The sequence below is a fragment of the Cellulomonas sp. GbtcB1 genome (assembly GCF_019091725.1).
Lineage (GTDB): Bacteria > Actinomycetota > Actinomycetes > Actinomycetales > Cellulomonadaceae > Cellulomonas.
The window spans coordinates 1-113,186 of record NZ_JAGXJG010000004.1 but is presented as its reverse complement, the minus strand read 5'-3'; the positions used below and the strand labels follow the sequence as shown (position 1 = coordinate 113,186).

Below are 113,186 nucleotides of genomic sequence, written 5' to 3'. Positions count from 1 at the left end.
GGCGCCGGGTTCCAGAACCGGCAGTGGGCCTCCGTCGTCACCCCGGCCTGGATGACCGGGATCATCGCGGAGAACGCCGACGGCGTCGACGGCTGGCGGATCGCCAGCACGTTCCCCGAGGGCGGCGGCAACTGGGGCGGCTCGTTCTTCGCGGTCCCGTCGACCGGTCCGAACACCGCCTGGGCGATCGAGCTCGCCGACTACCTGACCACCCCGGACGCGGCGATCGACTGGTTCGACGAGACCGGCCAGTTCCCGTCGCAGCTCGAGGCGATGTCGGCACCCGAGATCGCCGAGGCCGAGAACCCGTTCTTCGGCGACCAGCGCGTCGGCGAGATCTACGGCGACCTCGCGGCGGCGGCGGGGGACGCGGCGGCCGGCGGGTTCCGAGGCGAGAACTTCGCGGGCATCCAGACCCTGGTCACGGACGGCATCCGGCTCGTCGAGTCGGACAGCGCCACCGCGGAGCAGGCCTGGGCCTCGGTGGTCGCGGACTTCGACGCGCTCGGCTTCGAGACCGCGGACTGAGCGGCCGGTGTCGACCAGGTCGGCCGTCCCACCCGACGCGCGACGCGTCGGGTGGGGGCAGCGGTTCTCGCGGTGGGACATCAAGGTCTCGCCCTACCTCTACGTCTCGCCGTTCTTCCTGCTGTTCGCGGTGTTCGGCGCGTTCCCGCTCCTGTTCAACGTGGTCGTCGCGGTGCACGACTGGCACCGCCGGGCCGGCATGGGCGACTTCGTCGGGCTCGACAACTTCACCTGGGTGCTGCGGCAGCCGCTGTTCTGGCGGTCGCTCGAGAACACGTTCTCCATCTTCCTGTGGGGCGCCGTCCCGCAGCTGGTCCTCGCGCTGCTGATCGCGGCGGTGCTCGACCAGAACCTGCGGGTGCGCACGTTCTGGCGGATGAGCGTGCTCGTGCCGTTCGTCGTGATGCCCGTGGCCACCGCGATGATCTTCGGGCAGGTGTTCGGGCAGTTCGGGCTGCTGGTGCCGAACCTCCAGGAGCTCGGCCTGCTCACCGGGTCGGACTCGCCGTTCTTCTCCGACCGGCTGCTGTCGCACATGGCCATCGGCTCGATGGTGGTGTTCCGGTGGACCGGCTACAACGCGCTGATCTTCCTCGCCGCGATGCAGGCCGTGCCCCGGGAGCTCTACGAGGCGTCCACCGTGGACGGGGCCGGCCGGCTCCGGCAGTTCTTCTCGGTCACCCTGCCGAGCATCCGGCCGACGATGATCTTCGTGACCCTGACGATGACCATCGGCGGGCTGCAGATCTTCGACGAGGTCCGGCTGTACGACGGCGGCGGCACGGGCGGGGGCAAGGGCGGCGCCGACAACCAGTGGACCACCGTCGTCCTCTACCTCTACGAGCTCGGGTTCGGCGACTGGCAGGACCGCCTCGGCCAGGCCGCGGCGGTCGGCTGGATCTTCGCCGTGATCATCGCGGTGTTCTCCCTGGTGAACTTCCTGCTCACCCGGTCCATCTCGTCGTCGCGGTCCCGGGCGCCCCGGATCACCCGCGCGCAGCACCGGGCCGCCGTGGTGCGGGCGCGGGCGGTCGCCGCGGCGTCGACCCGGCCCGAGGTGGCCGCGGCCGCCGCACCCGGCCGGGACGGACCGCAACCCGACGCGCAGGTCCACGACGACGTCCAGGAAGGAGCGAGCCGATGAGCACCGGGTACATCGGGAACACCGCGGGCAAGGGGGCGGTGCGGTACGCGCAGAAGCGCGCGGCCCGCGGCCGGCCCGTCCGGCAGCACGACACCGGGGGACGCCGCCCCGGGCCGGGGTCGTACCTGTTCCTGCTCGTCGTCTTCGTGGTGTCGGTCTTCCCGCTCTACGCCGCGGCGATGTACGGGTCGTCCACCAGCCAGGAGATCGCCCGGGCGGTCGGCGACCTGCCGACCTGGTTCCCGACGCTCGTCCTGCTGGAGAACTTCCGGGAGGTCGTCACCGCGTCGCAGTTCAACTTCTGGATGGCGTTCGCGAACTCCGTGCTGGTCGCGGTCGCGGTGACCGCGTCGACGGTGTTCTTCTCGACGCTCGCCGGGTTCAGCTTCGCCAAGCTGACCTTCCGGGGCCGTCAGGTCCTCTACGTGACCGTGATCGCCACGATGGCGATCCCGGCGCAGGTCGGCACCATCCCGATGTTCATCATGATGAACGACTTCGGCTGGATCGACTCGCTGGCGGCGCTGACCGTGCCCACGCTGGTCACGGCGTTCGGCGTGTTCTGGATGACCCAGTACCTGCAGGAGGCGCTGCCGTTCGAGCTCGTCGAGGCGGCCCGGGTCGACGGGGCGTCGATGTTCCGCACGTTCTGGTCCATCGCGATGCCCGCGGCGCGGCCGGCCGCCGCCACGCTCGCGCTGTTCACGTTCGTCGGGTCGTGGAACAGCTTCTTCTGGCCGTCGGTCGTCATGCGCTCGCAGCTGACGATGCCGCTCGTGGTGCCGCAGCTGAAGGGCGCGTTCACCAGCGACACCGGCCTGGTGATGTCGGGGGTGTTCCTGGTCGCGGCGCCGCTGCTGGTGGTGTTCGTGGTCGCCGGGAAGCAGCTGGTGTCCGGCGTCATGGCGGGGGCGGTCAAGGGCTGACGCGCGCGGGTGGCTCGGGCGTCCCGGGCGGGGGCGGGGCGGGTCGCGGGGTGCCGCGGCCGCCCCGCCGCGTCACACCCCGAGCCCGTTCAGCGCCCGGGCGAGCGAGCGGCGGTTCGCCGCGTCGTAGCCCGCGACCCAGTCGCCCTGGTACCCCCGGATCGGGGCCTCGATCGTCATCACCAGGCCGAGCCACATCCGGGCGAGCAGCAGCCGGGCGGCGGCGCCGGGCGAGGTCACGTCCCGGTCACCGACCAGGGCGGCGGGCAGCCCGTCCCACATCGGGTCGGCCCCGACGAGGTCGAGCAGCGGGTCGCCCCACAGCGCGCGCTCCGGGTCGATCACGCCGAGCAGCGCCCCGGTCGCGGGGTCGACGAACAGGTTGCCGGGCCACAGGTCGGTGTGCACGAGCCGCGGCACGGTCACCTCGTCGAGCGCCCCGGCGTGCGCGGCGAGCGCTGCGCGCACCCGGTCGGCCGGGATTCCGGGGACGGCGCCGCGCTCGGCGTCCGCGAGCAGCGCCCCGACCACCGCGGTGAACGCCGCGCGCCAGGTCGTCGCCTGGAGCAGGGGCTGCTGCGGGTAGCCGAACCGCTCGCCGGTCACCGTGCCGATCCGGCCCAGGAGCGCCCCGAGGTCGGCCTGGGCGCGCGCGGCCCGCGGGTCCTCCGCGGGCGGCCCGAAGCCGGCCGCCGCCCACGGGACGCCGTCGAGGTGCGCGGCGACGACGACGTCCCCCGGCACGACCTCGCGGCTGAAGTCCGTGTGCAGCAGGGCGGGCATGAGCAGGTCGGGCCGGTCGGCCGCCAGCGCGTACACCGCGGCCTCGGTGCGGATCAGGTCGCGCTCGTGGGTGAGCAGGCCGGGGGAGTCCGCGGGCGCCGTCTTCACGACGACCCGCCCGCCGCCGGCGAGCCCGACGCGGTAGGTGGTGGCGAACTGGCCGCCCTCCAGGCGCTCCGCCGTCGCGAGCGTGCCCACCGGTGCGACCAGGGCGCGCAGGGCGTCGGCGGTCAGGGTCCGGGGCGTGGCGTCGTCGGGCACGGGGAGCAGCGTAGACGGCGTGCGGGGCCCCTGACCCGGGACCCCGCACCCCGCCCGCGCGGTCGTCAGCCCCCGAGCCCGGCCCGGTCGACGCGGCGGTGGAACCGCATGCCGGCGACCCCGCCCAGCACCGCGCCCACGAGGCTGACGACGGCGACGACCAGCAGCGCGACGATGCCGCCGGTGGTCAGGTCGCCCTCGCCGACGGGGATGCGCGGGAAGCTGTCCAGCCGCCCGAGGACGTCGTACTGGTCGCCGGCCACCAGGGCCGCGACGGCCACGACGATCGCGATGACGACCGCCCACAGCCAGACGGCGAGGCCCTGCTTGGCGCCGTCGAACCGCGCCATCCGGCCCGCGACGTACCCACCGCAGTAGTAGGCCAGGAACAGGACGACCGCGAGCACGACCGCGCCGACGACCCCGATGGACGTGGGGTCGGTCGCCGCCTGGTCGGCGGCCTCGCCGACGGAGGTGTCGTTCGCGACGCCCACCGCGGCGCCCGCGGCCGCGGCGACGGCAGTGAGCAGGACCGCCGTGCCGGTGGCCGTGAGCCAGCCGAAGAACGCCGAGCCGACCTTGATGCCGCCGTACTCCTCCTTCTCGCGGGCCACGACCGCGTGGCGGTCACGGGCCCGGGCCTCGGCGAGGGCCGGGGCGTCCACGGTGCGGTCGCCGTCCGGGGCGGTGGCGACGTGCGCGCCCTCGGCGTGGTGGCCGGGCGCGCGGTCGGCGGGCGGGTCGGCGGGGCGGTCGGCGACGTGGTCCGCGGGGCGGTCGGTGGTGCGGTCGGCCGGGCGGTCGGGCGTCGTGCGGGGGTCGTCGGAGGTGCTCATGGGGGGGTGCTCCTCGTCTCGGCGTCGCCCGGCGGTCGCGGGTCGACGGTGCTGGCCGGACCGGCGCGGCGCCGCACCGGTCCCGGTGCGGGCAAGGTAGGTCGGTCCGCGGGCGCGCGCGACCGCAGCGGGCCGGCGCGACCGAGGCCCGGCGGGGGTGCGGCCCGGCCGCGACGGGGGGCCGGCGCGGCGGTGGCACGATGGCGCGGTGGCACACGACGACGCGACGCTGATCATCCGGGACGTGCGGCCGTGGGGCGGTGCGCCGTCCGACGTGGGGATCGCGGGGGACCGGATCGCCTGGGTCCGGCCGTCCGGCGCCGCCGATCCCGCTCCGGGCGCCGAGGCCGTCGACGGGCGCGGGCTGCTCGCGCTGCCCGGCCTGGTGAACACGCACGCGCACGCCGACAAGAGCTGGTGGGGCCTGCCCTGGCAGTCGTACGGCGGCGAGGGCGGCACGCAGGGCCGGATCGCGCACGAGCGCGCCCGCCGCGACGAGCTCGGCATCCCGAGCGCCCCGGTCGCCGAGCGGGTGCTCCGGGAGTACCTGCGCACCGGTACGACGCGGGTCCGGACGCACGTGGACGTCGATCTGGGCGTGGGCCTGCGGGGCATCGAGGCGGTGCGCGAGGCGGCCGCGGCGCTGGACGGCGCGGTCGAGCTGACCGTCGTCGCGTTCCCCCAGGACGGGGTCCTGCGGCGCCCGGGCGTCCTGGAGCTGCTGGACCGGGCCGCCGCCGCGGGCGCGGAGCACGTCGGCGGCCTGGACCCGGCGCTGATCGACCGCGACCCGGTGGGGCAGCTCGACGGGCTGTTCCGGATCGCCGCGGAGCACGGCTGCGGGCTCGACATCCACCTGCACGAGCCCGGCGACCTCGGCGCGTTCGAGATCGAGCTGATCCTCGACCGCGTCGAGCGGGACGGGATCGCCCCGGGCAGGGTCAACGTGGCGCACGGGTTCGCGGTCGTCGACGTCGACCCGGCGCGACGCCGCGACCTGCTGGACCGGATGGGCGCGCTCGGCGTGACGATGACGACGGTCGCGCCGGTGCGGATGCGGCAGCTGCCGCTCCCCGAGCTGGACGCGGCCGGCGTGCGGTTCGGGTTCGGCACGGACGGCATCCGCGACCTGTGGAGCCCCTACGGCGACGGCGACCTGCTCGGCATCGCCTGGCAGTACGCGCGCGCCGGCGGCGTGGTGCGGGACGAGGACCTGGTCCGGGTGGTCGAGATCGCGACCCGCGACGGCGCGGCGTTCGTCACCGACGAGGTGCACGACCTGGTGCCCGGGGCCCGCGCGGACGTGGTGCTGCTCGACGCGGAGAACCCGATGGACGCGCTCGTGCGGCGGGTGCCGCGGTCGGCGGTCGTCGCGGGCGGTCGGGTCGTCGACCTCGCGGCGCTCGCGGCTCGCCCGTGGGAGTGACGGCGGCCCTCGGGCTTCCGTCCTGCCTGCCGCGTCAGGCACCCTGAGGGGGCGATGCGGGAGGACGAGCGGCGGCTGGACGTGGTGGGCGCCTCGCCGCGCGCCGTGTACTGGGGCGTGCTCGTGGTCAGCGGGGCGCTCGCGGTCTGCCTCGCCGTGGCGGGTGCGCGGATGCTCCTGGACCCGGACGCTCCGGGCGCCTGGGCGCCGCTCGGGAGCGCGGGGGCGCTGGCGGGCGGCGCCGCGTGGCTGGTGGTGACGTGGTCGTTCCACCGGAACTACCTGCACGTCCCGCGACCGACGCCGCACCGGGTGCGGGTCGAGGAGGTCGCGGGCCGGCCGGCCGTCGTGGTCGTCTGGCGGACGGTGTTCCGCCGGCAGCCCCTGCTCGTCTCCGTGGTCGTGGTGCTGGCGGGCGGGGCGTGGACGACCGCGCTCGTCGCGCTCGACGACTGGGCGTGGTGGGTGCCGCTGCTCGTCGTCGCGCCGGTCCTGCTCGGGCTCCCGGACCGGCTGCTCGAGCTGGCCCGCCCGCTGCGGCTGGTGCTGACCCCCGAGGGCCTCGGCACGACCGCGCTCGACGGCGACGCCTGGCTCGACTGGGACGACGTGCGCGAGATCGCGGTGGTGCAGGACGACCAGTGGGCGGTGGTGCGGGTGCTGCCCGTGCCCCGGCCGGCGTCGTGGCGGCACCGGCGGCGCGCGCGGTTCCTCCCGGCGGCGGCGGCCGGCGAGCCGTGCGTCGACGTGCCCGGGCCGGCCTTCCCGGTCGACCCCGGCGCCGTGATCGCGGCGCTGGAGCACTACCGCGCGACGCCGGCGGCGCGGGCGGAGCTGGCCGGGGAGGCGGGGCGGCGCCGCGTGCTGGGCGAGGTCGACCGGGGGCCGCGGGGCGGGACGCCCCAAACGCCGTGACGCCGGGCCGCGCCGGTGCCACCATCGACCCGGTGACCGCCGAGCTCCGCCCCTGGACCCCCGCCGACGCGGGCGCGCTGCGCGCCGCCGTGGCTGCCGCCCCCCGACCTCGCCCGGCAGACCGGCGGTGCCGACCTGTCGACGGACGCCGCGGCGGCCGAGCACATCCGCCGGCACCTCGCGCCGCGCGGGCCGTGGTCGTACGGGTTCGCGGTGGCGGTCGACGGACGCGCCGTCGGCCACGTCGGGATCGGGGCCGTCGACGACGTGCACGGCACCGCGTGGCTGTCCTACTGGCTGGCGGCGGAGGCGCGCGGCCGTGGGCTCGCGACCGCGGCGCTCGTCGGGGCCTCGGCGTGGGCGGTGCGCGAGCTGGGGACGTTCCGGCTCGAGCTCGGGCACCGCGTGAACAACCCGGCGTCCTGCCGCGTCGCGACCCGGGCCGGCTACCCGGCCGAGGGCGTCGAGCGGGCGAAGCTGCGGTACGGCGACGAGCGGTTCGACGTGGAGACGCACGCGCGGCTCGCGACGGACCTCGCGCCGGAGGTCGTCGGGCTCCCGGTGCGGTGACGCCGGGCGCCGCGGGCGGCCCCGCGGTGGACGGCGCGGCCGGGCCGGGCGAGGATGCCGCCATGACCGAGACCGTCGCCGTGACCGGCGCGCTGGGCAAAGTGGGCCGCGCGGTGGTGCAGGACCTGCTCGCGCACGGGTACCGGGTGCAGGCGTCCGACGCCCAGGGCCCCTTCGGGGAGCGCGCCGGGCTGGGGGTGGACGTGCTCCGCGCCGAGCTCACCGACTACGGGCAGGCCGTCGAGGCGCTCGCGGGCTGCTCCGCGGTCGTGCACCTGGCCAACATCCCGCAGCCGGGGATGGAGTCGCCGCCCGACACCTTCAACCGCAACATGGCCGCCAACGCCAACGTGTTCCTCGCCGCCCAGCGGCTCGGGCTGCGCAAGGTCGCGTGGGCCTCCAGCGAGACGACGCTCGGGCTGCCGTTCGAGGTGCCGCCGCGGTACGCCCCGGTCGACGAGGCGCACTTCCCACACCCGACGACGACCTACGCGCTGTCGAAGGTGCTGAGCGAGGACCTCGCCGCGCAGGTGTCCGAGTGGTCGGGCATCCCGTTCGTCGGGCTCCGGCTGTCGAACGTGTTCCCGGCCGAGGCGTACGCCGCGGTGCCGTCGTTCCAGGACGACCCGGCGGCGCGGCGGTGGAACCTCTGGGGCTACATCGACGCGCGGGACGCGGCGACCGCCTTCCGGCTCGCGCTCGAGGTGGAGACGACCGGCTCGCAGAACGTCATCATCGCCGCGGCCGACACGATCATGGACACGCCGTCAGCCGACCTGCTGGCCGCCGAGTTCCCGGGTGTCCCGGTGCGCAAGGAGCTCGGGACGCACGAGACGCTGCTGGCGATCGACGGGGCGCGGTCGCTGCTCGGCTTCGAGCCGCAGCACTCCTGGCGCGACGAGGTCCCGCGGGGCTGACCGGCCACGCTCGCGCCGCGCGCGCCGCGCGCCGCCGCGGCGAGATCGGTCGTCCGGCGCGAGATCGGTGGCCGGGAGCACCGATCTCGGGCGGAGACGCCGATCTCGGCGGGCGGCGCCGGCGGCGGCTTCGGTGGTTCCCGCCCGGTTCGGTGCGTGCAGGGACCGAACTCGGCTGGTTGCACCGAACTCGGCTGGTTGCACCGAACTCGGCTGGTTGCACCGAACTCGGCGCGGCGCCCTGCTGGGCGCGCCGGGTCAGGCGCGGGCCCGGGCCTTCGCGGGCGTGCGGCGCAGGGACAGGACCGCCGCGGCGAGCACGGCCTCGGAGTTGTCCGCGAGCTTGTCCGCGCCGTACCGGCCCTTGAGCCGCACGGTGCCGCCGCGCTTGAGCACGAGCGTCGCCCGGAGCGGGACCTTGCCCCGGACCTTCGCCGTCGCGACCTCCTCGAACGGCAGGTAGCGGTACCGGGCGGCGAGCTCGCCGACGGACGCGCCCTCGATCAGCGCGGCGAGCCGCTTGCGCCCCGAGCCCCGGCGCGGTGCCGGCACCAGCACGAGGCCCTCGTCGAGCACGAGCACGTCGTGCCGGGCGCCGTCGACCGACACCGACGCGACGCCCGCGAGCAGCGACGCTCCGAGCGCGTCGGCCTGCGCCGACTCCTGGCCGGCGCGGTCCACGTCGACGCGCAGCGCGGTGAGGTGCGCGCGGGCGTCCGCGACCGTGCGCGGGTCCGCGGCGAGGACGGCGAGCGGGCGCGGGTCGATCGCCTCTCCGGCCGCGTCGACCAGGCGGGGGCCGCCGAGCCAGGGCTGCTCCCAGCGGGCGATGCCGGCCTGGACCGCGGCGGAGCGCACGACGACCTCGAGCGCGTCGACCAGCGTGCCGGCGTCGTCGGCGTCGGTCCCCGGGGTGGGCTGCGCGGCCGGAGTTCCGACCGGGCCCGGCGCGGCCGGAGCACCGGCCGGGACCGGCGCGGACGGTGCTCCGGCCGGGACCGGCGCGGACGGTGCTCCGGCCGGGCCCGGCGCGGGCAGCGGACCGGCCGGGTCCGGCGCGGACGGCGTGCCGACCGGGCGCGCGGCCGGCAGCGGACCGGCCGGGACCGGTGCGGACGGCGCCAGGCCCAGCTCGAGCGCCAGCTCCGGCCCCCGTCCCTGCGCCACGAGGCCGAGGACCGTCGCCAGCGTCGCCCGCGGCAGGCCGGCGAGCCGCGCCGCCGCCCGGTACACGCCGTCCGCGAGGCGCTGCCGGTTCCGCGTGGTGGCCGCGGCACCGAGCTCGGGCCAGTCGAGCCGCGGCCGGTCCTCGAACCGGAGCGAGCCCTCGGCGACCATCGCGGCGGCGTCCGGGAAGCCCGGGACCAGCAGCGTGGCGCGGCGGGTGTCGCGCGCGCGGTGCACGTCGGGCATCCGGTCCATCGCGGCGATCCGGGCGGCGTGCGACGGGTGGCTGTCCCACCGGGACTGCGTCGCGTCGGGGTCCTGACGGCGCAGGTCGGCGAGCTCGTCGGAGCGGGCGGCCAGCAGCGCGTCGAAGCCGCCGAAGAACGCCGGCGCCGCGGGGGCGAGCCCGACCTCGAACGCCGGCGCGACGTAGACCCCGGTGTAGTGCGCCCAGGCGGCCGAGACGACCTCGACCTCGCGCAGGGCCTGCTGCGCGACGGCGCGCCCGGCGACGGCGACGCTGATCTCGTCGGCCTCCAGCTCCTGGCGGCGGCTGACGGCGGCGGACACCAGCATGTACAGCCAGGCGTAGCCCATCAGCAGCCACCCGACGATCGAGCCGGCCGTGGCCTGCACCGTCGCCATGACCACCGCGCGCCCGCGGTAGGCGAGCGGGCCGAGCCGGGTGTGGTTCCGCGAGTAGTGGCCGAGCTCGTGGGCGAGGACCGAGCGCAGCATCGCGACGTCGAGCCCCTGCACGAGCGGCACGCCGAGGTACATCCGGCGCCGGCCGCCGACCAGGCCGAGCAGCCGGGCCTCCTCGGACACCGCGGCGTTGACCTCGGGCACGAGGCGGATCTCGTCGGGCGCGCGGGTGTGCGCGGCGGCCGACAGCTCGCGCACGACGGTCCACAGCTCGGGCGCGGACTGCGGCGGGACCTCGACGCCGTGCGGCGGGGCGGCTTTCGCGCGGGCGACCTTCCACAGCGCGGAGACGATGCCGAAGACGAGCACCAGGGCGAAGATCGCGAGGTAGCCCGCGCCCCGGACGTGGTCGGTGCTGAACGCGAGCACGCTCAGCCAGCCCAGGAGGACCGCCAGGCCCACGGCGACGACGTAGAAGCCGGCGAGCATGACGAGGGACAGCGCGGCGCGCAATGTGGTGATCATCGGCGCCGGACGCTAGCACCGGCCACGGCCCGCGCGCCCGGTGGGACCGCCACGTCCACCCAGGTGGCGGCCTCGGGCACCTAGCATCGGGGGCGTGCCGACCCCTGACTTCGTCCTCGACCTCCGCGCCCGCATCGGGCACGACCTGCTCTGGCTGTCGGGGGTGAGCGCCGTCGTGGTGCGCCCCGGGGCCGACGGCCGCGACGAGGTGCTGCTGGTCCGCCGGGCCGACAACGGCGCCTGGACGCCGGTCACCGGGATCATCGACCCGGGCGAGGAGCCGGCGGTCGCGGGCGCCCGCGAGGTGCTCGAGGAGACCGAGGTGGTGGCGGTCGCGGAGCGGCTGGCGTGGGTGCACACGCTGCCGCCGATGGAGTACGCCAACGGCGACCGCTCCCAGTACCTCGACCTGACGTTCCGGTTCCGCTGGGTGTCGGGGGAGCCGGGGCCGGGCGACGGCGAGAACACCGAGGCGCGGTGGTTCCCGGTGGACGCGATGCCGGCGATGTCGGACGAGATGGTGGCGCGGGTCGCGCACGCGCTGGCGCCGGAGGGGCCGACCCGCTTCGTCGTCTGACGCCGGGACTCCTGATCGCCACCCGATCGTCGCGCTGCCGCCCGATCGATCGGGTGCCGGTGCGAGAACCGGGCGGGGTTCAGGACGGGACGCGGCGGCGCGTCGCGCGGCGCAGGGCCAGCAGCTCCCGGTGGAACGCGACCCGGCGGCGCAGGCGCAGCAGCTCCTCGTCGACCTCGGCCCCCGCGCCGGCCGGGCCGCCCGCGCGGCCCGCGCCCGCGAGCGCCGCGCGCAGCCGCCGCCCCGACAGGAGCCCCCACGTCGCCACCAGCTTCGCCGCCGACTCCGCCGCGGCCGGCCGCTTCCCGAGCAGGTGGTGCGCGAGGTACGCCTCGCCCCGCCCGCGCCCGGTGGCCTGCCGCGCGAGCCGCGCGGGGTCGAGGCGCTCGGGCTCGGGGTGGTGCTCGACGGTCGCGCCGGCGACGGCGCCCTGCCGGAAGCCCGCGGCGAGCACGTCCAGCCGGAACACGGTGTCCTCGGCGCCGGGGTAGCGGGCGGTGCCGAGCGACTCGTCGAACGGGACGGCGTCCAGCACCGCGCGGGTGGCGCCGATGCTGGCGGCGGCGAACTCGCGGCCGACGGCGGGCGGCTCCGGGACGACGGCGAAGTAGGCGGACGCGAGCGCGGGGCTCAGCCACGGCCGTTCCAGGTGCGGCGCGAGGGCGACGGACCCGCCGACCAGGTCGGCCTCCCCGCGACGCAGCGGCTCGGCCATCCGCCGGACCCAGTGCGGCGGGACGTGCACGTCGTCGTCGGTGAACAGGACGACCGGCGCGGCGGCCGCGGCGACGCCCGCGTTCCGCGCGCGGGCGATGCCGGGGCGCGGCTCCGCGACCACGCGCAGCCGGGGGTCGCGACGGGCGGCGTCCGCGAGCACCGCGGGGGTCGCGTCCGTCGAGCCGTTGTCCACGACGACGACCTCCGCCGGCAGGTCGGCCCGTTCGGCCTCGTCGAGCGCGGCGCCGAGGTGGTCCAGCGTCGGGCGCAGCCGGCCCGCGCCGTCGCGGGTGCAGACGACGACGGTCACCTCGGGCGTGCCGGGTCCGGCCCCCATCCGCGTGCTCCGCTCGGTCCGTGCCTCGGGCGGTCGCCCCCACCCCGGTGCAGTATGCGACCGGTGGGGCCGTCCGCGGAAGGTCAGCGGCCCTGGTGGGGGAGCGGGTCGGGGTGCGGTCCCGGGTGCGGTCCCGGGCGCGGTCCCGGAGGCGCGCCGGGGGGCGCGCCCGGCGCCGGCGTTGCGGGCGGGCGACCCACGTGCCGGTCCCGCTTGGCCCCGTACAGCGCGACGTCGGCGTGGGCGAGCAGGTCGCGCACGGTGTCGTCGGGGCGGGCGTCGGCGATCCCCGCGCTCCACGGGGTCGCGCACCGGGTGCGCGCGTCGGCGACCCAGCGCCGGGCCGCGGCGGCGTCGAGGCCCGGCAGCACCACGACGAACTCGTCGCCGCCGACCCGGCCCACCACCGTGCGGCCGGCCGCCGGTCCCCGCCAGGAGGCGACGAGCTCGACCAGCACGTCGTCGCCCGCGAGGTGGCCGCGGGTGTCGTTCACGGCCTTGAAGTCGTCGACGTCGGCGGACACGACGGCCAGCGGCGCCCCCGTCCGGCGGGCCTCGCGCAGCCGGGTCTCCAGGCGCTCCAGGACGGCGGCCCGGGTCAGCGCGCCCGTGAGGTCGTCGGTGGTCGCGTGCCGGCGGAGCCAGTGCGTGACGTTCCCGAGCAGCGAGGTGCTGGCGACCGTCATGATGACGACGACCAGCCAGGTGAGCGCGTGGAACGGCGCGGGTGCCAGAACCATCCCGACGGTCACGGCCGCGATCGCCTCGGCGACGAGCAGCGCGGCGACCCGGGTGCGGAACGCGTAGGCGGCGTACTGCGCGGCGGTCATCACGCCGATGGACAGCACGACCAGCCCCTCCGCGGTCTGGCAGGACGTGAGCAGCAGGCCTGCGCCCAGCAGGGCCACCGCCAGCGCGGCGGGCATCGTCCAGCGGCGGGCCGGCACCACGAGCACGCCGACCGCCAGCGCCCCGAGCAACCCGGCCGCCGCGAACCACAGGCCCACCGGCGACCGCGGGCTCAGCGGGAACAGACCGCCGCCGAGGACCAGCACCGCCATGAGTCCCAGCGCGCAGGCCAGGTGGCCCCGGGTCGCGTAGAGCCGGGGTGCCCGCGCCTCGGACCTGCCCATGCCCAGGGTGTCGGCACGTGCGCCGCCGGAGGTAACAGGGCGCGCGGGTGAGCCGCGTATCCTCCGCGGGTGCCTCTTCCCGCCCGCACCGGACCCGTGCTCGCCCTCGTCGGGGCCACGCTGTTCTGGGCCGGGAACTACGTCCTGGGCGCGGTCGCCGTGCAGGACATGACCCCGGTGAGCCTGACCGCGCTGCGCTGGGCGCTCGCGGCCGTGCCGCTCGCCGTGATCGCGCAGGTCGTGGAGCGGCCGGACTGGCGCGCGGTGCTGCGCACCTGGCCGCGGCAGGTCGTCCTCGCGCTGCTCGGCATGGTCGGGTACGCCCTGTTCGTCTACACCGCCCTCCAGCACACCTCGTCCGTGAACGCGTCGCTGGTGAACGCGCTGAACCCGGCGCTGATCGCGCTGCTCGGCGCCGCCGTGGTGCGCCGGGCGCCGTCCGGGCGCGCCGTGGCCGGGATGCTCGTCGGGCTGGTCGGCGTGCTGGTGGTGCTGACCGGCGGCCGGCTCGGCGCGCTGACCTCGCTCGAGCTCAACGTCGGCGACCTCCTGATGGTCGGGGCGATCGTCGTGTGGAGCGTGTACACGATCGGCGGGCGCGGGCTCGCGGGGGTGCCGCCCATCGCCTCGACCGCCGTGCAGGCCGCGATCGCCGCCGTGGTGATGGCCCCGTTCGCCGCGACCGGGCACGTGCACTGGCCGTCCGGCCGGGACGCCACGGTCGCGCTGGTCGTCATCGCGGTGCTGCCGTCGGTGGGGTCGTACCTGCTCTGGAACCTGGCGCTGCGCCGGGTGCCGCCCGCCGAGGCCGGGTCGTACCTCAACCTGATCACGGTGTTCACGGTGCTGATCAGCGCGGCCACGGGGTACGCGCTCGGCGCGGCGCAGGTCGTCGGCGGGGTGCTGGTGCTCGGCGGGGTGCTGCTGGTGCGGGACCGCGCGCCACGTGCCGCGTCTCCCACCGCGTCGGACCCGGCCGGTAGGGTCGCTGGCCATGCGGGTGAGACCGTTCGCGACGTGCGACCTGCCGGGGATGTACCGCGTGTGCCTGCTGACGGGCGACGCGGGGACTGACGCCACGCCCGTGTACCGGGACCCCGACCTGCTCGGGCACGTGTACGCGGGCCCGTACCCGGTCGCGGACCCGTCGCTCACCTGGGTGGTCACCGACGACGACGGCGTCGCCGGCTACGTCGTCGGCACCGCCGACTCCCAGGCCTTCGCCCGCTGGCAGGAGGAGGCGTGGTGGCCCGCGCTGCGGGAGCGGTACCCGCGGCGCCCCGAGGTCGCCGGCTACCGGGACCACGAGCTGCTCGGCACCGTGCACGACGGGTGCCGGTACGACCCCGCGGTCACCGACCGGTACCCGGCGCACCTGCACATCGACCTGCTGCCGCGCGCCCAGGGACGCGGCCTCGGGCGGACGCTGATCGAGACGCTGGCCGGGGCGCTGCGCGAGCGCGGCGTCCCCGGGCTGCACCTCGGGGTGGCCGAGCAGAACGCCGGGGCGATCGCGTTCTACGACCGGGTCGGGTTCCGGCAGGTCGAGGCGCACGCGTGGGGCCGGACGCTCGGGATGGACCTCGGCGCGGCGGCGTGATCCTCGGCGCGGCGGCGTGATCCCGCCCCGCGCGCCGCGTCCGCGCCCGGTTCCGCCGCGCGCGCGGGCCGGTCGCGTACCGTGACCCGCAGCGGACCAGCGGCGGGACCCCCGCCGGACGCCGGCGAGAGGAGGGCGTGGTGAGCGACACCGGGTACGGCGACTTCGAGTTCGAGCGCCGGTTCTTCGTGCGGACGCCGCCCATGGAGCTGCTGTCCGAGCCCGACCCGGTGCTCATCGTGCAGTCGTACTTCCTGGCCCAGGACGGGTACGCGCTCCGGCTCCGGGTGCAGGCCTCCGGGCTGCGGCTGCCGCTCGGCCCCGACGCCGACCCGCTGGACGTGCTCGAGGAGGTCGGCGACCGGTTCGAGTTCTGCGCCGTCACGCTCAAGGGCCCGATGAACGTCGGCACCCGGTACGAGGCGGAGCGGGAGATCGACGTCGTCGTCGGCACCGAGATGATCCGCCGCGGCGGGCACCGGATCGTGAAGAACCGGTACTCCGTGTGGCTGGGCGCCGACGGCTGGGTGGTCGACGTGTTCGGTGGGGCGAACGCGCCGCTCGTCGTCGCCGAGTGCGAGCGCTCGGGCCCGGTGACGGACCTGCAGATCCCGGCGTTCTGCGAGTCCGAGGTCACCGACGACGCCCGGTTCGCGAACGACGGCCTGGCGCGGGTGCCGTACCGCGGCTGGGCGGGGGACTACGAGGCGGAGCTGCGCGAGCGCGGGCCGCGGTTCCTCACGGACTTCGGCCGCAACGACCTGCAGCGCCGGGGCTGACGGCGCGGGTCCCCGCGCGACCGGCGCCCGGTCGCGCGGCTCCGGCGCGCCCAGACGCCGACGTGTGTCTCGACAACGGTTGAAGGCTCAACTATTGTTCTCGGCATGACCACCGCCGACCCGCGCCCCGCCCTCGACCGCCTCGCCGCCGACACCGCCATGGGCCCCGTGACCCTGCTGGTCGGCGACCTCGACCTGCAGCTGCGGTACTACCGCGACGTGCTCGGCCTGCAGGTCGTCGAGCGCCCGGACGAGCGCATCGAGGGCGTCGGCCGCCCCGACGTCGTCGTCCTCGGGCGGGGGACCCAGCCGCTGATGGTGCTCCGGCACACGCCGGACCTGCCGCCCACCAGCCGCGGCCAGGCGGGCCTGTTCCACACCGCGATCCTGTTCGACACCCAGGAGGCGCTCGCCGCGACGCTCGCGTCGGTGGCCGCCCGGGCGCCGCGCACCTACGTCGGCAGCGCGGACCACCTCGTGTCCGAGGCGTTCTACCTGACCGACCCGGAGGGCAACGGCGTCGAGCTGTACTGGGACCGCTCGCGCGACCTGTGGGGCTACGACGAGCAGGGCCGGGTCCTCATGGACTCGCTGCGACTCGACCCGAACGAGTTCATCCAGGGTCACGTCACCGACGCCGCGCTCGCGGCGCCGGCCGGGAAGCCGGTGGTCGGGCACGTGCACCTGCAGGTCGGCGACGTGGCCGGGGCGCGGGCGTTCTACGTCGACGCGCTCGGCTTCGACGTGATGGCCGAGTGGCACGGCGCGCTGTTCGTCTCGGCCGGCGGGTACCACCACCACATGGCGATGAACACCTGGAACTCGGCCGGCGCCGGGCCGCGGGCGAGCAGCCTGGGCCTGGGCGAGGTCACCCTGGTGGTGCCCGGGACCGACGACGTGGGCGCGCTGCGCGAGCGGCTCGCGGCGCACGGCGTCCCGGTGCGCGACGACGGCGCGACCGTGACGTTCGACGACCCGTGGCGCAACGTGGTCCGGGTGCGCCCCGTCGCGGCGTAGCGCGCCGGCGGCTCCCGGGCCGAGGGTCCGTGAGGTCGTCACAACCGCGCGAGGTCGTCACGTCTTCGTGCCGACCTCGTCACCTTGTGACGACCTCACGGCCGGCGGCGGCGGCGGGGTCAGCCCGCCATCGCCTCCGCGGTGTGGGCCGGGTCCACCCGCTCGCCCTCGCGGACCGGGCCGGGCGGGGTGCCGTCGCCGAACGGGCGGCCGCCCAGGGACTCCCGGCCGTGCTCGGTCAGCCAGCCGCGCAGGTCCGGGCCCGCCGGGACGATCTGCGTCGGGTTGATGTCCTCGTGGACCACGTAGTAGTGCCGCTTGATGTGGTCGAAGTCGATCGTGTCGCCGAACCCGGGGGTCTGGAAGAGGTCCCGGGCGTACGCCCAGAGCACCGGCATCTCGGTCAGCTTGTCCCGGTTGCACTTGAAGTGGCCGTGGTACACCGCGTCGAACCGGACCAGCGTGGTGAACAGCCGGACGTCGGCCTCGGTGATCGTGTCGCCGACCAGGTACCGCTGGGTGGACAGCCGCTCCGACAGCCAGTCCAGGCGGGAGAACAGCCGCCGGTACGCGCGCTCGTACGCCTCCTGCGACCCGGCGAACCCGCAGCGGTACACGCCGTTGTTCACGTCGGTGAACACCTTCCGCGCGACCTGGTCGATCTCGTCCCGCAGGTGCTCGGGGTACAGGTCGGGCGCGCCCGCGCGGTGGTGCGCCGTCCACTCGGTCGACAGGTCGAGGGTCAGCTGTGCGTAGTCGTTCGTGACGACCACCCCCGACGGCACGTCGACGATCGCCGGGACCGTGATGCCCTTCGGGTAGTCCGGGAACCGCCGGAAGTACGCGTCCTGGATCCGCGGGATGCCGAGCACGGGGTCGACGCCGCCCGGGTCCAGGTCGAACGTCCAGGAGCGGGCGTCGTGCGTCGGGCCGCACACGCCTAGCGAGATCGCGTCCTCGAGCCCGAGCAGCCGGCGGACGATGATCGCCCGGTTCGCCCACGGGCACGCCCGCGACACCACGAGCCGGTACCGGCCGGGCTCGACCGGGTAGCCGTCCCGGCCGTCGGCGGTGATCCGCGTGGTGATGTAGCTCTGGTCGCGGACGAACTCCTCGCCGCTGGTCACGTACGCGCCGGCGGTGCTGAACTCCTGCTGGGCGCTCTCGGGGGTCATGCCTCGATCATCCCCGACCCGGAGCGCCCGCGCCGCCCCGCGCGTCGCCCGGGCGGCCCGCGGCCTCGCCGGGCGTCGGTGGGGGTGCCTACAGTGGCGGGGTCCCCGTGTCCCCGGCCCCGGAGAGCCGTGCCTGCCGCACCCGCCCGCCCGACCCGTCCGCACCGGCCCCTGGGGCTCCGCCCGTGGCGCCCCGTCGCCGCGCTGGCCGCCCTCGGGCTGCTCGCCGCCTGCACCGGTGGGGGCACCGACGGCGCGACGCCCGACCCGACGCCCTCGGCGGTGACGCTGCGGTCGGCCGTGACGCTGCCGGACGCCCCGACCACGGTCGTCCCGGACGGGACGGCGGCCGGGACGGCGCTCGCGGTGAGCGCCGCGCTGTTCACCGAGGCGCCCGTCGCGGTGCTGGTCGCCGACGAGGCCCCGGAGGTCGTCGCCCCCGCCGCCACCGCGGCCGTCGCGCTCGGCTCGCCGGTGCTGGTCGCGGGCGCGGGCGTGGCCGACGAGCTCGACCGCCTCGGCACCACCGACGTGGTCGTGGTCGACGACGCCGACGGGCGCGCCGCGCTGGCCGCCGACCTCCCGGACGGGCTGCGGACCTACGGCGTCGACGCCGCGGACCCCGCGCTGGCCGACCTCGGGCTGGCCGTGGGGGAGGAGCAGGAGGTGGACGACGGCGGGCTGGTCGCGGCCGTCGCGGCGCTCACCGGGCCGGAGCCGGCGCTGCTGCGGGCCGCGGCGCGGTCCGACGACGCCACGGCCCCGACGGCGTCGCCGTCCGGGACCCCGGGCGCTGGGTCGAGCGACGCGGAGGCCACGGCCGACGCCGCCTCCACCCCGGGCCAGGACGACGTGCTCGGTCTCCCCACCACCACGATCGAGCCTCCCGCGCCCGCCGACGCCGCGGCCCTCCTCGTCGACACGCACGCCGCCCCCGCGGGCACCGCCGTCGCTGCCGCGACCGCCCGGGCCGCGGGCCTGCCGGTCGTCGACGTGCCCGGCGCGGACCCCCGCGCCACCTCCGCCGCGGTGCAAGCGCTCACGGGGGTGGAGACGGTGGTCGCGGTCGGGTCGTCGTTCGGCGACGCCGCCCGGCTCGGTCCCCGCGTCGCCAGCGCCTCGACGGGCGTCGAGCTGCCGGGCGGCGGCCAGCTGGTGTTCCCGGACCCCGCGTCGGCTCCCGGCGTGGACGGCAAGCGCTACGTCGCGCTGTACGGCACGCCCGGCACCGCGGCGCTCGGCGTGCTCGGGGAGCAGGACGTCCCGGCGACCATCGCGCGCGCCGAGCAGACCGCCGCCCCGTACCGGTCGCTCACCCCCGACACCGTGGTGCCGACCCTCGAGGTCATCGCGACCATCGCGTCGGCCGCGCCGGAGCCGGACGGCTCGTACTCGCGCGCGCGGTCGGTCGACGAGCTGCGGCCCGTCGTCGAGGCCGCGCAGGCGGCGGGGCAGGCGGTCGTCATCGACCTGCAGCCCGGCCGCACCGACTTCCTGACGCAGGCGCAGCAGTACGCCGAGCTGCTCGCCTACCCCCACGTCGGGCTCGCGCTCGACCCCGAGTGGCGGCTCGCGCCCGACCAGGTGCACCTGCGCCAGATCGGGTCGGTCGGCATCGACGAGGTCAACGCCACCGCCGACTGGCTCGCGACGTACACCCGCGACCGGCAGCTGCCGCAGAAGATGTTCCTGCTGCACCAGTTCTCGCTCCGGATGATCACCGACCGCGAGCGGCTGCACACCGGCCACGACGAGCTGGCCATGATCATCCACGCCGACGGCCAGGGGTCGCAGCCCGCGAAGGCCGGCACCTGGGCGACGCTGCACCAGGGCGCGCCGGACGTGCACTGGGGCTGGAAGAACTTCTACGACGAGGACACGCCGATGCTGGACCCGGCGCAGACCTACGCGGTGCAGCCGGTCCCGGACCTGGTGACGTACCAGTAGGCGGTCACGACGACCGCCGCCCGGTCCGGGCGGCGTCGCGTCGTCAGGCGACCGCGGTCGCCGCGGCCTCCGTGCGCTCGTACAGCCGCTGGTGCCCCGTGATCGCCGCGAGCCGGAACGGGCCGCGGGTCAGGCGCTCGACGTCGTGGTCCCCGCCGTCGACCGGGTTCACCGGCGCGACGATCCGCAGGTACTCGGCGTGCGACACCTCGTCGCGCTCGTCGAGCAGCCGGCGGTGCGCGGCGGCGCGCAGGTGCGCGCGGTACCCGGGCTGGACGACGCCGGTGAAGAGCTCGCCGACGGCCCCGGAGCCGTAGGAGAAGAACCCGATGCGCGAGCCGCCCAGGTCGTCCGCCGCGTGGTCGAGCAGCGACGCCAGGCCGATGTACATCGACGCGGTGTAGGAGTTCCCGATCTCGCGGTTGTACCGGAGGGTGTCGGCGATCTGCGCGTCCATCACGTCGGCGTCGCGCGGGGCGCCGGCCAGGCGGGTCAGGTGCGCGTGCGCCTTCACCGCCATCTTGGTGAACGGCTGGTGGTAGACGAACGCGTCGATCTCGCCGAACTCGGCGCCGCCCTGGGCGCGGAAGTCCTGCCACGCCCCGGTCAGCGAGTCGGTGTACGCGCGGAGCGACAGCCGGCCGTCGACGACCGCGGTGGTCCGGTAGTTCGGCCGCCAGAAGTCCATGACGTCGGTGGTGTGCAGGCCGGAGACCGGCTCGATCGCGACCAGCCGCGGGTTCGCGGTGACCAGCATCGCGACGGCGCCGCAGCCCTGGGTCGGCTCGCCGGAGGACCCGACGTCGTAGCGGGCCACGTCGGAGCAGATGACGAGCACCTTCTGCTCCGGGTTCCGGGCGACGAGCGCCAGCGCCATCTGCAGCGCGGAGGTGCCGGAGTAGCAGGCCTGCTTGAGCTCCACGACGCGCGCGGCCGGGTTCAGACCGAGCAGGTGGTGCACGTACACCCCGGCCGACTTCGACTGGTCGATGCCGCTCTCGGTCGCGAGCAGGACGGTGCGGATCGCGGCCCGCTCGTCGTCGGACAGGTCCTCCACGAGGGGGAGCGCGGCCGCGGCGGCCAGCGTCACGACGTCCTCGTCGGGCGCGCACACGCTCATCCGGTCCTGGCCGAGGCCCACCGTGTACTTCGCCGGCTCGACGCCGTGCACGGGCGCCAGGTTCGCCAGGTCGAGGTACCGGCCCGCGGTCGCGAAGGCCAGGTCGTCGATGCCGAGCTGCATGTCGGGGTGGGATCCTCTCCGGCTGGACGTCGTCCGCGGGCGGGTGACCCGGCGTCCGACGGGCCACGGGTGCGGCCCGCCGTCATCGGCGGTCACGCGAGGCCCGGACGACTGTAGCCCTGCGTGCGAGCACCGACCAGCGAGCGCCGGGACTCTTCACCTGCTCCACACGCAACGCGCGGGACGCCTGGAATCATCCCGTTCGTGAACGTGGTCACGATCACGGAGCAGTCAGCCGACCTCCGGTTCTCCCGCCGCGACTCTCGGGATCCCTGCGTGCGCTTCCGGATGCACCAGGGTGATCACGTGATCACCACGATGGATCACACGTGCCACGAGATCCTCGCGCCGTGCGACGACCCCCTCCGCCGGAGCGCCGTCAACGACGAGCGCTTCCGGCGTCAGGAGCACCTCGTGCGGTGCGCCCACCCAGATCGCGCGGAGCGCCGCGTGGTCGACCCTCTCCGTGTCGACGCAGCGCCCGGCGAGCGAACGTGCCAGCGTGACCGTTGCCACGTCCACATCCGTCATGCCTGGAGCGGCGCGACGGGTCTCGAGGACGATGTCGTTCCCGGCCTCGTCCTCCCAGCGTGATAGCGCGCAGTCCGGCGCCGCTCCCACCCAGCCGGTCATGACCTCGGTGCATCGAGGTCGGGGGCCGGCCGCGGGCTGGAGCAGGTAGTGGGGCGGCGGAAGCGGATGCGGCCCGTCGTCGGCCGCAGCGCCCCGGGCGTCGGGATTCACGTGTGCTCCTTCCATGGGGGAACCGGTTTCTGTAGCGTAGAAGCGGGGGCCTCCCATGGGAAGACGGAGGCTGAGATGTCACGCATGGCACGAACGCGCACGTCCAGGGCCGGCGTCCTGGCGCTGCTTCTGGCACTCGTGAGCGGAGCCGGCTCCGCGGTCGCTGCCGAGGTGCCGGGGCCGGAGCTCGTCATCGATGTCGAGATGCAGGCGGTCGGTTTCGACGAGTCTGTGGCCGCGGCACACGGCTACGCGATCGTCACGGACGATGACGGAGCACAGCGATCGGTTCCCGTCACGGCCGAGGCGCACGCGGAGGAGGCGGCGATCGCCCGCAAGCGCGCGCTGGGACGGGCGACGGTCGTGGCCGGGTCGTGCGGTACCTCACGGATCGTGATCACCGACAGCACGGGCTTCCGCACGGCCGGCATCAGCACGTCCTTCAACGTCAACCGGCCCGCTGTCGGGTACTCCTGGTTCGTTGACGTCGCCGGCGGCGGGTCGTCGGTGAGGCGGACGTTCAGCGGCGCGCTCGCGTCGCGGACGTCCTGGCAGCACACGTTCGCCCATTCGGTGCCCAAGGCGGGCAGCTACATCGCGTCCGTGGCGCGGACGAGCAACGCCGTGCTGAACAACGGGACGATCTGCTTCAGCGGCGGTCCATCCGACGTGAGCTGGGTGTCGTGACGAGCGGGCACCGCGGCGCGCGTTCTGCGGACGTGCGCTGCGGTGCCTCGTCTGCGCTCAGCCCTTCGCCGGGGCGCCGCGCTCCAGGGTCAGGTGCGCGGCCATCAGCTCGCCCGGGTTCGTCTGCGCCGCCATCAGCGACAGCTCGCCGCACAGCACCGTCGCCGCGCACAGCACCGCGAGCCGGCGGGCGTTGTCGCCGGGCTCGCGCTCCTCGCGGCAGCCGAGCCGGACCAGGTTCTCCTCGACGAAGTCGAGCCCCTTGCCGTTGCCGACCGTGCCGACGATGAGGTTCGGCAGCGTGCAGGAGAAGTACAGGTCGCCGTCGCGGACCTCGGCGTGGGTCAGGCCCTGGGAGCCCTCGACGATGTTCGCCGCGTCCTGGCCCGTCGCCAGGTAGAACGCCAGCAGCATGTTCGCGTAGTGCGCGTTCGCCGACCGCAGGCCGCCCGCGAGCATCGTGCCGATGAGGTTCTTGCGGATGTTCAGCTGGACGACCGCCTCGGGCGTCGTGTGCAGGAACCGCTCGACGTGCCGGCGGGGGAGCGCGATCTCGGTCACGACGTTCTTGCCGCGCCCGAGGATGCCGTTGACCGCCGTCGCCTTCTTGTCCGAGCAGAAGTTGCCGGAGATCGAGCCGTAGCGGACGCCCGGGACGGTGGCGAGCACGTGGTCCATGAGCTTGTCGGCCGCGTTGGTCACCATGTTGTGGCCCGACGCGTCGCCGGTGGTGAGCTCGAAACGCACGAACAGCAGGTTCGCGGCGATCTGGACGTGCAGGTCGATCAGCCGGGCGAACCGGCTGCTGGTCGCGACGACGGCCGCCAGCTCCTCGCGCCGGGACGACAGGTGCTGCCAGGCGGCGAGCGCGGCCTGGGCGTCGTCGGCTTCCAGCAGCACGGAGCGGGACATCCGCTCGTCGACGAGGGTGGCCTTGATCCCGCCCTCGACCATCGTCGACAGCCGGGCGCCGCGGCGGACGGACGGCCACAGCGGCGACTCGTACGTCGCGAGCGGCACCTCGGTCTCGCCGGACATCACGTTGCCGCTGATCCGCAGGGGTCCGACCCAGCGCAGGGGGATCGGCGCGGACGTGTCGGCGGCGGGCATGGGGACCTCCGGGGATCGGGTGCGGGCGCGCGGCCGGGCGCGGCGGTGCGCGTGGTTCGGCGCGTCGGCCAGCGTAGACGCCGGGCGCACGCCCGTCCGCGCGGACGTACGGTCTGTCCATGACGCGACCGCTCCGCATCGGAGTCCAGATCCAGCCCCAGCACGCCGACTACGCGCAGATCCGGGACGCGGTCCGCCGCGCCGAGGACCTGGGCGTCGACGTGATCTTCAACTGGGACCACTTCTTCCCGCTCTACGGCGACCCGGACGGCAAGCACTTCGAGTGCTGGACCATGCTGGGCGCCTGGGCGGAGCAGACCAGCCGGGTGCAGATCGGCGCCCTGGTGACCTGCAATTCGTACCGGAACCCCGAGCTGCTGGCCGACATGGCCCGCACGGTCGACCACATCAGCGGCGGCCGCCTGATCCTGGGGATCGGCGCCGGGTGGTTCGAGAAGGACTACGACCAGTTCGGCTACGAGTTCGGCACCCCCGGCACGCGGATCGCCGAGCTGGCGTCCGCCCTGCCGCGGATCAAGGCGCGCCTGGCGGCCGGCAACCCGGCCCCGACCCGCGACATCCCGATCCTCGTCGGCGGTGGCGGCGAGCGGAAGACGCTGCGGGTCGTCGCCGAGCACGCGGACGTGTGGCACTCGTTCGGCGACCTGGACACGCTGACCCGCAAGAGCGCGATCCTCGACGAGCACGGCGAGGCCGTCGGCCGGGACACCGCGGCGCTGGTCGAGCGCAGCGTCGGGGTGAGCGCGCCGCCCGCCGAGGTCGCGGCGCCGCTGGTCGAGGCGGGCGTGACGCTGTTCACGGTCGGCGTCGGGGGTCCGGACTACGACCTGGGCCTCGTGGAGCAGTGGGTGGCCTGGCGCGACGCCCAGGGCTGACCGCGGCCGCCGAGGTCGTCGGCTGCGCCCGAGGTCGTCGGTTCCGCACCCCTGCGGTGGACGGAACCGACGACCTCGGCGGGCGCGACGCGGATGGGGTGGCGGCCGCGGGCCCTAACCTTGTCGGCGTGAGCGAGACCAGCGACCTGACCCCCGTGGCCCAGGACTACCTCAAGGTCGTCTGGACCGCGCGCGAGTGGTCGTCCGCCCCGGTGACCACCAAGATGCTCGCCGAGCGGCTGGGCGTCGGGGCGTCGACCGTGTCGGAGACCGTGCGCCGGCTCGCCGACCAGGGCCTCGTGGAGCACGCGCCGTACGCGGCGATCACGCTCACCGAGGAGGGCGTCCGGCACGCGGTGCAGGTCGTCCGCCGGCACCGGCTGATCGAGACGTTCCTGGTCAGCGAGCTCGGGTACGCCTGGGACGAGGTGCACGACGAGGCCGAGGTGCTCGAGCACGCCGTGTCGGACCTCATGGTCGAGCGGATCGACGCGCGCCTGGGCCACCCGACGCGTGACCCGCACGGCGACCCGATCCCCGCGCCCGACGGCACGGTGCCGACGCCGGCCGCGGACATGCTGTGGGAGCTCACCTCGGGGTCCGGCCGGATCGCCCGGATCTCCGACGCCGACCCCGGCCTGCTGCGGTACCTCGCCTCGGTGGGCGTCGTGCTGGACGCGCGGGTCGAGGTCGTCGAGCGCCGGGACTTCGCCGGGATGACCGCGGTGCGGGTGCTGCCGCCGCTCGACGGCGGGTCGCTCGCGGACGCGGCGGCCGAGGCCGTGGGCGCCGCCGCCGAGGCGCGGCCGGTCGAGCTCGGCGAGGTCGCCGCACGCGCGATCTGGGTGCTGCTCGACCCGGCCTGACCCGCGCCGCGGTCCGCGACCGACCGGCCGGTAGGCTGGGCGGAACCGGACTCCTCGCCGACGCGGTCTGCCGGGACGGGCCGCCGCACCCGTCGGCGCGCCAGCCGCCGGGTTCCACGCGGTCCACCGACGACGACCGCGGGGAGCCGCACATGCACACGAGCACGCCGGGCACCGGGCCCGCCGTCGACACCGACGTGGTCCTGGACCCGAGCCTGGTCCGCCGCCGCGCGCGGCTGCCGCTGCTGGCCCTCGCGCTCGGCGGGTTCTCGATCGGCACCACCGAGTTCGCGACGATGGGCCTGCTGCCGCTCATCGCGGAGAACCTCGACGCCACGATCCCCGAGGCCGGGCACGCGATCACCGCGTACGCGCTCGGCGTCGTCGTCGGCGCCCCGCTGCTGACCACGATCGCCGCCCGGATGGACCGCCGGAGGCTGCTCCTGCTGCTGATGACGGCGTTCACCGTCGGCAACGTGCTGTCGGCGCTCGCGCCGTCGCTCGGCTGGCTGGTGGCGGCGCGGTTCGTCGCGGGTCTGCCGCACGGCGCGTTCTTCGGCGTCGGCGCCGTGATGGGCGCGCACGTCGCGGGACCGGGCCGCCGCGGACAGGCCGTCGCGACGATGATGGCCGGCCTGACGATCGCGAACGTCGTGGGCGTGCCGCTGTCGACCGTGCTGGGGCAGGTGTTCGGCTGGCGGGTGGCGTTCGTCGCCGTGGGCGTCCTCGGAGCGCTGACCCTGCTGGCGCTGCTCCGGTTCCTGCCCGGGCTGCCGGTGCGGGACGGCGCGACGGTGCGCGCGGAGCTCGGCGCGCTGCGCAACGGGCGGCTCTGGGTGGCGTGCGCGGCGGGCTCGATCGGGTTCGGCGGCATGTTCGCCGTGTACTCCTACGTGTCCCCGCTGCTGACCGACGTCACCGGGCTGGCCGAGGCGACGGTGCCGATCGTGCTCGCGCTGTTCGGCGTCGGCATGACGGCCGGCACGCTGCTCGGCGGGCGGCTGGCCGACCGCTCCGTCGCCCGGACCGTGCTGCTCGGCTTCGCGTCGACGATCGTCGCGCTCGTGCTGATCGCGGTGCTCGCGCAGTGGGTCGTCCCCGGCGTGCTGGCGATCGTGCTGCTGGGCGTGACGACGCAGGTGCTGGGGCTCTCGCTGCAGGCCTGGCTCATGGACCTGTCGCCGACCGCGCCGTCGCTCGGCGCCGCGCTGTGCCACTCCGCGCTGAACGCCGGGAACGCGTTCGGGGCCTGGGTCGGGGGGCTCGTGATCGCAGGCGGGCTCGGCTACGTCGCGCCGGCGTGGGTCGGGGCGGGGCTGACCGTGATCGGCCTGGTCATCTCGGGGATGGTGCTGGGCGGGGCCGCCCGGCGGCGCACCGCCTGACCCCGGCGGGCGGGCGTCCCGGGGGCGTCCGGCGGCGCCCGCGGGCGTCGATAGACTTCCCCGGTGACGTCGCCCGCCAGCACCCAGCCCGATCCCGCCTCCGCCCCGGCCACCGCCGGCGGCCAGGACGTGCCGTTCCGGTACACCGCCGAGCTCGCCCAGCAGATCGAGCTCCGGTGGCAGGACGAGTGGGTCGAGCGCGGCACGTTCTTCGCGGCCAACCCGGCCGGCAGCGCGCTGACCGACGGCGACGGCGCCTCGGCCCGCGAGGGCGCGCGCCCGTTCTTCGTCATGGACATGTTCCCGTACCCCTCGGGCGCGGGCCTGCACGTCGGCCACCCGCTGGGGTACATCGCGACCGACGTCGTCGCGCGGTTCCGCCGGATGCAGGGCGACAACGTGCTGCACGCGCTGGGCTACGACGCGTTCGGCCTGCCCGCCGAGCAGTACGCCGTGCAGACGGGCCAGCACCCGCGCACGACCACCGAGGCGAACATCGAGATCATGGCGCGTCAGCTCAAGCGCCTGGGCGTCGCGCACGACCCGCGGCGGTCGTTCGCCACGATCGACCCGGACTACGTACGCTGGACGCAGTGGATCTTCCTGCAGATCTTCGAGTCCTGGTACGACGAGGACGCGGTGCGGCCCGACGGCGGCACGGGTGCGGCCCGGCCGGTGTCGACGCTGGTCGAGGCGTACGAGTCGGGCGCCCGCGCGGTGCCGGACGGGATCGACGGGGTGCCCGCGGGCGCGGCGTGGGCCGACCTGGACGCCGTGCAGCGCCGCCGCGTCGTCGACGCCCAGCGCCTGGCCTACGTCTCCGAGACGCCGGTCAACTGGTGCCCGGGCCTGGGCACCGTGCTGGCCAACGAGGAGGTCACCTCCGACGGCCGGTCCGAGCGCGGCAACTTCCCGGTGTTCCAGCGCACGCTGCGGCAGTGGAACATGCGGATCACCGCGTACGCCGACCGCCTGGCCGACGACCTGTCGCTCATCGACTGGCCGGAGAAGGTCACCGCGATGCAGCGGAACTGGATCGGCCGGTCCGAGGGCGCGCACGTCGACTTCGAGGTGACCGACGCCGACGAGCCGCTGACCGTCTTCACCACCCGCCCCGACACGCTGTTCGGCGCGACCTACGTCGTCCTGGCGCCGGAGCACCCGCTGGTCGACGCGATCGTCGCGGACTCCGAGCCGGCGTGGGACGAGGACGTGCCGGAGGCGTGGCGCGGGGGTGCGGCGAGCCCGGCCGAGGCCGTCGCCGCCTACCGTCGCGAGGCGGCCGCCAAGACCGCCGTCGAGCGGCAGGCCGACGCCGGCCGCAAGACCGGCGTGTTCACCGGCGGCTACGCGCTGAACCCGGTGAACGGCGCCCAGCTGCCCGTGTTCATCGCCGACTACGTCCTCATGGGCTACGGCACCGGCGCGATCATGGCCGTCCCCGGCGGCGACACCCGCGACTTCGCGTTCGCCGAGGCGTTCGGCCTGCCGGTCGTGCACACCGTGCAGCCGCCGGAGGGCCACGAGGGGGCCTGGACCGGTGACGGCGCGATCATCAACTCGTCGAACGACGAGATCAGCCTGGACGGGTTCTCGGTCGCCGAGGCCAAGACCCGGATCGTCGACTGGCTGGCCGAGCGCGGCGCCGGGTCCCGGACCACCACCTACCGGCTGCGCGACTGGCTGTTCAGCCGGCAGCGGTACTGGGGCGAGCCGTTCCCGATCGTCTACGACGAGAACGACCTGCCGATCGCGATCCCGGAGCAGGCGCTGCCCGTCGACCTGCCGGACGTGCCCGACTACGCGCCGCGCACCTTCGACCCCGACGACGCGGACTCCTCGCCGGAGGCGCCGCTGAGCCGGAACGACGACTGGGTCAACGTCACGCTGGACCTGGGCGACGGCCCGAAGGTCTACCGCCGCGACACCAACACCATGCCGAACTGGGCGGGGTCGTGCTGGTACTACCTGCACTACCTGGACCCGTCGCACGCGACCGGCCAGGTCGTCGACCCCGCGCTCGAGCAGTACTGGATGGGCCCGGGACACAACCCCGGCGACTCCCACGGCGCGGGCGGCGTCGACCTGTACGTCGGCGGCGTCGAGCACGCCGTGCTGCACCTGCTGTACGCCCGGTTCTGGCACAAGGCGCTCTACGACCTGGGCCACGTGTCCAGCCGCGAGCCGTTCTACAAGCTGTTCAACCAGGGCTACATCCAGGCGTACGCCTACACCGACGTGCGCGGCGTGTACGTCCCGGCCGCCGAGGTCGTCGAGGACGAGTCGGTGGAGTCCGGGTTCACCTGGAACGGCGAGGAGGTGTTCCGCGAGTACGGCAAGATCGGCAAGTCGCTGAAGAACGCCGTCTCCCCGGACGAGATGTACGCCGAGTACGGCGCGGACACCCTGCGCGTCTACGAGATGTCGATGGGCCCGCTCGACCTGTCCCGCCCGTGGGAGACCCGGGCCGTGGTCGGCGCGCAGCGGTTCCTGCAGCGCGTGTGGCGCAACGTCGTGTCCGAGGAGACCGGCGCGGTCACCGTGGTCGACGAGGAGCCGGCTGTCGAGACGCTGCGCGTCCTGCACCGCACCATCGCCGAGGTCGGCGAGGACATGCAGGCGATGCGGATCAACACCGCCATCGCCAAGCTCATCGTCCTCAACAACCACCTGACGTCGCTGCCCGCCGTTCCGCGGACCGTCGCCGAGCAGCTCGTGCTGATGACCGCGCCCGTCGCGCCGCACCTGGCCGAGGAGCTGTGGTCCCGCCTGGGCCACGAGCGGTCGCTCGCGCACGAGCCGTTCCCGGCCGTCGACCCGCAGTACCTGGTGCAGGACTCCGTGACCTGCGTGTTCCAGGTGCAGGGCAAGGTCCGCGGGCGGGCCGAGGTCGCGCCCGACGCCGACGAGGCCACGCTGCGCGAGCTCGCGCTCGCCGACCCCGGCGTCCAGCGCGCGATGGCCGGGCGCGACGTGCGCACGGTGATCGTGCGGGCGCCGAAGCTCGTCAACGTGGTGCCGGCCTGACGGTGCCCGAGGGCGCCGACGCCCCGTCCACCGCGCGCGGCGCGGGGGCGGGGCGCGGCGATGCGCCCGTCGGGCTGCGGATCGCGGTCGTGCCCCCCACGTGGGCCGAGCGCGTCGCGCGCCGGCTGCGGCGGGGATCGCGCGCGGCCGACCCGGACCCCGCGCCTGCCGCGCCGCCGCGCGTCGCGGTCGTGACCGACTCGACGTCCTGCCTCACGGCGGCCGACGCCGCGGCGTGGGGGATCGACGTGGTCCCGCTCGACGTCGCGGCCGACGGCGAGCGGTTCCGGGACGGCGTGGACCTCACGCCCGACGGCCTCGTCGCCGCGCTGGAGTCGGGCCGGCGGGTCACGACGTCGCAGCCGCCGCCCGCCGCGTTCGCCGCCGCCTACGAGGCCGCCGCCGCGCGCGGTGCCGCCGAGGTCGTCTCGGTGCACCTGTCCGGCGAGCTGTCCGGGACCGTGCGCGCCGCCGGCCTCGCCGCGCAGCTCGCGGCGCTGCCGGTGCACGTCGTCGACTCGAGGAGCGCGGGCCTCGGCCTCGGGTTCGCCGCGCTCGCCGCCGCCGAGGCCGCGCGGGGCACCGTGTGGGGCCCGGCCGACGGCGCGACCGTGGCCGGCACCGCCGAGCAGGTCGGGCGGTCGACCGCCGCGTGGTTCGTCGTGGACTCGCTCGACCACCTGCGGCGGGGCGGCCGGCTGTCCGCCGCGGCGGCGGCGTTCGGGACCGTGCTCGGGCTGCGCCCCGTGCTGACGCTCCGGGACGGGCGGATCGAGGTCGCCGAGCGGGTGCGGACCCGGCGCGCGGCGCGGGACCGGCTGCACGCGCTGGCCGTCGCCGAGGTGGCCCGGCGGGTCGCGGCAGGGACGGGCGCGGCCGCCGGGGCGGGACCGGGCCGGGGGACGGACCGGGGCGCGGGCGTGCCGGGTGCCGCGGACGGTGCCGTGCGCGTCGGCGTGCAGCACCTCGGGCGGCCCGAGGCGGCCGAGGAGGTCGCCGCGCGGCTGCGCGCGGCGCTCGGGCTCGACGAGGTGCTGGTGCGCGAGGTCGGGGCCGTGCTCGGCGGGCACCTCGGGGTGGGGGCGCTGGCGGTGACCGTCACCGACCGGTGAGCGCGACCGGTGGGCGTCGCGGACCCGGTGCCCGCACGGCTGCACGAGCGGGCGCCCCCGGGCGAGCGTGACCGGTGGGCGTCGCGAAGGGCGCGCTCCTCGCGACCGGTGGGCGTCGGGGACCCGGCGACGCGCCCGTCCGGCTGCAGAAGCGGGCGTCGAGCCCTCCACAGGTCGCCGGTGGTGCGTCGTCCCCAGGTCCTGCCGTCGGGGCGGTCCGGGACCGGGGGCCCGCCCTAGCGTCGCGGCATGACCTGGTACGACGGTGGCCCGGCGCCCGACCCCCGGCACGACGGCCCGGTGCCCGACCCCTGGCACGACGGCCCGGCGCCCGACCGCCGGCACGACGGTCCGCCCCGCGACCCTCGGCACGAGGGGCCGCCCCGCGGCGCGCCGGAGGACCGGCCGGCGCCCGTGGTGGCGGCGCAGGCCGCGTCCGACGGCGTCACGGCGGCGCACGGGCCGGTGGCAGCGGGTCGGGCCCGGCTCCGCGACGCGGCCCGCTCCGCGGTGCCGGGCGTCCCGGTGGACCACGCCGGGCCGGGGCCGATGGAGGACGAGGCCGAGCCCGCACCGGGCGAGCGGCTGCGGCTCGCGGGCCTCGTGCGGTGGCGGCTGGCGCCGCGGACCGCGGCGGTCGCGCTGGGCGCGCTGCTGCTCGTCGGCGGGGCCGTGGCGCTGCGATCGGCGGCGCAGCCGACGGCGGACCCCGTCGCCGTCGAGGAGCCCGCCGTCACCGCCCCCGCCACCGCCGCGGCGGAGGAGGCCGCACCCGCCGAGGAGGCGACGGTCTGGCTGCACGTCGTCGGTCAGGTGGCCTCCCCGGGCGTCGTGGCCCTGCCGGCGGGCTCCCGCGTGGCGGACGCGGTCGCCGCGGCCGGCGGCGCGCTCCCGGACGCGGACCTCGCGGGGCTGAACCTGGCGGCCGTCGTCCAGGACGGGGCGCAGATCCGGGTCCCGGCGCCGGGGGAGGAGCCGGCCGCCGACGTCGGCGGTGCGGACGGGGTCGCCGGTGCCGCGGGAGCCGGCGCCTCGGAAGCGGGCGCCGCGGGCGGCGTCGTCGACGTCAACACCGCCGGCAGCGCCGAGCTCCAGGGCCTCCCCGGCATCGGGCCGGTGCTCGCCGACCGCATCGTCGCGTGGCGCGAGGCGAACGGCCCGTTCGAGACCGTGGACGCCCTGCTCGACGTGTCCGGGATCGGACCCGCGGTGCTCGCTCAGATCCGGGAGCTGGTGCGGGTGTGAGCGCGGACGAGGCGGTCGACGTGCGGCTGGTGCCCGCGGCGCTGGCGGTGTGGGGCGCGTCGGCGGTGGTCGTCGGCGGGTCGCCCGGGACGCTGGCGGCCGGTGCCACGGCGGCCGGGCTCGCGGCCGTGGGCGTGCTCGCGGGGTCGGCGCGGCGTGCACCGGCCCCGCTCCCGCAGCGGATCCCCGTGCGGCTCGCCGGCCGGGCGCAGGCGGGCCTGGCGCTCGGCGCGGTCGCGGTCCTGCTGCTGACGACCGCGCTGCAGGTGCTCCTCCGCGAGGCCGGCGACGTGCGCGGGCTCGCGGAGGATCGGGCGAGGGTGCGGATCGTCGGGACCGTCCGCACCACGCCGCAGGCACCTGGCGGCGCGGGCGGCACCCGGGTGGTGCGGTTCCTGCTGGCCGCGACGTCGGTCGAGGTCCTGGGCGCGGGCGGCGGCGCCGCGGGCGCGGCGGGAGGTTCGGCGCACGGGGCGGGAGCGGCCCATCCGGCCGGTGCCGCGGGCGCGGCGGGAGGTGCCGGGCGAGAGGCGGGAGCGGCCCGGCCGACGGGTGCCGCGGTCGAGGTGTACGCCCCCGCCGCGGCCGCCGACCTCGCGTACGGCACCGAGGTCGTCGTCGAGGGGCGGCTGTCCCCGGTCCCGGACGGCTCGCGGCGGGCGGTCGCCCGCGCCCGCACGGACGGCGACCCGACGGTGCGCGCGCCACCCCCGGCCGTGCTGCGGGCGGCGGACCGGCTGCGGACGGGCCTCGTGACCACGGCGGCCGGGGTCCCGGGCGACGCGGGTCGGCTGCTGCCGGCCGTCGCGGTCGGCGACACCCGCGGCGTGGGCGACCTCGACGAGGCGATGCGGGTGTCCGGGCTGGCCCACATCACCGCGGTGTCCGGGGCGCACTTCTCGATCCTCGGGGCGGTCGTGCTGGCCGTGCTCACGCGCGGCGGCGTGCCGCGGCGGTGGCGCTGGCTGCCGCTCGCGGTGGTGCTCGGCGGGTTCGTCGCGGTGGTGCAGCCGGGTGCGAGCGTCGTGCGCGCGGCGGTGATGGGCGCCGTGGGGGTCCTCGGGCTCGTCGCGGGGCGGCCGTCCCGCTCGGTGCCGGCGCTGGCGGCCGCGGTCCTCGTGCTGCTCGTGGCCGACCCTTGGCTGGCTCGGGACGTCGGGTTCGTGCTGTCCGTGGTCGCGACGGCGGGCATCGCGCTGCTCGCCGGCCCGCTGGCGCGCCGCTGGTCCGCCCCGCGCGACGGGGCCCGCGGAGGGTCCGCGTCGGGCCGCCGCCCGCGCCCCGGCGACGACCCCCGTCCGGCGGCAGGCCCCGTGGCCACCGCGCTCGCGGTGCCGGTCGCCGCCCAGGCCGCGTGCGCGCCGGTGCTGCTCGTGCTCACCCCGGCCGTCCCCGTCTACAGCGTCCTGGCCAACGTCGCCGCGGCCCCGGCGGTCGCCCCGGCCACCGTCGGCGGGCTGGTCGCGGCCGTCCTCGGCCCCTGGTGGCCAGCGGCCGCCGCGTGCTGCGCGCAGGTGGCCGGCGCCGCGTGCTGGTGGATCGCGGCGGTCGCCCGCACGACGACCGGCCTCCCCGGGGCCCAGGTCGCCTGGGTCGTCGGCCCGGCGGGCCAGGTGCTCCTCGCCTGCGCCTGCGCGGCCGCGCTCGTCCTGGTGCTCCGGTGTCGGCGCGTCGTGGCACCCTAGGCGGGTGCCTGCCTCCACCTCCGCCGCGCGCCGACCCGCCCGGGGCGGTGGCCGCGGGTCGTCCGCCCCCGCCGGCCTCGCTTGGGACGAGGTGGGGCTCGCCCCGGTCGTCCTGGTGACCGGCCCGGAGGAGCTGCTGGCGGAGCGCGCCGTCGACCGGCTCGTCGGGCTCGCGCGCGAGCGGGACGCGCAGGTCGAGGTCACCCGGGTCGACGGCGCCGCGTACGGGGCGGGGGAGCTCACGCTCGCCACCAGCCCGTCGCTGTTCGCGGAGGACCGGGTCGTCGTGGTCGAGAACGTCGAGAAGGCCACCGACGACCTGATCCTCGAGGCGACCGCGTACGTCGCCGCGCCGCAGGAGGACGTCGTGCTCGTGCTCCGGCACGGCGGCGGTCAGCGCGGCAAGCGGCTGCTCGACGCCGTCCGGGCGGCGGGTCACCCCGTCGCGACGTGCGAGACGATCAAGCGCGACGCGGACAAGGCCTCGTTCGTCACGCAGGAGCTGCGCCGCGCCGGCCGCCGGATGGAGGCGCGCGCGGTCCGCTCGCTCGTCGACGCGGTGGGCAGCGACCTGCGCGAGCTCGCCGCCGCGTGCTCCCAGCTCGTGGCGGACACCACGGGCGTCATCAGCGTCGAGGTGGTCGAGCGGTACTACGGCGGCCGGATCGAGGCGACCGGGTTCCGGGTCGCCGACGCCGCGGTCGACGGGAACGCGGGGGAGGCGGTCGCGCTGCTGCGGCACGCGTTCGCGACGGGCGTCGACCCGGTCCCGCTGGTCGCCGCGCTCGCGGCCCGGCTGCGGGTGCTCGCCAAGGTGTCGGCCGTGCGCGGCCGGGGGCCCGGCGCCGAGCGCGACCTCGGCCTCGCGCCGTGGCAGGTCGACCGGTCCCGCAAGGAGCTGTCCCGGTGGACCCCCGAGGCGCTGGCCGCGGCGATCACGGCGGTCGCGCAGGCGGACGCCGAGGTCAAGGGCGCGAGCCGCGACCCCCGGTTCGCCGTCGAGCGCGCGGTGCTCCGGATCGCGGCGGCCGTCCGGCGCTGACGGGCCCGCCGGACGGCGACGTGCCGGGCGGGTGGCGCGAGCCGCGCCGACCCGACGTCGGACCGCGCTGACGCCGACCCGACGACAGACCCCGCCGACGGCCGCGTCGCCCCCGCGGGTCCGCTTCGATCAGATGTAGTGCTGCCCCAGGGTGTTGCCGGGCCGCAGCAGCGGCGCCGACGACCGGTCGACCAGGAGGCTCCGCTCCAGCAGGTTGCCCTGGTAGAGGTCGAACCCCAGGCGTCGGCCGGCCTTGAGCTCGGCGCTGGTCTCGACGAACTCGGCCACGAGCAGCGCGCCGTGGGACCGGGCCAGGTCGACGACCGGCTCGCCCTCGAGGTCGAGGTCTCGCGCGTCGATCTTCACGAAGTCGGCCTGGGGGAGCAGTGCACGCTGGTCCTGCCGCGACACGAACCCGGCCATCGCGATCCGGAAGCCCTGCTCCCGGAGCCGGCGGACGCCGCGCAGGACGTCGCCGTCGATGCGGGTGGTGCCGGTGATCTCGACGACGAGGCGGTCCGGACGGTTCGGCAGGTGCAGCTCGCCGGTGAGGAACGCCCGCGGGCAGCGGGCGAACAGCCAGCGGCCGTGACCCACCTCGTCCACGTCCGCGCGCCCGAATGTGGCGCGCAGCACAGCACTGGTGGCACGCTCGTGCTGGAGCTCGCTCCACGCGCCCGCGTCCACCGACGTCGCGCCGGGTGCGCGGAACGCGAGCTCGTACCCGAAGGGGTGCAGGCGGGGAGAGAAGATCCCCTGCCGTCCGACGACGACGCGCTCCGTCGCGACGTGCCGGTCCCACTCCCGGCGCAGCACATCCGGGATCGCGGCGTCGATCTCGTCCGCGAGCCGCCGCTCCACGTCGCCCTGTCCCCTGGTCATGCCATCCATGACACCACAGTCAGCGCTATATGACACGAGGTCGAGCCCCCGACCGGGGGTGATATCGCGCGAACACGGGCCAAAGTGACGTCGGATTCACCCGATTGGGCGGAACTCCGGCAGAACCCCTCAGGAGGTGGTGCGAAGCGCCTCGCATCAGTCATGCTCGTCGTGACAGAGAGTCAACGTTCTGTGACAGGAGACCCCCCATGCGCACCTCGCTGAAGGCCATCGCCACCGCCGCTCTCGCCCTGACCCTCACGCTCGGCGCGTCGGGCGCTGCCAACGCAGCCGGCGGCTTCACCATCCAGAGCGGCGCGACGGGCTGCTGCCGGATCGTGGTCTGAGCCCGTTCGGCGCCTCGCGGCTGATGCAGCCGGCCGCCGGGGCGCGCTGTGCGCCGGGTCCGGGGCGTGGCGGATGGGTGACAGGCTCGCCGTCACGAGGCGTCATAGGTACAGTGACACCCATGACGACCATTGCTGACCGCGTCCGCCAGGCGCGGTTGGCCGCTGGGCTCTCCCAGACGGCCCTCGCGGGAGACGCGCTCTCGCCGAGCTACATCTCCCTGATCGAGTCCGGTCGGCGCGAGCCGACCGACGCGGCGCTCGGCGTCATCGCCGAGCGGCTCGGGTCCACGGTCGAGTATCTCAAGCACGGCGACGAGGGACCGGCCGAGGCGCGCGCCAAGCTCGCGCTCGACTACGCCCGCCTCGACCTGGTGTCGGGGGAGGCCTCGTCGGCGCGCGACCGGATCCTCGCGCTCGACCTCGAGCCGGTCACCCGGCAGGTGCGGGTCGAGGCGCTGCTGGCCCTCGCGCAGGCGCACGAGATGCTCGGCGACCTCGAGTCCGCCGTGGGTGTCCTCGAGCCGCTGCTCACGCAGGCGCGCGCCGAGCAGCACCACCTCGACGCCGCCGCGGCGGCCACGGCCCTCGTCGCCTCCTACGTGGAGTCCGGCGACCTCGGCCGCGCCATCGAGGTGGGCGACCGCCAGCTCGTCGAGCTCGAGGAGGCCGGCCTCACCGGCACCGACGAGCACCTGCGGCTCGGTTCGACGACCCTTTGGGCGTACGTCGAGCGCGGCGACCTGCTGTACGCGACGCACCGGGCGTCCGAGCTGATCCGCCAGGCGGAGTCGCTCGGCACCCCGCGCGGGCGCGGCTCCGTCTACTGGAACGCGGCCCTCGTCGCGGAGCAGCGGCACGACTACGCCCTGGCCAAGCGCTACACCGAGCGCGCGCTCGCCCTGCTGGGCGAGGGCGAGGTCAGCCGCGACATCCCGCGTCTGCGGCTCAACTACGCGTGGCTGCTGCTCCGCAGCGACCCCGCGGAGCCGGCGACCGCCCTCGAGCAGCTCGACCGCGCCGCTCCGGAGCTCCAGGTCTCGGGCTCCGAGGTGGAGATGGCGCGCCTCGACGTCGAGCGGTCCCGCGCACACCTCATGCAGGGCGACCCGGTCGCGGCCGAGATGTACGGCCGCGCGGCGCTCGACCGCCTCGGCGACCAGCCCCGCCTCGACGGCGCGGCGGCGCAGCTCGCGATCGGCGACGCGCTGCACGCCCGCGGCGAGGTCGAGGCGGCGTCCCGGGCGTACCGCTGGGCCGCCGACATGCTCGGCATGATGTCCGCGTCGCGGCAGTCCGCGGCGGTGTGGCGCGAGCTCGGCGACCGGTTCCTCGGCCACGGCGACGTGACCGGGGCGGCACAGGCGTTCGACCGCGCGCTGCGGGAGGCGGGCTTCCGGCCCGCTGTGCCCGCGGTGCTGTGGGAGGCGTGGAGCGCGGTGGCTCAGGACTGAGCGACCGCGTTCCCCACGGACGGGCTGCGGCCCGACCGCACAGAGGGCGTCACCCCGCAGGGGGGGTGACGCCCTCGGGGCGTCCGGGGGCGGGCCGGCAGCGCCGAGGACTCGGCGCGCCCGCCTCGCCGAACCCACCCGCCTCACACCCCGCCTCGGCCACCGCCGGACTCGCCGAGCCCGGCCGCCTCGCCGAGCCCGTGGTCTCGGCGGGAGGGGGTTCCCCGCGGGGACGACGAAGGGCGCCACCCCGTGGAGTGGGTGGCGCCCTTCGTGAAGGCTACGGTCGCGTCAGAGCGCGTTGACCGACTTCGCCAGCGCCGACTTCTTGTTGGCGGCCTGGTTGGCGTGGATGACGCCCTTCGAGACGGCCTTGTCGAGCTTCTTCGACGCGGCGACGAGCGCGACGCCCGCGGCGTCCTTGTCGCCACCGGCGACGGCCTCGCGCACGCGGCGCACGAACGTCTTCAGCTCGGACTTGACAGCCTTGTTACGCAGGCGCGCCTTCTCGTTGGTGCGGATGCGCTTCATCTGGGACTTGATGTTGGCCACGGTGTGGACTCTCTTCGTGTGTTCGCCGGAGCGAGAGGAACAAGGTCGTAGAGGGCGCGTCCGGCGCCGGGACTGGGGCGTGGGGACACCCGCGGAGAGGAACCGGACTTGTGCCCGCCGACCCGGGCGGACACGCGACTGACAAGCCTACCAGGCGAGCAGCCGCCGGACGAAGCCCACGGGCGTGACCCGCGCCTCCACTGGCTGCCGCGCCGTGCCGCAGGAGGCCCGCGGGCCCATGAGTCCTGGTCGCCGCTCCGCAGTCCACCCTAGGGTGCCGCCCATGAGCAGCGACGCCGTGGCCGTGAACCGGCGCAGCTGGGACGCCGTGGTCCCCGCCCACCTCGTGGCCTACGGGGCCGACGCCTTCGCCGCCGAGGACGGCCGGATCACCTCGGTCGTCCGCGACGACCTCGCCGCGCTCGCGCCGCACCTGCCCGGCGGGTCGCCGGCCGGGCTCGACCTGGTGCACCTCCAGTGCCACATCGGGCTCGACACGTTGTCGTGGGCGCGGCTCGGGGCGCGGGTGACGGGGATCGACCTGTCGGGCGCCTCGACGGCCGCGGCGCGCGAGCTCGCGGAGCAGGCCGGGCTGACGGCGACCTTCCTCGAGAGCGACGTCGCGCACGCCCTCGACGCCTGCGCCGACCGGTTCGACGTCGTCTACACCGGGATCGGCGCGCTCTGCTGGCTGCCCGACCTCGACGCCTGGGCGCGCACCGTCGCGGGGCTGCTCCGGCCGGGCGGGACGTTCTACGTCCGGGAGGCGCACCCGGTGCTCTACGCCCTCGACGCGGGGCGGACGGACGGCGCCCTCGTGCTGGCGCAGCCGTACTTCGGCGGCGCGCCCCGGCACCACCGGCACGCGTCGACGTACGCCGGGGGAGCGGTGCCCGAGGACGCGCGCGACACCTACGAGTGGCAGCACGGGCTGGCCGAGGTCGTGCAGGCGCTGCTCGGAGCCGGGCTGCGGCTCGTCGCGATCGCGGAGCACCGGACGATCCCGTGGCGCGCGCTGCCGGGGATGGTGCCGACCGGCGACGGCAGCTGGGCCCTCCCGGAGGACGGCGACCGCCTCCCGCTGACGTTCGCCCTGACCGCGACGAAGCCGGCCTGACGCCCGCGGCCGGCGGGCGAGGCGCGTGAGGTCGTCACTCGTCGGCGAGGTCGTCACTCGTTTTCTGCCGACCTCACCGACGAGTGACGACCTCACCGCGCCGTGCCCAGGCAGGACCCGCCGGCGTCAGGGGGTGAGCGGGGCTGCCAGGGCCGCGTCCAGGGCGGCGCGGTCGCCCGTGACCGTCAGCGCCGGGTCGACCGCAGGGGTGCGGCCCCAGAGGAGCAGGGCCAGCGCGCGGGCCGGGCCCGCGACGGTCACCGGCGCCGCGTCCGGCACCGACGGTGTGGCCGCCTCGGCTGCCGCCTCCGGCCCCGCACCCGCCGGGCCCGGCTGCCCGTCCGCCGGCCCGCCCAGCAGCCACGACCGCCCCGCGTCGTCCGCGACCAGCCCCACCGGGCGTCCGAGCGCCGCCATCCGGCCGAGCCGCACCTGCCGCGGGGTCATCACCGTCACCACCTCGTCGACGGCGTCGGCCCACAGCGCCGGGTCGGCCACGGGGTGCGGGGCGCCGGCGGCAGCGGCGAGGTCGTGCAGGTGCACCAGCGTCTCGTGCAGCTGCCTGCGGTGCCAGAACGCGGCCGGCCCCGGCCCGACCAGGGTGAACGCGGGGGCGTCCGGGTCGAGCGACCGGAGGGTGTGGTGCAGCACGTCGGCCTGCTCCCGGTAGAACGCCCGGAGGGCGCTGGGCTCGCGGGGCTCGACGGGGTCGACGCCGTCGTCGTCCTCGCGCCGTGCCATCGCCGCGGCCCACCGGTGGACCCCGCCGAGGTGCAGCGCGAGGTCGGTCACGGTCCAGGGGGCGCACCCCGGCACCGGGGCGGCCGGGTCGGCCTCGGCGAGCAGCGCCGCGAAGGCGTCCTGCGCCGCGGCGAGGGCGTCGAGCAGGGCGGTCCCGACGGCCGGGTCGGCGACCGCGGCAGGACCGCCGGCGGGGCGCGGACCGGCCGCGGCTCGGGTCTCGGGCGCGGGCATGGGACCATGGTGGCAGTCCGACCCTGCGAAACCGAGGGAGCACGTGTCCCCGATCCCGAGCGCCGAGCAGTCCCGGCGCATCACCCCCGCGGCGACCCCGCCCGAGCTGCTGCGCAACTTCTGCATCATCGCGCACATCGACCACGGCAAGTCGACCCTCGCCGACCGCATGCTCCAGCTGACCGGCGTCGTCGAGGCCCGCGCCATGCGCGCGCAGTACCTCGACCGCATGGACATCGAGCGCGAGCGCGGGATCACGATCAAGTCCCAGGCCGTGCGCATGCCGTGGGCGATGGGGGACACCCCCTACGCGCTCAACATGATCGACACCCCGGGCCACGTCGACTTCACCTACGAGGTGTCGCGGTCGCTCGCCGCGTGCGAGGGCGCCGTGCTGCTGGTCGACGCCGCGCAGGGCATCGAGGCGCAGACGCTGGCGAACCTGTACCTGGCGATGGAGAACGACCTCCAGATCATCCCGGTGCTGAACAAGATCGACCTGCCGGCGGCGCAGCCCGAGAAGTACGCCGAGGAGCTCGCGAGCCTCATCGGCGGCGACCCGGCCGACTGCCTCAAGGTGTCCGGCAAGACGGGCGAGGGCGTCGAGGCGCTGCTGGACCGGATCGTCGAGCTGGTCCCGGCCCCGACCGGCGACCCCGACGCCCCGGCGCGCGCCATGATCTTCGACTCCGTCTACGACACCTACCGCGGCGTCGTGACCTACGTGCGGGTCAAGGACGGCAACCTCAACCCGCGCGAGCGCATCGCGATGATGTCGACGAAGGCCACGCACGAGCTGCTGGAGATCGGCGTCATCTCGCCCGAGCCCGTCCCGACCAAGGGCCTCGGCGTCGGCGAGGTCGGCTACCTCATCACCGGCGTGAAGGACGTCCGCCAGTCGAAGGTCGGCGACACCGTCACGAACGCGAGCAAGCCGGCCACCGAGGCGATCGGCGGCTACTCCGACCCGAAGCCGATGGTGTTCTCGGGCCTGTACCCGATCGACGGCTCCGACTACCCGGTGCTGCGCGACGCGCTCGACAAGCTCAAGCTCAACGACGCCGCGCTGAACTACGAGCCCGAGACCTCGGTCGCGCTGGGCTTCGGGTTCCGCGTCGGGTTCCTCGGCCTGCTGCACCTCGAGATCATCCGGGAGCGGCTGGAGCGCGAGTTCAACCTCGACCTCATCTCGACCGCGCCGAACGTGGTCTACGAGGTGACGATGGAGGACCGCCAGGTCGTCACCGTCACCAACCCGAGCGAGTTCCCGGGCGGCAAGATCCGCGAGGTGCGCGAGCCGATCGTGAAGTCGACGATCCTCGCCCCGAGCGAATTCATCGGCGCGATCATGGAGCTCTGCCAGGGCAAGCGCGGCGACCTGCTCGGCATGGACTACCTGTCCGAGGACCGCGTCGAGATGCGCTACACGCTGCCGCTCGCGGAGATCGTGTTCGACTTCTTCGACCAGCTGAAGTCCCGCACCCGCGGCTACGCGAGCCTCGACTACGAGCCCGTCGGCGAGCAGGTCGCGGACCTGGTGAAGGTCGACATCCTGCTGCAGGGCGAGCAGGTCGACGCGTTCAGCTCGATCGTGCACAAGGACAAGGCGTACTCGTACGGCGTGATGATGGCGTCCAAGCTCAAGGACCTCATCCCGCGCCAGCAGTTCGAGGTGCCGATCCAGGCGGCCGTCGGCTCCCGGGTGATCGCCCGCGAGACCATCCGCGCGATCCGCAAGGACGTCCTCGCCAAGTGCTACGGCGGCGACATCACCCGCAAGCGCAAGCTGCTGGAGAAGCAGAAGGAGGGCAAGAAGCGCATGAAGACCATCGGCCGGGTCGACGTGCCGCAGGAGGCCTTCATCGCGGCGCTGTCGTCCGACGCGGGCGGCGCCAAGGACGCCAAGGACGCGAAGAAGAAGTGAGCCCGGCGCTCCCGGAGGGTGACGCCGCTCCCGCGGACGGCGCCCTCCCGCCGGGCGTGCGGGACGGCGCGGGCGACCGCGGGTTCGGCGTGTACCTGCACGTGCCGTTCTGCACGGTGCGCTGCGGGTACTGCGACTTCAACACGTACACGGCGACCGAGCTCGGCGGCGGCGCCTCCCAGGTGGCCTACGCGGACACGGCGCTGGCGGAGATCGCCCTCGGCGCCCGGGTGACGGCCGCGGCCGGGTTGCCACCCAGGCCCCCGTCGACCGTGTTCGTCGGCGGCGGCACCCCCACGGTGCTGCCGGCGTCCGACCTGGTCCGGATGCTCGACGGCGTCCGCGGCGCCTGGGGCCTCGCGGACGACGCCGAGGTCACGACCGAGGCCAACCCCGACTCGGTGACCCCGGAGTCGCTGGCCGAGCTGGCGCGCGGCGGGTTCACGCGCGTGTCGTTCGGCATGCAGTCGGCGGTGCCGCACGTGCTCGCGACGCTGGAGCGCACCCACGACCCGCGCCGGATCCCCGACGTCGTGCGCTGGGCGCGGGACGCCGGCCTGGCCGTGTCGCTCGACCTCATCTACGGCACCCCGGGCGAGTCGCTCGCCGACTGGCAGACCTCCCTGGAGACGGCGCTGGCCACCGGCGTCGACCACGTGTCGGCGTACGCGCTCGTCGTCGAGCAGGGCACGAAGATGGCCGTCCAGGTCCGCCGCGGCGACCTCGCGCTGCCCGACGAGGACGACCAGGCGGCGAAGTACGAGCTCGCCGACGACCTGCTCACCGAGGCCGGCCTGCACTGGTACGAGGTGAGCAACTGGGCGCGCACCCCCGCGGACGCGTGCCGGCACAACCTCGCGTACTGGCGCAACGACGACTGGTGGGGCGTCGGGCCCGGGGCGCACAGCCACGTCGGCGGCGTGCGCTGGTGGAACGTGAAGCACCCGCGGGCGTACGCGGCGAAGCTCGCCGCGGGGGAGAGCCCGGCCGCGGGGCGGGAGACCGTCGAGGACGCGTCGGCGCGGCTCGAGCGGGTGATGCTCGGCGTGCGGCTCGACGAGGGGCTGCCCGTCGAGGTGCTGAGCCCCGCGGGCCGCGCCCGGGTGGCCGGGCTGGTGGCCGACGGGCTGGTCGACGCGCGGGCGGCGCTCGGCGCCGGGGGCCGGCCGGGCCGCCGGGTGCGGCTCACGCGCCGGGGCCGGCTGCTGGCCGACTCGGTCGTCCGCACCCTCGCGGACTGATCCCGCACAGACGAGTGGAGCGTCCTGCCGAACACGCCGGGGCGTGTCGGGCAGAACGCTCCACTCGGGGTGCGGCTAGCGCGGGGTGATCACTTCACCAGGCGCAGGGTGACCGGGTAGCGGTACCACTGGCCCTTGTTGACGGCGACGGCCGCGAGGATCGAGAACACCAGCGCGACGACGCCCACCACGAACGGCAGGAACGCCAGGATGCCCAGCGTGACGGTGCCCAGGATCGCGGCGGCGATGTACGCGATCACGACCGTGATCTGGAAGTTCAGCGCCTCCTTGGCCTGGTCGTCCAGGAACGGGCCGCGGCCCTTGAAGACCAGCCAGATCACGAGGGGCGCGATGAACGAGAAGATGATCCCGCCCAGGTGCGCGAGCAGCGACCAGGTCTTCTCCTCGTCCGGGCGCAGCGGCTGCTGCGGCTGGGCCCCGTACGGCTGCTGCGGCTGGCCGCCGTACGGCTGCTGGGGCTGACCGCCGAACGGCGGCTGCTGCTGACCGCCCGCGGGCGGCTGCTGGTCGTACGACATGAGTCTCCTCGTGGGTGCTGCGGGGCTACGGCGGTCGAAGCGTAGCGGTGTGACCGGGTCTTTCGTCCTCTTTTCCCCTGCGGTGGACTCCTTGACACCCGCGGGTCGCCTTCGGTTCGCTGGCCGGACGGGCGACCGACGTCCGACCAGGAGGGCACGCGATGACCGAGAACCCGGGCACCACCCCGCCGCGCGACGACGAGCCGCAGCCGCCCCAGGGGCAGCCGCCGGCCGGCCCTCCGCCCGCCCCGCAGCAGCCGTACGGCCAGCAGCCGCCCGGCCAGCCGCACCCGCAGCAGCCCTACGGCCAGCAGCCGCCTCCCGGCCAGCCGTACCCGCAGCAGCCGTACGGCCAGCAGCCGCCCCCGGGCCAGCCGTACCCGCCGCAGCAGCCCTACCCGCAGCCCGGCTACGCCCAGCAGCCCTCCGGCGCCCCCGCGTACGGCGCCCCGACCGCCGGGACGAGCGTCGGCGACGCGTTCAGCTGGGGCTGGACGAAGTTCACCCAGCAGGTCGGCCCGTTCCTGCTCGGCGTCCTCGCCTACCTGGCGGTGATCGTCGTGGTCTCCGCGGTGCTGTTCGCGGTGATCCTCGGCGGCACCGTCGCGAGCGTCGACCCGGACACCCAGGAGCTGCGCAACGGCGCGGGCGTCGGCCTGGTGTTCGGCTACCTGCTGGTGGCCGCGGTCGCCGTCCTGCTGTCCGCCTTCATGCAGGCCGGCGTGACCCGGGCGACGCTCGAGGTCGCCGACGGGCGCCGGATCGAGGTGGGCACGTTCTTCCGGTTCGACGACTTCGGCAAGGTGGTCGTGGCCGCGCTGCTCGTCGGGCTGGGCACCGCGGTCGGCGTGCTGCTGTTCGTGATCCCGGGCCTCGTGTTCGCGTTCCTCGCCCAGTTCACGCTGTTCTACGTCATCGACAAGCGGATGGCGCCGGTGGACGCGATCCGGGCGAGCTTCACGCTGGTGAGCCGGAACCTCGGGGCCGTCCTGCTGCTGTTCCTCGCGGTCTACGCGGCGAACCTGGTCGGGTCGGCGCTGTGCGGCATCGGCCAGCTCGTGTCGTTCCCGGTCGGCCTGCTCGCGACGACCTGGATGTACCGCCGGCTGCAGGACGAGCCCGTCGCCCCCTGAGCCCGAGCCCGAGGCCGCGACCGCGACCGTCTCAGGGCGCCGTCACGAAGTCGATCAGCTCCTCGACCCGCCCGAGCAGCGACGGCTCCAGGTCCGCGTAGGACCGCACGGAGCGCAGGATCCGCTGCCAGGCGCGGGCGACGTCGGCCTGCTCGTCTGCGGGCCAGCCGAGCTCGCGCAGGATGCCGCGCTTCCACTCGGTGCCGCGCTCGATCGTCGGCCAGGCGGTCAGCCCGACGCGCGCGGGCTTCACGGCCTGCCACACGTCGACGTAGGGGTGGCCGAGCACGAGCAGCGTCCCGGCGGGCACGGTGCGTGCGGCCTCGTCGGCGATCCGCTGCTCCTTCGACCCGGGCACCAGGTGGTCGACGAGCACGCCGACCTTCTTGCCCGGCCCGGGGCGGAAGTCGCGCAGCGCGTCGACGAGGTTGTCGACGCCGTCGAGCAGCTCGACCACGACGCCCTCGGCGCGCAGGTCGTCGCCCCAGACCTTCTCGACGAGCTCGGCGTCGTGCTTGCCCTCGACCCAGATCCGGCTGCCGATCGCGACCCGCGCGCGCTGGTCGGCGGCCGCGAGGGACCCGGATGCGGTGCGCTTCGGGCCGGTCGGCGCGGTCGGTCGCGGCGGGACCAGCTCGACCGGCTTGCCGTCGACCCAGAACCCGGGTCCCAGCCGGAACGTGCGGGTCCGCCCGCGCCGGTCCTCGAGGACGACGACGTGCTCGCCGCCCGACTTCTCGACCCGGACGACGGCGCCGACCCAGCCGGTCGTGACCTCCTCGACGACCAGGCCGCGCTCGGCGGGCGTCGGGGTCGAGGTGGGCCGGCGGTGCGCGCTCGAGGAGCCCGCGGACAGGACGTCGGTTCCGTAGCGGTCGGTCACCCGCGGCAGCCTAGGTGCCGACCGCTCGCCCGCGTGGTACGACACGACGGTGACGTCGACCCCCGCGCAGCACCCCGACCGCCCCGGCACCGCGACCCGGCCGGAGCCGGACCCGCACCGGTGGCGCGCCCTCGGCGTGTGCCTGGCGATCGGGTTCATCACGATGCTCGACGTCTCGATCGTCAACGTCGCGCTGCCGTCGATCGAGCGCAGCCTGGACGCGGGCGCGAGCCAGCTGCAGCTCATCGTCGCGGGCTACACGCTGGCGTTCGGCCTGGTCCTGGTGCCCGCGGGCCGGCTCGGCGACGCCCGAGGCCGCCGGGCGCTGTTCCTGCTCGGCCTCACCGGCTTCGCCCTCACCAGCCTCGGCGCGGGCCTGGCCCCGTCCGACGAGCTGCTCGCCGTCGCCCGGCTGCTCCAGGGGATGAGCGCGGGCCTGCTGAACCCGCAGGTGGTCGGCACGATCCAGCAGCTGTTCACCGGGTACGAGCGCGGGAAGGCGTTCGGCTACTTCGGCGCCACCATCGGGGTGTCGACGGCGCTGGGCCCGCTGCTCGGCGGGCTGATCATCCAGGCGTTCGGCGCGGAGGAGGGCTGGCGCTGGGTGTTCTTCGTCAACGTCCCGGTGATCGCCGTCGTGCTGCCGTTCGCGCTGAAGTTCCTGCCGCGCGGCGCGGTCGGCAGCGCGACCGCGACCGGACCCGGCGGCCGGCCGCGGCTGGACGTGGTCGGCCTGGCGGGCGTCGCCCTGACCGCCGCCGCGGTCATGGTGCCGTTCGTCACGACGACGGGGGAGGGCGGCGACGACCCGGCGCGCTGGTGGTGGCTCGCGGTCGCCGCGGTCCTCGGCGTCGCGACGGTGGTCTGGGAGCGCCGGTACCAGCGGCGCACCGGCGCGGCCGTCCTCGACCCGCGGGTGCTGGGCGAGCCCGCGTTCCGGAACGGTGCGCTGCTCGGCATCGCCTACTTCGCCGGGTTCACGTCGGTGTTCCTGGTGGCGACCCTGTACCTGCAGCAGGTGGCCGGGTTCACGCCGCTGCAGGCCGGGCTCGTCAACATGCCGTTCGCGATCGCCTCCGCGGTGTCGGCGCAGCGGTCCGGCCGGCTGGTGGCGACCCGCGGCCGTGCGCTCGTCGTCATCGGCCTGGTGCTCGTCGTCCTCGGCCTGATCGGCACCGACCTGGCGATCCGGTTCGTGGACCCGCCCGCCGTCGGCTTCGTGATGGCGGCGACGCAGATGGTCGCGGGCGCCGGCAGCGGGCTGGTGATCGCGCCCAACCAGACGCTCACGCTGGCGCGGGTGCCGGTCGAGCGGGCCGGCGTGGCGGGCAGCATGCTGCAGGTCGGCCAGCGCATCGGCTCGGCGCTCGGCGTCGCCGTGGCGCTGTCCACGTACTACTCCGCCTTGGCGTCGGGGGTCGAGGGTTCGGCGGCCGCTGGCCGCGCGCTGCTGCTCACGGTGGCGCTCGTCGCCGTGGCCCTCGTCGTCGGGCTGCTCGACCTGCGGGCGCGGCGACGCGGGACCGACGAGGAGGACGACGCGGAGGCCGGCGCGGGGACCGGCACCGCGTCCGCGTCCGCGGACGCGTAGAATTGGCACTCGGTTCCAGCGAGTGCCAGGACGTCGGGAGGTGGCGATGAGCGAGGACCGCAGGCTGGACGTGCTGCGGGCGATCGTGGAGGACTACGTCGCCACCCGCGAGCCCGTCGGCTCCCGCGCCCTGGTCGAGCGGCACTCCCTCGGGGTGTCGCCCGCGACGATCCGCAACGACATGGCGGCCCTCGAGGACGCCGGGCTCATCGTGCAGCCGCACACCTCGGCCGGCCGGGTGCCGACCGACAAGGGCTACCGGCTGTTCGTCGACCGCCTCGCGACCATCAAGCCGCTGTCCGCGCCGGAGCGCCGGGCGATCGAGACGTTCCTCGAGGACGCGGCCGACCTGGACGACGTCGTCGACCGCTCCGTGCGGCTGCTCGCGCAGCTGACCCACCAGGTCGCCGTCGTGCAGTACCCGTCGCTGCGCCGCACGGCGCTGCGGCACGTCGAGCTGGTCCCGGTCGGCGACCGGCACCTGCTGGTCGTCATCATCACCGACCACGGCCGCGTCGAGCAGCGCACCATCGAGGTGCCGGACCCGCTGGACGCCGGGACCGTGGCGCGGCTGCGGGTCCGGCTCAACACGGCGGCCGCGGGCCGGCGGCTCGCCGAGCTCGGCACCGCGCTGTCCGACCTCGCCGACGACTTCGCCCCCGCGGACGGACCGCTCGTGCGCGGCGTCGTCGCGGTGGTCGAGGACACGCTGGCCCAGGAGAGCGAGGAGCGCGTCGTCCTGGCGGGCACCGCGAACCTGGTGCGCGGCGGCGGCGCGGACTTCGCGCACACCATCAGCCCCGTCCTGGAGGCGCTGGAGGAGCAGGTCGTCCTGCTGCGCCTGCTGGGCGAGATGGCCGAGGACGAGGCCGCGGTCTCCGTCCGGATCGGCCGCGAGACCCAGCACGAGGGTCTGCTGGAGACGAGCTTCGTGACCACCGGCTACGGCGGCCCCGACGGCGGCGGGACGGCCGTCGCGCGGATCGGCTCCGTCGGGCCGCTCCGCATGGACTACCCCGGGACCATCGCGTCGGTGCGTGCCGTCGCCCGGTACCTGTCCCGGATCCTCGCCGGATGACCGGCCGCCGGGCACCGACGCGGTCCCGCGCACGTTCGACAGGCAACGCCCCGCCCGCGCCCGCGCGCGGCCCCCACACGCACAGGAAGTGACGAGTGAGCGACTACTACGAGGTGCTCGGCGTCGAGCGTGACGCCACGCCCGAGCAGATCAAGAAGGCCTACCGGCGCCTCGCGCGCGAGCTGCACCCCGACGTGGCGGGTGCGGACGCGGGCTCCGAGGACCGGTTCAAGGACGTGTCGCGGGCGTACGAGGTGCTGTCGAACCCCGAGAAGCGGCGCATGTACGACCTGGGCGCCGACCCGTCGGCCCCGGGCGGCGGCATGGGCGGCCAGGGCGGCTTCGGCTTCCAGGACATCTTCGAGACGTTCTTCGGCGCCGCCGCGGGCGCGGGCGCGCAGCGCGGCCCCATCCCGCGCGCCCGCCGCGGCCAGGACGCGCTGCTGCGCCTCGACATCGACCTGGCCGAGGCGACGTTCGGCACGCACCGCGAGGTCCCGGTCGAGACGGCCGTGGTCTGCCCGACGTGCGACGGCTCCTGCTGCCGCCCGGGCACCTCGCCGCGCACCTGCGACGTCTGCGGCGGTCGCGGGTCCGTGCAGCGGGTCGCCCGGTCGTTCCTCGGCCAGGTGATGACCTCGCAGCCGTGCGCCGCGTGCCACGGGTTCGGCACCGTCATCCCCGAGCCCTGCACCGAGTGCGCGGGCGAGGGCCGGGTCCGCTCGCGCCGCACGCTCGAGGTCGACGTCCCGGCGGGCGTCGACACCGGCACCCGGATCAAGCTCACCGCGCAGGGCGAGGTCGGCCCGGCCGGCGGCCCCGCGGGCGACATCTACCTCGAGGTGCGCGAGCGCAAGCACGACACCTTCGTCCGCGAGGGCGACGACCTGCACTGCACCCTCGAGGTCCCGATGACCGCGGCGGCGCTCGGCACCGTGCTCACCCTGGACACCCTCGACGGCCCGCAGGAGGTCGACCTGCGCCCCGGCACCCAGCCGGCGCAGGTCGTCACGCTGCGCGGCCTCGGCGTCGGCCACCTGCACGCGGGCGGCCGCGGCGACCTGCACGTGCACGTGGACGTCCACGTGCCGACGTCGCTCGACGACGAGCAGGCCGAGCTGCTGCGGAAGCTCGCCGGCCTGCGCGGCGAGGAGCGCCCCGAGGCGCGGCTGTCGGCCTCCGGCGGCGGCGTGTTCGCGAAGCTCCGCGACAAGCTCGCCGGGCGCTGAGCGTGACCGCTCCGGTCTTCCTGGCCGAGCCGGGCGACCTCGACGCGCTCGCGGCCGGGGGCACCTACCTGCTCGGGGGCGCCGAGGGTCGGCACGCGGGCGTCGTGCAGCGCAAGACGGCCGGGGAGCGGGTCGACGTCGTCGACGGCGCCGGCACCCGGCTGGTCGGCGAGGTCGAGGCGGCCGGGCCCGAGGGCGTGCACCTGCGCGTCCGCGAGGTCGTCGTCGAGCCCGTGCCGACGCCCCGCCTGGTGCTGGTCCAGGCGCTCGCGAAGGGCGACCGGGACGAGATGGCGATCGAGGCGGCCACCGAGGTCGGCGCCGACCGCGTCGTGCCCTGGCAGGCCGAGCGGTCGATCGTCGTGTGGCGCGGCGACCGGGCGGCCAAGAGCCGGGCCCGGTGGCTCGGCACGGTCCGCACCGCGGCCAAGCAGGCCCGCCGGGCGCACGTGCCCGGCGTCGACCTGGCGCTGGCGACGGCCGCGCTCGTCCGCCGGGCGCGCGAGGTGGTCGAGGCGGGTGGCGCGGTGCTCGTGCTGCACGAGGAGGCGACCACGCCTCTCGTGGCGGCGGCGCTGCCCGCCGCCGGGGCGACGGCCGACGTGCTCGTCGTCGTCGGGCCCGAGGGCGGCATCGCGGAGCGGGAGCTCGCCGAGCTGGTCGACGCCGGGGCGCAGCCGGTGCTGCTGGGGCCGCACGTGCTGCGGACCTCGACGGCCGGGCCGGTGGCGCTCGCGCTGCTCGCGCAGCGGCTGGGGCGCTGGGGCTGACGCCGGTGGGTACCGCCCACCTGGGCCGTACGTCTCATCCGGGGGACCCCGGCCGGTCCTAGCGTCGAGGGTGACAGCGAAGGCGCTCTCACCAGGGACCCGACCGTGAACACAGACGTCCGGACCGGCACCACCTCCTCGCGCGCACCGGCGGCTCCCGCCGACCGGCCCCCGACCGGCCGACGGCGACGGTGGCCCGCGCCCGCCGCGGCGGCCGCCGTCCTCGGGACCGTGCTCGCCGGGTGCGCGCCCGGCTCCGCCTCCGCCGAGGGCTCCGTGCACGGCGGGGAGGCGAGCCTGGTGCTGCCGGACCTCGGCGCCGTCACCGTGCTCGGCTCCGTGTCGGGGCGCCTGCTGCTCGGCCTCGGGCTCGTCGTGTGCGTGCTCGGCCTCGCGTTCGGCGTCGCCACCTACGTGCAGCTGCGCCGGCTCCCCGTGCACGCGGCGATGCGGGAGATCTCCGAGCTCATCTACTCGACCTGCCGCACCTACCTCACCCGGCAGGGCCGGTTCCTCGTCGTGCTGTGGGTGTTCATCGCCGCGGTGATCGTCGTCTACTACCGGGCGCTGGTCGGGTTCGAGTGGGGCCGGGTCGCCACGATCATCGCGTTCAGCCTGCTCGGCATCGCCGGGTCGTACGCCGTCGCCTGGTTCGGGATCCGGGTCAACACGCTGGCGAACTCCCGGACCGCGTTCGCGTCGCTGGCGGGCAGGCCGCTGCCGGTGCACCGGATCCCGATGCAGTCCGGCATGTCGATCGGCATGGTGCTCATCAGCCTCGAGCTGCTGATGATGCTGGTCATCCTGCTGTTCCTCCCGGCGGACGTGGCGGGCGCGTGCTTCATCGGGTTCGCGGTCGGCGAGTCGCTCGGCGCGTCGGCGCTGCGGATCGCGGGCGGCATCTTCACGAAGATCGCCGACATCGGCTCCGACCTGATGAAGATCGTGTTCAAGATCAAGGAGGACGACGCCCGGAACCCCGGCGTGATCGCCGACTGCACCGGGGACAACGCGGGCGACTCCGTGGGCCCGAGCGCCGACGGCTTCGAGACCTACGGCGTCACCGGCGTCGCGCTCGTGACGTTCGTGCTGCTCGCGGTCGACGACCCGCTCATGCAGGCGACCCTGCTGGTCTGGCTGTTCGTGGTCCGGGCCGTCATGGTCATCGCCTCGGCGGTGTCGTACCTCGCGAACGACGCGTGGACCCGCCGCCGGTACGCCGCCGCCGAGCGGATGGACTTCGAGAAGCCGCTCACGTCCCTGGTCTGGCTGACCTCGGTCGTGAGCATCGCGCTCACCTACCTGACGACCTGGGCGGTGCTCGGGCACCTCGACGGCGTCGGCGACGGGCTGTGGTGGAAGGTCGCGACGATCATCTCCTGCGGCACCCTCGCCGGGGCGCTCATCCCCGAGCTGGTCAAGGTGTTCACCTCCACCAACAGCCGGCACGTCCGCGAGGTCGTCACGTCCTCCCGCGAGGGCGGGCCGTCGCTCAACATCCTGTCCGGGCTGGTGGCCGGCAACATCTCGGCGTACTGGCTCGGCATCACGGTCGTGGCGCTCATGGGCGGGGCGTTCCTGATCAGCGAGCAGGGGCTGGACCAGGTCATGGTCGCCCCCGCGGTGTTCGCGTTCGGGCTCGTGGCGTTCGGGTTCCTCGGCATGGGGCCCGTGACGATCGCCGTCGACTCGTACGGCCCGGTGACCGACAACGCGCAGAGCGTCTACGAGCTGTCCCTGGTCGAGGAGCTCCCCGGCGCGGCCGAGCAGATCGAGGCCGAGCACGGGTTCGCCCCGCGGTGGGAGCCGGCCAAGCGGATGCTCGAGGAGAACGACGGCGCGGGCAACACCTTCAAGGCGACCGCGAAGCCGGTGCTCATCGGCACGGCGGTCGTCGGGGCGACCACGATGATCTTCTCCATCATCATGGCGCTCACCGAGGGCCTCACCACGGGGCTCGACAACTTGTCGCTGCTGCACCCGCCGTTCCTGCTCGGCCTGGTCACAGGCGGCGCGATGATCTTCTGGTTCACCGGCGCGTCCATCCAGGCCGTGACCACCGGCGCATACCGGGCGGTCGAGTTCATCAAGGCGAACATCCACCTCGACGGCGGCGAGCGGGCCAGCGAGGCGGACTCCCGCCGGGTGGTGGAGATCTGCACCCAGTACGCCCAGCGCGGCATGCTGACGATGTTCCTCGCGATCTTCTTCGCCACGCTGGCGTTCGCGTTCGTCGAGCCGTTCTTCTTCATCGGCTACCTGGTGTCGATCGCGGTGTTCGGGCTGTACCAGGCGATCTTCATGGCGAACGCGGGCGGCGCCTGGGACAACGCCAAGAAGATCGTCGAGGTCGACCTGCACGCCAAGGGCACCGCGCTGCACGACGCGACCATCGTCGGCGACACCGTGGGCGACCCGTACAAGGACACCTCCTCGGTCGCGCTCAACCCGGTCATCAAGTTCACGACGCTGTTCGGGCTGCTGGCCGTCGAGCTCGCGGTGAGCCTCACCGGCGACGGGCGCGGGACGCTCGTGCACGTCCTGGCCGGCGTGTTCTTCGTGACGTCGGCCGTGTTCGTCTACCGGTCGTTCTACGGGATGCGGATCGGCGGGGCGCCCGCGGGGGAGGAGGACCCGGCCGAGCCGGAGCCCGAGGAGCCGGCCGAGCCCGGGGCGCCGGCGGGCGGCGTGCTGCCGCGCCAGGGTGGCGCGGGTGCGGGAGCCGACGACGCCGGCACCCTCGTCGACGCCGAGGGGCGGTGAGCGGCGTGCGCGTCGCGGTCAAGCACGACGACGTCCTGGTCGACGCCGACGGCCGGGTCGCCGGCCACGACGCGGCCGCCACCCTGGTCCGCCGGCTGCTGCGGGTGTTCCCCGGCTCGGTGCTGATCGGGCCGGGGCCGCGGCGCTGCGACGGGTTCGACCTGCTGCCGCTCGAGTTCGTCGACGGCGACGGCACCGTCGTCATCACGATGGACGTGCTCGACTCGGTGCAGGTGTGGCAGACCCTGCGCGCGGGCGGGTGCGCGGACCCGCGGGTGATGAACTTCGTGTGGTGGGACGCCACCCGGTACCCGCACCCCGTCGAGCAGGCCGCGCTCGCACTGTCCTGCGCGCTGTTCCCGACGTTCGCCAACTCGGCGCGCACCGCCTCCGAGATCCGCGAGCTGATCGCCCGGCTGACCGTGCCGGCGCTCGGGGAGCGGGCCCGCACCGGGTGGGTCAACCTCGGGTTCCGGGTCGACCACGTCCGGCCGCGGCACGAGCCGGACGTCCCGGTCGTGCTGTACCCGGCGATCTACGTCTCCGAGCGCAAGCAGCCGCGGCTGTTCCTCGAGGTCGTCGACCGCGTGCAGCGCCGTACCCCGATCCGCGTCGAGGCCCGGCTGCACGAGTCGCACCTGGTCTCCGAGACCGCGATGCGGATGTCCGAGCGGCCGTGGTGCTGGGTCGGCCCGCTCACCGCGACCCGCGACTCCTACTGGGAGGCGCTCGGCCGGACCACGGCGTTCCTCGCGACCGCCACCGAGGAGTCCTACGGGCTGGAGTACGTCGAGGCGCTCGCGGCCGGCGCCGTCGGCGTGTTCCCGGACCTGCCGTGGGCGCGGGCCCTGCTGCCGGACGGCTACCCGTACCTCTACCGGACGCCCGACGAGGCCGCCGACCAGCTCGAGGTCGCGGTGACCCGGACCGCCGCCTGTCGGCGCGAGCTCGACGCGGTCGCCGGCGGCTCGTTCGTGCGCTGGCTGTCCGCGCACCACGACGACGACACGTTCGACCGCACGGTCGTGGCGCGGGTCCGGGACTGGTTCGGCGACGTGCCGACGGCCGGGTGAGTGGCGCCCGCGGCCGCTGACCAGGCCTCACCCGGAGGGTCTTGACCCGGCCCGCGATCGGCGGGACGCTGGCCTGCCGCACGCACCGCAGCGCTGATGAGCCGAGGGGGTCTCATGGGACGGGTGGCCGTCGTGCTGGCCGGCGTGGCCGTGCTGGCGCTCCAGGTGTGGTTGACGCTGTACGCCCAGGTCGTGCTGGCCTACGAGGCCGCCGTCCTCGCCGCCGTGCTCGTCGGGGTCGCCCTGCGCGCGTCCGTGCGCGCGCGCCGCCGCCGGGACCGCGCCGACGCGGCCCGGTGGCCCGACGCGGACGGGATCCCGGTCCCGCAGCCGACGGTGCTCGTCGGCGGCCCGGTGCTCCCGCCGGTCGACGCGGGCCTGGCGTCGCCCCCGGTCCCGACGCAGGTCGAGGACCGGGCGGACCCGCTGGACGACCTCCTGGGCCGCCGCCGCCCGCGCCCGGTCGCCTGAGCGCGCCCGCCGACGCGCCGCGCGCCCCGCACGCCGCCCTCCCCGCCCCGCCCTCCCCGCCCCGCCCGCCCCGCCCGGGCCGCCGAGGGGGCAGTCGACACGTCGAGCGTGTAGCCGTCGACTACTCCCTCGACGTGTCGACTACTCGCTCGGCGCGGACGCTGGCGCGCCCGCCGGCGCGGCGGGGGCCGCCAGGGACGGCGACGGGCCCGCCGCGACCGTCGTCGCGGCGGGCCCGTGCGTGGCTGGCCGGGGTGGGGGTCAGCCCTGGCGCAGGTCCAGGTAGCGCGCGATCAGGGAGCGGGTCGACGGGTCCTGGGCCGCCAGCGCATCCGCGTCGCCCTCGACCGCCGGGGCGATCTCGAGCGCGAGCTTCTTGCCGAGCTCGACGCCCCACTGGTCGAACGAGTCGATGCCCCAGACGACGCCCTCGACGAACGTGATGTGCTCGTACAGCGCGATGAGCTGGCCGAGCACCGACGGGGTCAGCGACGGGGCCAGGATCGACGTGGTCGGGCGGTTCCCCGGGAACACGCGCGCCGGGACGATCTCCTCGGCGGTGCCCTCGGCGCGCACCTCGTCCGCGGTCTTCCCGAACGCCAGCGCCTTGGTCTGCGCGAAGAAGTTCGCCAGGAACAGGCCGTGCACGTCGGTCTCGCCGTCCTTCAGCGGGTGCGCCGGGTTGGCGACCGCGATGAAGTCCGCCGGGATCAGCCGGGTGCCCTGGTGGATCAGCTGGTAGAACGCGTGCTGGCCGTTGGTGCCGGGCTCGCCCCAGAACACCTCGCCGGTCTCGGTCGTCACCGGGGTGCCGTCCCAGCGGACCGACTTGCCGTTCGACTCCATGGTCAGCTGCTGCAGGTACGCCGGGAACCGGTGCAGGTACTGGGCGTACGGCAGGACGGCGTGCGTGTGCGCGTCCAGGAAGTTGACGTACCAGACGTTGAGCAGGCCCATGAGGACCGGCACGTTCTGGTCGAACGGCGTGGTGCGGACGTGCTCGTCGACGGCGTGGAAGCCCTCGAGGAACTCGCCGAAGGCGTCCGGGCCGATCGCGATCGCCAGCGAGGTGCCGATCGCCGAGTCGACCGAGTAGCGCCCGCCGACCCAGTCCCAGAACCCGAACGCGTTCTCCGGGTCGATGCCGAACGCGGCGACCTTGTCGAGCGCCGTCGACACCGCGACGAAGTGCTTGGCGACCGCGCCGGTGCGGGCCTCCTCGGTGTCCTCGATCGCGCCGGTGGCGACGAGCTCGCGCCACAGCCAGTCGCGGGCGAGCCGCGCGTTGGTGAGCGTCTCGAGTGTGCCGAAGGTCTTGGAGGCGACGACGAACAGCGTCGTCGTCGGGTCGAGGTCCCGGGTCTTCTCCGCGATGTCGGTCGGGTCGATGTTCGACACGAACCGCACCTCGAGGCCGTCCTGCACGTACGGCTTGAGCGCCTCGTACGCCATGACCGGGCCGAGGTCCGAGCCGCCGATGCCGATGTTCACGACGGTCGCGACGCGCTCGCCGGTGACGCCGGTCCACTCGCCGGAACGGACCTTGTCGGCGAACGCGGCGATCTTCGCGAGCACCTCCTGCACGTCGGCGTCCACGTCCTGGCCGTCGACGACGAGGGTGGGCTCCGCGTCGGCCGGGCGGCGCAGCGCGGTGTGCAGCACGGCGCGGTCCTCGGTGACGTTGATGTGCTCGCCGGCGAACATCGCGTCGAGCCGGGCCTTCAGGCCGACCTGGTCCGCGAGGGCGACGAGCAGGGACAGGGTCTCGTCGGTGACGAGGTTCTTCGACAGGTCGACAGTGAGGTCGGCCAGCTGCCGGGTCAGGCGCGTCGCGCGCTCGGGGTCGGCGTCGAACCAGCCCCGCAGGTCGGGGAGGAACGACTCCTCGTGCGCGGTCAGGGCGGTCCAGGCGCCGGTGGTGGTGGCGTCGACGGGTGCAGTCACGGCGAGTCCCTCTCGGAAGCAAGATCCAACAGGTCACACCGTATCGAGGCCGGGGCGGTGGGCGAGCGGGACGTGCGGCCCGCCCGGGTCAGCCCAGGGCCTCGCGGACGAGCGGGGCCACCTGGGTGCCCAGCAGCTCGATCGCGCGCAGGCTCTCCCGCTGCGGCACGCCACTCAGGTCCATCTGGAAGATCTGCCGGTCGTGCCCGAGCGCGGCGTGCAGCGCGACGATGCGGTCCGCGACCTCGTGCGGCGACCCGACGAAGTAGGCCCCGCCCTTCGCTGCCTGGGACTCGAACGCGATCCGGTTCGGGATCGCGAACCCGCGCTCGGCGGCGATCCGGCGCATCGTGCTGAGCCAGTACGGGAAGAAGAACTCCCGCGCCTGCTTCGCGTCGTCGGCGACGAACCCCATGCCGGCGACCTCCACGCGCTGCGTGGCGGGGTCGTGGCCGCCCTCCGCGTGCGCGGCCCGGTACAGCCGCACCAGCGGGGCGAAGTCCGCGGGCCTGCCGCCGATGATCGCGTAGGACACGGGGAGGCCGAGCCGGCCCGCGCGGTCCGAGGACGCCGGGTTGCCGCCGGTGGCGACCGCGATCCGCAGGTGCTCGCCGAGCCCGGGCTTGTCGAGCGGGCGAGGCAGCACCTCGGCGGCGTGCAGCGGCGCGCGGAACCGGCCGGACCAGGTGACTGGGTTGCCGCGGTCGATCCGGAGCAGGAGCCGGATCTTCTCGTCGAACAGATCGTCGTAGTCGTCGAGCGAGGCGCCGAACAGCGGGTAGGACTCGATGAACGACCCGCGCCCCGCGAGCAGCTCCACGCGGCCGCCGGACAGCAGGTCCATCGTCGCGAACTGCTGGTAGAGCCGGACGGGGTCCTCGGTCGACAGCACGGTCACGGCGCTGCCGACGCTGATCCGCTCGGTCTGGGCGAGCGCCGCCGCGATCACGGTCGCGGGGGAGGAGATGGCGTAGTCGGGGCGGTGGTGCTCGCCGATGCCGACGTGGTCCAGGCCGACCTCCTCGGCGAGGCGGACCCGCTCCAGCACGTCGCGCAGGCGCTGTGCGGGGGAGGTCACCGCGCCGGTGACCGGGTCGGGGTGGATGTCGCCGAACGTGTACAGGCCGAGCTCCATGCCCGGTGCAGCGCGGGGGAGGGGCGGGGCATTCCCTGACGAACGGGGTCGGGTGGAGCGTTCTGCCCGACACGCTCCGGCGTGTCGGGCAGAACGCTCCGGTCCACGGGTGGCGCCGGGTCACGAGGCGTCGTGCTCGCGGACGCGGCGCCGACGAGCCCGGACGTGCACCACGGTGGCGATCGTGAACGGCACGACGAGCAGCGCCACGGCGCCGAGCAGCACGGCCCAGAACGCCCGGGCGGTCGTCGGAGAGCTCAGTGCCGCAGTGGTCGCGCCGACCAGAACGAGGGTGACCGTCGCGACGAGCGCCCGCACGGGGTGCCGGATCTCTAGCGGACGCACTTGTACCCCCGGGCCACCGCGATCTCGAGCCGGGACGGGCAGAAGCCGTTGCGGTTCACCCACGTCGCTGCGGCGGCGAGCGCAGCGCTCACACCGACGCACACGGCGATGCCGCCGGTCGCGCACGCCAGAGCCGCAAGGCCCGCAGCACCTCCGTTCGCGAGCATGCTCTGCTCCGTGCGGTTCAAGTAGATGTAGATGGTCCGCCCCACTCCCACCGACAGCGGTTCCGCGGGGGTCGCGGTCGTCCCGGGGAGCGTGACGACGTAGCTGCCGGTCCCGAACTGCGCGACCGTCGCACCGTCAGGGAGGTCGCCAGGCAGGTCGGCGAGATCCCTGACCTCCGCGGTCGCGGTCGGTGCGGGCGGCGGGGGTTCCGCGGAGCGGTCGGTCGTGGTCGGGGACGCCGTCGCCGGTATCGCGGCCAGGACCAGGGCTGCGGTCGTGATCGCGACGAGCGCGGTGCGGACACGTGAGGTGTTCATGGTCGACTCCTTCGTCGGTCCGGCGACTGGGCGCCGCCCGGTCCTCCCAGCCTGACGAGGCTCAGGGGTGGCCCTCGGGCCGGCGCCGGGTACTCACCGTGCGTAACCGGTTCCATGGACCGGCGGGGACGAGAACGGCAACCGGCATAGGTGGACTCAGTCCAACAATGAGTGGCGGCTGAGTGGAGGCGGCCCGCCCGCGCCGCATGTCGCCCTTGTGAACGCCCGGTCACGAAGTGGTCACGGTCACACGAACTCCTTGACGGTGGATTAGTAAGGAAGGTCTACTAACAAACATGACAGTGTCCGAGCCGGTGACGACGCCGGCCGTGCGGCCGTCCACCTCGGGCCACCGGGGGGTCGGGCGCACACTCCGCCCGACGGGCAAGGTGCTCCCCGAGCACGCCCGGGCGCACAACCGGTCGCTCGTCCTGCAGCACCTGTTCCACCAGGGCCCGTCGTCCCGCGCCGACCTCGCGCGCAGCACCGGCCTCACCCGCGTCACGGTCTCCGACCTGGTGTCGGTGCTCATCTCCGAGGGCCTGGTCGCCGAGCTCGGCGTCCGCCCGGAGGGGAGGGTCGGCAAGCCGGCGACGCTCGTCGGGATGCGGACCGAGGAGTTCCAGGTCGTCGCGGTCGACCTCGCGGACGACGCCAGCCTGCGCGGCGCGGTCATGACGCTCACCGGGGTGGTCGTCGCCCGGCGCACCGTCTCGCTCGACGGCCGGACCGGCGACGCCGCGGTCGCGGTGCTCGAGGACCTGTGCCGCGAGCTGCTCGCCGCCGCGGACCGGCCCGTCGTCGGCGTCGGCATCGGGTCGCCCGGCGTGATCGACGCCGCCGGGGTCGTCGTGCAGGCGCCCAACCGCGGCTGGTACGACTTGCCGCTGGCCGCGCTGCTCGCCGAGCGGCTCGGCGTGCCGGTGCAGGTCGCCAACGACGCGAACACCCACGCGCTGGGGGAGTACACGTACGGCGGCGCGTCCGGCGCGGGCCTCATGGTCGTCACCGTCGGCCAGGGCCTCGGCGCCGGGATCGTGCTGGACGGCGCGCTGGTGCGCGGCCCCGCGCACGCCGCCGGGGAGATCGGGCACGTCACCGTGGTCGACGACCGCGACGTGCGGGCCGGCGACCCCGAGCCCCGGCCGTGCGCGTGCGGGCGCGCCGGCTGCCTGGAGACGCTGCTCTCCCTGCCCGCGCTGCGCCGCGCCACCGCCGGCCGCAGCCCCGAGGAGTCCGACGCGGTGCTCGCGTCGGTCGGACGGAAGCTGGGCGTGGCCCTCGCTCCCGTCGTCAGTGCCCTCAACCTCGCCGAGGTCCTGCTCTCGGGTCCCCCGGAGCTGCTGGACGGAGCCCTCAGGGTCGAGGCGCTCGCCACGCTCCGGGCCCGGACCCTGCCCCTGCTGGGGCAGGACCTCGTGCTGCGGATGGGTTCGCTGGACGAGGACGGGGCGCTCTCCGGCGCCGCGGCCCTCGTGCTGTCCGGTCAGCTCGGGGTCACGTGACGACCCCGAGCCGACCGCTTGCAGTGCCGGTACCACCACCCCCGGCGGGGCTTGCAGGCCCCGCCTCGCATCAGGGAGGAACACCAACGTGAAGATCGTACGGATGGCAGCCGTCGGTGTGGCGGCGGCGCTCGTGCTGACCGCCTGCTCGTCGGGCGACGACGGCGGCTCGACCGGGTCCGACGGGACCCCCGAGGCCGCGGAGATCACGCTCTGGCTCAACGGGGCGGACACCCCCGACGAGCTGCGCGACTACCTCAAGACGACCTTCGAGGAGGAGAACCCCGGGTCGACCCTCGTCATCGAGGAGCAGGACTGGAACGACGTCGTCACCAAGCTGACGACGGCGCTGCCGGACGAGGCGAACACGCCCGACGTGGTCGAGATCGGCAACACGCAGTCGCCGACGTTCACCACCATCGGCGCGTTCCGCGACCTCACCCCGCTCTACGACGAGCTCGGCGGCGACGACCTGCTGCCGTCGTTCGTCGAGGTGGGCAAGGCGGACGGCAAGAACTACGCGCTGCCGTACTACTTCGGTTCGCGCTACATGTTCTACCGCGCCGACCTCTGGTCCGCCGCGGGCCTCGAGAAGCCGACGACGCTCTCCGAGTTCGCCGACGACGTCAAGGCGCTCAAGACCGACAGCCAGTCGGGCTTCGCGATCGGCGGCCAGGACTGGCGCAACGGCATCTCCTGGGTGTTCGCGAACGGCGGCGAGCTCGCCACCGAGGACGGCGGCGAGTGGACCTCGACGCTGTCCGACCCGAACACGATCAAGGGCCTCGAGGAGTGGCAGGACGTCTACGCGGGCTCGTCCAACGTGCCGGCCACCGAGCGCGACGTGGCGTACTGGGACTTCCTGAACGACGGCACCGACGGCGCCGCCCCGGCCGCCGCGACGATCATGGCGCCGGGCTGGGCCCGCTGGTCGATCGGCGACCTCACCACGAACGACGACGGTGAGGAGGTCCGCGACGGCATGGTGGACGAGTCGAAGTTCGACATCTTCGCCCTGCCCGGCGTGGACGGCGGCATCGCGCCCGTGTTCGCGGGCGGGTCGAACATCGCCATCTCGGCCAAGTCCCAGCACCCGGAGCTGTCCGAGAACCTGCTGCGGATCATCTTCTCGCCCGAGTACCAGCAGATGCTCGGCGAGAACGGCCTCGGCCCGGCGAACGCGCAGTACGTCGACGCCCTCGGCGACGACAAGTTCGCCACCACGATGATCGAGACCGCGGCGGCCTCCAAGCTCACCCCGGCCGCGCCGGGCTGGGCGGCCGTCGAGGCGGCGTTCGTCTACGAGGAGCTGTTCCAGGCGATCGCCGAGGGCGGTGACGTGACCGAGCTCGCCGCGCAGTACGACGAGAAGATCACGCCGATGCTCAACGGCCAGTGACGTCCTCCCGGCCGCGGGGCACGCGCCCCGCGGCCGGGACCGTCCGGCCACCGCTCGTCAGGAGAGGTGCCATGTCCACCACCGCGGCCCGCCCCGGGCCGGCCACCCCGCCCGCGCCGCCGGCGGCCCCCGCGCCCGCCGCGGGCCGGCCCCGTCGCCGCCGGCCCGGCCTCACCGCCTACGTCCTGCTGGTCCCCGCCGTCCTCGTCCTGCTCACCGGCATGGGGTACCCGCTGTACTGGCAGGTCGTCACGTCAATGCAGGAGTTCGGCCTGGCGCAGCAGTTCGGCCAGCCGCCGACGTTCGTCGGGCTCGACAACTACGCCCGCATCTTCACCGACGACCGGCTCTGGGCCGTCGTCGCCCGTTCGATCGTGTTCTGCCTGGTCAACGCGTTCGCCACCGTGATCCTCGGTGTGCTGTTCGCGCTGCTGATGAAGGCCGTGCACCCGGTCGTCCGGATCGTGCTGCAGGTCGCCCTGCTGCTCGCCTGGGCCATGCCGATGGTCGCCGCCGTCACCGTGTGGAAGTGGCTGTTCGACTGGCGCACCGGCGTCGTGAACTGGCTGCTCGTCCAGCTGGGCTTCGACCAGTACAGCGGGCACGCGTGGCTCGCCCAGCCGCTGTCGTTCTTCTTCGTCGCGACCGTGATCATCGTGTGGATGTCGGTGCCGTTCGTGGCGCTGTCCGTCTACGCCGCGCTGACGCAGGTGTCCGACGAGGTGCTCGAGGCCGCCCGCATCGACGGCGCCGGCCCGACCCGGATCCTCTGGCACATCACGATGCCGCTGATCCGCCCCGTGCTGTCGATCGTGCTGCTGCTGCAGATCATCTGGGACCTGCGGGTGTTCGCGCAGATCCGGCTGCTGCAGGACAGCGGCGCTCCGGTCAGCGAGACCAACCTGCTCGGCAACTTCATCTTCGAGCTCGGCATCGGCCGGCAGGACTTCGCCGGCGCGGCCGCCGTGTCGATCTTCGTGCTCGCGCTGACCGTGCTGCTGAGCTGGCCGTACGTCCGGAACCTGCTGAAGGAGGACGCATGAGCGCCACCACGTCCCCCGCGGGCCCCGCTGGGTCGGTGGACCCGGTCGCCGCCCCGCCGGCCCGTGCCGGGACGCCCGCCGTGCCGAGCGCCTCCGGGCCCGGACCGCGCCGGGGAGCCGCCGGGGGCCGGGTCGGGCGCCGGGTCCGCCGCGCGCTGCTCGGGCTGCTGGCCGTCGTCATCGCCGTCGTGTGGGCGTTCCCCGTCTACTGGATGGTGCTGTCCTCGGTGCTGCCGGGCTCCCGGCTGCGGTCCACGACGCCGACCTTCCTGCCCACCGGCGCCACCCTCGCGAACTTCCGGTCCGTGCTGGACGGCGCCGGGTTCGGCACCGCGCTGCGGATGAGCCTGGCGATCACCGCGGTCACCGTCGTGGCCGTGCTGGTGTTCGCGTTCCTCGCGGCGCTCGCGATCAGCCGGTTCCGGTTCCGCGGGCGGCTGACGTTCGTCATCGCGGTGCTGTTCGTGCAGATGCTGCCCGCCGAGGGCCTGTTCATCGCGCAGTACAAGATGCTGTCCTCGGTCAACCTGCTGAACAGCGTCATCGGCGTCTCGGTCCTGTACACCGCGGCCGTCGTGCCGTTCACGATCTGGATGCTCCGCGGGTTCGTCGCCGGCGTGCCGATCGAGCTCGAGGAGGCCGCGATGGTCGACGGGCTCAGCCGGGTCAAGGCGTTCCTGCGGATCACGTTCCCGCTGCTCGCGCCCGGCCTGGTCGCGTCGGGGGTGTACGCGTTCCTGCAGGCGTGGAACGAGTTCACCGTCGCGCTCGTCGCGCTGCCCGCCGAGTCCGCCCGCACGCTGCCGCTGTGGCTGCGGTCGTTCCTCGCGTCGTCCGCGAACCGCGGCGTCGACTGGGGCGAGGTCATGGCCGCGTCGACCCTCATCGCCGTCCCCGTGATCGTCTTCTTCCTGCTGGTGCAGGGCAGGATGACCTCGGGGCTGGTGTCCGGAGCGGTGAAGGGCTGACGTGGACGAGCTGATGACCTGGCCGCGCGGGGCGTCCGCGGGGCCGGAGGGGTCGGGCGTGCCGGCGCCGGCCGGGGCCGTGGCCGCCGGGGTCGGGGCGGCCGTGCCGCTCGGGGGAGCGCCGGCGGTCGCCGCCGAGGTGGCCACCACCGTCGAGGGCGGTCCGGACCTCGCCGCGGGGTGGTCCGTCGGGCTCGACGTGGGCGGCACCAAGACGCTCGGCGTGCTCGTCGCGCCGGACGGCGCCGTGGGCCCGTCGGTGCGGCTCGCCGCCCGGTCCGGGGGCGACGGCGTCGCCGGGACCGCCGCGGAGGCCGTGCGGGCGCTCGTCGCGGAGGCCGGCCTGCCCGCGGGCGCGCTGGCGGGCGTCGGCATCGGGCTGCCCGGGATCGTCGACCCCGCGAGGGGCCGCGTCGAGCACGCGGTGAACCTCGGGATCGAGGCGGCGGTGCCGCTCGCGGCGCAGGTGTCGGCCGCGCTCGACGGGGTGCCGGTGCGGCTCGAGAACGACCTCAACGTGGCCGCGCTCGGCGCGGCGCACCTGCTGCCCGACCCGGCGCCCGACCTCGCGTTCCTCGCGCTCGGCACCGGCCTGGCCGCGGGCCTCGTGCTGGACGGCCGGCTGCGGCGCGGCGCCTCGGGCGTGGCCGGCGAGATCGGCCACCTGGTGCACGTCCCCGGTGGGCTGCCGTGCCCTTGCGGGCAGCGCGGCTGCCTCGAGCAGTACGCGTCCGGCGGGGCGCTGTCCGCCGCGTGGCCCGGTCCCGGCGACCGCCCGGCCCCGGTGGCCCTGTTCGAGGCGGCCGACTCCGGGGATGCTGGTGCCGTGGCGGTGCGCGACCGGTTCGCCGGGGCCGTGGCCGCCGCGGTGCGCGTTCTCCTGCTCACCACCGACGTCGCGCACGTCGTCGTCGGGGGCGGGGTCGCCGAGCTCGGCGACCCGCTGCTGCGGGTGGTGCGCGCGCGGCTGGACGACGAGGCCCGGGACTCCGCGTTCCTGGCCGCGATGCACATGGCGGAGCGGGTGTCCCTCGCGCCGCGCGGAGTGCCGGTGGGTGCCGTGGGTGCCGCGCTGGTCGGACGGAAGGAGTCCTGATGGAGGTCGTCATCGCCCCGGGCCCCGAGCTCGCGCGGCTGGCCGCCGACGCGATCGAGCGGGTCGTGCGCGGGCGCGCCGCGGACGGCGGGCACGCGGTGCTCGGCATCGCCACCGGGTCCAGCCCGCTGGCCGTCTACGACGAGCTCGCCCGCCGGCACGCGGAGGAGGGGCTGTCCTTCGCCGGGGTGCGCGCCTTCATGCTCGACGAGTACGTCGGCCTGCCCGCCGACCACCCCGAGCGGTACCGCAACGTCATCGAGAAGGAGTTCGCGTCCCGCGTCGACATCGACCCGGACGACGTGCACGGGCCCGACGGCCTCGCGTCGGACATCCCGGGCGCGTGCGCGGCGTACGAGGCGGCCATCGCGGACGCCGGCGGCGTGGACGTGCAGATCCTCGGCGTCGGCACCGACGGGCACATCGCGTTCAACGAGCCCGGGTCGTCGCTGGCGTCCCGCACCCGGATCAAGACGCTGACCCGCCAGACCCGCGAGGACAACGCGCGGTTCTTCGGCGGCGACGTCTCGCAGGTGCCGACGCACTGCCTCACCCAGGGCCTCGCGACGATCATGTCCGCGCGGCACGTGGTGCTGCTCGCCAGCGGGAAGCACAAGGCCGAGGCCGTGCACCAGCTCGTCGAGGGCTCGGTCAGCGCGATGTGGCCCGGCACGATCCTGCAGCACCACCCGCACGCGACGGTCCTGGTGGACGAGGCCGCGGCCGGCCGGCTGCAGCTGGCGTCGTACTACCGGGAGACGTTCGACGCGAAGCCCGGCTGGCAGGGGATCTGAGCGTGGCGGGGGTGAGTGCGGCGGGCGGTTCGGGCACTGTCGGCGCGGCCGGAGGGCACCGGATCTTCGGGACGCCGTTCGCGGCGATCTACCCGCACTACGTGACGAAGGTCGAGCGCAAGGGCCGTGACGTCGCCGAGCTCGGCGAGGTCCTGGAGTGGCTGACCGGCTACGACGAGGCGGGCCTGGCCGCGGCCCTGGCGGACGACCGGACGCTCGCGGAGTTCTTCGAGCGGGCCCCGGCGATGAACCCGAACACGACGCTGATCCGGGGCGTGGTCTGCGGCGTGCGGGTGGAGGATATCGAGGACCCGCTCATGCAGCAGATCCGCTGGATGGACAAGCTGGTCGACGAGCTGGCCCGCGGCAAGAAGCTGCAGAGCATCCTCCGCTCGTAGCGGCGCGCCGGCCGAGGTCGTCGGTTCCGCCCGAGGTCGTCGGTTGCGCACCCCCTCAGATGGACGCAACCGACGACCTCGGCGATGGCTGTCCACAGATCTCGGCGGACCACACCGTCGCCGTCCGGCCCCGCGGGATCGTGAGGGATGGCCGACCTCGAGATCTCCGACGTGCTGCTGGTCCGTGATGCTGCCGTCTCGTCCGGGCGGCTCCGCCGACGGCCCGACCTCGAGCGGGTGCGACGAGGCGCGTACGTGGAGCGAGGCGAGTCGCTCGGCCCTGCGCGGGACCGGCGGCGGATCGCTCTCGCCCGGATCCGGGCGGTCCACCGGCAGACGTCGGGAGCGCGGTGGTTCAGCCACGAGTCCGCCGCGCTCCTCTGGGGGTGCGACGCCGTCGGCATCTCCGGCTTGACGCACCTCATCCAGCCGACCCGGCCGCGGAGCCGGGGAGACGATCCCGTCGTACGGCATCACGGCGACCTGCCTGCGGAGGACCGGGCCGAGGTGTCCGGGCTCCCGGTGACGACGCTCGTCCGGACGGTGGTGGACTGCGCGGCATCCTTGCCCCCCGATCGAGGGCTCGTGATCGCCGACTCGGCACTCCGAGCCGGGGCTGACGCGGGCGCGCTCGACACGGCCCTGGCCGCTCGGTCGGGGGGCTCGCGGGATCGTCCGGGCGAGAGACGTGATCGCCCTCGCGGACGGTCGCGCGCAGTCACCGGGGGAGACGCTGCTGCGCTGGTCGCTGCACTCCGGAGGACTGCCCCCGCCGGAGCTGCAGGTGGAGGTGGTCACACGCCGCGGCCGGTTCTTCCTCGACCTCGGGTGGCCGGTGCCCCGGGTCGCGGTGGAGGATGCGCTGGAGGAGGAGGGTTGGCGCGTGCTGCGCGTCACCTGGGACGACCTCCGCGCGCCCGCGCCCCTGGTGGCTCGCGTCGCCCGTGCCCTGTCGCGCTCGTCACGCTGACGAGGTCGGGGGTTCCGCCCGAGGTCGGTGTTTGCGCCACCTCCCATCTGGACGGAACCGACGACCTCGGCGAAGGCCCGGGGGCGTCGGAGGGGCCGCGTACAGTTGTCGGCATGAGTGAGCCCCTGCCGCCGAGCACCGAGCCGGACCGACTCTCGGACCCCGGCACCGGCGCCGGGACCGGGCTGCTCGAGCGGCCCGCCGAGCAGACCGCCGAGCCCGGGGACCACGAGCGCTTCGCGCACTACGTGCGCAAGGAGAAGATCATGGAGTCGGCGATGTCCGGCAAGCCCGTGGTCGCGCTCTGCGGGAAGGTGTGGGTGCCGGGCCGGGACCCGAACAAGTTCCCCGTGTGCCCGGTGTGCAAGGAGATCTACGAGGGCCTCCGGGAGCCGCAGGACGGCGGCGACGGGGACTCCGGCAAGGGCTCGGGCGGCGGACGCCGCTGGGGCTTCGGCCGCGGCAAGGGGTCCGGCGACTCCTCCGGCGGACAGTGAGCGCCGCGGACCGCCCCGCCTCCGCACCCAGCACGCACGCCTCGCCGTCAGCAGCATCGCAGCTGCCCCCGGCGTTCCCTGCGCGTGCGCCCTGGGGGACGGCGGGCAAGCTGCGTGCCTGGCAGGCCGAGGCCCTCGAGCAGTACCTGACGACCGAGCCGCGGGACTTCCTCGCGGTCGCGACGCCGGGTGCGGGCAAGACGACCTTCGCGCTCCGCATCGCGACCGAGCTGCTGCAGGCCGGCATCGTGCGCCGCGTGACCGTCGTCGCGCCCACCGAGCACCTCAAGCACCAGTGGGCCGACGCCGCCGCGCGGGTTGGCATCAAGCTCGACCCGAACTTCAAGAACTCCCAGGGCCGGCACGGGCACGGCTTCGACGGCGTGGCGCTGACCTACGCCGGCGTCGCGTCCAAGCCCGCGCTGCACGCCGCCCGCACGACCGCCGCCCGCACGCTGGTGATCCTCGACGAGGTGCACCACGGCGGCGACGCGCTGTCCTGGGGCGACGCGGTGCACGAGGCGTTCGAGGGCGCCACCCGTCGGCTGTCGCTGACCGGCACCCCGTTCCGGTCCGACACGGCGCAGATCCCGTTCGTCGAGTACGAGCGCGGCGTCGACGGCATCCGCCGCAGCAAGGCCGACTACACCTACGGGTACTCCGAGGCGCTGCGGGACCACGTCGTCCGCCCCGTGCTGTTCCTCACGTACTCCGGTTCGATGCGCTGGCGCACCAAGGCCGGCGACGAGGTCAGCGCCCGCCTGGGCGAGCCGCTGACCAAGGACATGACCGCGCAGGCGTGGCGCACGGCGCTCAACCCCGACGGCGAGTGGATCCCGTCCGTGATCGCCGCGGCCGACCGCCGGCTGACCGAGGTCCGCCGCACGGTCCCGGACGCCGGGGCCATGATCATCGCGACCGACCAGACCGACGCGCGCGCCTACGCCGGGCACATCGCCCGGCTCACCGGGAAGTCGCCGACGGTGGTGCTGTCGGACGACGACGGCGCGAGCGCCCGCATCGACGAGTTCTCCGCCTCCGACGAGCGCTGGCTGGTCGCGGTCCGCATGGTGTCCGAGGGCGTCGACGTCCCGCGGCTCGCGGTCGGCGTCTACGCCACCAGCACGTCGACGCCGCTGTTCTTCGCCCAGGCCATCGGCCGGTTCGTCCGTGCCCGCAAGCGCGGCGAGACCGCGTCGGTGTTCCTGCCGAGCGTCGCCCCGCTGCTGGCGCTCGCCAACAGCATGGAGGTCGAGCGGGACCACGCCCTCGACCGCCCGCTGACCGCGGAGGAGCAGGGCGAGGGCTACAACCCCGAGGACGCGCTCGTCGCGCAGGCGAACCGCGCCGAGAAGGGGTCGGACGCGCTGCAGGGCACGTTCGAGGCCCTCGAGGCGCAGGCGTCGTTCGACCGCGTGCTGTTCGACGGCGGCGAGTTCGGCACGGGCGCGGACGTCGGCTCGGACGAGGAGCTCGACTTCCTCGGCCTGCCCGGCCTGCTCGACCCCGACCAGGTGACGACGCTGCTGCGGCAGCGCCAGGCGAGCCAGCAGAGCGCCAAGCGGTCGAAGGCCCAGCCGGTCGAGGACCGGGCCGAGATGGACCACCGCAAGCAGGCCGAGCTGCGCAAGGAGCTCGCCCAGCTGGTGGGCGCCTGGTCCCGCAAGAGCGGCCAGCCGCACGGCGCGGTGCACACGGAGCTGCGGCGCCGGTGCGGCGGGCCGGAGGTGGCCCTGGCGGACCCGAAGCAGCTCGAGGCGCGGGTGGCGATGCTGCGCGGGTGGTTCGTCGGCAAGCGCTGACCGACGTCACATCCGGTACGGACCCGCAGGTCAGCGGGTCGGCGTGTACCACCGGCCGCGGGATCCGCAACCCGTGCGCTCGACGTGCCGAACCTCAGGATCGGTGCCATCGTCATCCCCGTGAACAGCGCGTTCACCGGGAGAAACCCGGTGGGCGCGATGCCGTAGGACGAAAGGGAGCCGTCAGATGCCTACGTGGCTGATCCTCATCATCATCGGTGCCGTGCTGCTCATCGTCGGCGTGGCGGTCGAGGCCGCCAAGATCCTCATCTGGATCGGTATCGCCGTCCTCGTCGTGAGCCTGATCCTCGGGCTGCTGCGTCGAGGGAAGGCCCGCGTGTAGCGACACCGCACCACGCACGACGACGCCCGCGCACCCCCCTGGAGCGCGGGCGTCGTCGTGTGCCCGGGGTTCCGCGGCCCGCGGCCCCGCAGCCCTCAGAGCGTGAGCGTCACCGTCGGGATCGCGGCCTCGTCGGCCGAGAGGCGCCGGGCGCCGCGCGGGAGCTCGTCCCGGGACGCCGCGTGCCGGGCCGTCGCCGCGGCCACGCCCTCCGCCCCGGTCAGGCCCGGGAGCACCTCGCCGTCGGTCACCAGCGGCACCACCAGGGCGCGCAGGTCGTCCTCGGCCGGCGCCCACGCCGCGACCGCCTCGTCGGGGCCGTCGACCACGACCTCCTCGACCGCCCGGCCGTCGCCGTCGAGCCGCCGGGCCGCGGACTTCCGCCCGCCGACCGACTCCTTGGCCTTCGACGCCTTCGCGACCGGCGCGAGCCGGCCGTCCGACCCCTCGCGGGCCACGAGCTTGTAGACCATGCCGCAGGTCGGCGCGCCGGAGCCGGTGACCAGCGAGGTGCCGACGCCGTAGGAGTCCACGGGGGCGACCGCCAGCGCCGCGATCGCGTACTCGTCCAGGTCGGAGGTGACGACGATCTTCGTGCCCCGCGCGCCGAGGCCGTCGAGCTGGGCCCGGACCTCCTGCGCGAGCACGCCGAGGTCGCCGGAGTCGAGCCGCACCGCCCCGAGCCCGGGGCCGGCCGCGGCGACGGCCCGCTCGACGCCCCGCCGCACGTCGTAGGTGTCGACCAGCAGGGTCGTGCCGGCGCCCGCCGAGGCGACCTGCGCGGCGAACGCGGCCTCCTCGTCGTCGTGCAGCAGCGTGAAGGCGTGCGCGGCGGTGCCGATCGTGGGCAGCCCGTACCGGCGGCCGGCCTCCAGGTTGGACGTCCCGGCGAACCCGGCGACGGCGGCGGCACGCGCAGCGGCGACGGCGGCCTGCTCGTGCGCCCGGCGGGCGCCCATCTCCAGGACCGGCCGGCCGATCGCGGCCGAGGTCATCCGGGACGCGGCCGACGCGATCGCGGAGTCGTAGTTGAGCACCGAGAGCACGACGGTCTCGAGGAGCACGGCCTCGGCGAACGTGCCCTCGACGGTCAGCACGGGGGAGTGCGGGAAGAACATCTCGCCCTCGGCGTAGCCGTGGACCGAGCCGGTGAACCGGTAGTCCGCGAGGTACGCCAGCGTGGCGTCGTCGACGACGCGCTCCCGGGCCAGCCAGTCCAGCTCCTCGGGGCCGAACCGGAAGTCGGCGAGCGCCTCCAGGACGCGCCCCGTCCCGGCGAGCACGCCGTACCGGCGGCCGTGGGGGAGGCGCCGCGTGAACACCTCGAACACGCACCGGCGGTCGGCGGTGCCGTCCGCGAGGGCGGCCTGGAGCATGGTGAGCTCGTAGCGGTCGGTCAGCAGGGCCGTGCTCGGCGCGCTCGGTGCGGTCATGTGCCCACGGTAGGCGCCGACCTGCGGGTCCGCGTCGCCGCGGGACCTACAGTGGTCGGGTGTCCGTGGAGATCGCACCCGAGGAGACCGCCCGCGCCGACGGGCAGCTCGCCGACGCCTGGGTCACGATCGTCTGGAACGACCCCGTGAACCTCATGTCCTACGTGACCTACGTCTTCCGGTCGTACTTCGGCTACCCCCAGGAGAAGGCGGAGAAGCTGATGCTCGAGGTGCACGAGGAGGGGCGCTCCGCCGTGTCGACGGGCAACCGCGAGCAGATGGAGGTGGACGTGCAGGCCATGCACTCGTTCGGCCTGTGGGCCACCCTGCAGCGGAGCGACGCCTAGGTGCGGGCGTTCCGGCGGGACGGCGACGAGCTCGTCGCGGAGGTCGACCCGGGTGAGCGCGAGGTGCTCGCGACCGTGGTCGCCGACGTCGCGGAGCTGCTGGGCGGCGGGCGGTTCGAGGACCGCGCCCGGGAGACGGGCAGCGCGCGGCCGGGGAGCGGCACCGCGCCCGACGACGCCGCGGCGCTCGCCATGCGGCTGCGGCTCGACCCGCTGCCCGCGCCCGACGACCCGGCGGTGCACCGGCTGCTGCCCGACGCGTCGCGGGACGACGACGCGGTGGCGGCGGAGTTCCGCCGGCTCACCGAGGACGACCTGCGCCAGCAGAAGATCGACCGGCTGGCGGTGCTGTTCGACGCGCTGACGGTCGAGGCGCTGGGGCACGAGGGCGACGAGTCCGGCGACGAGCCGCGCGGCCCGGGCGCCCCCGACGACGACCCCCCGCACGGCCGGCGCCGCCGCCGGTCCCGGGGCCGGCACGAGGCCGTCGCGGTCGTGCGCGTCACGAAGGAGCGGGCCCCGGCGCTCGCTGCCACGCTCACCGACGTGCGCCTGGTGCTCGGCGAGCGGCTGGGCGTCGTCGACGAGGAGGCGAGCGAGCGGCTGGAGCACGAGGTGGTCCGCGGCCGCCCCGGCGACGCGGAGGGGCAGGCCCGGCAGTACCTCGGCTCGGTGTTCCTGGCGCTCGGCTGGTGGCAGGAGACGCTGATGGCGTGCCTGCTCGCCGACCTGCCGGACGCCCCCGGCCGCCGGGACTAGGATCGGTGCCGTGAACGACGCACCCATCGGGATCTTCGACTCGGGGGTGGGTGGGCTCACCAACGCGCGGGCGATCATCGACCAGCTCCCGCACGAGTCGGTGCTCTACATCGGCGACACCCTCAACACCCCGTACGGCACGAAGCCGCTGGCGGCGGTCCGCGCGCACGCGCTCGAGGTGATGGACGACCTGGTCGACGCCGGCGTGAAGATGCTGGTCATCGCCTGCAACACCGCCTCGTCCGCCGTGCTGAGGGACGCCCGCGAGCGGTACACGCTGCGCCGCGGCCTGCCGGTGGTCGAGGTGATCCTGCCGGCCGCGCGCCGGGCGGTCGCCGCGACGCGCACCGGCAGGATCGGGGTGATCGCCACCGAGTCGACGGTGAAGTCGAAGTCGTACGACGACGCGTTCGCCGTGGCCCCGGGCGTGCAGCTGACCACCCAGGCGTGCCCGCGGTTCGTGGAGTTCGTCGAGGCGGGCGTCACCTCCGGGCCGGAGCTGCTGAGCGTCGCCGAGGAGTACCTGCGCCCGGTCAAGGAGGCCGGCGTCGACACGCTGGTGCTCGGCTGCACGCACTACCCGCTGCTGACGGGGGTGATCTCGTACGTCATGGGCGAGGACGTCACGCTGGTGTCGTCCGCGGAGGAGACCGCCAAGGACGTGTACCGCCAGCTGGTGGCGCACGACCTCGAGCGGGACCCGGCCGCCGGCGCCCCGGAGCACCGGTTCCTCGCGACCGATGACCCGGACTCGTTCGCGACGCTGGCCCGGCGGTTCCTCGGCCCCGAGGTGCGGCACGTGGAGGCGCGCGGCGCGCTGCGCTGAGCCGGGGCGCGGTCGCGACGCCCGTCGGGGCCCCGCCGCCCCGTGACGAGCGACACGTCCCCGCGGGGACCGACGGCCGCCCGCCGCGGCGCCCCGCACGGCATCATGGCTCCCTGGGCCGCCGTCGGACGTCGGTGCGCCGACACGCAGCGGAAGGGGCACCCGCGGATGAGGCTCGTGGTCGTCGGCAGCGCGGGCTCGTTCCCCGGCCCGGACTCGGCGGCGTCGTGCTACCTGGTGCAGGCCGAGGGGCCGGACGGCGCGGGCGGCACCCGGACCTGGAACGTGCTGCTCGACCTCGGCAACGGGGCGCTGGGCCCGCTGCAGCGGCACCTCGCCCCGGCCGACCTCGACGCGGTCGCGATCAGCCACCTGCACGCCGACCACGTCGCCGACGTCGTCGTGCTCGGCGTCATGCTGCGCTACGACCCGCGCGGCGCCCGGCCGACGCCGCTGCCGCTGCACGGCCCCGAGGGCGTCCGCGAGCGGCTGGCGCAGCTGTCCGGCCACGACCCGGCGACCAGCACCGCCGACCACCTCGCGCTGGGCACCTGGCGCGCGGGGGAGCCGGTGCGGGTCGGGCCGCTGACGATCGAGCCGGTGCCCGTCGAGCACCCCGTGCCCGCGTTCGGCTTCCGGGTCACCGGGCCGTCCGAGGCCGACCCGGCGCGCACGGTGACGCTCGCGTACACCGGCGACACCGACGAGTGCCCCGGCCTGGACGAGCTGGCGGCGGACGCGGACCTGCTGCTCGCCGAGGCCGCCTACCTGGAGTCGACGCCCGGCGCGCCGCGCGGCGTGCACCTGACGGGGCGGCGCGCGGGCCTGGCTGCGCAGCGCAACGGGTCCCGCCGGCTGCTGCTCACGCACCTGGTGGCGTGGAACGACCCGGCGGAGAGCCTCGCCGAGGCGGCCGCGGCGTACGACGGGCCGCTGGACCTGGCCCGGCCGGGGACGGTCGTCGCGCTCTGAGGCCCGGCGCGGGTCGTTAGGCTCGGGGGATGACCTCCGACCCCACCGTCACCACCTCCGCCGCGCCCGCGACCGGCCGCGCGGCCGCCCCCCGCGGCGACGGCCGCGCCGTCGACGAGCTCCGCCCGATCTCCATCACCCGCCGCTACCTGGACGCGGGCGAGGGCAGCGTGCTCGTCGAGTTCGGCGGCACCAAGGTGCTGTGCGTGGCGTCGTTCACCGCGGGCGTGCCGCGCTGGCGCAAGGGCTCCGGCGAGGGCTGGGTCACCGCCGAGTACGCGATGCTGCCCCGCGCCACCTCCTCCCGCTCGGACCGCGAGTCGGTGCGCGGCAAGGTCGGCGGCCGGACGCACGAGATCTCCCGGCTCATCGGCCGGTCGCTGCGCGCGATCATCGACGTCGCGGCGCTCGGCGAGAACACGATCGTCCTCGACTGCGACGTGCTGCAGGCCGACGGCGGCACCCGCACCGCGTCCGTGACCGGCGCCTACGTGGCGCTCGCGGACGCCGTCGCGTGGGGCATCGCCCAGGGCTCGGTCGACGCCCGCAAGGTCGTGCTGCGCGACTCGGTGTCGGCCGTGAGCGTCGGCGTCGTCGGCGGCCGGCCGGTGCTGGACCTGCCGTACGAGGAGGACGTGCGCGCGGACACGGACATGAACGTCGTCGTCACCGGGTCGGGCAGCTTCGTCGAGGTGCAGGGCACCGCCGAGCACGCGCCGTTCGACCGCGCCGAGCTCGACTCGCTGCTCGACCTGGCGCTGGTCGGCACGTCGGAGCTGGCGCGCGTGCAGCGCGAGGTGCTGGCGCTGCCGGCCGGGGAGACCGTCACGGTCCGCGGGGGCGCGCAGGCGGCGGGCCCGGCGGTGACCGCGTGACCGGCCCGGCCCGGCTCGTCCTCGCCACCCACAACGCGCACAAGCTCGGCGAGCTCCGCGCGATCCTCGTGCCGGCCCTGCCCGGGCTGGACCCGGACTCGGTGGTCGGCGCGCGCGACGTCGGCGCGCCCGAGCCGGTCGAGGACGGCGTGACGTTCGCGGAGAACGCGCTCATCAAGGCCCGCGCGCTCGCCGCGCACACCGGGCTGCCCGCGGTCGCGGACGACTCCGGCCTGTCCGTGGACGTCCTCGGCGGCGCGCCCGGCATCTTCTCGGCCCGGTGGTCCGGCCGGCACGGCGACGACCGCGCGAACCTCGACCTGCTGCTCGCGCAGCTGTCCGACATCGCGCCGGAGCACCGGGCCGCGCGGTTCACCTGCGCCGCGGCGCTGGTCACGCCGGAGGGCGAGGAGCACGTCGAGCTCGGCCACCTGGTCGGCACGCTGGCGACCGCGCCGCGCGGCGCGCACGGGTTCGGCTACGACCCGATCCTGGTGCCCGCGGGCGGCGACCTGACCTGCGCGGAGCTCGCCCCGGAGGAGAAGAACCGCATCTCGCACCGCGGCCAGGCGTTCCGCGCGCTGGTGCCCGCCGTCGTCGCCGTGCTCGGCCGGGAGCCGCGTGGCTGACGTCCACCTGGTCGCGGACGGCCTGACCTTCGGGTACCCGGGGCGGCCGGTCCTCGACGGCGTCGGCCTGTCCGCGTCCGCGGGCGACCGGGTCGGGGTCGTCGGCGAGAACGGCGCGGGCAAGACGACGCTGCTCCGGCTGCTCGCCGGCGACCTGGCACCCACCGCGGGCGAGGTCCGGCGGTCGGGGTCGGTGTCGGTGGTGCAGCAGGAGCTCGACGTGCCGCCGGGCGCGACGATCGGCGACCTGGTGCGCCGGACCGCGGCCCACGTGCGCGCGGCGGCGGACCGGCTGGACGAGGTCGTCGCGGGCTTCGACCACGAGGGCGGCGACCTGGGGGCGCTGAGCGACGCGATCGCCGCGGTCGACCGGCTCGCCGCCTGGGACGTCGACCGGCGCGTCGACGAGGCGCTCACCCGGTTCGGCGCCCCGCGGGACCCGGAGCGGCGGCTGGACACGCTGAGCGTGGGGGAGGCGTACCGCGCGCGGCTGGCCTGCCACGTCGCGGAGCGCGCCGACGTGCTGCTGCTGGACGAGCCGACGAACCACCTGGACGTCGGCGGCATCGACTACCTGACCGCCCAGCTGCAGCAGTGGCCGGGCGTCGTCGTGATCGTCACGCACGACCGGCGGCTGCTGGACGACGTGATGACCGCGATCCTCGACCTGGACCCGTCGATGGACGGCCGCCCGGTGCTCTACGGGGCGACCCGGTACAGCACCTACCGGTTCGCCAAGGACCAGGCGCTGCGCCGCTGGCGCGCGCGGTACGCCCAGGAGCGCAAGCGCGCGGCGAAGCTCGCCCAGCGGCTCGACGAGTCCTACGAGGGGCTGTCCGACGAGTGGCGCCCGCCCAAGGGCTCGCAGAAGCACCGCCGCGGCACCCGCGCCCGGATCCACGTCAAGGCCGCCGACCGGCTGGTGCAGAAGCTGGAGGCCGAGGCCGTCGAGGTGCCGGTGCCGCCGCCCGCGCTGGCGTTCCCGGACCTGCCGAGCATCCCCGCCGACTACGCGGGCGGGCCGCTGCTCGAGCTGCGCGCGCCGCGCGTTGCGGGCCGGCTGGACCTGCCGGGCGTGCGGGTGGACCTGCCGCCGGCCGGCCGCCTGCTGGTGACCGGGGCGAACGGGGCCGGGAAGTCGACGCTGCTCGGCGCCCTCGCGGGCCGCACCCCGCTCGACCGGGGGCACCGGTCGGTCGCGCTCGGGGTCCGGCTCGGCGTGCTGGTGCAGGACGACGACAGCCCGGCGCGGCTGGCGACCACGGGGTTCGAGGCCGCCGCGCGCCGCGCGCTGGACCTGCTGCGGTCCGGGGCCCTCGACCCGGCGCACGTGCTGCCGGTGGCGGCGCTGGGCCTGCTCGAGGAGGAGGACCTGGACCGGCCGCTCGGCGAGCTGTCCGTCGGGCAGCGGCGGCGGTTCGAGCTCGCGGCCGCGCTGGTGGCCGCCCCCCACGTGCTGCTCCTGGACGAGCCGACCAACCACCTGTCGATCGCCCTGGTCGACGAGCTGACGGAGGCCCTGCGCCTGACGTCGGCGGCGGTGGTCGTCGCGACCCACGACCGCGCGATGCGCGCCGACCTGGCGGACTGGCCGGCGATCGAGCTGTAGCGCGGCCGCGCGTCAGGGTGCGCGCGGCGTGGCCGGCAGGACGCGCTCGAGGAGGCGGACCAGGAGGGCGAGCACCAGGAACGCCACCGCGACCAGCGCCGTGTTGCGCGCGGCCGTCGCCAGCCCCAGGGCGCCGGCGTCGAGGAACGGGTACGGGTACCAGCCCGTCGCCGCCCCGCGGACGAACGTGTACGCGATCCACGCCAGCGGGTAGAGGACCGACCAGGCGACGGTCGCGCCGCCGAACCGCGGGCGCGGGCCGACGAGCAGCCACACCACCCAGGTGCCGACCGGCGTCACGGTGTGCAGCAGGAAGTTCGCCAGGTCGCCCGACGGGGTCAGGTCGACGCCCGCGTCGGCGAGGACCGTGTGGTAGACCACGCCGGTCACGGCGATGCACAGCAGCGCGTCCAGGTGCAGCACGGCCATGACGCGCCCGGTCCGCGCGGGCCGCGCGGCGTGCAGCGCCGACGCGACCAGGACGAGCAGGTTCGACTGGATCGTGAAGTAGGAGAACAGCCGGACCAGCCGCTCGCTGGTCGTCCCGGCGTCGCCGGGGCCCTCGGTGAGCGCGCGGGACACCTCGAGGGCGACGCCGCCGGCGGCCGCCAGCGCGAGCAGCGCGTGCAGCAGGCGGGCGACGGCGAGCCCCGCGGACCCGGCCCGCGCGCCCGGCGCGCCCGGGGTCCGCGCCTCGGCGGTCACGGCCGCCGCCTCAGGGCATCCGGCCGACGTGCGCCATCGCCTGGCGCAGCAGCAGACCCTGACCGCCGTTCATCTCGACCTGCACCTGCTCGCTGCACGCCTCCTCGGGCGTGAGCCAGGCCAGGTCGAGCGCGTCCTGCTGCGGCCGGCAGTCGCCGGTCACGGGCACGACGTAGGCGAGCGACACCGCGTGCTGGCGCGGGTCGTGGTACGGCGTGACGCCCGGGGTGGGGAAGTACTCGGCGACCGTGAACGGCTGCGGCGTCGGCGGGACCTGCGGCAGCGCCACCGGGCCGAGGTCCTTCTCGATGTGCCGGAGCAGGGCGTCGCGCACCCGCTCGTGGTACATCACGCGGCCGGAGACCAGCGCGCGGGACATCACGCCCTCGGGCGTGACCCGCAGCAGCAGGCCGACGGCGACCACGTCGCCGGAGTCGTCGACCCGCACGGGCACGGCGTCGACGTAGAGCAGGGGGAGCGAGCGGCGGGCCGCCGCGATGCCCTCGGGACTCAGCCACCCGGAGGGGCGCTCGGGCTCGCGGGGCAGGTCAGCCGTGTCGGTCACCCGGCAGTTGTACCCCGGTCCGGGGGCCCGGCGACAGCCCGACGCGCGGTGCAGCGCTTCCCCGCGGGCGTGGCCCCGGCCGCCCGGGAATACTGGACCGGGTCCGGGCGCTCTACTGGCGTCACATCGACAACAGGAGGCGACTGATGGCAACGACCGAGCTGACGGCCGACACCATCCAGAAGACCATCACCGAGAACGACATCGTGCTCGTGGACTTCTGGGCGGACTGGTGCGGGCCGTGCAAGCGCTTCGGACCGATCTTCGAGCAGTCGTCGGAGACCCACACCGACGTCGTGCACGCGAAGGTGGACACCGAGGCCGAGCAGCAGCTGGCGGCCGAGCTGCAGATCACGTCGATCCCGACCCTGATGGCCTTCCGCGAGGGCATCCTCGTGTTCAACCAGGCGGGCGCCCTCCCGGCGCCGGCGCTGGAGCAGGTGGTCGACGCGGTCAAGGCGCTGGACATGGACGACGTCCGCGCGCAGATCGAGGCGGCCCGGGCGGCGCAGAGCTGACCCGAGCGCACCGCATCCGACGACGCCCCCGCACGCGAGCAGCGTGCGGGGGCGTCGTCGTGTCCGGGCTCAGTGCCGGAACTGCGCCACCCGGCTCCGCAGGTCGTCGGCCATCCGCGCGAGCTCGGCGATCGACTCGCCCATCCGGCCGAGCTCCTCGGTGCTCCCGGCGGAGGCGTCGGCGACGCCGGTGATGGTGGCGGCGATCTCGCCGGACCCGGCGGCGGCGTCGCCGACCGAGCGGCTCATCTCGGTGGTGGTGGCGGTCTGCTCCTCGACGGCGGACGCGATCGTCGTCTGGTAGTCGTCGATCCGCGCGATGATCGTGCCGATCTCGCCGATGGCGGCGACGGCGCCCTCGGTGTCCGCCTGGATCGTCTCGACGCGGCGCGCGATGTCCTCCGTGGCCTTCGCCGTCTCCTGCGCGAGCTCCTTGACCTCCCCGGCGACGACGGCGAAGCCCTTGCCGGCCTCGCCGGCCCGGGCGGCCTCGATGGTGGCGTTCAGGGCGAGCAGGTTGGTCTGCTCGGCGATGCTCGTGATGACCTTGACGACGTTCCCGATCTCCTGGGACGAGGTGCCCAGGCGGGTGACCTGCTTGTTCGTGCGCGCGGCGGCCTCGGTGGCCTTGCCGGCGACCGCGGCGGCCTCGGCCGCGTTCCGCGCGATCTCCCGGATCGACGCGCCCATCTGCTTCGCGCCCGCGGCGACCGTGTGCACGTCCCGGTTGACCTGCTCGGCCGCGCCTGCGACGACGACGGCCTGCTCCGAGGTGCGGTCGGCGCCCGACACGACCTGGCCCGCCGAGCGCTCCAGCCGGCCCGCGGCGTCGGCCACGGTGCGCGCGGTGCCGTCGATGCCGGAGACCGTCTCGCGGAGCGCGGCGGTCGCGCGGTCCAGCGCGGCGGCGGTGCGGCCGATCTCGTCGGCACCGGTCACCCCGCTGGCCACCGTCAGGTCGCCGCCGGCCAGGGACTGCGCGGCGTCGGCCACCCGGTTCAGGCGGCGGCTGAGGCGGCGGGCCACGACCACGCCGGCCACGGCCGGCACGACGGCCGCCACCCCCAGGGCGATGAACTCCAGGAGGACGGCGCGGTCGCCGGCGCCGGTCGCCTCCCGGGCGGCGTCGGCCGCGGCGGCCGTCTGGGCCTGGATCAGCGCGTCCACGCGCGTGGCGGCGCCCCGGGCCGCGCTGTCGGCGCCCTCGCTGGAGCCCACCAGGTTCTGGTACGTGGTCAGCGCGGTGCGGAGGTCCGCGGCGGCGGTGCCCAGCTCGTCGGTCAGCGCCGGGATCGCCGCGTACTCGTCCAGGGCGCCCAGCGCCGCGCCGACGGCCTCGCCGCGGTCGTCCGCCAGGCCGTCGGCCCGGAACGGGTCGCCCGCGTCGCGGGCCGCGCGCATGTCGGTGCCGATCGACTGCGCGTCGTTCAGGTGCGAGGCCACCTGGCTGGCGAGCGCGAGCCCCGTGACGTGGTCGGAGTACATCCGCTCGGTGCGCTCGGTGCTCTGCCACAGCGTGAGGATCGAGATCCAGCCCAGCAGGCCGGTCATGGCGATCGCCGCCGACACGGTCAGCAGGATCTTGCCGGTGAAGCCGAGCCCCCGCCCGCGGCCCGCGGTGGCCGCGACCGCCGCGGTCGTCCCGTCGTCCCGACCCGTCGCACCCCTGGTCCCGGTCATCCGTCGGCCTCTCGTCGCGTGCGGCGCGGGCGGCGCCCGCGCGGGACACCGTCACGGGGTCCCGTCTCCCCGTCGAGCGGGTGAGACGCGGTCTGAGGGGTCCGCCGAGCGGTCACCCGGACGGGGTGCGCGGCGGCGGGCATCCGGGTGGCCGGCGGGCCGGGCGGGTGACACCCGGCCGGCGCGGCGGCCTGCCCGGTCGCACGGGGTGCGGGAGACGGGATTCGAACCCGCACGCCCTCTCGGGCACCAGGACCTAAACCTGGCGTGGCTGCCGTTTCACCACTCCCGCCGACACCCCGGCGGCGCCGGGGGTCGAGCTCGGCTCAGCCGTCGATGCCGAGGTCGCGCCGCAGCTTGGCGACGTGCCCCGTGGCCTTGACGTTGTACTGCGCGAGCCGGACGGCGCCCTCGGGGTCGACGACGACGGTCGACCGGATGACACCGGTGACGGTCTTGCCGTACAGCGACTTCTCGCCCCAGGCGCCCCACGCCTCGAGCACCTGCTTCTCGGGGTCGGAGACCAGCGGGAAGGTCAGGGCCTCCTCCTGGGCGAACCGGGCGAGCTTCTCCGGGGAGTCGGGGGAGACGCCGACGACCGCGTAGCCGTGCGCCTGCAGGGACGCGAGCGAGTCGCGGAAGTCGCACGCCTGCTTGGTGCAGCCCGGGGTGCCGGCCGCCGGGTAGAAGTACACGACGACGCCCTGGCCGCGCAGGTCCGACAGGGTCAGCGAGCCGCCGTCGGCGGTCGGCAGCGTGAAGTCCGGGGCGGTGTCGCCGACGGCGAGGCGGGGCATGGCGTCTCCTGGCTGGTGGGTGCGGCACCCGCGCGCGGCGGGCGCCGTCAGCGTACGACGGCCGGGCGGTAGCGTCTGCCCCGTGAGTGCACAGCGCCCCGAGAGCCCGACCCGCCCCGAGCTGCCGATCCGGATGCTGAACGACCGGCTGCTCGTCCAGCTCGACGCGGACGCCTCGGAGCGCCGGTCGAGCGCGGGCATCGTGATCCCGGCCACCGCCGCGGTGGGCAAGCGGCTCACCTGGGGCTCCGTCGTCGCCGCGGGCCAGCACGTGCGGCAGGTGGCCGTCGGCGACCGCGTGCTGTTCGACCCCGACGAGCGGGCCGAGGTGGAGCTCGAGGCGCAGACGTACCTGCTGCTCCGGGAGAAGGACGTGCACGCCGTGGCCGAACCGCGCGAGGGCGGCCAGGGCACCGGGCTGTACCTGTAGGGCCCCCTCCACCTGCCGCGGCGGGAGGGTTGTTCGCCCTCGGCGTCACGTGTTGCGTGGTCCGTCCGGACGGTGTTCCCATGAGCGCAGGAACGACCCCGGGGGTGGCCGCGATGGACGACGAGACGCACACGGCCGTGCAGGACGAGCGCGGAGCAGGGGACGACGCGACGGGCGTCGTCATGGATCTACTGGCCGAGCACGTGCCCCTCACGCTGCTCGCCGACCTGGCCGTGGCGGAGCCGCGGTCCGACGCGATCCTCGCGGCCGAAGGGCTGCCCGAGGACGCCTGGTGGGAGGGCGAGGACGAGGGCGGCGACGGACCGCCCGCGGCCCGCCCGCGCGCCGAGGACGACGTCCCCGTCGACCCCGACGCGGCCGGCGGCCCGCGGCCGGCGTGACGTCCGCCACGTCGGGCACCTGAGCGGGGGATCCGATTAGCGTCCGGCGCCACCGGGCTGCTAACGTTTCTCCTCGTTGCGCCATTAGCTCAATTGGCAGAGCAGCTGACTCTTAATCAGCGGGTTCGGGGTTCGAGTCCCTGATGGCGCACTTCAGAAGGCCCCCGACCAGCGGAGACGCTGGGCGGGGGCCTTTCTCGTTCCCGCTTGCCGTGCACCCCGGCGACGCGGCGCCGGTGCGCGCGGGCCGGCCCGGTGCGGTGGTGGCCGCCCGGGGCGCGCCGTCGATCCCGCGCGCCTCGCCCGGCCGTCCTGCCCCCGGCTGCGGTCGGCGGCACGCATACTGGAACCGTGCCGAACACCGCCGCCGCCGACCCGACCCTGCCGCTCCCCGAGCGCGGCCACGTGTGGCTCGACGACGCGGAGCCCGCCCTGCTCCGGATGCGCGGCGAGGTCGACGTCGCCGTGGTGGAGGAGCTGCGCGACCGGCTGGGCGCGGTCAGCGCGCGCGGCACGGACCTCGCGGCGGTGCTGCCGCAGGTGCGGGCGGTCGACATGTCCGAAGTGACGTTCGCCGACTCGTCGGCCGTCGGCCTGCTCGCGGGGCTCGTCATGGCGCTGCAGCCGGAGGGTGCGTCGCTGACGGTGCGGGGGATCGGCCCGACCGTCGAGACGCTGCTCGAGGTGACGGGCCTGCTGCCGCACCTCGCCGTCGAGGGCTGAGCGGGCCACCCCGCGACAAAGGTCCTACCTTTCACCCGTCCGCGCGCTCACCCGCGGCGGGCCCCGTCCGATGGAGTCGGCGGGCCGAGTCGAGGCCCGCCCCCCACCGACGGACGGAGACCTCCGCATGCCCGCACCCGCCGCACCCCCAGCGCCCGACACCGGCCGGCGTCGCCGGCTCGTGACCGACGCCCCCGTGGGCGCCCGCATCGGCGCGGTGCTCGGCCTGCTGGCCGTCGCCGTCGGCGTCGTCGCCGGACTGGGCATCGCCCGGCTCGGCGGCCTCGAGTCGTCGATCGACCGGCTCGGCCGCGAGGCGATCGAGCCGCAGACCTACCTCGTGAACACGCAGCGCTGGTTCCAGGCCAGCCGGGCCCGGGTGCTGGAGTACGGCATGGTGGCGCCGGAGGACCGCGCGAAGATCGTCGACGACCGCGCCGGCTTCGACGCCGACGCGCTGCAGAACGTGGCCGACTACGAGCCCTACGTGCTCGACGACGCCGCGTACGCCGCGCTCGAGGACGCCTACGGCCGCTACCAGGCCGCTGCCGACGCCATCGAGCCCCTGGCCGACGAGAGCGCCACGGCGTACCACGACGCGTACGCGGACCAGGTGCGCGGGATCACGACCGAGATCGGCGACGCGCTCCAGGCGCTGACCGACTCCGTGTCCGCGCACGCGGCGGACGGCGTGGCGGACGCCTCCGCCGACGCGCGGTCGGCGACGGTGCAGATGATCGCGGTCGGCGTGGTGGGCGTCCTGCTCGCCGCGGGCCTCGGGGTGCTGCTGGTGCGGCGGATCGTCCGCGACCTCGCGGCGGTGCAGCGCACGGTGCAGAGCATCGGCGACGGCGACCTCACCGTCTCCGTGCCGCTCGACTCCCGCGACGAGCTCGGCCGGATGGCGGGCTCGCTGAACGAGGCGCAGGGCTCGCTCCGCGCCCTGATGAGCGGCGTGGTGCACACGGCGCAGACGGTGGCGGCGGCCGCGGAGGAGCTGGCCGCCGCGTCGCAGCAGGTCGTGGCGGGCTCGGACGAGACGAGCGCGCAGGCGGGCGTGGTCGCGGCGGCCGCGGAGCAGGTGTCGCGCAACGTGCAGACGGTGGCGGCCGGTGCGGAGCAGATGGGCGCCTCGATCCGGGAGATCGCGCAGAACGCCTCGCAGGCGGCGAAGGTCGCCGGGCAGGCGACGGACGCCGCGGCCGTGACCAACGACCAGGTGGCGCGGCTCGGGGCCTCGTCGCAGGAGATCGGCAACGTGGTGAAGGTGATCACCTCCATCGCGGAGCAGACGAACCTGCTGGCGCTGAACGCGACGATCGAGGCGGCCCGGGCCGGCGAGGCGGGCAAGGGGTTCGCGGTCGTGGCCGGGGAGGTCAAGGAGCTGGCCCAGGAGACCGCGAAGGCGACCGAGGACATCGCGCGCCGGGTCGAGGCGATCCAGGCCGACACCAGCGGCGCGGTCGGGGCGATCGGCGAGATCTCGCACATCATCGCGTCGATCAACGACTACCAGCTGACGATCGCGTCGGCCGTGGAGGAGCAGACGGCGACGACCACGGAGATGTCCCGCTCGGTGGCCGAGGCCGCGACCGGCTCCGGCGAGATCGCGGTGAACATCACCGGGGTGGCGTCCGCCGCGACGCAGTCGTCCCAGACCCTCAACCAGATGGGCTCGGCCGTCGCGGAGCTCGCCCGGATGTCGGAGGACCTGCGCGGCCAGGTGTCGCGGTTCCGGTACTGACTCCCGGCTGCCCACGCCGCCGGGCGGTCCGGAGCTGGGGGCCGGACGCAGCGACCCCCCGTGCGCGCGAGCGGCGTGCACGGGGGGTCGCGGTGCGTGCGGCGGGCGCCGCGTGCGGGGTCAGTCGGCCTGCGCCTTGCGCCGGGCGGCGGCGCGGGCGCGCACGACGTCGGCGATCTGCTGCGCCTGCGCGCTGACGAGGCGGCGGAGGTCGTCGTAGCGGCGGTCGACCTCGGCGTCGGTCGCGTCGCTGTCGCGCGTGGCGATCCACGCGCGCTTGGCGGCGCGGATGTCGGCGTCCGTGATCTCGACGCGCCAGGGGTCCTCGTTCATGAGTACAAGGTCCCACCGCGATCGGCGGAAAGACCGGTTTCTCCCGACTTTCACCCGGCGACGGGGCGGGTGAAGGGCTCAATTCACCTGATAGCCGGTCGATCGCGCCCATCCTTCAAGTGCCGCTGGAGTGAGGGGGTCGCCCGCACGCCGACCTGCCGGAACCGCCCCGCCGGGCCACGATGGAGGCACCGCGGACCGCGGCACCCCGGAGGAACGGAGCGACGACATGACCGAGCGCACCCAGCGGACGGACGGGGACGGCGCCCCCGGCGACACCGTGACGTACGACGTCGTGGTCCTGGGCGCGGGCGCGGTGGGCGAGAACGCCGCCGACCGGGCCGGCCGCCTCGGGCTGTCCGTGCTGGTGGTCGAGCACGAGCTGGTCGGCGGGGAGTGCTCCTACTGGGCGTGCATGCCGTCGAAGGCCCTGCTGCGGCCGGGCGCGGTGCTCGCCGCGGCGCGGGCGGTGCCGGGCGCCGCCGAGCTGGTCCAGGGCACGCTCGACCCCGCCGCCGTGCTGGCCCGGCGCGACGAGTTCACCTCGCACTGGGACGACCACTCCCAGGTGGAGTGGCTGGACTCCGCCGGCATCGCGCTGCTGCGCGGCACCGCGCGGTTCACGGGCCCCAAGGAGCTGCTCGTCGAGAGCGAGGACGGCGACACCCGGGTCATCGCGCGGCACGCGGTGATCGTGTCCACCGGCAGCGAGCCGACGGTGCCCGGCATCCCCGGCCTGGCCGAGGCGCAGCCCTGGACCTCGCGCGAGGCGACCGCGGTCAAGGACGTGCCGTCGAGCCTGGTGGTCCTGGGCGGGGGCGTGGTCGGCGTCGAGATGGCGGTCGCCTACCGCGACCTGGGGGCCGAGGTCACGCTGCTCGTCCGCGGGGACCGGCTGCTCGACAAGGCCGAGCCGTTCGCCGCCGAGGAGGTGGCGGCAGGGCTGCGCGAGCTGGGCGTCGACCTGCGGTTCGGGACGAGCGCCACGCGGGTGGACCGCGACGAGCGCGGGGTGCACCTGACGGTCGAGGGCCCGCAGGGCGCCGACGAGCTGCACGCCGACGAGGTGCTCGTGGCCACCGGCCGGCGGCCACGGACCACCGACCTCGGGCTGGACGTGCTCGGACTGGAGCCCGGCGCGCCGGTCGCCGTCGACGACGCCCTGCAGGCGACCGGGGTCCCGGACGGCTGGCTGTTCGCGGTGGGCGACGTCACCGGGCGCACCGCCACCACGCACCAGGGCAAGTACGACGCCCGGGTCGTGGGCGACGTCGTGTCCGCGCGGTTCTCGGCCGACGTCGCGGAGCCGGGGGAGGGCGCCGCGGAGGCGCGGACCGCCGAGCGGGAGGCCGGGGCCTTCAGCCGGTACCGTGCGTCCGCCGACCACGTGGCGGTGCCGCAGGTGGTGTTCACCCGGCCGGAGGTCGCCTGGGTCGGGCTGGCCGAGCAGCAGGCGCGCGACGCCGGCCTGCGGGTCCGGGCGGTGTCCTACCCGATCGGGTCCGTGGCGGGCGCGTCGGTCGCGGCCGACGGGTACTCCGGCACGGCGCAGGTCGTGATCGACGAGGACCGGGGCGTCCTCGTGGGGGCGACGTTCACCGGGCCGGACGCCGCGGAGCTCCTGCAGGCCGCGACGATCGCGGTGACGGGGGAGGTGCCGCTCGACCGGCTGTGGCACGCCGTCCCGGCGTACCCGACGGTCAGCGAGGTGTGGCTGCGGCTGCTGGAGACCGCCGGGCTCTGAGGGCCGGCGGCCCGGGCGGGGCGCGCACGACGCGAGGGGCGGGACCGTGCGGTCCCGCCCCTCGCGTCGTCGGTCGTGCGGGGTCAGCTCGCGAGCGAGCCGTCGCTCGACAGCACCAGGCCGATCGAGGCCTCGCCCTGGCGGACGGCGTCGCCGATCAGGCCGAAGTCGTAGCTCTTGAACTCGCTCACGGTGATCCCGTAGGTGTCCTCGAGCCCGATCTGGCAGAACGGCCGCTCCGGGCACTCGGCCGGGCCGGCGAGCACCACGCCGCCGGCGCAGGCCTCGGCCAGGTCGGAGAGCGTCGTCACGCCGTGCTCGTCGGCGAACTCGGAGGTCACCGCGAACGCGTTCTGGTCCTGCGCCTCCGACACCGCGCCGAAGGTCAGACCCGCGCCGGTGCCCAGCTCGGTGAGGGCGGCCACGGTGTCGTCCCGGTCGCCGCTCGCGACCGGCTCGGCGTCCGCGCCGTTGGCGGAGGTGTTGAGGAACTCCGCCAGCGTCGCGGCGTACTCCGGGGTGAGCGTGATCTGACCGCTCTGCAGGGCCGGGAGGTAGGTTTCGCGGTTGCCGATGGTCTGGACCTCGGCGGTGTAGCCGGCGGACCGCAGGACGTCGGCGTAGATCTCGGACAGCGTGGCGCTCTCCGAGAAGTTCGCGGCGCCGATGACGACGCTCTTGCCGCTGCCCGCGGCCGCGTCGCTCGCGGCCAGGCCCTCGTCCTCGACGAACTGCTGCGCCGCCTCGGTCGAGGTCTGCCGGTCGATGTCGACGGCCTTGTTCAGCTGGATCAGCTTGTCGGTGTCGAGCGCCGCGGACACGGTGTCGAGCAGCGGGATGAGGTTCGGGTCCGCCTGCGCCGCCGCGGCGTTCACCGCGGGGATGACGTTGTCGGCGTTCTGCAGGCCCTGGTCGTCCTCGAGCACGACCAGCTGGTCGCCCGCGACGGGCTCGCAGACCGTGCCGCCGGAGCCGCCCGCGGAGGTCTCGGCGGTGCCGCCGCCGGAGCCCGGGTCGCCGCAGGCCGCGAGCAGGAGGAGCAGGCCGGCCGCTGCGGCGGGGAGGGTGGTGCGACGTGCGTTCATGTGCGGGTCCTCTGGTCTCGGGTGGGCACACGGTGTGCGGTGCGGCTGGGGCACCGGACGGGTGGGTCGGTGGGCGTCGGGTGGCCGTCGATCATTCGACCGAGGTCGTCCGGGTGCGGCAACCGCTGCGGGCGGTCGTCGCGGTCACGATCGGGTCACGGTCTGCTGGTCGGGGGCGGCGTCGGCGGCCGCGGGGGCCGGGGCGGGGGTGGCAGGGTCGGCGGCGGCGCGGGGCCGGCGGCGACGGAGGCGGCCCGAGGTGGCGCGCATCGGGGCCGGTGTGAGCGCGTGCTGCACCGCGGCGAGCACGCCCTCGACGACGAGGCACAGCCCGGCGACGAGCAGGGCGCCGGCCACCACCTGGCCGTACCGCTGCAGGGCCATGCCCTGGACGATGATCGACCCGAGGCTGGAGCCGCCGACGAGCGCCGCGAGCGGCACCGTGGCGAGCACCTGGGTCGTGGCGGTGCGCAGGCCCGCGCCGACCAGCGGCAGGGCCAGCGGCAGCTCGACCAGCACGAGCGAGCGGCCGCCCGACATCCCGACGCCGCGCGCGGCGTCCCGGACGTCCGCGTCCACCTCCATGAGGCCGGTGAACGTGTTGCTGAGGATGGGCGGCACCGCGAACACCGCGACCGCGAGGACCGTGGCCGTCGCCCCGAACAGGCCGGTCGAGGCGAAGATCGTCAGCAGCGCGAACGTCGGCAGCGCGCGAGAGGTGTTGGCCGCGACCACCGTGACGACGCCGCCGCGGCGCCGGTGGCCGAGCCAGACGCCGAGCGGCAGCGCGACGAGCGCCGCGAGCAGCACGGCGAGCGCGCTGATCCGCAGGTGGTCGGCGCCCAGCGCGAGCACGCCGTCGCGCCCGGTCCAGTTGAGCGGGTCGTTCAGCCAGGTGAAGGCGTCCTGCAGCACGTCCACGGCTCAGGCCTCCCGTCCGCGCCGGGCCCACGGCGTCACCGCGCGGCCGACCAGCCAGAGCAGCAGGTCGAGCACGAGCGCCAGCGCGAGGCAGAGCAGCGTCGCCGTGAGGATCTCGGCGTGGTACTTGTTGTTCCGGAAGCCGCGGAACATGAGCTGGCCCAGGCCCCCGTAGCCGACGACGACGCCGACGGTCACGAGCGCCACCGTGGTGACGGTCGCGAGCCGGACGCCCGCGATGATCGCCGGCACCGCGTTGGGCAGCTCGACGGTGAGCAGCAGGCGCAGCCGGCCGTAGCCGAGGCCGCGCGCGGCGTCCCGGACGCTCTCGTCCACACCGCCCAGGCCGACCAGCACGTTGCGCACCAGCACGAGCAGCGCGTAGACCACCAGGCCGATCAGCACCGGCGTCCGCCCGATCCCGGTCCACGGCACGAGCACCGTGAACAGCGCGAGCGACGGGATCGTGTAGAGCACGCTGCTGGTGCCGACGATCGGGGCGGCGAGCCGCGGTCGCAGGTGCGCGAGCATCCCGAGCGGGACGGCGATCGCGCACGCGATGAGCACCGCCTGCACCGTGAGGCTCGCGTGCTGCTCCAGCGCGCGGGAGATGTCGCCCCAGTTCCGCTGGACGTAGTCCCAGGACAGCCAGGGGTTGGCCGCGGGGTCGCCGGCGGCCGCCGCGATCTGGGCGGCGGTCGTCCCCGGGGTCTCGAGGCTGGTCACCGGCCCGACGCTACCGGGCACCCCCGACACGCGCCCGGTCGGGCGGCTGTCGGTGGGCGCGGGTACGGTCGTCGGCATGGCCACCGCGATCGCGTTCGACCACGTCCGCAAGGCGTACGCCGACGGCACCGTCGCGGTGGGCGACCTGTCGCTCGACGTGCAGGAGCACGAGCTGCTCGCGCTCGTGGGCCCCTCCGGCTGCGGCAAGTCGACGACGCTGCGGATGGCGAACCGCCTGGTCGAGCCCACCTCGGGCCGGATCTTCCTCGACGGCGACGACGTCACCGACGTGGACGCCGTCGCCCTGCGCCGCCGCATCGGCTACGTCATCCAGAACGTCGGGCTGTTCCCGCACCGCACCGTCGAGCAGAACGTCGGCACGGTGCCGCGGCTGCTGGGCTGGGACAAGCGGCGCACCCGGGCCCGCACGGCCGAGCTGCTGGAGCTCGTCGGCCTCGCGCCGGACCGGTACGCCCGGCGCTACCCGCACGAGCTGTCCGGCGGCGAGCGGCAGCGCGTCGGCGTCGCCCGCGCCCTCGCGACGGACCCGCCGGTGCTGCTGATGGACGAGCCGTTCGGCGCGGTCGACCCCGTCGGCCGCCGCCGGCTGCAGGCCGAGTTCCGCCGGATCAAGGACGAGCTCGGGACCACCGTGATGCTCGTCACCCACGACGTCGACGAGGCGGTGCGGCTGGCGGACCGGGTGGCGGTGCTCAGCCGCGGCGGGCACCTCGAGCAGCTGTCCGACCCGGTGCGGCTGCTCGCCGCTCCCGCCAGCCCGGCCGTCGCCGACCTGGTCGGCACGGGGGCGGCGGTCCGGCTGCTCGCGCTGGGTCGCGTCGAGCGGCGCGACCTCGGCCCGGTGACCGGCACCGGCCCCGCCTCCGCGAACGGCCGCGCCCGGGCGGCGACGCTCCACGTGGGCGACCCGCTCGACACCGCGTTCGCCGCGCTGGCGGCCGAGCCGACGGGCCGCGTCCCGGTGCACGAGGGGGAGCAGGTCGTCGGGGAGCTCGACGCGCCCGGCGTGCTCGCCGCGCTGCAGCGGCTGGTCGACGGGGCGCAGGACGCGGTCCCGAGCCCGGCCGCCGGGGAGCCCGAGCCGTCCGCCGGAGCGCGTGGGTAGTCTGCCCAGGGTGACCACTCGCCTCGCCCTCGCCACCTGCGCCGCCCTGCCGGACCTCGACCCCGACGACGCGCCCCTCGTGACGGCGCTGCGGGACCGCGGCCTGGAGGTCGAGACGCCCGTCTGGAACGCCGCCGACGTCGACTGGTCGTCGTACGACGCCGTCGTGGTCCGCTCCACCTGGGACTACACCGAGCACCCGCGCGACTTCCGCTGGTGGACGCAGCGCGTGGCCCAGGCCTCGCGGCTCATCAACCCGGCCCAGGCGCTCACCTGGAACATCGACAAGATCTACCAGCGCGCGATGGAGGCGGCCGGCCTGCCGATCGTCCCGACGATCTGGATGGACCCGGCCCGCAACTTCAACGCCCGCGCGATCCACACCCGGTTCCCGGCCTTCGGTGAGTTCGTGATCAAGCCCACGATCAGCGCCGGCTCCCGCGACACCGGCCGGTACGCCGCGGACGAGACGCCCTCGCGCGCGCTGGCGATCCAGCACGTGAAGCACCTGCTCGACGACGGCCGGCACGTGATGGTGCAGCGCTACCTCAAGCAGGTCGACACGGTCGGCGAGACGGCGCTGGTCTACTTCGACGGCGAGCTGTCGCACGCGGTGCGCAAGGCGCCGCTGCTCGAGGGCCCGTACCGCGCGGGCGACACCGACGGCGTCCTCTACAAGGAGGAGGTCATGACCCCGCGCGACGCCTCGGAGGCGGAGCTCGCCCTCGGGCAGCGGGTCGTCGACGCCCTCCCGCAGCTCCTGCCCGGCCTCGAGCAGCCGCTCGCGTACACCCGGGTCGACCTGATCCCGGACGACGAGGGCAACCCGGTCGTCCTGGAGCTCGAGCTGATCGAGCCGAGCTTCTTCTTCGCGCAGGCGCCGGAGGCGGTCGACCGCTTCGCGGACGCGATCCTGCGCCGCCTCTGACGGTCGACGGCCGGTGAGGTCGTCGGTTGCGCCCGAGGTCGTCGGTTCCGCCGCCCCCGCGGTGGCCGGAACCGACGACCTCGGCGCGCCGAGGCCGCAGCAACGGCGAAGGGCGCCGCTCCCGGGGGAGCGGCGCCCTTCGCGCTGGGGTGGCTAACGGGACTTGAACCCGCGACCTCCTGGACCACAACCAGGCGCTCTACCACCTGAGCTATAGCCACCACGACCCCGGAGCTCCGGGGCCGTCGACAAGCATACCGGGTGTTCGAGGGTCCTCAGGACGTGGCGGTCGTGCCGCGGTGCGCGGCGGCCACGGAGGTGGCCTCGATCTGCGTCGCGATCGCCTTCGCGGCCTTGGAGTCCGGGCCCGGCTGGGGGACCAGGAGCGCGGCGCGGTAGTACCGCAGCTCGTCGATGCTCTCCAGGATGTCGGCGAGCGCGCGGTGCCCGCCGTTCTTCTTCGGGGAGGAGAAGTAGACCCGCGGGTACCAGCGGCGCGCGAGCTCCTTGATCGAGGAGACGTCGATGATCCGGTAGTGCAGGTGGCCGACCAGCTCGGGCATGTCCCGGTCGAGGAACACCTTGTCGGTGCCGACCGAGTTGCCGGCGAGCGGGGCCTTGCCGGCCTCGGGCACGTGCTCGCGGATGTACGCGAGCACCTGGGCCTGCGCGTCCTCGAGCGTGGTGCCGGTGGCGAGTGCGTCGAGCAGGCCGGAGCTGGTGTGCATGTCGCGGACGAAGTCGCCCATCTGCGCCAGGGACTCGGCGGGCGGCGCGATGATGACGTCGACGCCCTCGCCCAGGACGTTGAGCTCGGAGTCGGTGACGACGGCGGCGACCTCGACGAGCGCGTCCTGGACGCTGTCCAGGCCGGTCATCTCGCAGTCGATCCAGACGATCCGGTCGGCCTTGCCGTTGCCGTTGTTCAGGGTGCTCACCCGCTCAGGGTACGGGTGAGCCCGCCGGACGGGGTGTCCGACGGGCTCACCGGGTCGTGCGGGCGGCGCGGCGGCCGCCGGGAGCCGGCCACGGGGGCGTCCCGGGTCAGCGGATGGCGGCGACCGTGGTGGTCGCCGGCAGCAGGGCCCGCAGGCGCGGCTGCCGACGCGGTTCCGGCGGTCGACCGCGGGTCTCGGCGCCGGGTCTGCGCTCGGCGCGCCGGGCGGCGTGCCGGGACAGGAGGCGGGCGGTCTCGATGCGCTCGCGGTGGTCGGCCTGGATCAGGTCGAACGTCAGGGTGGGGTGCATGGTGGGTGGGTCCTTCGAACGTTCCGGAGGGGCCTGGCCGGGCCCCGGGACTCACCGCGCGGTACCTGAACGCTCCCACCCCCACCCCCCGCGGGTCACGCATTTATCGGACGTCGAGGTCGAGGGTTCGCCCGCCCGGAGCCGCCCGGAACCCTCGACCTCGGCGGAAACCCTCGACCTCGGCGTCAGTCCACCGGCAGGGTGCGGGAGAGGAACGCCGCGACGTCCGCCAGGACGCGGGCGTCGATGCCGTGGGCCAGGCCGGGGTACTCGCGGCGCTCCAGTGCCGCGTGCGTCGCGAGCCACGCGGCCGTCCGCGTCGTGGCGTCCGGCGGGATCACCGGGTCCGCGTCCCCGTGGCCGAGCAGCACCGGCACCCGCGGGTCCCGGGCGGCCAGCGCCGCGTCGCCCGGCTCCTCGGCGTCGAGCGCGAACCCCGACAGCACGACCGCCGCCGCGAACCGGTCGGGCCGCGCGCGCAGCAGCTGCGTCGCCATCAGCCCGCCCTGGGAGAACCCGAGCAGCGCGACCGGGCGAGCGCCGACCCGCGCGTCCGCGTCGAGCCAGGCCAGCAGCGCGTCGGCGCCCGCCCGGACGCGCGCCGGCTCCGGTCGCCCCGGGGTCGCCAGCGGCGCCCAGGCGAACCCGGGCCCGCCGAGCAGCGGCCCGCGCGGCGCGGCCAGCGCCAGCCCGCCCGGCAGGTGCGGGGCCAGGCCGAGCAGGTCGCCCTCGTGCGAGCCGTAGCCGTGCAGCAGCACGAGCAGCGGCGCGTCCGGCCCCGGGGCGGCGCCGGCGGTGTGCGCCCACCGGGCCGCCGCGGGGTCGACCGCGAGCGCGTCGTCGGTCACGCTCAGCGCTCCAGGGCGAAGCCGGACGTCCAGGACGTCTGCTCCGCGGCGGCGAGCGTCATCTGCAGGAAGCCGAGCGCCTCGAGCTCGTGCGCCCGCTTCAGCGAGCCCGCGTCGACGGCGCGCAGGCCGCCGCCCTCGACGACCTCGGCCAGCGCGGCCTTGGCGTCCGCGTCGTCGCCCGCGATCAGCACGGTCGTCGGCAGGGAGCCGACCGTGCCGGAGGCCAGCGTCGCCGCGAAGTTGGTGCTGAACGCCTTGAGCACCCGGGCCTGCGGCAGCAGCGCGGCGAGCTCGGCGGTCGCCGACGAACCGGCGGGGACGACCAGGGAGTCGAACGTGGCGAAGTCGACGGGGTTGGTGGTCTCGACGACCACACGGCCCGCGAAGCCGTCGGGGTACTGCGCGGCCACCTCGGCGAGCGCGGGGTAGGGCAGGGCGAGCACGACGACGTCGCCGGTGACGGCGTCGCCCACGGTGCCGGCGGTCACGGCCGGGTCGACGGCGGCGGCCTTGGCGGCGTCGCGCGCGAGCACCTGCACGTCGGCGCCGGCCTTCAGCGCCAGGCGCGCCACCGCGCCGCCGATGTTGCCCGCCCCGATGATGGTCACGCTGGTCATGTCTGCTCCTCGATGGGTCGCTCCGCGGCAACCGACATGTTGTCGCTTCAACTAACGTACGACGTCCAGGTTGAAGCGTCAACCATTCGCTAGGATGTCCGCCATGACCGACGACACCCGCTGGCTCAGCGCGCGCGAGCTCCAGGCCTGGATGCGCCTGGAGGCGGTCGCGGAGCTGCTGCCCGCCGCGCTCGACCACCAGCTGCAGCGCGACGCCGACCTGTCGCACTACGACTACCTGGTGCTCGCCAAGCTGTCCGAGGCGCCCGACCGCACGCTGCGGATGAGCGGGCTCGCGGCCAGCACCAACGCCACGCTGCCGCGGTTGTCGCACGTCGCCGCCCGGCTCGAGGCGCGCGGGTTCCTCACCCGCACCCGCGACGAGGGGGACCGGCGCGCGACGCTCGCCACGCTCACCGAGGAGGGCTGGCGGAAGGTCGTCGCCACGGCGCCCTCGCACGTGGGGGAGGTGCGCCGCCTGGTCGTGGACCGGCTGACGGCGGAGCAGGTCGAGCAGCTCGACGCCATCGCGCTCGCGGTCCTCGGCGCCCTGGACCCGGAGAACCGGCTGCAGGCGCAGAACCCGGTCGTCGACCCCTCGGACGCCTGCGGCAACGAGGCGGGCTGACCCGGCGCCGCGGCGGTCAGGCGGCCGGTGCCCCCCGGCGGGCGGCAGCGGCGGCCGCGGCGGCGCGGCGCTGGGCCGCCCGGCGGGCCCGGCGCTCGCGGAACGCGTGCCAGTACCGCAGCACCAGCGCCTTGAGCCGGTGGTTGAACCGCTGGATCACCGCGAACTCGGTCCCGAGGATGCCCAGCCCGAGGAAGATCGCGAGCCAGCCCGGCCCGGGAAGCACCAGCATCGCGATGCCCGCGAGCACGACGGTCGCGCCGACGACGGTCACGACGACCTTGTAGGTCAGCCGCAGCCACGGGCGGCTGTCCAGCCGCGCGCGCAGCCGGGCCAGCGCGCGGTGCGCCCCGGTGTCGGTGCGCTCGCCCGCGGCGATCTCGGCGGCGAGGCCCTCGGTCGGCGCGGGGCCCGCGGGTCCGGCGCCGGCGGGGGTCGGTGTCGTCATGCCAGCAACGACGAGCGGGCCGCCCGGTTTGTTCCCGGCGGCGCGGGTGCTTCCTCGGGCGGCGCGGCCGCGCCCCCCGGCGGTCAGGCGTCCGCGCCGGCCGCAGCGCCGCCGCCGACCCCGTCGACCCCGCCCGCGCCCAGCAGCGCCGGCCGCGGGTCCAGCACCGCGGAGACCAGGGCCTCGATCGCGAACGCGCTCGCCTCGGCGAGCTCCACGTCGTCCCGCGCCAGCAGCCACTGCACCTGCAGCCCGTCCATCACCGCCAGGATCGACGCGGCGGCGCGGTCGACCGTCTCGGGCACGGTGATCCCGCGCTCGGCGCAGACGTCCTCGAACGCGTCGCGGAGGTCCTGGCGCAGCGTGCGGTACCGCTCCTCGAAGTACGCCCGCCCGGGGTGGCCGTCGGTCACCGACTCCGCGGACAGCACGGCGTAGGCCTGGACGATGCCGTGGCGGCTCTCGTTGGCGAACGCGGTGCGCACGAGGTGCCGGAACCGGTCCAGGCCGTCCGGCATCCGCTGGTCCTGCAGCCCCTCGACGTCGGTGCGGTCGCGGTACTTGAGGACCTCCACGAGGAGCTGGTCCTTGGACCCGAAGTGGTGCAGGATCCCGGCGTGCGTCATGCCGACCTGGTCGGCGATCTCGGTGAGCGGGCCCCGGTTGTACCCCTTCGCGCCGAAGGTGGCGGTGGCGGCGCGCAGGATCTCGGTGCGCTTGGCCAGGGTCTCCGGCCGGGCCCGCGGGACGTGCCTCGTGGTGCTCATCCGATCCTCGCATCCTCGTGTCGCGCCCCTCGACGCGCGGCCAACCCTAGTGGCGCCGACCGCAGCCCCGACCCCCGGGGTCACGACTTGGTCACGGCTCGGGCGCAGGGCTGGAAACGACTTACTGACAGTGTAGTAACGTTCCGGCCAGCGCGATCGCGACGACGCGGCGCGACCTCACAGACGCCCGCGCGGGCGTCTCGTTTCGAAGGAGAAACCATGAGGGTGAAGTTCCCGGCGATCGCGCTCGGCCTGGCCGCCGCGCTGGCGCTGACCGCCTGCTCCGGAGACTCGGGGGGCGGGGAGAGCAGCTCGACCGGCGGGTCCGGTGCCGCGCTGACCATCGCGAAGCCCGACGGCGCCATCACCACCGAGTCGAACAACCCGTTCCTCGGGGACAGCTCGGCCAGCATGTACGGCTACCGCTACGCCATGTTCGAGACCATGGCGCTGGTCAACACCGCGGACCCGACCGTCGTCACCCCGCGGCTCGCCTCGAGCGTGGAGTGGAACGCGGACTACACCGAGCTCACGGTCACGGCGCGCGAGGGGGTCACCTGGCAGGACGGCGAGCCGTTCACCATCGACGACATCGTCGGCACGTTCGACATGTACCTCGACGGCCGGCTCACCGACACCGCCGCGCTGGACTACCTGGGCGCCGAGGTCGACGGCGACTCGGCGACCCTGACGTTCGGCAACTCCAAGTTCGTCAAGCGGGGCACGGTGCTGCACGTCCCGATCGTCCCGAAGCACATCTGGGACACCCTGGACGACCCCTCGACCGCGGCGCTCACCGGCGAGGGCGAGGCCATCGGGACCGGCCCGTACGTGCTGTCCAGCTGGTCGACGGAGTCCGTGACGCTCACGGCCAACCCGGACTACTGGGACGGGGAGCTGGCGGTCCCCGAGCTGCACTACGTCTCCTACGGCGACAACTCCGCGCTGGCCACGGCCCTGACCACCGGCGAGGCGGACTGGGCGCAGGCGTTCCTGCCGCAGGTCCAGGAGACCTTCCTCGACAAGGACCCGGCCAACCGCTACCTGGTCACCCCGACCGCCGGCGCGGGGACGCTGTTCCTCAACCTCACCCGCAAGCCGTTCGACGACGTGGCGCTGCGCGAGGCGCTCGCGTGGACCATCGACCGCGACGCCTACGTCGAGATCGCCCGCGAGGGCGCGTCGGCCGTCGTCGACTCGGTGACCGGCCTCGGCCCGTCGCTGGAGCCGGACGTCGTCGACGAGTTCGCAGGGGAGACCTACGAGGTCGACCTCGACAAGGCGGAGTCCATCCTGGAGGACGCCGGCTACACGGGCGTCGGCGACAAGCTGGTGGACCCGGACGGCGAGCCGGTGACCTTCTCGATCTCGGTCCCCGCGGGGTGGACCGACTGGAACACCGAGCAGGCGCTGATCTCCGAGCAGCTGAAGGAGCTCGGCATCGAGGTCACGATCGACCAGCCCGACTGGGGCGGCTGGGACGAGGCCCGCAAGACGGGCAACTTCGACGCGATCATCCACTGGCTCGACGGCGAGGGCGCCTGGGGCGTCTACGACTCGATCATGGGGACCCGCTGGATCACGACCGACGACGCCGGCGTCGAGAACGCCGACTTCAACTTCGGGCGGTACAGCGACCCCGAGGTCGACGCGGCGCTGAACACCTACGCGAGCACCGACAACGACGCCGACCGCGCCGCCGCGATGACCACGCTGCAGCAGGCGTTCGTCCGGGACGTCCCCGCGATCCCGCTGGGCTCCCACCCGCTGCTGGGCCTGTTCAACGAGCGCAGCTACACCGGCTGGCCGACCGAGGACGACATGTACGCCTCGGCCGACCCGACGCAGCCCGAGGTCGCCCTCGTCCTGAGCACCCTCGAGCCCACCGAGTGACCCCGTGCCAGGGGGCGGCCCGTGGCCGCCCCCTGGCACCCCCACGCAAGGAGACCCCCCAGATGAGCGACCCCCTCCTGTCGGTGAGGGACTTCTCGGTCCGGTACGAGACCGCCGCACCCGTGGACGCGGTCAGGGACGTGTCCCTCACCGTCCACCGGGGCGAGGTCCTCGGGCTCGCCGGCGAGTCCGGCTGCGGCAAGACCACCCTCGCCTACGGCGTCCAGCGCCTGCTCAAGCCCCCGGCCGTGATCCCCGGCGGGTCCGTCACCTGGCACGACGCCGACGGCACCGACACCGACCTCCTCGCCCTCGACGCCGCCGCGCTGCGCGCGTTCCGGTGGGACAAGATCTCGATGGTGTTCCAGGGCGCGATGAGCGCCCTGAACCCGGTGGCGACGGTCGGCGCCCAGCTCGCCGACGTCTTCGAGGTGCACCGCCCCGCGATGTCCCGGGCCGGGCGCACCGCCGCGGTCGCCGAGCTGCTCGAGATCGTCAAGGTCGGCGCGGCCCGCAGCAGGAGCTACCCGCACGAGCTGTCCGGCGGGATGCGCCAGCGCATCATGATCGCGATGGCGCTCGCGCTGCGCCCGCAGCTCGTCGTCATGGACGAGCCGACGACGGCGCTGGACGTGCTCGTGCAGCGGGAGATCCTGCGGGAGATCACGAGCCTGCGCGAGGCGTTCGGGTTCTCGGTCGTCTTCATCACCCACGACCTGCCGCTGCTGCTCGAGATCTCCGACCGCATCGCGATCATGCGGGCCGGGCAGATCGTCGAGCTCGACACGGCGGCGAACATCTGGTTCCGGCCGCAGCACGACTACACGAAGACCCTGCTGTCGTCGTTCCCCAGGCTGACGGCCGAGCGGGCGGTGAACCGATGACCTCGATCGACGTCCAGGGAGTCTCGAAGACCTACCGCGTCCGCGGCGCGGGGTCGATCGACGCGCTGTCCGACGTGTCGTTCACGCTGTCGAGCGGGCAGACCATCGGCATGGTGGGCCAGTCCGGCTCCGGCAAGTCGACCGTCGCCAAGATCCTCACCCAGATGGAGCGGCCCACCAGCGGCCAGGTGCTCCTCGACGGCCGGCCGGTCCCGACCCGGGGCGCTGCGCTGCGCGCCTACCGCCAGCGGCTGCGGATGGTGTTCCAGGACCCGTTCGCGTCGCTGAACCCGTACCACTCGATCCGGCACCACGTGGAGCGCCCGCTCGCGCTGTCCGGGGTCGTCCCGCCCGACCAGGTCGACGCCGAGGTGCACCGCCTGCTGGACAAGGTCCAGCTCGACTCCGCGGTCGTCGACCGCCGGCCGCACGAGCTGTCCGGCGGCCAGCGGCAGCGGGTCGCGATCGCCCGGGCCCTGGCCCCGCGCCCGGCCCTGCTCGTCGCGGACGAGCCCGTCTCGATGCTCGACGTGTCCCTGCGGATGGGGGTGCTGTCCCTGCTGTCCGACATCCAGGCCGAGGACGGCCTCGGGGTGCTCTACATCACCCACGACCTCGCCACGGCGCGGTACTTCTCGGACGAGATCATCGTGCTCAACCAGGGGCGGATCGTCGAGCACGGCTCGGCCGACGACGTCATCCTGCGCCCGCAGCACCCGTACACCCGGGAGCTCCGCGAGGCGTCCCCCGACCCCGAGCGCTTCTTCGTCGACAGCGCCGGAGGTGCGCGATGACCACGACCACCAGCCCGCAGACCGACGTGGTCGCCGACGGGACGACCGCGACCCGCGCGGAGCGGTCCCGGCCCCGGGTCCCCTGGCGGTTCATCGGCCGGCGCGTCGCGTTCTACCTGTTCACCCTCTGGGCCGCGATCACCATCAACTTCTTCGTGCCCCGCCTGATGAAGGGCGACGCGGTCGACAACTACCTCGCCCGCAACCGCGGGATGTCCCCGGAGGCGGCCGACGCGCTGCGCGCCCTGCTCGGCCTGGACTCCGACCGGTCGCTGTGGCAGCAGTACGTCGACTACCTCGGGATGCTCGCCCGCGGCGACCTCGGCATCGCGATCACCCACGGCCTGCAGCCGGTCGGCCAGGTCATCGCGAACGCGCTGCCGTGGACCGTGGGCCTGATCGGGCTGGCGACCGTGATCTCGTTCCTGATCGGCACGGTCGGGGGCGCGGTCGTCGGCTGGCGGCGCGGGTCGCGCCTGGACGCCCTCATCCCGGTCACGACCTTCCTGTCGACCGTCCCGTACTTCTGGATCGGGCTGATGGCGATCTCGGTCTTCGCCGTCACGCTCGGCTGGTTCCCCATCGGCAAGGCCTACGGGATCGGCACCACACCGGGCCTGTCGCTGGAGTTCGCGGGGGAGGTGATCAGGCACGGGACGCTGCCGCTGGCCACGATCGTCGTCGCCTCGCTCGGCGGCTGGATGCTCGGGATGCGCAACATGATGCTCACGGTCCTCGACGAGGACTACGTCACCGTGGCGCAGGCCAAGGGCATGCCGAACCGGCGCGTCCTGTGGCGCTACGCCGCGCGCAACGCCGTCCTGCCGCAGATCCAGTCGTTCGCGCTGTCGATCGGCTTCATCGTCGGCGGCGCGATCATCGTCGAGCAGGTCTTCTCCTACCCGGGCGTCGGCAAGATGCTGCTCGACGCCACGAACGCCAAGGACTACGCGCTCATGCAGGGCGGCTTCCTGGTGATCGTGCTGGCCGTCCTGATCGCCAACATCCTGGCGGACGTCGCCTACGCGGTCCTCGATCCCCGTACCCGCCAGTCGGAGGCCTGAGAGATGACGACCACCCAGCTCACCCCGCGGGGCCGCGGCGCCCGGCTCGGCGCGTCGTTCGCGATGTTCCGCAACGCCAAGTCGCTCACCGGCCTGTCGATCCTCGCGGTGTTCGTGCTCGTCGCGGTCTTCGCCGACCAGCTCGCCCCGTTCTCCCCGACGCAGATCGACGCGACCGCCCGGCTGCAGCCGCCGAGCGGCACGCACTGGTTCGGCACCACCCACCTCGGCGAGGACGTCCTCAGCCAGGTCATCTACGGCACCCGCGGCGTGGTCGTCGTCGGCGCGCTGACCTCGCTCATCTCGATGGCGATCGCCCTGGTCGTCGGCGTCCTCGCCGGCTACCTCCCGGGGTGGCGGTCCGAGGCGCTGTCGGCCCTGGCGAACGTCTTCCTCGTCATCCCCGGCATCCCGATCCTCATCATCATCGCCTCGCGGTTCACCAACCCGCCGCTGTGGGTCGTCGCCGCGATCCTCGGCATCCTCGGCTGGGGGTGGGGTGCGCGGGTGCTGCGGGCCCAGACGATGTCGCTGCGCAACCGCGACTTCGTGCAGGCCGCGAAGCTCAACGGCGAACCGCTGCGGCGGATCATCGGGGTCGAGATGCTGCCGAACCTGACCGCCCTGATCGCCTCGTCGTTCGTCGGGTCGGTCACCGCGGCGATCCTCGGCCTGACCACGCTGTCCTACATCGGCGTCATCCCGGTCAACGCGTACAACTGGGGCACCATCCTGAACTGGGCCTCGGCCCAGGGCGCCTTCACCCAGAACCAGTGGTGGTGGTTCCTGCCGCCCGGGCTCTGCATCGCGGCGATCGGCGTCGCCCTGGCACTGTTGAACTTCGGCATCGACGAGTACATCAACCCCCGGCTGCGCTCGGCCGGAGAGCTGGCCCGCGCCATGCGGCGCAAGGGCCTCGACACCACCGACGGCGTCACCGCCGTCACCTCGCACACGACGCAAGGATCGACCACCTCATGAACCCCACGTCCCTCGACGTCCGCTACCTCGACGCCAGCCTCCCCGTCGCCGACCGCGTGCAGGACCTGCTCGCGCGGATGACCGTCGAGGAGAAGGTCGGCCAGATGCTCCAGCTCGACGCCCGGGGCGACTACGCGGACGACATCCTGCACAAGCACGTGGGGTCGATCCTGCACGCGTCGCCCGAGCGGCTCGCGCACGCCCACGACCTGACGGCCGAGACCCGGCTGCGCATCCCGCTGCTGGTCGGCGAGGACTGCATCCACGGGCACTCGTTCTTCGTCGGGTCGACGATCTTCCCGACCCAGCTCGGCATGGCGGCGTCCTGGGACGTCGACCTCGTCGAGCAGGTCGCCCGGGTCACCGCCCGCGAGGTCGCCACCACCGGCGTGCACTGGACGTTCAGCCCGGTGCTCTGCATCGCCCGCGACCTGCGCTGGGGCCGCGTGGACGAGACGTTCGGCGAGGACCCGTTCCTCATCGGCGAGCTCGCGTCCGCCATGGTCCGCGGCTACCAGGGCACCGGCCTGGACGACCCGACGGCGATCCTCGCGACCGCCAAGCACTTCGCCGGGTACTCCGAGACCCAGGGCGGGCGCGACGCGTCCGAGGCGGACATCTCCCGGCGCAAGCTCCGGTCGTGGTTCCTGCCGCCGTTCGAGCGGGTGGCCCGCGAGGGCTGCGCCACCTTCATGCTCGGCTACCAGACGATGGACGGCGTGCCGATCACGGTCAACGACTGGCTGCTGAACGACGTGCTCCGCGGCGAGTGGGGCTACACCGGCACCCTCATCACCGACTGGGACAACGTCGGCCGCATGGTCTGGGAGCAGAAGGTGCAGCCCGACTACGCGCACGCCGCCGCGGCCGCGGTCAAGGCCGGCAACGACATGGTGATGACGACGCCGGGGTTCTTCGCCGGCGCGCTCGAGGCGATCGAGACCGGGCTGCTCGCGGAGTCCGAGCTCGACGCCGCCGTGAGCCGCATCCTCACGCTGAAGTTCCGGCTGGGGCTGTTCGAGGACCCGCGCCGGCCGTCCGCGTCGGCGCAGGCGACCGTCGTGGGTGCGGCGGAGCACGCGGACCTCAACCTCGACGTCGCGCGGCGCTCGCTGGTGCTGCTGCGGAACTCCGGCGTGCTGCCGCTGGCCGGCGGCTTCGCGGGTGTGCCCGGGGCCGCCGCGCGGGCGGCCGACGGCGGCGGGGTCCCGGCGCCCGGGGCGCTGCGGGCCTCGGGCGGCGACGACACCCCGCGCCGCGTGGCGGTCGTGGGCCCGCTCGCGGACGACCACGAGGCGCACCTCGGCGACTGGGCGGGCAACTCCGGCCAGGCCGACTGGCTGCCCGACGGCCACCCGCGGGACATGATCGTGACGATCCTCGACGGCCTGCGGGCCGCGGCGCCGGTCGGCTGGGCCGTCTCGCACAGCCGGGGTGCCGACGTCCTCGACCTGGTGCCGGACCCGGCGGGGGAGCTCTACCCCGACGGCCAGCCGCGGCCGAAGATCGGCGTCCCGGTCGAGCCGGACGCGGCGCAGATCGCCGAGGCCGTCGCGGCGGCCGAGGACACGGACTACGTCGTGGCGGTCGTCGGCGACCAGATCCAGCTCGTCGGCGAGGGCCGGTCGACGGCCACGCTGGAGCTCGTCGGCGGGCAGAACGCCCTGCTCGACGCCCTGGCCGCCACCGGGAAGCCGCTCGTCGTGGTGCTGCTCGCGTCCAAGCCGCTGGTGCTGCCGCCGTCGGTCGCGTCGGCCGACGCGGTGCTCTGGGTCGCCAACCCCGGCATGCAGGGCGGGCAGGCGGTCGCCGAGGTGCTGCTCGGGCTCACCGAGCCGTCCGGGCGGCTGCCGATCTCGTTCGCGCGGCACGCAGGCCAGCAGCCGACGTACTACAACCAGATCCGCGGCCAGCACGGCGACCGGTACGCCGACCTCACGCAGGAGCCGGCGTTCGTGTTCGGCGAGGGGCTGTCGTACACCACGGTCGAGTACGCGGACCTGCGGCTGGACCGGTCCGTCGCGGGCGTCGGGGACACGGTGCGGGCGACGGTGACCCTGACCAACACCGGGACGCGGCCGGCGCGGGAGACCGTGCAGCTCTACGTGTCCGACGCGGTGACCTCGGTGTCCTGGGCGGACAAGGAGCTCAAGGCGTACGCCCAGGCGGACGTCGCGCCCGGGGCGTCGGTCGAGGTGGCCGTCGAGCTCGCGGTGGCGGACTGCACGATCGTCGACGCCGCGGGGCGGCGGGTCGTGGAGCCGGGCCGGTTCGACGTCCTGGTGGGCCGGTCCTCGCGGGACGCGGACCTGCTGCGGGCGGCGTTCGAGGTGCGCTGAGCGGGAGGCGCGTCGTCGACCGCCTATCCGGCGCGTCGAGTGCCTATCCAGTGGATAGGCACTCGACGCGTCGCGTGCGCACTCGCGGGGTGCGGGCTGCGGGGCGCGCGGCGTGTTCGTAGGGCGCCCGGCGCCTCGCGCGCTCAAAACACCGCGCGGAGCAGCGCCACGACCGCGACGTACAGCAGCACGGCCGCGGCGACTGCGCACAGCGCTCCCGCCCAGCCGCGCGCCGGGGTCGTCGCCCGGCGGAGCTGGCGGGCCGCGGCCCACGCCGCCCCGACGCCGAGCCCGGCCCCCACGCCGCCGCCGGCCAGCGACAGCAGCAGGAGCGGCGCCAGCAGCAGCCACGCGCCCCGGGGGAGCGGCCGGTCCAGCGGCACCCGCTCGTCCCCGACCTCCAGCACCGGCAGCAGTCCCCGCCAGTCGAACGAGGTCGTGACGACCCGCTCGCCGTCGGACGCCGCGAGCCGGTACCGCCCGAACCGGTCCCGCGGCAGCTCCGCGCCGTCGGCGAGGACGCGCGGCGCCGACGCCCACGGCCGCTCCACGACCACGTCGCGGCCGAGGACGTGGACCCGGACCGGCTGCGGCATGGTCGCAGTGTGGCGCGCGGGCGACGGGCGCGCACGCGCGGCGGCGGGGTCTCGGGGTGCCCCCAGCAGGACTCGAACCTGCAACCGACGGATTAGAAGGCCGTTGCTCTATCCATTGAGCTATGGAGGCGTCGCCGGCCGCCGCGCGACGGGGCGCGCGACCGGGCGGACCCCAGGGTACGCGCCCGCCGCGGCCCGGTCCGGCGCCCCTCGGCGGGCCACTCGCAGAAGTCGCCGCAGGTCACACGGCGCGGACGTTTGGCCGCCTCCCCGTTCACACGAGAGGATGACGGCGTGAACGTGCAGGCGGAGAGCTCGGCGGCGCGGGACGTCCTCGACCGGCCGCTCGCCGCGACGTCCCTGCTCGACGCCCTGACCGACCTCCTGCGCGACGTGCGGGCCACCGAGTTCCCCCTGGACGTGCCCGGCGTCGGCACCGCGCGCGCGTCCCGGACCCGGCTGGTCGACCAGCTCGCGGACCACCTGGTCCCGCGCCTGCGGCAGCTGTCGGCGCCGGCGATCGTCGTGGTCGCGGGGTCGACCGGGGCGGGCAAGTCCACGCTGGTGAACTCGCTGGTCGGGACCGAGGTGACGACCGCCGGCGTGCTGCGGCCGACCACCCGGCGTCCGGTCCTGGTGCACCACCCGGACGACGCCGAGCTGGTGCGCGAGCACCCGGTCACCGACGCGGTGGAGATCGTCGCCTCGGAGCAGGTGCCCCGCGGCATCGCCCTGATGGACGCCCCGGACGTCGACTCGGTCGAGGAGGCGAACCGGCGCTCGGCGCACCGGCTGCTCGAGGCGGCGGACCTGTGGCTGTTCGTCACGACCGCGGCCCGGTACGGCGACGCGCTCCCGTGGCGGGTGCTCACCGGCGCGACCGAGCGCGGCGCGTCCGTGGCGATGGTGCTGAACCGCGTCGACCCGGCGTCGCTGCCCACGGTGCGCGGCGACCTCCTCGACCGGCTGCGCTCGCACGGGATGCAGGGGTCCCCGCTGTTCGTGGTCCCGGACCTCGGCCCGCACGAGGGGCTCATGGACCCGCCGCTGGTCGCGCCGATCTCGCGCTGGCTGACGATGCTCGCGGGCGCCGACCGGGCGCGGACGGTGGTGGCCCGGACGCTGCGCGGGTCGTTCACCGCCCTGCGGCCGTGGGTCGACGAGCTGATCGAGGCGGTCGACCGCCAGGCCGAGGCCGCGACGGCGGTGCGCACCGCGCTGGACGACGCGGTGCGCGCGCCGGCCGAGGACGCGCGGCGCACGATCACCCGAGGCGCCGTCGCGCAGGGCACGGTCCAGGCGCGCTGGACCGAGCTCACGGCGCCCGGTGCGGCGCTCGCGGACGTGCTCAAGGGCGGCGGCCGGGTGGACCGGTCGCGCCGCGCCGGGCGGGACCGCGCGGCCGCGGTCATGCCGCTGGTGCAGGACCTGGTCTCCTCGGCGAGCTCCACGCTCGCCGCTGTCGGCGCCGCGACCGAGACCGCGCTGCGCGACGCGCTGGCGTCGGGTCCCGCGGGCGCCACGACGCTCGCCGGCGACTGGTCGGCCACGGACCGCGCCGCCGACCGGCCGCGCGAGGTCGAGCGCGCCGCCCGGGACTGGGTCGGCGCCGCCGTCGAGGTGCTGACCGCCGACGACACCGCCCCCGCGCCCGCCGCCGACGACCGGGCCGCGAAGCGCGCCGCCGCGAAGGCCGCCAAGCGGGCCGCCGCCGCGCAGCGCGCGCTCGGGGACGAGGGGCTGGCGGCGCTGGCGCTGGCCTCGGCCGCGGGGCTGGAGCCCGCCGACCGGATGCTGGTCGACCTGCTCGGCGACCGCGGCACCGCCGTGGCGGCGACCCTCCGCGACCGGCTCGCGCAGCACGCCGCCGACCAGGCCGAGCGCGAGCGGGACGCGGCCGTCGCCGTGCTCGACCGCCCGGCGCTCGCACCCGACGCCGCGTCGACGCTGCGGCTGCGGCTGGCCGTGATCAAGGGGCTGACATGACCGACCCGCGCAGCGACACCGCGGCGCTCACCAAGCGGCTGACCCGGCTGGACGAGGCGCTCGCGGTGGGCGGCGACCGCGTCGACCCCGCGGTCGCGACCCGGGTCCGGGGGATCGGCGACCAGGTGCGGACCCGGCTCGCCCTCGGCGTCGACCACACCGTCGTCGCGCTGCTCGGCGGCACCGGCTCCGGGAAGTCGAGCCTGTTCAACGAGATCTGCGGCCTCGAGTTCGCCGAGGTCGGCGTGAAGCGGCCGACCACCTCGCAGCCCACGGCGTGCGTGTGGGGAGGGGGCGGCGAGAAGCTCCTCGACTGGCTCGAGGTCGCCGAGGACCGCCGGATCGAGCGGGAGAGCGCCCTCGACGGGGACACCGAGGCGCCGCTGCGCGGCCTCGTGCTGCTCGACCTGCCGGACCACGACTCGATCGAGGACGCGCACCGCGAGGCCGTCGACCGGCTGCTGCCGATGGCCGACCTGCTGATCTGGGTCGTCGACCCGCAGAAGTACGCCGACGACTCGCTGCACTCCGGCTACCTCCGCGGGCTCGTGGGCCACGAGGGCGCGATGCTCGTCGTGCTCAACCAGGTCGACACGGTGCCGCCCGAGCAGCGGGAGGCACTGGCGACCGACGTCGGCCGGCTCCTCGCGGCCGACGGGCTGACGGGCGTCGAGGTGCGCACGACGTCCGCGCGCACCGGCGAGGGCGTCGCGGAGATGCGGGACACGCTGGCCGAGGTCGTCGGGCGGCAGAGCCTCGCGGCGCGGCGCGCGTCCGCCGAGATCACCGACGCGGCGCGGCTCGTGCAGGGCGAGGTCGGCGACGCCGAGCCCCCGGCGGACGCGCTCGACGTGACCCCCGTGGCGGTGACGCTGGCGCACGCGGCGGGGCTGCCGGCGCTCGCCGACGCGGTCGCCGCGGTGGTGCGGGGCAGCGCGACGACGGTGCCCGAGCTCGTCTCCGTGCAGGAGGGCGCCGTCGCGCTGGCGCGCAGCCAGTGGACCGACGCGGTCACGGCCCGGCTGCCGCGGCGCTGGGTCGAGGCGGTGCGCGGCGCGCTCGCCCCGACCGACGAGATCCGGTCGGCCGCGGACGAGGCGCTGTCCCGGGTGGCGGTCGTGACCCGGCGGTCGCGGCTCGCGGTGACCCTGCTGGTGCTGGCCGTGGTGCTCGGCGTCGGCGCGGTCGCGGCGGCCGGCGCGGGCGCGTGGCGCACGTGGGGGTCGGGCACCGGCCCCGAGGACCTGCTCCGGCTGGGCTGGCCGCTCGCTGCGGGTCTCGCGGTGCTGGCGGTGCTGTGCGCGTGGCTCGCGGTGCGGGCGCGGCGCGCGGCGGCGACCCGGCGGGCCGAGCGGGTGCGCCGGGACGGGCGCGAGGCGCTGGAGGGCGTCGCGCGGCGGTGCCTGGCGGAGCCGACGACGGCCGTGCTCGCGGAGCACCGGCGGGTCCGGGAGCTGGCCGCGGGGGCGCGAGAGGCCTGAGGGCTGCGCGGCGGTCGCCCCGGTGGGCCTGACGTCCGGGCGGCGACGGGCCGCAGGCGGGCCACGGTGGTTCCGGCGGGCCAGGGCGGTGCCGGCCGGTCACGGCGGTGCAGCCCCGGGATCACGGGGTGCCGAGCCGACCACAGGCCTCGGTGCCGCGCGTCGTCCCCAGGTCCGGCACGGGTGCCGCGCGCGGTCGGCGCGGGACCCGGCAGCGTCGTGCCCACGGCCGGCCCGCACGGGCGCCGGCCCCGGGCACCAGGAGGACGCATGGCGGTCAACGAGCTCACGGTCACGGTGGTCGGCTGGGTCGGCAGCGACCCGGTCCGCTACCTCGGCGACGACGGGCAGGTGCCGTTCACCAAGTTCCGGCTGGCCAGCACCCCGCGCGTGTACGACCGCGACCAGGACGGGTACGTCGACGCCGACACCAGCTGGTTCACGGTGAAGACGTTCCGGCACCTCGCGCTCAACGTCGCGGACGCGGTGCGCCGCGGGGAGCCCGTGGTCGTGCACGGCCGGCTCCGGCTGGTCGACTGGGTGGCGCCCGACGGCCGGCCGCGGACGACGGCCGAGCTGACGGCGGACGCGGTGGGGCACGACCTGTCCCGCGGGACGACGCGGTTCACGCGGACGGTGCACGCGACGCGCGGTCCGGGCGGACCGGGCGGGCCCGGCGGGCCGGACGAGGACGGCGGACCGGGCGATGCGGGCGAGGGCCGGGACGGTGCGGGCGAGGGCCGGGACGGTGTGGTCGACGCGCTGGGGACGCCCGCCGGCGAGCCCGCCCCGGTCGACCTCAGCCTGGCGGTCGAGCTGCCGGACGACGACCCGCTGGGCGACGAGCTCGCCCGGGCGGAGCGGCTCACGGCCTGAGGCGCACCGCCGGGCGGCTGCTCACGGCGACGGCGCGGTCCGACGGGCCGGGATCGCCTAGGCTGGGGGATCGCGCCGTCGCCCGGCACCGCGAGGTCGCCCGGCGCGCGCGACACCGGAACCGACGACCCCGAGGCGGACGAGAAGCCAGTGGCTGAGTTCATCTACAGCATGTACAAGGCGCGGAAGGCGCACGGCGACAAGGTCATCCTCGACGACGTCTCGCTGAACTTCCTGCCCGGCGCCAAGATCGGCGTCGTCGGGCCGAACGGCGCGGGCAAGTCGACCATCCTCAAGATCATGGCCGGGCTGGACCAGCCCTCCAACGGCGAGGCGCGCCTCAGCCCCGGCTTCACGGTCGGCATCCTCCAGCAGGAGCCGCCGCTGAACGAGGAGAAGACCGTGCTCGGCAACGTCCAGGAGGGCGTCGCCGAGATCAAGGGCAAGATCGACCGGTTCAACGAGATCTCCGCCCTCATGGCCGAGCCCGACGCGGACTTCGACGCGCTGCTGGCCGAGATGGGTCAGCTCCAGGAGGCCATCGACGCCGCCGACGCGTGGGACCTCGACGCCCAGCTCGAGCAGGCGATGGACGCCCTGCGCTGCCCGCCGCCGGACGCCGACGTGACCGTGCTCTCCGGTGGTGAGCGCCGCCGCGTCGCGCTCTGCAAGCTCCTGCTCGAGAAGCCCGACCTGCTGCTCCTCGACGAGCCCACCAACCACCTCGACGCCGAGAGCGTGCTCTGGCTCGAGCAGCACCTCGCGACCTACCCCGGCGCCGTCCTGGCGGTCACCCACGACCGGTACTTCCTGGACCACGTCGCGGAGTGGATCTGCGAGGTCGACCGCGGCCGGCTGTACCCGTACGAGGGCAACTACTCCACCTACCTGGAGAAGAAGGCCGCCCGCATGGAGGTGCAGGGCAAGAAGGACGCCAAGCTCGCCAAGCGCCTCAAGGACGAGCTCGAGTGGGTGCGCTCCTCGGCGAAGGGCCGCCAGGCCAAGTCGAAGGCCCGTCTGGCCCGCTACGAGGAGATGGCGGCGGAGGCCGACCGGACCCGCAAGCTCGACTTCGAGGAGATCCAGATCCCGCCGGGCCCGCGCCTGGGCAGCGTCGTGCTGGAGGCCGAGAAGCTCGAGAAGGGCTTCGGCGACCGCGTCCTCATCGACGGCCTGAGCTTCACGCTGCCGCGCAACGGCATCGTCGGCGTCATCGGCCCGAACGGCGTCGGCAAGACCACGCTGTTCAAGACGATCGTGGGCCTGGAGCCGCTCGACGGCGGTTCGCTCAAGGTCGGCGAGACGGTGTCGGTGTCCTACGTCGACCAGTCGCGCGGCGGCATCGACCCCAAGAAGACGCTGTTCGAGGTCGTGTCCGACGGGCTCGACTTCATCAAGGTCGGCAACGTCGAGATGCCGTCCCGCGCCTACGTCGCCTCGTTCGGCTTCAAGGGCCCGGACCAGCAGAAGCCCGCGGGCGTGCTGTCCGGTGGTGAGCGCAACCGCCTCAACCTCGCGCTCACCCTCAAGCAGGGCGGCAACCTGCTGCTGCTCGACGAGCCCACCAACGACCTCGACGTCGAGACCCTCGGCTCGCTGGAGAACGCCCTGCTGGAGTTCCCCGGCTGCGCCGTCGTGGTGTCCCACGACCGGTGGTTCCTCGACCGGGTGGCGACGCACATCCTGGCGTACGAGGGCACCGAGGAGAACCCGGCGAGCTGGTACTGGTTCGAGGGCAACTTCGCCTCCTACGAGGAGAACAAGGTGGCCCGGCTCGGCGCCGACGCCGCCCGCCCGCACCGCGTGACGTACCGCAAGCTCACGCGCGACTGAGCGACTCTGCACCACCCGCAACGGCCGGCGCCCCCCCCCCCGGGGGGGGGGGCGGCCCCGCGCCCGGGGCCGCCGGGGCCCGGGGGGGCGGGGGCGGGGCCGGGCCGGGCCCGGGGGGCGCCGGCCCCCCCCACGCCGGCCGCCCCCCACCCCCCCGCGGGCCGGCGCCCCCCCCCCCCCCCCCCCCCGCCCCCCCCCCCCCCCGGGGGGGCGCCGCCCGTCGCTGCGCCAGGGCCCGGCGGGCCCGGGACGGCCGGAGACGGACCGGGACCGGCCCGGGACGGCCCGGTCCGCCACACTGCACCGCCGAGCGCCGCCCGGCACCGCCCGGCTCGGGCACGCCTGGCACCGCCCGGCTCGGGCACGTCTGGCATAGCCCGGCACCGCCCGGCCGACTCGTCGTCCCGGTGCGTGGGTACCCCGCGGGAGGGCGGGGAGGGTCGGCGGACGGCAGGATGGGCGCCATGGCCGACGACACGCCCCCGCCCGCCGCCGGCGCGGTGACCGGCGCGGACGCCGCGCTCGCGGACGCCCTCGACCGGCTTCGTGCCCGGCTGCGCGACCTCGCGCTGCCGCTCGACGCCCCCGGCGCCGCGCAGGCCCGCGGTGACCGCCGGGCCGCGCTCGACCAGCTCGACGACTACCTGCTGCCGCGACTCCGCTCGGCCGGGGCGCCGCTGCTGGTCGTGGTCGGCGGCTCCACCGGGGCCGGGAAGTCGACGCTGGTGAACTCGCTGCTCGGCGAGCGGGTCAGCGACCCCGGCGTGCTGCGGCCGACGACGCGTTCGCCGGTGCTCGTGCACCACCCGCTGGACGCGGGCTGGTTCGCCGGGGACCGGGTGCTGCCGGGCCTCGCGCGCCTGGCGGGGGACCGCGGGGCGGACGGGAGTGCGGCCGGGGACCCCGGTGCGGCCGAGCCCGGGGCCGCGGCGGTCCGGCTGGCCCCCAGCCCGGCGCTGCCCCGCGGACTGGCGCTGCTGGACGCGCCGGACGTCGACTCGGTCGAGGAGGCGAACCGCCGGCTCGCGGCCCAGCTGCTCGCCGCGGCGGACCTGTGGCTGTTCGTCACGACCGCCGCCCGGTACGCGGACGCGGTGCCGTGGGACCTGCTGCACACCGCCGCCGAGCGGCACGCCCAGGTCGCGCTCGTCGTCGACCGGGTCGACCCCGGGTCCGAGGCGGCGGTCGAGGACCTGCGCCGGATGCTGGACGCGAACGGCCTGGCCGGCGCCCCGCTGTTCGCGGTCGCGGAGGGCGTGGGCCCGGACGGCCTGCTGCCGGAGGACGCGGTCGGGCCGGTCGCGGCGTGGCTGTCGGACCTCGGCGGCGACGCGGCCGCCCGGCGCGCGGTCGCGGTCGCGACCCGGGACGGCGTCGTCGACGACCTGGCCGGTCGCGGGCTTGCGCTCGCGCGGGCGGCCGACGAGCAGGTGGTCGCGGCGGCGCGGCTGCGGGACGCCGTCGAGCGCGCCTACGCCGAGGCGGCGGCGCAGGTCGGCGCGGCGACGTCGGACGGCGAGATGCTCCGCGGTGAGGTGCTGGCCCGCTGGCAGGAGCTCGTCGGCACGGGCGACCTGCTGCGCTCGGTCGAGCGCGGGGTGGGGCGCGTGCGGGACGCGGTCGTCGGATTCCTGCGGGGCCGGCCCGCCGCACCGGCGCCCGTCGAGCAGGCGATCGCGCACGGCCTGGCCGCCGTCGTCCTGGACGCCGCCGACGCGGCGGCCGAGCGCACCCACGCCGCGTGGCGCGGTGACCCGTCCGGCGCCGGGCTGCTGCCGGACCTCGGCCTGTCCCGGTCGTCCGCGACGCTGCGGGCCGACGTGGACCGGGAGATCCGCGCGTGGCAGGCGGACGTGCTGGCGCTGGTCGGCGAGCAGGGCGCGCAGCGGCGCGGCACCGCCCGGGCGCTGTCGTTCGGGGTGAACGCGCTGGGCGTGAGCCTCATGGTGCTGGCGTTCGCCTCGACCGGCGGGCTCACCGGGGTCGAGGTCGGCATCGCGGGCGGCACGGCCGTGGTCGCGCAGAAGCTGCTCGAGGCGGTGTTCGGCGACGACGCCGTGCGCCGGCTGACCGCGGAGGCGCGGGAGCGGCTCGACGCCCGGGTGCGCGGGCTGCTGGCGGGGGAGGCGGCCCGGTACACGGCGCAGCTCGACGCGCTCGTCCTCACGGGCGGGGAGCCGTTGCGGGGTGCGGCCACGACGGTGGCGGACGCGGCGCGGGCGGAGCGCGCGGGCCGGGCGGCGGGTGCGACGGGCGCGGGCGCTGCCGGGCCCGGGGCGGGTGGTGCCGGCGCCGCGGGTGCGGCGGGTGC

Annotated in this window: 107 protein-coding genes and 4 tRNA genes (1 of these 111 running past the window's edge); 74 read left to right on the top strand and 37 right to left on the bottom strand. The window is 75.3% G+C overall.

The window, feature by feature from the left end:
• The 3 genes in view from KVT14_RS03010 to KVT14_RS03000 are tightly spaced (at most 7 nt apart) and all read left to right on the top strand, a layout consistent with a single transcriptional unit that may run on beyond the window.
• On the top strand, positions 1 to 528 hold the 3' end of the coding sequence (locus KVT14_RS03010; RefSeq protein ID WP_217614297.1) for an extracellular solute-binding protein. 783 nt of this gene lie to the left of the window's left edge; the window shows 528 of its 1,311 coding nt (coding positions 784-1,311); the start codon falls outside the window, past its left edge; it ends in the stop codon at positions 526 to 528.
• A 7-nt stretch (positions 529 to 535) separates the two neighbouring features.
• Positions 536 to 1,672 (top strand): carbohydrate ABC transporter permease, encoded by a 1,137-nt coding sequence (locus KVT14_RS03005; protein ID WP_217614296.1) that lies wholly within the window; start codon positions 536 to 538, stop codon positions 1,670 to 1,672.
• Positions 1,669 to 2,598, top strand: coding sequence for a carbohydrate ABC transporter permease (locus KVT14_RS03000; RefSeq protein WP_217614295.1), 930 nt, complete (start codon positions 1,669 to 1,671; stop codon positions 2,596 to 2,598). The genes KVT14_RS03005 and KVT14_RS03000 overlap by 4 nt, the downstream gene beginning before the upstream one ends.
• A gap of 72 nt (positions 2,599 to 2,670) precedes the next feature.
• Here KVT14_RS03000 and KVT14_RS02995 read toward each other — a convergent pair whose 3' ends face one another.
• Complete coding sequence (locus KVT14_RS02995) at positions 2,671 to 3,642, bottom strand: phosphotransferase family protein (protein ID WP_217614294.1); 972 nt, start codon at positions 3,640 to 3,642, stop codon at positions 2,671 to 2,673.
• 65 nt (positions 3,643 to 3,707) lie between these two features.
• On the bottom strand, positions 3,708 to 4,478 hold the full coding sequence (locus tag KVT14_RS02990) for a hypothetical protein (protein WP_217614293.1): 771 nt from the start codon (positions 4,476 to 4,478) through the stop codon (positions 3,708 to 3,710).
• A 208-nt stretch (positions 4,479 to 4,686) separates the two neighbouring features.
• On the opposite strand from KVT14_RS02990, the gene KVT14_RS02985 reads away from it, so the two are divergent.
• The 4 genes from KVT14_RS02985 (at position 4,687) to KVT14_RS02970 (ending at position 8,306) form a co-directional block, all read left to right on the top strand.
• Complete coding sequence (locus tag KVT14_RS02985; protein ID WP_217614292.1) at positions 4,687 to 5,904, top strand: amidohydrolase family protein; 1,218 nt, start codon at positions 4,687 to 4,689, stop codon at positions 5,902 to 5,904.
• 54 nt (positions 5,905 to 5,958) lie between these two features.
• Positions 5,959 to 6,819, top strand: a complete 861-nt coding sequence (locus KVT14_RS02980) for a hypothetical protein (RefSeq protein ID WP_217614291.1) — start codon at positions 5,959 to 5,961, stop codon at positions 6,817 to 6,819.
• 93 nt (positions 6,820 to 6,912) lie between these two features.
• Positions 6,913 to 7,389, top strand: a complete 477-nt coding sequence (locus KVT14_RS02975; protein ID WP_306795691.1) for a GNAT family N-acetyltransferase — start codon at positions 6,913 to 6,915, stop codon at positions 7,387 to 7,389.
• 62 nt (positions 7,390 to 7,451) lie between these two features.
• Entirely contained in the window at positions 7,452 to 8,306 is an 855-nt protein-coding gene (locus KVT14_RS02970; protein ID WP_217614290.1) for an NAD(P)-dependent oxidoreductase, read from the top strand.
• Positions 8,307 to 8,564: 258 nt separating this feature from the next.
• On the opposite strand, the gene KVT14_RS02965 is transcribed toward KVT14_RS02970, so the two are convergent.
• Positions 8,565 to 10,643, bottom strand: a complete 2,079-nt coding sequence (locus KVT14_RS02965; RefSeq protein ID WP_217614289.1) for a M48 family metallopeptidase — start codon at positions 10,641 to 10,643, stop codon at positions 8,565 to 8,567.
• A gap of 94 nt (positions 10,644 to 10,737) precedes the next feature.
• Between KVT14_RS02965 and KVT14_RS02960 the strand changes: the two genes are divergently transcribed.
• Positions 10,738 to 11,220 carry an NUDIX domain-containing protein gene (locus KVT14_RS02960; protein WP_217614288.1) on the top strand — a complete coding sequence of 161 codons (483 nt, stop codon included), beginning with the start codon at positions 10,738 to 10,740 and terminating at the stop codon, positions 11,218 to 11,220.
• Positions 11,221 to 11,299: 79 nt separating this feature from the next.
• Here KVT14_RS02960 and KVT14_RS02955 read toward each other — a convergent pair whose 3' ends face one another.
• Positions 11,300 to 12,274, bottom strand: a complete 975-nt coding sequence (locus tag KVT14_RS02955; protein ID WP_217614287.1) for a glycosyltransferase — start codon at positions 12,272 to 12,274, stop codon at positions 11,300 to 11,302.
• Between the two features lie 83 nt (positions 12,275 to 12,357).
• On the bottom strand, positions 12,358 to 13,407 hold the full coding sequence (locus KVT14_RS02950) for a GGDEF domain-containing protein (RefSeq protein ID WP_217614286.1): 1,050 nt from the start codon (positions 13,405 to 13,407) through the stop codon (positions 12,358 to 12,360).
• 69 nt (positions 13,408 to 13,476) lie between these two features.
• Here KVT14_RS02950 and KVT14_RS23365 point away from each other — a divergent pair, with 69 nt between their 5' ends.
• The 4 genes from KVT14_RS23365 to KVT14_RS02930 all read left to right on the top strand — a co-directional run bounded on the left by KVT14_RS23365 (position 13,477) and on the right by KVT14_RS02930 (position 16,803).
• Complete coding sequence (locus tag KVT14_RS23365) at positions 13,477 to 14,481, top strand: DMT family transporter (protein ID WP_308160854.1); 1,005 nt, start codon at positions 13,477 to 13,479, stop codon at positions 14,479 to 14,481.
• Positions 14,441 to 15,007: an N-acetyltransferase gene (locus tag KVT14_RS02940; protein WP_306795689.1), complete on the top strand. Its 567-nt coding sequence runs from the start codon at positions 14,441 to 14,443 to the stop codon at positions 15,005 to 15,007. The genes KVT14_RS23365 and KVT14_RS02940 overlap by 41 nt, the downstream gene beginning before the upstream one ends.
• Positions 15,008 to 15,147: 140 nt before the next feature.
• Positions 15,148 to 15,786 carry a hypothetical protein gene (locus KVT14_RS02935; RefSeq protein ID WP_147796090.1) on the top strand — a complete coding sequence of 213 codons (639 nt, stop codon included), beginning with the start codon at positions 15,148 to 15,150 and terminating at the stop codon, positions 15,784 to 15,786.
• Between the two features lie 105 nt (positions 15,787 to 15,891).
• Complete coding sequence (locus KVT14_RS02930; protein ID WP_217614285.1) at positions 15,892 to 16,803, top strand: VOC family protein; 912 nt, start codon at positions 15,892 to 15,894, stop codon at positions 16,801 to 16,803.
• 119 nt (positions 16,804 to 16,922) lie between these two features.
• On the opposite strand, the gene KVT14_RS02925 is transcribed toward KVT14_RS02930, so the two are convergent.
• Positions 16,923 to 17,978, bottom strand: a complete 1,056-nt coding sequence (locus KVT14_RS02925) for a glutathione S-transferase family protein (RefSeq protein WP_217614284.1) — start codon at positions 17,976 to 17,978, stop codon at positions 16,923 to 16,925.
• 129 nt (positions 17,979 to 18,107) lie between these two features.
• Between KVT14_RS02925 and KVT14_RS02920 the strand changes: the two genes are divergently transcribed.
• Positions 18,108 to 19,925 carry a hypothetical protein gene (locus KVT14_RS02920; protein ID WP_308160853.1) on the top strand — a complete coding sequence of 606 codons (1,818 nt, stop codon included), beginning with the start codon at positions 18,108 to 18,110 and terminating at the stop codon, positions 19,923 to 19,925.
• A 43-nt stretch (positions 19,926 to 19,968) separates the two neighbouring features.
• On the opposite strand, the gene KVT14_RS02915 is transcribed toward KVT14_RS02920, so the two are convergent.
• Together KVT14_RS02915 and KVT14_RS02910 are read right to left on the bottom strand one after the other, a co-directional pair.
• A complete protein-coding gene (locus KVT14_RS02915; protein WP_147796093.1) occupies positions 19,969 to 21,168 on the bottom strand; it encodes a hydroxymethylglutaryl-CoA synthase in 1,200 nt (399 codons plus the stop codon).
• A 231-nt stretch (positions 21,169 to 21,399) separates the two neighbouring features.
• Positions 21,400 to 21,912 carry a hypothetical protein gene (locus tag KVT14_RS02910; RefSeq protein WP_217614283.1) on the bottom strand — a complete coding sequence of 171 codons (513 nt, stop codon included), beginning with the start codon at positions 21,910 to 21,912 and terminating at the stop codon, positions 21,400 to 21,402.
• Positions 21,913 to 21,996: 84 nt separating this feature from the next.
• Between KVT14_RS02910 and KVT14_RS02905 the strand changes: the two genes are divergently transcribed.
• Positions 21,997 to 22,599 (top strand): hypothetical protein, encoded by a 603-nt coding sequence (locus tag KVT14_RS02905; RefSeq protein ID WP_217614282.1) that lies wholly within the window; start codon positions 21,997 to 21,999, stop codon positions 22,597 to 22,599.
• Positions 22,600 to 22,656: 57 nt separating this feature from the next.
• On the opposite strand, the gene KVT14_RS02900 is transcribed toward KVT14_RS02905, so the two are convergent.
• Positions 22,657 to 23,709 (bottom strand): hydroxymethylglutaryl-CoA reductase, encoded by a 1,053-nt coding sequence (locus tag KVT14_RS02900; protein ID WP_217614281.1) that lies wholly within the window; start codon positions 23,707 to 23,709, stop codon positions 22,657 to 22,659.
• Between the two features lie 119 nt (positions 23,710 to 23,828).
• On the opposite strand from KVT14_RS02900, the gene KVT14_RS02895 reads away from it, so the two are divergent.
• The 8 genes from KVT14_RS02895 (at position 23,829) to holA (ending at position 34,967) form a co-directional block, all read left to right on the top strand.
• Positions 23,829 to 24,605, top strand: coding sequence for an LLM class F420-dependent oxidoreductase (locus KVT14_RS02895; protein ID WP_217614280.1), 777 nt, complete (start codon positions 23,829 to 23,831; stop codon positions 24,603 to 24,605).
• 128 nt (positions 24,606 to 24,733) lie between these two features.
• Positions 24,734 to 25,471 (top strand): metal-dependent transcriptional regulator, encoded by a 738-nt coding sequence (locus KVT14_RS02890; RefSeq protein ID WP_246855028.1) that lies wholly within the window; start codon positions 24,734 to 24,736, stop codon positions 25,469 to 25,471.
• Positions 25,472 to 25,623: 152 nt separating this feature from the next.
• Positions 25,624 to 26,856, top strand: coding sequence for an MFS transporter (locus tag KVT14_RS02885; RefSeq protein ID WP_217614279.1), 1,233 nt, complete (start codon positions 25,624 to 25,626; stop codon positions 26,854 to 26,856).
• Positions 26,857 to 26,985: 129 nt separating this feature from the next.
• Positions 26,986 to 29,883, top strand: a complete 2,898-nt coding sequence (gene leuS / locus KVT14_RS02880; protein WP_217614317.1) for a leucine--tRNA ligase — start codon at positions 26,986 to 26,988, stop codon at positions 29,881 to 29,883.
• A gap of 89 nt (positions 29,884 to 29,972) precedes the next feature.
• Positions 29,973 to 30,995 (top strand): DegV family protein, encoded by a 1,023-nt coding sequence (locus KVT14_RS02875; RefSeq protein WP_308160852.1) that lies wholly within the window; start codon positions 29,973 to 29,975, stop codon positions 30,993 to 30,995.
• Positions 30,996 to 31,244: 249 nt separating this feature from the next.
• Positions 31,245 to 32,240 (top strand): ComEA family DNA-binding protein, encoded by a 996-nt coding sequence (locus KVT14_RS22245; RefSeq protein ID WP_254630283.1) that lies wholly within the window; start codon positions 31,245 to 31,247, stop codon positions 32,238 to 32,240.
• Positions 32,237 to 33,925, top strand: a complete 1,689-nt coding sequence (locus KVT14_RS23110; protein WP_217614278.1) for a ComEC/Rec2 family competence protein — start codon at positions 32,237 to 32,239, stop codon at positions 33,923 to 33,925. The genes KVT14_RS22245 and KVT14_RS23110 overlap by 4 nt, the downstream gene beginning before the upstream one ends.
• A gap of 91 nt (positions 33,926 to 34,016) precedes the next feature.
• Complete coding sequence (holA, locus tag KVT14_RS02860; protein ID WP_308160856.1) at positions 34,017 to 34,967, top strand: DNA polymerase III subunit delta; 951 nt, start codon at positions 34,017 to 34,019, stop codon at positions 34,965 to 34,967.
• 129 nt (positions 34,968 to 35,096) lie between these two features.
• Here holA and KVT14_RS02855 read toward each other — a convergent pair whose 3' ends face one another.
• A complete protein-coding gene (locus tag KVT14_RS02855) occupies positions 35,097 to 35,849 on the bottom strand; it encodes an EAL domain-containing protein (RefSeq protein WP_217614276.1) in 753 nt (250 codons plus the stop codon).
• A 209-nt stretch (positions 35,850 to 36,058) separates the two neighbouring features.
• On the opposite strand from KVT14_RS02855, the gene KVT14_RS02850 reads away from it, so the two are divergent.
• Positions 36,059 to 36,196: a hypothetical protein gene (locus KVT14_RS02850; protein WP_168217006.1), complete on the top strand. Its 138-nt coding sequence runs from the start codon at positions 36,059 to 36,061 to the stop codon at positions 36,194 to 36,196.
• A 122-nt stretch (positions 36,197 to 36,318) separates the two neighbouring features.
• A complete protein-coding gene (locus KVT14_RS02845; RefSeq protein ID WP_217614275.1) occupies positions 36,319 to 37,650 on the top strand; it encodes a helix-turn-helix transcriptional regulator in 1,332 nt (443 codons plus the stop codon).
• A gap of 291 nt (positions 37,651 to 37,941) precedes the next feature.
• Here the strand turns inward: KVT14_RS02845 and rpsT are convergent, their stop codons facing one another.
• Entirely contained in the window at positions 37,942 to 38,202 is a 261-nt protein-coding gene (rpsT, locus tag KVT14_RS02840) for a 30S ribosomal protein S20 (protein ID WP_147796102.1), read from the bottom strand.
• 283 nt (positions 38,203 to 38,485) lie between these two features.
• Between rpsT and KVT14_RS02835 the strand changes: the two genes are divergently transcribed.
• Positions 38,486 to 39,319, top strand: coding sequence for a bifunctional 2-polyprenyl-6-hydroxyphenol methylase/3-demethylubiquinol 3-O-methyltransferase UbiG (locus tag KVT14_RS02835; RefSeq protein ID WP_217614274.1), 834 nt, complete (start codon positions 38,486 to 38,488; stop codon positions 39,317 to 39,319).
• A 126-nt stretch (positions 39,320 to 39,445) separates the two neighbouring features.
• Here KVT14_RS02835 and KVT14_RS02830 read toward each other — a convergent pair whose 3' ends face one another.
• Entirely contained in the window at positions 39,446 to 40,294 is an 849-nt protein-coding gene (locus KVT14_RS02830) for a maleylpyruvate isomerase family mycothiol-dependent enzyme (protein ID WP_217614273.1), read from the bottom strand.
• Between the two features lie 43 nt (positions 40,295 to 40,337).
• Between KVT14_RS02830 and lepA the strand changes: the two genes are divergently transcribed.
• Complete coding sequence (gene lepA / locus KVT14_RS02825) at positions 40,338 to 42,218, top strand: translation elongation factor 4 (RefSeq protein ID WP_308160848.1); 1,881 nt, start codon at positions 40,338 to 40,340, stop codon at positions 42,216 to 42,218.
• On the top strand, positions 42,215 to 43,459 hold the full coding sequence (gene hemW / locus KVT14_RS02820; RefSeq protein WP_217614272.1) for a radical SAM family heme chaperone HemW: 1,245 nt from the start codon (positions 42,215 to 42,217) through the stop codon (positions 43,457 to 43,459). The genes lepA and hemW overlap by 4 nt, the downstream gene beginning before the upstream one ends.
• Before the next feature lie 89 nt (positions 43,460 to 43,548).
• Here the strand turns inward: hemW and KVT14_RS02815 are convergent, their stop codons facing one another.
• Complete coding sequence (locus KVT14_RS02815; RefSeq protein ID WP_217614271.1) at positions 43,549 to 43,998, bottom strand: DUF4870 domain-containing protein; 450 nt, start codon at positions 43,996 to 43,998, stop codon at positions 43,549 to 43,551.
• A gap of 161 nt (positions 43,999 to 44,159) precedes the next feature.
• On the opposite strand from KVT14_RS02815, the gene KVT14_RS02810 reads away from it, so the two are divergent.
• A complete protein-coding gene (locus KVT14_RS02810; RefSeq protein WP_217614270.1) occupies positions 44,160 to 45,131 on the top strand; it encodes a hypothetical protein in 972 nt (323 codons plus the stop codon).
• 31 nt (positions 45,132 to 45,162) lie between these two features.
• Here KVT14_RS02810 and KVT14_RS02805 read toward each other — a convergent pair whose 3' ends face one another.
• On the bottom strand, positions 45,163 to 46,014 hold the full coding sequence (locus KVT14_RS02805) for a DUF3097 domain-containing protein (RefSeq protein WP_246855032.1): 852 nt from the start codon (positions 46,012 to 46,014) through the stop codon (positions 45,163 to 45,165).
• A 49-nt stretch (positions 46,015 to 46,063) separates the two neighbouring features.
• Here KVT14_RS02805 and KVT14_RS02800 point away from each other — a divergent pair, with 49 nt between their 5' ends.
• The 7 genes from KVT14_RS02800 (at position 46,064) to KVT14_RS02770 (ending at position 54,989) form a co-directional block, all read left to right on the top strand.
• Positions 46,064 to 47,605, top strand: a complete 1,542-nt coding sequence (locus tag KVT14_RS02800; protein ID WP_308160846.1) for an MFS transporter — start codon at positions 46,064 to 46,066, stop codon at positions 47,603 to 47,605.
• A gap of 46 nt (positions 47,606 to 47,651) precedes the next feature.
• Positions 47,652 to 48,683 carry a heat-inducible transcriptional repressor HrcA gene (gene hrcA / locus KVT14_RS02795; RefSeq protein ID WP_217614268.1) on the top strand — a complete coding sequence of 344 codons (1,032 nt, stop codon included), beginning with the start codon at positions 47,652 to 47,654 and terminating at the stop codon, positions 48,681 to 48,683.
• Positions 48,684 to 48,778: 95 nt separating this feature from the next.
• Positions 48,779 to 49,912 carry a molecular chaperone DnaJ gene (gene dnaJ, locus KVT14_RS02790; RefSeq protein WP_147796108.1) on the top strand — a complete coding sequence of 378 codons (1,134 nt, stop codon included), beginning with the start codon at positions 48,779 to 48,781 and terminating at the stop codon, positions 49,910 to 49,912.
• A 2-nt stretch (positions 49,913 to 49,914) separates the two neighbouring features.
• On the top strand, positions 49,915 to 50,682 hold the full coding sequence (locus KVT14_RS02785; RefSeq protein WP_217614267.1) for a 16S rRNA (uracil(1498)-N(3))-methyltransferase: 768 nt from the start codon (positions 49,915 to 49,917) through the stop codon (positions 50,680 to 50,682).
• Positions 50,683 to 50,787: 105 nt separating this feature from the next.
• A complete protein-coding gene (locus KVT14_RS02780) occupies positions 50,788 to 53,445 on the top strand; it encodes a sodium-translocating pyrophosphatase (RefSeq protein WP_217614266.1) in 2,658 nt (885 codons plus the stop codon).
• On the top strand, positions 53,442 to 54,518 hold the full coding sequence (locus KVT14_RS02775) for a glycosyltransferase family 1 protein (protein ID WP_308160845.1): 1,077 nt from the start codon (positions 53,442 to 53,444) through the stop codon (positions 54,516 to 54,518). Before KVT14_RS02780 ends, KVT14_RS02775 begins: the two co-directional genes overlap by 4 nt.
• 96 nt (positions 54,519 to 54,614) lie before the next feature.
• Positions 54,615 to 54,989, top strand: a complete 375-nt coding sequence (locus KVT14_RS02770) for a hypothetical protein (protein WP_217614265.1) — start codon at positions 54,615 to 54,617, stop codon at positions 54,987 to 54,989.
• Between the two features lie 261 nt (positions 54,990 to 55,250).
• On the opposite strand, the gene pgi is transcribed toward KVT14_RS02770, so the two are convergent.
• From pgi to KVT14_RS02750, 4 genes are all read right to left on the bottom strand, one after another.
• Complete coding sequence (gene pgi / locus KVT14_RS02765) at positions 55,251 to 56,933, bottom strand: glucose-6-phosphate isomerase (RefSeq protein ID WP_217614264.1); 1,683 nt, start codon at positions 56,931 to 56,933, stop codon at positions 55,251 to 55,253.
• Between the two features lie 88 nt (positions 56,934 to 57,021).
• Positions 57,022 to 58,068 (bottom strand): LLM class flavin-dependent oxidoreductase, encoded by a 1,047-nt coding sequence (locus tag KVT14_RS02760; protein WP_217614263.1) that lies wholly within the window; start codon positions 58,066 to 58,068, stop codon positions 57,022 to 57,024.
• A 120-nt stretch (positions 58,069 to 58,188) separates the two neighbouring features.
• The gene (locus KVT14_RS02755; RefSeq protein ID WP_217614262.1) at positions 58,189 to 58,386 is read right to left on the bottom strand and encodes a hypothetical protein; all 198 of its coding nucleotides are present in this window, start codon (positions 58,384 to 58,386) and stop codon (positions 58,189 to 58,191) included.
• A gap of 14 nt (positions 58,387 to 58,400) precedes the next feature.
• Positions 58,401 to 58,898, bottom strand: coding sequence for a hypothetical protein (locus KVT14_RS02750; protein WP_217614261.1), 498 nt, complete (start codon positions 58,896 to 58,898; stop codon positions 58,401 to 58,403).
• Between the two features lie 296 nt (positions 58,899 to 59,194).
• On the opposite strand from KVT14_RS02750, the gene KVT14_RS02745 reads away from it, so the two are divergent.
• The 11 genes from KVT14_RS02745 (at position 59,195) to KVT14_RS02695 (ending at position 69,713) form a co-directional block, all read left to right on the top strand.
• Positions 59,195 to 60,403, top strand: a complete 1,209-nt coding sequence (locus tag KVT14_RS02745) for an ROK family transcriptional regulator (protein WP_217614260.1) — start codon at positions 59,195 to 59,197, stop codon at positions 60,401 to 60,403.
• An 88-nt stretch (positions 60,404 to 60,491) separates the two neighbouring features.
• Positions 60,492 to 61,802 carry an extracellular solute-binding protein gene (locus KVT14_RS02740; RefSeq protein ID WP_308160844.1) on the top strand — a complete coding sequence of 437 codons (1,311 nt, stop codon included), beginning with the start codon at positions 60,492 to 60,494 and terminating at the stop codon, positions 61,800 to 61,802.
• Between the two features lie 71 nt (positions 61,803 to 61,873).
• Positions 61,874 to 62,845, top strand: a complete 972-nt coding sequence (locus KVT14_RS02735) for a carbohydrate ABC transporter permease (RefSeq protein ID WP_217614259.1) — start codon at positions 61,874 to 61,876, stop codon at positions 62,843 to 62,845.
• Positions 62,842 to 63,813: a carbohydrate ABC transporter permease gene (locus tag KVT14_RS02730; protein WP_147796118.1), complete on the top strand. Its 972-nt coding sequence runs from the start codon at positions 62,842 to 62,844 to the stop codon at positions 63,811 to 63,813. Before KVT14_RS02735 ends, KVT14_RS02730 begins: the two co-directional genes overlap by 4 nt.
• 1 nt (position 63,814) lies before the next feature.
• The gene (locus tag KVT14_RS02725; protein WP_308160843.1) at positions 63,815 to 64,909 is read left to right on the top strand and encodes an ROK family protein; all 1,095 of its coding nucleotides are present in this window, start codon (positions 63,815 to 63,817) and stop codon (positions 64,907 to 64,909) included.
• Positions 64,909 to 65,703, top strand: a complete 795-nt coding sequence (gene nagB / locus KVT14_RS02720; RefSeq protein WP_217614258.1) for a glucosamine-6-phosphate deaminase — start codon at positions 64,909 to 64,911, stop codon at positions 65,701 to 65,703. The genes KVT14_RS02725 and nagB overlap by 1 nt, the downstream gene beginning before the upstream one ends.
• 2 nt (positions 65,704 to 65,705) lie before the next feature.
• Positions 65,706 to 66,101 (top strand): DUF2200 domain-containing protein, encoded by a 396-nt coding sequence (locus KVT14_RS02715; protein ID WP_308160842.1) that lies wholly within the window; start codon positions 65,706 to 65,708, stop codon positions 66,099 to 66,101.
• Between the two features lie 688 nt (positions 66,102 to 66,789).
• Positions 66,790 to 67,071 (top strand): hypothetical protein, encoded by a 282-nt coding sequence (locus KVT14_RS02710; RefSeq protein ID WP_217614257.1) that lies wholly within the window; start codon positions 66,790 to 66,792, stop codon positions 67,069 to 67,071.
• A 113-nt stretch (positions 67,072 to 67,184) separates the two neighbouring features.
• Complete coding sequence (locus tag KVT14_RS02705; RefSeq protein WP_210417289.1) at positions 67,185 to 67,568, top strand: DUF3039 domain-containing protein; 384 nt, start codon at positions 67,185 to 67,187, stop codon at positions 67,566 to 67,568.
• A complete protein-coding gene (locus tag KVT14_RS02700) occupies positions 67,565 to 69,370 on the top strand; it encodes a DEAD/DEAH box helicase (RefSeq protein ID WP_217614256.1) in 1,806 nt (601 codons plus the stop codon). The genes KVT14_RS02705 and KVT14_RS02700 overlap by 4 nt, the downstream gene beginning before the upstream one ends.
• 187 nt (positions 69,371 to 69,557) lie before the next feature.
• The gene (locus KVT14_RS02695; protein WP_168217007.1) at positions 69,558 to 69,713 is read left to right on the top strand and encodes a hypothetical protein; all 156 of its coding nucleotides are present in this window, start codon (positions 69,558 to 69,560) and stop codon (positions 69,711 to 69,713) included.
• Between the two features lie 95 nt (positions 69,714 to 69,808).
• On the opposite strand, the gene KVT14_RS02690 is transcribed toward KVT14_RS02695, so the two are convergent.
• On the bottom strand, positions 69,809 to 71,146 hold the full coding sequence (locus KVT14_RS02690; protein WP_217614255.1) for a nicotinate phosphoribosyltransferase: 1,338 nt from the start codon (positions 71,144 to 71,146) through the stop codon (positions 69,809 to 69,811).
• Positions 71,147 to 71,217: 71 nt separating this feature from the next.
• Here KVT14_RS02690 and clpS point away from each other — a divergent pair, with 71 nt between their 5' ends.
• The 7 genes from clpS (at position 71,218) to KVT14_RS02655 (ending at position 77,163) form a co-directional block, all read left to right on the top strand.
• Positions 71,218 to 71,493, top strand: a complete 276-nt coding sequence (gene clpS / locus KVT14_RS22235; protein WP_246855404.1) for an ATP-dependent Clp protease adapter ClpS — start codon at positions 71,218 to 71,220, stop codon at positions 71,491 to 71,493.
• The gene (locus KVT14_RS02680; protein ID WP_217614253.1) at positions 71,494 to 72,252 is read left to right on the top strand and encodes a DUF2017 family protein; all 759 of its coding nucleotides are present in this window, start codon (positions 71,494 to 71,496) and stop codon (positions 72,250 to 72,252) included.
• Between the two features lie 10 nt (positions 72,253 to 72,262).
• Positions 72,263 to 73,078, top strand: a complete 816-nt coding sequence (gene murI, locus KVT14_RS02675) for a glutamate racemase (protein WP_217614252.1) — start codon at positions 72,263 to 72,265, stop codon at positions 73,076 to 73,078.
• Between the two features lie 168 nt (positions 73,079 to 73,246).
• Positions 73,247 to 74,050 carry an MBL fold metallo-hydrolase gene (locus tag KVT14_RS02670; RefSeq protein ID WP_217614251.1) on the top strand — a complete coding sequence of 268 codons (804 nt, stop codon included), beginning with the start codon at positions 73,247 to 73,249 and terminating at the stop codon, positions 74,048 to 74,050.
• A 29-nt stretch (positions 74,051 to 74,079) separates the two neighbouring features.
• On the top strand, positions 74,080 to 74,925 hold the full coding sequence (gene rph, locus KVT14_RS02665) for a ribonuclease PH (RefSeq protein ID WP_217614250.1): 846 nt from the start codon (positions 74,080 to 74,082) through the stop codon (positions 74,923 to 74,925).
• Positions 74,922 to 75,554 (top strand): RdgB/HAM1 family non-canonical purine NTP pyrophosphatase, encoded by a 633-nt coding sequence (gene rdgB / locus KVT14_RS02660; RefSeq protein ID WP_217614249.1) that lies wholly within the window; start codon positions 74,922 to 74,924, stop codon positions 75,552 to 75,554. Before rph ends, rdgB begins: the two co-directional genes overlap by 4 nt.
• Positions 75,547 to 77,163, top strand: a complete 1,617-nt coding sequence (locus KVT14_RS02655; RefSeq protein WP_217614248.1) for an ABC-F family ATP-binding cassette domain-containing protein — start codon at positions 75,547 to 75,549, stop codon at positions 77,161 to 77,163. Before rdgB ends, KVT14_RS02655 begins: the two co-directional genes overlap by 8 nt.
• A gap of 12 nt (positions 77,164 to 77,175) precedes the next feature.
• Here KVT14_RS02655 and KVT14_RS02650 read toward each other — a convergent pair whose 3' ends face one another.
• Positions 77,176 to 77,868, bottom strand: coding sequence for a Pr6Pr family membrane protein (locus tag KVT14_RS02650; RefSeq protein ID WP_308160840.1), 693 nt, complete (start codon positions 77,866 to 77,868; stop codon positions 77,176 to 77,178).
• 10 nt (positions 77,869 to 77,878) lie between these two features.
• Complete coding sequence (locus KVT14_RS02645) at positions 77,879 to 78,433, bottom strand: NUDIX hydrolase family protein (protein WP_147796132.1); 555 nt, start codon at positions 78,431 to 78,433, stop codon at positions 77,879 to 77,881.
• A gap of 146 nt (positions 78,434 to 78,579) precedes the next feature.
• On the opposite strand from KVT14_RS02645, the gene trxA reads away from it, so the two are divergent.
• The gene (trxA, locus tag KVT14_RS02640; protein WP_217614247.1) at positions 78,580 to 78,951 is read left to right on the top strand and encodes a thioredoxin; all 372 of its coding nucleotides are present in this window, start codon (positions 78,580 to 78,582) and stop codon (positions 78,949 to 78,951) included.
• A 69-nt stretch (positions 78,952 to 79,020) separates the two neighbouring features.
• On the opposite strand, the gene KVT14_RS02635 is transcribed toward trxA, so the two are convergent.
• The 3 genes from KVT14_RS02635 to bcp form a co-directional block, all read right to left on the bottom strand.
• Complete coding sequence (locus tag KVT14_RS02635) at positions 79,021 to 80,631, bottom strand: methyl-accepting chemotaxis protein (protein WP_254630282.1); 1,611 nt, start codon at positions 80,629 to 80,631, stop codon at positions 79,021 to 79,023.
• A 209-nt stretch (positions 80,632 to 80,840) separates the two neighbouring features.
• Positions 80,841 to 80,923, bottom strand: a tRNA-Leu gene (locus tag KVT14_RS02630).
• 34 nt (positions 80,924 to 80,957) lie between these two features.
• On the bottom strand, positions 80,958 to 81,428 hold the full coding sequence (bcp, locus tag KVT14_RS02625; RefSeq protein WP_217614246.1) for a thioredoxin-dependent thiol peroxidase: 471 nt from the start codon (positions 81,426 to 81,428) through the stop codon (positions 80,958 to 80,960).
• Between the two features lie 133 nt (positions 81,429 to 81,561).
• Here bcp and KVT14_RS02620 point away from each other — a divergent pair, with 133 nt between their 5' ends.
• The 5 genes from KVT14_RS02620 (at position 81,562) to KVT14_RS02600 (ending at position 84,726) form a co-directional block, all read left to right on the top strand.
• Entirely contained in the window at positions 81,562 to 81,858 is a 297-nt protein-coding gene (locus KVT14_RS02620; protein ID WP_254630288.1) for a co-chaperone GroES, read from the top strand.
• An 80-nt stretch (positions 81,859 to 81,938) separates the two neighbouring features.
• Positions 81,939 to 82,259, top strand: a complete 321-nt coding sequence (locus KVT14_RS02615; RefSeq protein WP_217614244.1) for a hypothetical protein — start codon at positions 81,939 to 81,941, stop codon at positions 82,257 to 82,259.
• A gap of 78 nt (positions 82,260 to 82,337) precedes the next feature.
• Positions 82,338 to 82,410: transfer RNA gene (locus tag KVT14_RS02610), tRNA-Lys, on the top strand.
• Positions 82,411 to 82,610: 200 nt separating this feature from the next.
• Positions 82,611 to 82,982, top strand: coding sequence for an STAS domain-containing protein (locus KVT14_RS02605; protein ID WP_217614243.1), 372 nt, complete (start codon positions 82,611 to 82,613; stop codon positions 82,980 to 82,982).
• Between the two features lie 127 nt (positions 82,983 to 83,109).
• Complete coding sequence (locus KVT14_RS02600; protein ID WP_217614242.1) at positions 83,110 to 84,726, top strand: methyl-accepting chemotaxis protein; 1,617 nt, start codon at positions 83,110 to 83,112, stop codon at positions 84,724 to 84,726.
• A 120-nt stretch (positions 84,727 to 84,846) separates the two neighbouring features.
• Here KVT14_RS02600 and KVT14_RS02595 read toward each other — a convergent pair whose 3' ends face one another.
• Positions 84,847 to 85,059: a hypothetical protein gene (locus tag KVT14_RS02595; RefSeq protein WP_217614241.1), complete on the bottom strand. Its 213-nt coding sequence runs from the start codon at positions 85,057 to 85,059 to the stop codon at positions 84,847 to 84,849.
• A gap of 229 nt (positions 85,060 to 85,288) precedes the next feature.
• On the opposite strand from KVT14_RS02595, the gene KVT14_RS02590 reads away from it, so the two are divergent.
• Positions 85,289 to 86,803 (top strand): NAD(P)/FAD-dependent oxidoreductase, encoded by a 1,515-nt coding sequence (locus KVT14_RS02590; protein ID WP_217614240.1) that lies wholly within the window; start codon positions 85,289 to 85,291, stop codon positions 86,801 to 86,803.
• Between the two features lie 83 nt (positions 86,804 to 86,886).
• Here KVT14_RS02590 and KVT14_RS02585 read toward each other — a convergent pair whose 3' ends face one another.
• The 3 genes from KVT14_RS02585 to KVT14_RS02575 form a co-directional block, all read right to left on the bottom strand.
• Positions 86,887 to 87,888 carry a glycine betaine ABC transporter substrate-binding protein gene (locus KVT14_RS02585; RefSeq protein WP_217614239.1) on the bottom strand — a complete coding sequence of 334 codons (1,002 nt, stop codon included), beginning with the start codon at positions 87,886 to 87,888 and terminating at the stop codon, positions 86,887 to 86,889.
• A gap of 144 nt (positions 87,889 to 88,032) precedes the next feature.
• Positions 88,033 to 88,809, bottom strand: coding sequence for an ABC transporter permease (locus KVT14_RS02580; protein ID WP_217614238.1), 777 nt, complete (start codon positions 88,807 to 88,809; stop codon positions 88,033 to 88,035).
• A 3-nt stretch (positions 88,810 to 88,812) separates the two neighbouring features.
• Positions 88,813 to 89,457 carry an ABC transporter permease gene (locus KVT14_RS02575; protein WP_246855406.1) on the bottom strand — a complete coding sequence of 215 codons (645 nt, stop codon included), beginning with the start codon at positions 89,455 to 89,457 and terminating at the stop codon, positions 88,813 to 88,815.
• A 154-nt stretch (positions 89,458 to 89,611) separates the two neighbouring features.
• On the opposite strand from KVT14_RS02575, the gene KVT14_RS02570 reads away from it, so the two are divergent.
• Together KVT14_RS02570 and KVT14_RS02565 are read left to right on the top strand one after the other, a co-directional pair.
• Positions 89,612 to 90,661, top strand: a complete 1,050-nt coding sequence (locus tag KVT14_RS02570; protein WP_217614236.1) for an ABC transporter ATP-binding protein — start codon at positions 89,612 to 89,614, stop codon at positions 90,659 to 90,661.
• A gap of 10 nt (positions 90,662 to 90,671) precedes the next feature.
• Entirely contained in the window at positions 90,672 to 91,589 is a 918-nt protein-coding gene (locus tag KVT14_RS02565; protein WP_308160839.1) for a hypothetical protein, read from the top strand.
• A 145-nt stretch (positions 91,590 to 91,734) separates the two neighbouring features.
• On the opposite strand, the gene KVT14_RS02560 is transcribed toward KVT14_RS02565, so the two are convergent.
• From KVT14_RS02560 to KVT14_RS02540, 5 genes are all read right to left on the bottom strand, one after another.
• Positions 91,735 to 91,810, bottom strand: a tRNA-His gene (locus tag KVT14_RS02560).
• A 54-nt stretch (positions 91,811 to 91,864) separates the two neighbouring features.
• Entirely contained in the window at positions 91,865 to 92,527 is a 663-nt protein-coding gene (gene orn / locus KVT14_RS02555) for an oligoribonuclease (RefSeq protein ID WP_308160838.1), read from the bottom strand.
• A gap of 106 nt (positions 92,528 to 92,633) precedes the next feature.
• On the bottom strand, positions 92,634 to 92,837 hold the full coding sequence (locus KVT14_RS02550) for a hypothetical protein (protein ID WP_217614235.1): 204 nt from the start codon (positions 92,835 to 92,837) through the stop codon (positions 92,634 to 92,636).
• A gap of 185 nt (positions 92,838 to 93,022) precedes the next feature.
• Positions 93,023 to 93,685, bottom strand: a complete 663-nt coding sequence (locus KVT14_RS22230) for an alpha/beta hydrolase (protein WP_217614234.1) — start codon at positions 93,683 to 93,685, stop codon at positions 93,023 to 93,025.
• 2 nt (positions 93,686 to 93,687) lie between these two features.
• Positions 93,688 to 94,305, bottom strand: a complete 618-nt coding sequence (locus KVT14_RS02540; protein ID WP_217614233.1) for an NADPH-dependent F420 reductase — start codon at positions 94,303 to 94,305, stop codon at positions 93,688 to 93,690.
• A 103-nt stretch (positions 94,306 to 94,408) separates the two neighbouring features.
• Between KVT14_RS02540 and KVT14_RS02535 the strand changes: the two genes are divergently transcribed.
• Complete coding sequence (locus KVT14_RS02535; protein WP_217614232.1) at positions 94,409 to 94,933, top strand: MarR family winged helix-turn-helix transcriptional regulator; 525 nt, start codon at positions 94,409 to 94,411, stop codon at positions 94,931 to 94,933.
• A gap of 16 nt (positions 94,934 to 94,949) precedes the next feature.
• On the opposite strand, the gene KVT14_RS02530 is transcribed toward KVT14_RS02535, so the two are convergent.
• Both KVT14_RS02530 and KVT14_RS02525 read right to left on the bottom strand, forming a co-directional pair.
• Positions 94,950 to 95,381, bottom strand: coding sequence for a PGPGW domain-containing protein (locus KVT14_RS02530; protein WP_217614231.1), 432 nt, complete (start codon positions 95,379 to 95,381; stop codon positions 94,950 to 94,952).
• A gap of 83 nt (positions 95,382 to 95,464) precedes the next feature.
• Positions 95,465 to 96,148, bottom strand: coding sequence for a TetR/AcrR family transcriptional regulator (locus KVT14_RS02525; protein WP_217614230.1), 684 nt, complete (start codon positions 96,146 to 96,148; stop codon positions 95,465 to 95,467).
• 219 nt (positions 96,149 to 96,367) lie between these two features.
• Between KVT14_RS02525 and KVT14_RS02520 the strand changes: the two genes are divergently transcribed.
• From KVT14_RS02520 to KVT14_RS02495, 6 genes are all read left to right on the top strand, one after another.
• Entirely contained in the window at positions 96,368 to 98,041 is a 1,674-nt protein-coding gene (locus tag KVT14_RS02520; protein WP_217614229.1) for an ABC transporter substrate-binding protein, read from the top strand.
• 62 nt (positions 98,042 to 98,103) lie between these two features.
• Entirely contained in the window at positions 98,104 to 98,925 is an 822-nt protein-coding gene (locus tag KVT14_RS02515; RefSeq protein WP_217614228.1) for an ABC transporter ATP-binding protein, read from the top strand.
• Positions 98,922 to 99,719, top strand: coding sequence for an ABC transporter ATP-binding protein (locus KVT14_RS02510; RefSeq protein WP_217614227.1), 798 nt, complete (start codon positions 98,922 to 98,924; stop codon positions 99,717 to 99,719). The genes KVT14_RS02515 and KVT14_RS02510 overlap by 4 nt, the downstream gene beginning before the upstream one ends.
• Positions 99,716 to 100,783, top strand: coding sequence for an ABC transporter permease (locus tag KVT14_RS02505; protein WP_217614226.1), 1,068 nt, complete (start codon positions 99,716 to 99,718; stop codon positions 100,781 to 100,783). Before KVT14_RS02510 ends, KVT14_RS02505 begins: the two co-directional genes overlap by 4 nt.
• 3 nt (positions 100,784 to 100,786) lie before the next feature.
• Positions 100,787 to 101,764, top strand: coding sequence for an ABC transporter permease (locus KVT14_RS02500; protein WP_147796155.1), 978 nt, complete (start codon positions 100,787 to 100,789; stop codon positions 101,762 to 101,764).
• The gene (locus KVT14_RS02495) at positions 101,761 to 104,103 is read left to right on the top strand and encodes a glycoside hydrolase family 3 N-terminal domain-containing protein (protein ID WP_217614225.1); all 2,343 of its coding nucleotides are present in this window, start codon (positions 101,761 to 101,763) and stop codon (positions 104,101 to 104,103) included. The genes KVT14_RS02500 and KVT14_RS02495 overlap by 4 nt, the downstream gene beginning before the upstream one ends.
• 143 nt (positions 104,104 to 104,246) lie before the next feature.
• Here KVT14_RS02495 and KVT14_RS02490 read toward each other — a convergent pair whose 3' ends face one another.
• Together KVT14_RS02490 and KVT14_RS02485 are read right to left on the bottom strand one after the other, a co-directional pair.
• The gene (locus KVT14_RS02490) at positions 104,247 to 104,699 is read right to left on the bottom strand and encodes a hypothetical protein (protein WP_217614224.1); all 453 of its coding nucleotides are present in this window, start codon (positions 104,697 to 104,699) and stop codon (positions 104,247 to 104,249) included.
• Positions 104,700 to 104,756: 57 nt separating this feature from the next.
• A tRNA-Arg gene (locus tag KVT14_RS02485) sits at positions 104,757 to 104,829 on the bottom strand.
• 164 nt (positions 104,830 to 104,993) lie between these two features.
• Here KVT14_RS02485 and KVT14_RS02480 point away from each other — a divergent pair.
• The 5 genes from KVT14_RS02480 to KVT14_RS02460 form a co-directional block, all read left to right on the top strand.
• Positions 104,994 to 106,685, top strand: a complete 1,692-nt coding sequence (locus tag KVT14_RS02480) for a dynamin family protein (protein ID WP_308160836.1) — start codon at positions 104,994 to 104,996, stop codon at positions 106,683 to 106,685.
• Entirely contained in the window at positions 106,682 to 108,166 is a 1,485-nt protein-coding gene (locus KVT14_RS02475; protein ID WP_217614222.1) for a GTPase, read from the top strand. Before KVT14_RS02480 ends, KVT14_RS02475 begins: the two co-directional genes overlap by 4 nt.
• Before the next feature lie 270 nt (positions 108,167 to 108,436).
• Entirely contained in the window at positions 108,437 to 109,042 is a 606-nt protein-coding gene (locus tag KVT14_RS02470) for a single-stranded DNA-binding protein (RefSeq protein WP_217614221.1), read from the top strand.
• A 150-nt stretch (positions 109,043 to 109,192) separates the two neighbouring features.
• Positions 109,193 to 110,875 (top strand): energy-dependent translational throttle protein EttA, encoded by a 1,683-nt coding sequence (ettA, locus tag KVT14_RS02465; RefSeq protein ID WP_147796161.1) that lies wholly within the window; start codon positions 109,193 to 109,195, stop codon positions 110,873 to 110,875.
• Between the two features lie 464 nt (positions 110,876 to 111,339).
• Positions 111,340 to 113,186: GTPase domain-containing protein (locus KVT14_RS02460; RefSeq protein ID WP_217614220.1), on the top strand; the 1,847-nt coding region annotated here is incomplete at its 3' end.

Bases quoted from the DNA above. Each gene is read 5' to 3' on its own strand.
- KVT14_RS02925 (WP_217614284.1), bottom strand. From the start codon at position 17,978: ATGACCCCCGAGAGCGCCCAGCAGGAGTTCAGCACCGCCGGCGCGTAC.
- KVT14_RS02470 (WP_217614221.1), top strand. From the start codon at position 108,437: ATGGCGGTCAACGAGCTCACGGTCACGGTGGTCGGCTGGGTCGGCAGC.
- KVT14_RS02690 (WP_217614255.1), bottom strand. From the start codon at position 71,146: ATGACCGCACCGAGCGCGCCGAGCACGGCCCTGCTGACCGACCGCTAC.
- KVT14_RS02510 (WP_217614227.1), top strand. From the start codon at position 98,922: ATGACCTCGATCGACGTCCAGGGAGTCTCGAAGACCTACCGCGTCCGC.
- KVT14_RS02505 (WP_217614226.1), top strand. From the start codon at position 99,716: ATGACCACGACCACCAGCCCGCAGACCGACGTGGTCGCCGACGGGACG.
- KVT14_RS02980 (WP_217614291.1), top strand. From the start codon at position 5,959: ATGCGGGAGGACGAGCGGCGGCTGGACGTGGTGGGCGCCTCGCCGCGC.
- KVT14_RS02490 (WP_217614224.1), bottom strand. From the start codon at position 104,699: ATGCCGCAGCCGGTCCGGGTCCACGTCCTCGGCCGCGACGTGGTCGTG.
- KVT14_RS02705 (WP_210417289.1), top strand. From the start codon at position 67,185: ATGAGTGAGCCCCTGCCGCCGAGCACCGAGCCGGACCGACTCTCGGAC.
- KVT14_RS02615 (WP_217614244.1), top strand. From the start codon at position 81,939: ATGAGCGCAGGAACGACCCCGGGGGTGGCCGCGATGGACGACGAGACG.
- KVT14_RS02520 (WP_217614229.1), top strand. From the start codon at position 96,368: ATGAGGGTGAAGTTCCCGGCGATCGCGCTCGGCCTGGCCGCCGCGCTG.
- KVT14_RS02535 (WP_217614232.1), top strand. From the start codon at position 94,409: ATGACCGACGACACCCGCTGGCTCAGCGCGCGCGAGCTCCAGGCCTGG.
- nagB (WP_217614258.1), top strand. From the start codon at position 64,909: ATGGAGGTCGTCATCGCCCCGGGCCCCGAGCTCGCGCGGCTGGCCGCC.
- bcp (WP_217614246.1), bottom strand. From the start codon at position 81,428: ATGCCCCGCCTCGCCGTCGGCGACACCGCCCCGGACTTCACGCTGCCG.
- KVT14_RS02895 (WP_217614280.1), top strand. From the start codon at position 23,829: ATGACGCGACCGCTCCGCATCGGAGTCCAGATCCAGCCCCAGCACGCC.
- KVT14_RS02495 (WP_217614225.1), top strand. From the start codon at position 101,761: ATGAACCCCACGTCCCTCGACGTCCGCTACCTCGACGCCAGCCTCCCC.
- KVT14_RS02915 (WP_147796093.1), bottom strand. From the start codon at position 21,168: ATGCAGCTCGGCATCGACGACCTGGCCTTCGCGACCGCGGGCCGGTAC.
- rph (WP_217614250.1), top strand. From the start codon at position 74,080: ATGACCTCCGACCCCACCGTCACCACCTCCGCCGCGCCCGCGACCGGC.
- KVT14_RS02815 (WP_217614271.1), bottom strand. From the start codon at position 43,998: ATGTCGTACGACCAGCAGCCGCCCGCGGGCGGTCAGCAGCAGCCGCCG.
- KVT14_RS02905 (WP_217614282.1), top strand. From the start codon at position 21,997: ATGGCACGAACGCGCACGTCCAGGGCCGGCGTCCTGGCGCTGCTTCTG.
- KVT14_RS02590 (WP_217614240.1), top strand. From the start codon at position 85,289: ATGACCGAGCGCACCCAGCGGACGGACGGGGACGGCGCCCCCGGCGAC.
- KVT14_RS02730 (WP_147796118.1), top strand. From the start codon at position 62,842: ATGAGCGCCACCACGTCCCCCGCGGGCCCCGCTGGGTCGGTGGACCCG.
- KVT14_RS02515 (WP_217614228.1), top strand. From the start codon at position 98,104: ATGAGCGACCCCCTCCTGTCGGTGAGGGACTTCTCGGTCCGGTACGAG.
- KVT14_RS02695 (WP_168217007.1), top strand. From the start codon at position 69,558: ATGCCTACGTGGCTGATCCTCATCATCATCGGTGCCGTGCTGCTCATC.
- KVT14_RS22245 (WP_254630283.1), top strand. From the start codon at position 31,245: ATGACCTGGTACGACGGTGGCCCGGCGCCCGACCCCCGGCACGACGGC.
- KVT14_RS02550 (WP_217614235.1), bottom strand. From the start codon at position 92,837: ATGCACCCCACCCTGACGTTCGACCTGATCCAGGCCGACCACCGCGAG.
- KVT14_RS02525 (WP_217614230.1), bottom strand. From the start codon at position 96,148: ATGAGCACCACGAGGCACGTCCCGCGGGCCCGGCCGGAGACCCTGGCC.
- KVT14_RS02990 (WP_217614293.1), bottom strand. From the start codon at position 4,478: ATGAGCACCTCCGACGACCCCCGCACGACGCCCGACCGCCCGGCCGAC.
- KVT14_RS02835 (WP_217614274.1), top strand. From the start codon at position 38,486: ATGAGCAGCGACGCCGTGGCCGTGAACCGGCGCAGCTGGGACGCCGTG.
- KVT14_RS02965 (WP_217614289.1), bottom strand. From the start codon at position 10,643: ATGATCACCACATTGCGCGCCGCGCTGTCCCTCGTCATGCTCGCCGGC.
- KVT14_RS02970 (WP_217614290.1), top strand. From the start codon at position 7,452: ATGACCGAGACCGTCGCCGTGACCGGCGCGCTGGGCAAAGTGGGCCGC.
- KVT14_RS02955 (WP_217614287.1), bottom strand. From the start codon at position 12,274: ATGGGGGCCGGACCCGGCACGCCCGAGGTGACCGTCGTCGTCTGCACC.
- KVT14_RS02930 (WP_217614285.1), top strand. From the start codon at position 15,892: ATGACCACCGCCGACCCGCGCCCCGCCCTCGACCGCCTCGCCGCCGAC.
- KVT14_RS02530 (WP_217614231.1), bottom strand. From the start codon at position 95,381: ATGACGACACCGACCCCCGCCGGCGCCGGACCCGCGGGCCCCGCGCCG.
- KVT14_RS02500 (WP_147796155.1), top strand. From the start codon at position 100,787: ATGACGACCACCCAGCTCACCCCGCGGGGCCGCGGCGCCCGGCTCGGC.
- KVT14_RS03000 (WP_217614295.1), top strand. From the start codon at position 1,669: ATGAGCACCGGGTACATCGGGAACACCGCGGGCAAGGGGGCGGTGCGG.
- KVT14_RS02940 (WP_306795689.1), top strand. From the start codon at position 14,441: ATGTACCGCGTGTGCCTGCTGACGGGCGACGCGGGGACTGACGCCACG.
- KVT14_RS02595 (WP_217614241.1), bottom strand. From the start codon at position 85,059: ATGAACGAGGACCCCTGGCGCGTCGAGATCACGGACGCCGACATCCGC.
- KVT14_RS02950 (WP_217614286.1), bottom strand. From the start codon at position 13,407: ATGGGCAGGTCCGAGGCGCGGGCACCCCGGCTCTACGCGACCCGGGGC.
- KVT14_RS02850 (WP_168217006.1), top strand. From the start codon at position 36,059: ATGCGCACCTCGCTGAAGGCCATCGCCACCGCCGCTCTCGCCCTGACC.
- KVT14_RS02475 (WP_217614222.1), top strand. From the start codon at position 106,682: ATGACCGACCCGCGCAGCGACACCGCGGCGCTCACCAAGCGGCTGACC.
- KVT14_RS02570 (WP_217614236.1), top strand. From the start codon at position 89,612: ATGGCCACCGCGATCGCGTTCGACCACGTCCGCAAGGCGTACGCCGAC.
- KVT14_RS02735 (WP_217614259.1), top strand. From the start codon at position 61,874: ATGTCCACCACCGCGGCCCGCCCCGGGCCGGCCACCCCGCCCGCGCCG.
- hrcA (WP_217614268.1), top strand. From the start codon at position 47,652: ATGAGCGAGGACCGCAGGCTGGACGTGCTGCGGGCGATCGTGGAGGAC.
- KVT14_RS02540 (WP_217614233.1), bottom strand. From the start codon at position 94,305: ATGACCAGCGTGACCATCATCGGGGCGGGCAACATCGGCGGCGCGGTG.
- KVT14_RS02900 (WP_217614281.1), bottom strand. From the start codon at position 23,709: ATGCCCGCCGCCGACACGTCCGCGCCGATCCCCCTGCGCTGGGTCGGA.
- KVT14_RS02830 (WP_217614273.1), bottom strand. From the start codon at position 40,294: ATGCCCGCGCCCGAGACCCGAGCCGCGGCCGGTCCGCGCCCCGCCGGC.
- KVT14_RS02620 (WP_254630288.1), top strand. From the start codon at position 81,562: ATGCTGAACGACCGGCTGCTCGTCCAGCTCGACGCGGACGCCTCGGAG.
- KVT14_RS02585 (WP_217614239.1), bottom strand. From the start codon at position 87,888: ATGAACGCACGTCGCACCACCCTCCCCGCCGCAGCGGCCGGCCTGCTC.
- KVT14_RS02845 (WP_217614275.1), top strand. From the start codon at position 36,319: ATGACGACCATTGCTGACCGCGTCCGCCAGGCGCGGTTGGCCGCTGGG.
- KVT14_RS02855 (WP_217614276.1), bottom strand. From the start codon at position 35,849: ATGACCAGGGGACAGGGCGACGTGGAGCGGCGGCTCGCGGACGAGATC.
- KVT14_RS02885 (WP_217614279.1), top strand. From the start codon at position 25,624: ATGCACACGAGCACGCCGGGCACCGGGCCCGCCGTCGACACCGACGTG.
- KVT14_RS02745 (WP_217614260.1), top strand. From the start codon at position 59,195: ATGACAGTGTCCGAGCCGGTGACGACGCCGGCCGTGCGGCCGTCCACC.
- KVT14_RS02670 (WP_217614251.1), top strand. From the start codon at position 73,247: ATGAGGCTCGTGGTCGTCGGCAGCGCGGGCTCGTTCCCCGGCCCGGAC.
- KVT14_RS02770 (WP_217614265.1), top strand. From the start codon at position 54,615: ATGAGCCGAGGGGGTCTCATGGGACGGGTGGCCGTCGTGCTGGCCGGC.
- KVT14_RS02810 (WP_217614270.1), top strand. From the start codon at position 44,160: ATGACCGAGAACCCGGGCACCACCCCGCCGCGCGACGACGAGCCGCAG.
- KVT14_RS02600 (WP_217614242.1), top strand. From the start codon at position 83,110: ATGCCCGCACCCGCCGCACCCCCAGCGCCCGACACCGGCCGGCGTCGC.
- KVT14_RS02760 (WP_217614263.1), bottom strand. From the start codon at position 58,068: ATGGAGCTCGGCCTGTACACGTTCGGCGACATCCACCCCGACCCGGTC.
- KVT14_RS02750 (WP_217614261.1), bottom strand. From the start codon at position 58,898: ATGAACACCTCACGTGTCCGCACCGCGCTCGTCGCGATCACGACCGCA.
- KVT14_RS02635 (WP_254630282.1), bottom strand. From the start codon at position 80,631: ATGACCGGGACCAGGGGTGCGACGGGTCGGGACGACGGGACGACCGCG.
- trxA (WP_217614247.1), top strand. From the start codon at position 78,580: ATGGCAACGACCGAGCTGACGGCCGACACCATCCAGAAGACCATCACC.